Genomic DNA, 115,343 nt, shown 5'->3' on the forward strand with positions numbered 1-115,343 from the left:
GGCCGCGTCTCCTTCCTCTCCGAGATGCGCGACACCGTCGGCATGACCCTGCTCGACCAGGGCAAGGACCCCGGGAAGTTCACCGACGCCGACTTCGACGGCGCGATCGGCCGGCTCCAGAAGGCCGTCGACAAGAAGCAGATCCGCCGCTTCACCGGCAACGACTACACCGCCGACCTCAGCAAGGGCGACCTGGCCGCCTGCGTCGGCTGGGCCGGTGACATCATCCAGCTCCAGGCCGACAACCCGGACATCAAGTTCGCGATCCCCGCCGCCGGTTACATCACCTCCAGCGACAACCTCCTGGTCCCCGCCCAGGCGCGGCACAAGACCAACGCCGAGAAGCTCATCGACTACTACTACGAGCCGCCGGTCGCCGCCCAGCTCGCCGCGTACATCAACTACGTCTGCCCGGTCGACGGCGTACGCGAGGAACTCGCCAAGATCGACGAGTCGATGGCCTCCAACACGCTGATCCTCCCCGACAAGGAGATGGCGGCGAAGTCCCGCTCCTTCCGCTCCCTGAGCACCGAGGAAGAGACGGCGTACGAAGAGAAGTTCGCCAAGCTCATCGGCGCCTGACCCGGCACCCACCGGCCCTGCCCTCTTTGAACTCCCCCCGAACACACTGGGACTGCGACCCATGACACAGCAGCAGACCGCGGGCGGCGATGTCCGCCTCGCCGGGATCAGCAAGACCTACGGCTCCTTCACCGCCGTGCACCCGCTCGACTTGACCGTTCCCGAGGGTTCCTTCTTCGCCCTGCTCGGCGCGTCCGGCTGCGGCAAGACCACCACCCTGCGGATGATCGCGGGCCTGGAGGAGGCCACCACCGGCACGGTCTTCCTCGGGGACAAGGACATCACCGACCTGCCCCCGTACAAGCGGCCCGTCAACACCGTCTTCCAGAGCTACGCGCTCTTCCCGCACCTCGACATCACCGAGAACGTCGCCTTCGGGCTGCGCCGGCGCGGCATCAAGTCGGTCAAGAAGCAGGTCGACGAGATGCTGGAGCTGGTCCAGCTCGGCGACTTCGCCCGCCGCAAGCCGCACCAGCTCTCCGGCGGCCAGCAGCAGCGCGTCGCCGTCGCGCGCGCCCTCATCAACCACCCGCAGGTCCTGCTGCTCGACGAACCCCTCGGCGCCCTCGACCTCAAGCTCCGCCGCCAGATGCAGCTGGAGCTCAAGCGGATCCAGACCGAGGTCGGCATCACCTTCGTGCACGTCACCCACGACCAGGAGGAGGCCATGACCATGGCCGACACCGTCGCGGTGATGAACGGCGGCCGCGTCGAGCAGCTCGGCGCCCCCGCCGACCTCTACGAGAACCCGCGCACCACCTTCGTCGCCAACTTCCTCGGCACTTCCAACCTCATCGGGGGCGAGACCGTCTCCACCGGCGAGAACCTGGTGGTGGCCGCGGGCGGCGGAAAGCTCACGCTGCCCCGCGAGCGATGTTCGGCCTCCTCCACCGCCGCCGGCGGCCGTCTCCTCCTCGGCATCCGGCCGGAGAAGATATCCCTGGCCCACGCCGACGACGCCGATGGCATCCCCGCCGGCCGCAACCGCGTCACCGGCCGTATCACCGACTCCAGCTTCATCGGCGTCTCCACCCAGTACGTGGTCGAGAGCCCGGCCGGAACGGCCCTCCAGGTGTACGAGCAGAACATCGAACGCGACACCCGCCTGGTCCCCGGCGCCGAGGTCGTCCTGCACTGGAACCCCGCCCACACCTTCGGACTCGACGCCGCCCAGGACATCGACGCGGGCGCGACGAGCGTGGAGGACGCGGAATGAGCGTCACCGAGGCGCCGCCCGCGCCGCCCGCCGAACCCCGGGAGCCGCAGGGCCCGGCGCTCCGCAAGCCCTCCACCCGCAAACGGCTCGTGCCGTACTGGCTGCTGCTTCCCGGCATCCTCTGGCTGCTCGTCTTCTTCGCCCTGCCGCTCGTCTACCAGGCCTCCACCTCCGTACAGACCGGCTCGCTGGAGCAGGGCTTCGAGGTCACCTGGCACTTCCAGACGTATGCGGACGCGCTGCGCGAGTACTACCCGCAGTTCATCCGGTCCCTGCTCTACGCGGGCACCGCCACGATCCTGTGCCTGCTGCTGGGCTACCCGCTCGCCTACCTCATCGCGTTCAAGGCGGGCCGCTGGCGCAACCTGGTGCTGGTGCTGGTCATCGCCCCGTTCTTCACCAGCTTCCTCATCCGTACGCTGGCGTGGAAGACGATCCTCGCCGACGGCGGCGCGGTCGTGGACGTGCTCAGCACCCTGCACGTCCTGGACGTCACCAGCTGGCTCGGCTGGACCGAGTCCAACCGGGTCCTGGCCACCCCGATGGCCGTCGTCTGCGGTCTGACGTACAACTTCCTGCCGTTCATGATCCTGCCGCTCTACACCTCGCTGGAGCGGATCGACGGCCGGCTGCACGAGGCGGCGGGCGACCTCTACGCCACCCCCGCCACCACCTTCCGCAAGGTGACGTTCCCGCTCTCCATGCCGGGCGTGGTCTCCGGCACCCTGCTGACCTTCATCCCGGCCAGCGGCGACTACGTCAACGCCGAGCTGCTGGGCTCCACCGACACCAAGATGGTCGGCAGCGTCATCCAGAGCCAGTTCCTGCGGGTCCTGGACTATCCGACGGCCGCCGCGCTCTCGTTCATCCTCATGGCGATCGTCCTGCTGGCGGTCACCTTCTACATCCGCCGCTCCGGGACGGAGGACCTGGTCTGATGCCCGTACTGCGCTGGATACGCCGGAACCTGGTCGTCATCGCGGGTCTGCTGACCCTCGCGTACATGATCCTGCCGAACATCGTCGTCATGGTGTTCTCGTTCAACAGGCCCAAGGGGCGCTTCAACTACGCCTGGCAGCAGTTCTCGCTGGACGCCTGGAAGGACCCCTGCGGCGTCGCCGACCTGTGCGGCTCGCTCTCCCTCTCGCTCCAGATCGCCTTCTGGGCGACGCTCGGGGCGACCGCGCTCGGCACGATGATCGCCTTCGCCCTGGTCCGCTACCGCTTCCGGGCGCGCGGCGCGATCAACTCGCTGATCTTCCTGCCGATGGCGATGCCCGAGGTCGTCATGGCCGCTTCCCTGCTCACCCTCTTCCTGAACATGGGCGCCGAGCTCGGCTTCTGGACCGTGCTGATCGCGCACATCATGTTCTGCCTCAGCTTCGTGGTGACCGCCGTCAAGGCGCGCGTCATGTCGATGGACCCGAGACTGGAGGAAGCCGCCCGCGACCTCTACGCGGGCCCCGTGCAGACCTTCGTACGGGTGACCCTTCCCATCGCCGCCCCCGGCATCGCGGCGGGAGCGCTGCTCGCCTTCGCCCTCTCGTTCGACGATTTCATCATTACGAATTTCAACGCGGGATCCACCGTCACGTTCCCCATGTTCGTCTGGGGATCGGCCCAGCGCGGCACGCCCGTGCAGATCAATGTCATCGGCACCGCCATGTTCGCCATTGCGGTACTGATGGTTCTTGTCGGCCAGCTCATCGCGAGCCGCCGCAAGAGCAATGCTCGAAACTGAAATTCCTGAAGGAGTTGGAAACCATGGCCCCAGCTGCCATGCGTACTGCTGCACAATCCCTCTCCGGCGCCAAGCCGGTCTCCTACTGGCTCGACGACCCGGCCAGACCCGACGCGCTGGACGCCCTCACCGGCGACGAGCACACCGACCTCCTGGTCGTCGGCGGCGGCTACAGCGGGCTGTGGACCGCGCTCATCGCCAAGGAGCGCGATCCGGAGCGGGACGTCGTCCTCATCGAGGGGCACGAGGTGGGCTGGGCCGCCTCGGGCCGCAACGGCGGCTTCTGCGCCGCCTCACTCACCCACGGGCTGGCCAACGGCGTGGAGCGCTGGCCCGAGGAGATCGTGCGGCTGGAGGAGCTGGGGGAGCGGAACCTCGACGCCATCGAGGCCGCCGTCGACCGCTACGGTATCGACTGCGAGTTCGAGCGGACCGGCGAGATCGATGTCGCCACCGAGCCCCACCAGCTCGAAGAGCTGCGGGAATGGCACGAAGAGATCGTGAAGCTCGGCATCACGGGCGTGGATTTCCTGGACCGTGACGCCCTGCGCGCCGAGGTCGACTCGCCGACCTTCCTCGGCGGCCTCTGGGACCGGCGCGGCGTCGCGATGCTGCACCCGGCGAAGCTCGCCTGGGGCCTCAAGCGGGCCTGCCGGGAACTGGGCGTACGGATCTACGAGCACACCCGCGGCCTCGACCTCGTCCGCTCCGGTACGGGGGTGGCGGTCCGCACTCCGTACGGCAGGGTCTTCGCCCGCCGGGTCGCGCTCGGGACCAACATCTTCCCCTCGCTCGTCAAGCGGGTCCGGCCGTACACCGTGCCGGTCTACGACTACGCGCTGATGACCGAACCGCTCACCACCGAACAGCTGGAATCCATCGGCTGGAAAGGCCGCCAGGGGCTCGGCGACAGTGCCAACCAGTTCCACTACTTCAGGATTTCCGCGGACAACCGGATTCTCTGGGGCGGATACGACGCGATCTATCCTTACGGGGGTCGGCTCAGCGCCGATCTCGACCAGCGGCCGGAGACGTTCCTGAAACTGGCGGAGCAGTTCTTCACCTGCTTCCCGCAGCTTTCCGGGCTGAATTTCTCGCACGCCTGGGGCGGCGCGATCGACACCTGTTCCCGCTTCACGGCATTCTTCGGAACGGCCCATCGGGGGCGGGTCGCCTACGCCGCCGGATTCACCGGTCTCGGCGTCGGGTCGACCCGGTTCGGGGCCGATGTGATGCTCGATCTGCTCTCCGGCGAGGAGACCGAACGGACCCGGCTGGAGATGGTCCGCTCCAAGCCGATGCCCTTCCCGCCGGAGCCCTTCGCCTGGGCCGGGATCGAGATCACCAAGCGGTCCCTGGCGCGCGCCGACAGCAACGGCGGCCACCGCAATCTGTGGCTGAAGGCCATGGACAAGCTGGGCCTCGGCTTCGACAGTTGACACCCTGTCCGACAGTGTGACTCACGTCACGGCATTCACGGCCCCAACCCGCGTCATAGCCGGGGTCGAGCGCTCTCTCGCCCGTGTACCCGCCGGCAGAACCCTGCCGGTGTTCACGGCAACGGGAGGCTGGTCATGACGGGACCGGAGACGAAAGCCGCGATCGAGTGGCTCACATCGGTGGCACCGGATCCCAGCGCCTGCCGGTGGGAATGGGAGCGCAACCCGCAGGGGATCGCGCTCCTTCCCGCCGGCAGGCGCTGGGATGTGCTGATCCTCCCCGGTGAGCTGGGCTATCCGACGCTCGACGTCCTCACTCGCCTCATCGACCGCCCGGGCCCCGTCCTCGCCGACTTCGGGGAGTCCCGCATGGGGTTCTTCGTCCCGCCGGGCACCGTCTCCCGCTGGATCGGCACCGGGATCAGGGGGTGCGGTCAGGGCACCTGGATCGTCGTCCCGTATCCGGGGCGCGCCACCGGGGGAGTGCGCTGGCTCATCCCGCCGGACGGTTCGGGGACCCTCACCGACGCCGCGCTCCTCGAACTCGCGATGCACGAAGCGGCGGGTGCGGCCGCCGGGAAGGCCCGCGACGCCCGGGACAGCCGTGAAGGGCGCCCGGAGGGCTGAGCGGCCGCCAGAGGTCTTGACAACCTCATTGGTCTGGACCATGTTGTGCGCACGCCACACCCCGAATTCCCCCCTGCGCGGAGGCTGTTGTGGAACGCACCGGACCCATCGTCAGACTTTCCAGACTTCTGGCCGCCTGCTCGGCCGGCCTGCTCGCCGCCGGAGCCCTGGTCGCCACGGCTCCGGCGGCGGGTGCCGCCGACGTGGACCTGGTGCGCAACGGCGGCTTCGAGGCGGGCCTGGACGGCTGGAACTGCGCGAACTCCAGCGGGGCGGCCGTCACCGCACCCAAGCGCACCGGCGCCTCCGCGCTGAAGGCGACCCCGGCCGGCAGCGACCACGCCAAGTGCTCCCAGACCATCACGGTCAAGCCCAACTCCTCGTACACGCTGAGCGCCTGGGTGCAGGGCAGTTACGTCTACCTCGGCGCGTCCGGCACCGGCACCACCGACGTCTCCACCTGGACCCAGTCCCCCGGCGCGTGGAAGCAGCTCACCACCACCTTCAGGACCGGCCCCTCCACCACCTCGGTGAGCGTCTACACCCACGGCTGGTACGGCACCCCCGCCTACTACGCCGACGACCTCAGCCTCGTCGGCCCCGGCGGCGAACCGGTCGTCATCCCGGCCGTCCCCGCGGGCCTGCGGGCCACCGCGCTCACCTCCTCCTCCGTGGCGCTCTCCTGGAACGCCGTGTCCGGCGCGAGCGGCTACAACGTCTACCGCGGCGGTACGAAGGTGACCACGGCCACCGGCCCTTCCGCCACCGTGACGGGCCTGACGCCCTCGACCGCGTACAGCTTCCAGGTCACCGCCACCAACGCGGCCGGGGAATCCGCGAAGTCCGCCGCCGTCACCGCGACCACCACCGAGGGCGGCGGAGGCGGCGACACCGGGCTCCCCGCCCGCGCACTCGTCGGCTATCTGCACTCCAGCTTCGCCAACGGCTCCGGCTACACACGGATGGCGGACGTCCCCGACTCCTGGGACGTGATCAACCTCGCCTTCGGCGAGCCCACCTCCGTCACCTCCGGCGACATCCGCTTCTCGCTCTGCCCGGTCGCCGAGTGCCCGAACGTCGAGTCCGAGGCGGAGTTCAAGGCCGCGATCAAGGCCAAGCAGGCCGCGGGCAAGAAGGTGCTGATCTCGATCGGCGGCCAGAACGGACAGGTGCAGCTCGCCTCCACCGCCGCCCGGGACGCCTTCGTCACCTCGGTCTCGAAGATCATCGACACCTACGGTCTCGACGGCCTCGACATCGACTTCGAAGGCCACTCGCTCTCCCTCAACACGGGAGACACCGACTTCCGCCACCCGACCTCACCGGTGATCGTGAACCTGATCTCCGCGGTGAAGTCCCTCAAGGCGAAGTACGGCTCCGACTTCGTCCTCACGATGGCGCCCGAGACCTTCTTCGTGCAGCTCGGCTACCAGTTCTACGGCTCGGGCCCCTGGGGCGGCCAGGACCCGCGGGCCGGCGCCTATCTGCCGGTCATCCACGCGCTGCGCGACGACCTGACCCTGCTGCACGTCCAGGACTACAACTCGGGTCCGATCATGGGGCTCGACAACCAGTACCACACCATGGGCGGCGCGGACTTCCACATCGCGATGACCGACATGCTGCTCGCGGGCTTCCCGGTGGCGGGCGACACCACCAAGGTCTTCCCCGGCCTGCGCCCCGACCAGGTCGCCATCGGGCTCCCGGCCTCCACCCAGGCGGGCAACGGCCACACCACCCCGGCCGAGGTCGACAAGGCGCTCAACTGCCTGATCAAGAAGACCGACTGCGGCTCCTACCAGACCCGCGGAACCTGGTCCGGCCTACGCGGCCTGATGACCTGGTCGATCAACTGGGACCGCTTCAACAACTGGGAGTTCAGCCGGAACTTCGACGCCTACTTCGGCAACTGACCCACCACAGGGGCGCCAGCACCAACGGCCCCAGGCACCAACTGGCCAGCACGTCCAGCGGCCAGTGGTAGCCGTGCAGCACCAGACCGATGCCCGTCGCCGTGGTCAGCAGGATCGCGGCGACGGGCATCATCCACGCCCGGGGCCAGGAAGCCTCCCGCAGCCACGCCGGTCGCGGCAGCGCCAGCAGCACCAGGGCCGTGGCCCCGTACGCCACGGCTGCCGTCGCCGTATGACCGGACGGGTAGTAGTTGACGGCCTCCGTCAGGGGCCCCTGACGGGCGGTGGCCACCTTCAGCGGGATCACCAGCGCGGGCACCGCCGCCATGGTGAGGGCCGCGTACACCGCGAGCCGCAGGGCCCGGTGCCACAGGGCGTACGCGATCGCGCAGGTCAGCACCGGGAGCGCCACGGGCATCCCGCCGAGGTCGGAGAAGACCTGGGTCAGCCCGGCCGGACCGCGCTCGAACAGCTTCGCGCCCACCCGTTCGTCCAGCCGCAGCACCGGACCCTCGACGGCGACCTGCCAGGTGACCAGGGCGAAGAGGACCGCGAGCAGACCGAGGGCACCGGAGACGAGGGGGGCCGGCCACCCGGGAACAGGGGGGGTTGTTCCGGGATGGCCGGCGAGATCGGTTCGCCGCGCGCCCCGGGGGGTGTGGGGCGGGCGGCCGTCCGATCGGTGAGGAGTCCCGGAGCCATCGGCTCCGGCATGCGCGAACGCACGCTCCGGACAGTGCTGGGGAAGCCCCGGCCCGGAGTCGGCCGCGGTTTCCCGCGGCCGAGGTGTTTCTCTCATCTGCAGAAACCGTACGGCAGCGGAGGGGCGGCCGACAGTAGCCACCGACTCCCGCCATCGCCCCCGCACACGTTCTTCACAGGCCCTCACCCGGATGCCGGACGGAAGCGGCGACGGGCCGCCGCCGCTCGTTCCCGGGTTCGAGGCATCAGAGCGTGCCGAACGCCCGCTCGATGATGTCGAGGCCCTCGTTCAGCAGGTCCTCGCCGATCACCAGCGGCGGCAGGAAGCGCAGGACGTTGCCGTACGTGCCACAGGTCAGCACGAGCAGACCCTCGGCGTGGCAGGCCTTCGCGAGCGCGCCCGCCGCCTCCGGGTGCGGGTCCTTCGTGCCGGACTTCACCAGCTCGATCGCGATCATCGCGCCACGGCCGCGGATGTCACCGATGATGTCGCCGTTCGGGAGCTTCGCCCGCATCTCGGCGAGGCGGCCCTTCATGACCTCCTCGATCCGCTTGGCCTTCCCGTTCAGGTCCAGCTCACGCATCGTCTCGATCGCCCCCAGCGCACCGGCGCACGCGACCGGGTTTCCGCCGTACGTCCCGCCCAGGCCGCCCGCGTGCGCGGCGTCCATGATCTCGGCGCGACCGGTCACGGCGGAGAGCGGCAGGCCGCCCGCGATGCCCTTGGCGGTGGTGATCAGGTCCGGGACGACGCCCTCGTCCTCGCAGGCGAACCACTGCCCGGTACGGCAGAAGCCGGACTGGATCTCGTCCGCGACGAACACGATGCCGTTGTCCTTGGCGAACTGCGCGATCGCCGGGAGGAAGCCCTTGGCCGGTTCGATGAAGCCGCCCTCGCCGAGCACCGGCTCGATGATGATCGCGGCGACGTTGTCGGCGCCGATCTGCTTGGTGATCGCGTCGATGGCCTGCGCGGACGCCTCGGCCCCGGCGTTCTCGGCACCGGTCGGCCAGCGGTAGCCGTAGGCGACCGGGACGCGGTAGACCTCGGGCGCGAAGGGGCCGAAGCCCTGCTTGTACGGCATGTTCTTCGCCGTCATGCCCATGGTGAGGTTGGTGCGGCCGTGGTAGCCGTGGTCGAAGACGACGACGGCGGTGCGCTTGGTGTAGGCGCGGGCGATCTTCACCGCGTTCTCGACGGCCTCGGCGCCCGAGTTGAACAGCGCGGACTTCTTCGCGTGGTCGCCCGGGGTCAGCTCGGCGAGCTGCTCACAGACCTCGACGTACCCCTCGTACGGCGTGACCATGAAACAGGTGTGGGTGAAGTCCGCGAGCTGCGCGGAGGCCCGCCGCACGACGGCCTCCGCGGAGGCGCCCACGGAGGTCACGGCGATCCCGGACCCGAAGTCGATCAGCCGGTTGCCGTCCACGTCCTCGATGATCCCGCCGCCGGCCCGGGAGATGAACACCGGCAGGGTGGAGCCCACACCTGCGGCGACGGCCGCGATACGACGAGCCTGCAGCTCGACGGAGTTCGGGCCGGGGATGGCAGTGACGACGCGGCGCTCCTGCGGGATTGCGGTCATGCGGGGCTCCTGGGGGTGTTCGGGACGCTCTTCTTTTCTGCAGGCTAGGGGTGGGGGAGGGGTGCGGGCATGCTCCGATCGGGAGTGGTGGGGGGTGTGTCCTTGTCCTTGGCGGACAGGTGGGGGGGCGGGTGGGGGCCTGCTCGCCATGTCGGCGCGGGCCGGGTCCACGGTGGGCAGGGCGGTCACTATCCGGGCGCGTTGCTGAACTCACCGTGTGTGCGCACTAGATTGACCGGGGCAGCGGACGGACCGGCAGGTCAAGGGGGCAGTGGTTCATGGACGACGACGGCACGCGGGGTGTACGGGGACCGAGCGCGGACAGGGCCCCCGAACCGGCCGTTCCGCCACCGCCCGCGCATCCGCCGCGGGTACCGCACCCCGCCACCGGCACGCATCCGGGCGACCGGCATCCGGGCGACCGGAACCAGGCCGGCCAGAATCCGGGCGACCGCCACCCGGGCACGCCGACGGAGCGGTGGCGCGCGGGGTCCGCTTCGGCCCCGCCGTGGGAAAGCCGCCCGGCCGGTCCCGCCCCGGCGGCCCCGTCCGTCGAGCGACCGGCCCCCGGGACCCCGGTCGACGCCTGGCTGCGCACTCCCCGCCCGCAACAGGAACCGGGCGTCTGGCGGTACGGGTACACCCCGCCCCCGCCCGAGGAGTCCGAGCGCGTCTCCGACCGGTCGCTGCTGGTCGGCGCCCTGATCTCGCTGCTCTCCGCGCTGCTGCTGTGGTCGCTGTGGCGCAACGGCTACCTCCCCTACCGCCTCGTCCCGCTGAAGCTCTTCACGCCGGGGGAGTGGTGGAACCCGGGCACCTCCGGCGGCCCACGCACCATCGAGGGCAGCGACGCGCTCACGGTGTACGAGGCGATCCTCTTCGGCCTGCTGGCCTACGGCTGCGGCCGGATCGGCAACTTCTCCGAGCTCTTCCGCCGCCATGTCGCGGAGCGCGGGCAGCCCTTCCTCGCGCTCGCGGCGGCCGCCGCGGCGGGCCTGACCCAGCTGCTCGTCTGGAAGGAGGCGCTCCCGGTCGTCCGCCCGGTCCTGGTCCTCGTCGCCTCCGTCGCGGGCGGCGAGATCTACCAGAGCCAGACCGTCGTCAACGTGATCTACGGGCTGATCGCCGCCGCCGTCCTCTGGCCCTTCGCCCGGCTCGGCCGCTGGCGTGAACTGATCGCCGCCCGCCGGGGAAGCGGCGTCCCTGCGCCGGACGCCGACGCGGCCCCTGCCACCACGACCTCCGCCGACCAGTGGCCCGAACTGCGCGCCGCGGGCTGGACCGACGCCGCGGACACGCTCACCGCCGAGGTCCGCACCGGCCGCATGAACGACGTGGACGTGGCCCGGCTGCGCCACGCCTGGCGGCTCGCCACCCGGCGGCCCGACCGGCTCGGACCGCTCGCCGAGTCCGTCCTGCGGACCGGCGGGGCCGCCGCCCTGCACCCCTCCGGCCACCGCGACCTCCCCCGGCGCACCGCCCGCCACGACGTGCTCACCGGTCAGGTCAGGATCGGCCGGTGCGCCGACGACCCGCACAACCCCTACATCCGCCGGGGCACGGGCCTCGCCCTGGACCCCGCGCTGCTCGGCACCTCCCTGCTCGCCGTCGGACCGCCCGGCGCCGGGAAGTCCGCCCGGCTGATCCGGCCGGTCGTCGAAGCGCTCGCCCTGCGCGCCTTGGCCGGACAGGCGGCGGTCCTCGCCGTCGGCGGGGCGGGTGAGCCGCTCGGCCCGGACGACGCCTTCGACGTCGTCGTCCGTGTGGGCCACCCCGGCTCCGCCCACGACATCGACCTGTACGGCGGCACCACCGACCCCGACGAGGCGGCAGCCGTCCTCGCCGAAGGGCTCGTCGGCGATGTGGGCAGCCTCGACAGCCGCCGCGCCGCCACCGTCCTCGCCCAGCTGCTCGGCCCGTACCACGCCGCCCACGGCTACTTCCCCTCCGTGCCCGAACTGCGGGAACTCCTCGACGGCACACCGGCCGCGTTCGCCGGGCTCCGCGCCTGCCTCGAAGCCGCGGGTCACCACGCGATGCTCCGCGAGCTGGACGCGCGGTCCCGGCAGGCGGGCGGCCCCGGCGACCCGGCGCCCGCCCTCGCCGACCGGGTGGCCCTGCTCGACCGGCCCACGTTCGCCGGGTTCTTCGCCACCGGCCCGGACGCCCGCCCCTTCGAGCTGCGGGCGCTCGGCCAGCACCCGCTGCGGGTCCGCGTCGACCTGCCGGAGCGCGGCCACGCGGAGGCGTCCCGGCTGCTGACCCGGCTGCTCCTCGCCCAGTTCACCGCGATCACCGCCGCCCGCACCGACACCTCGCTCTTCGTCTGCCTCGTCCTGGACGACGCCACCCACGCGGTCACCGCCGAGACCGTCCGCGGCATCCGCCGACTGCGCTCGGTCAACGCCGGGGCGGTGCTCGCCCTGCGTACCGTCGACGACGTCCCCGAGGCCCTGCACACCCCGCTGCTCGGGGCGGTCGGCTGCACGGCGGCCTTCTCCGGCATCACCACCTGGGACGGCAAACGCTTCGCCGAGGCCTGGGGCAAGGAATGGGTGGAGACCCGCGAGGTCGCCCAGCACACCGTCTTCGCCGACCAGCCGTTCACCCGCGCCCTGCACGCCTTGCGCAAGCTCGTCACCGGCAAGGCCGTGACCACGGACGCGGTGACCGTACGGCAGGTCGAGCGGGAGCGCTGGTCGGCCTCGGAGCTGGCGTACGCGGTCCCGGCCGGGCATGCGGTCATCCGGTTGGCCAACGTCGAGGGCGAACACGCACCCCCTCTCCTGGTTCACCTCGACGGCTGAGAGCACCGCAACGGCTACCCGGAAGTAACCCGACGGTCGACGGAGAGCGGTTACCGGCACCCTGCCAGCCTGGCAGAATCGGAGGGAGCCGTTCATACGGGACGGCGAAATGCGGGGCCACCGTCGCGGCCGGGGGACCGGTCGTCCGTACGGGGGCGCCCGCGACCACATCCCCGACCCCGAGGGTTCCCGGTCCATGCCCCCCACGCTCGCCTCGCTCGTCCAGAACTCGGCGCTCAAGCTCACCGTGCGGGCGGGCGCGGACCGGCTCGACACCCCCGTGCGCTGGGCCCACGCCAGCGAGCTCGCCGACCCCGTCCCGTACATGGACGGCGGCGAACTCCTCCTCGTGACCGCCACCAACCTCGACGCGGAGAACGCCGACTCCATGCGGCGGTACGTGCGACGGCTGGCCGGGGCCGGAGTCGCCGGGGTCGGCTTCGCGGTCGGGGTCACCTACGAAGACGTCCCGCAAGCACTCGTCGAAGCCGCCGAGGAAGCGGGCCTGCCGCTCCTCGAAGTGCCCCGCCGCACCCCCTTCCTCGCCATCAGCAAGGCCGTCTCCGCCGCCATCGCCGCCGACCAGTACCGCGCGGTCACCGCCGGCTTCGAGGCCCAGCGCGAGCTGACGAAGGCCGCGCTCGCCGGGGACGGGCCCGCGGGCCTCCTCGCCCGGCTCGCCGCCCACATCGACGGCTGGGCCGCCCTCTACGACACCTCCGGCGCGGTGCTCGCGGCCGCCCCCGAGTGGGCCGCCCGCCGCGCCGCCCGCCTCACCCCCGACGTCGAACGCCTCCGGGACAGACCCGCCCCCGCCAGCATCGTCGTCGCGGACAGCGAAGACCGGGTGGAGCTCCAGTCGCTGGGCACCGGCCGCCGGGCACGCGGCGCCCTGGCCGTCGGTACGGGAGCGGCGCTCGGGACCGCCGAGCGGTACGCCGTGCACTCCGCCGTCGCCCTGCTCACCCTGACCACCGCCCGCTCCCGCTCCCTCCAGGGCGCCGAGCAACGCCTGGGCGCCGCCGTCCTGCGGATGCTGCTCGCCGGACAGCCCGACCATGCCCGCGCCGTCGCCGGAGACCTCTACGGCGGGCTGCTCGACGCCCCGTTCCGGCTGTTCATCGCCGAGGCCGCCGCGCCCGCCGGGCCCGAGCTGCTGACCGAGACGATGGAGGCCGCCGCCGCCCGCAGCGGCGAGGCGCTGCTCCTGGTCCCCGAGGGCGAAGGCGAACGCGTCGTCGTGCTCGCCGCCGACGGCGGGGCCGCCGTGGCCGCCTGCGCGGCCTACGCCGAGGCCCAGGACGACCGCGCCCCGCGCGAGGGCGGCGCCGAGGACAGCGACGTCGTGGTGGGGCTCTCCGCCCCCGCCGGCCCGATCGCCGTCTCCGCGGCGTACAAGCAGGCCGAACAGGCTCTCTCCGTCGCCCGCCGCCGGGGCAGGGCCCTGGTCGAGCACGAGGAGCTGGCCGCGGGTTCGGTCCTCCCGCTGCTCGCCGACGACGCGGTACGGGCCTTCGCCGACGGCATGCTCCGCGCCCTGCGCGAGCACGACGCCAAGGGCCGCGGCGACCTCGTGGCCTCCCTGCGCGCCTGGCTCTCCCGCCACGGCCAGTGGGACGCCGCCGCCGCCGACCTGGGCGTGCACCGGCACACCCTGCGCTACCGGATGCGCCGGGTGGAGGAGATCCTGGGCCGCTCGCTGGACGACCCGGACGTCCGCATGGAGCTGTGGCTCGCCCTCAAGGCGACGGCGGCGACCACGCCCGCCGACTGAACGCCACCCGCCGGAGGGCTGACCGCCGTCCGCCGAGGACTGAACGCCACCCGCCGGAGGACCGACCACCGCCCGTCGAAAGGCGAACGCCACCCGCCGGAGGGTCGACCGCCGCCCGCCGAGGACCGAGCGCCGCCCGGCGGGCGGGCAGCTCGCGCTCCACGGACGTCCCTTCCGCCGATTCGGCGCACCCGGCCCCGGCTCCGCTCCACGCCGGACAAACGCCCTGAGCGTCTTCCCGCCCTACCGTGGGACCACAGAGGGGAGCCTTACGGGCGCCCACGACGTACGTCACGACCTCCTCACGACCTCCGAACTCACGACCTCCGAAGGGCCGGAACCTCCATGACTTCGCCCCACGCCTTCTGGGTGGCCGGCCGCCGGGCCACCGGTGCCGACAGCTTCGACGTCACCAACCCGTACGACGGGCGCCTCGTCGGCACCGTCAGCGTGCCGACCGACGCCCAGGTCGAGGAGGCCGTCGCCGCAGCCCACGCCGTACGCGACGAGTTCGCCGCCACCCCGGCGCACGTGAGGGCCGCGGCCCTCGACCACGTCGTCCGGCGGCTGACGGAGCGCACCGAGGAGATCGCCCAGCTGATCTCGGCGGAGAACGGCAAACCGATCAAGTGGGCCCGCGGCGAGGTCGGCCGGGCCGTGTCCGTGTTCCGGTTCGCCGCCGAGGAGGCCCGCCGCTTCAACGGCGGAGAGGCACAGCGGCTCGACACCGACCTCGGCGGCACCGGCCGCCTCGGGCTGACCCGGCGCTTCCCGCGCGGGGCCGTCCTCGGTATCGCGCCCTTCAACTTCCCGCTGAACCTCAGCGCCCACAAGGTCGCCCCGGCCATCGCCGTCGGCGCCCCGATCATCCTCAAGCCGGCCCCGGCCACCCCCATCTCCTCCCTGATCCTGGGCGAGCTGCTGGCCGAGACCGACCTCCCGGCCGGCTCCTGGTCGGTCCTGACGGTCCCGAACGACAAGATGCCCGCCCTGGTCCAGGACGAGCGGCTGCCGGTCATCTCCTTCACCGGCTCGGGCCCGGTCGGCTACGCGATCATGGAATCGGTGCCCCGCAAGCACTGCACCCTGGAGCTCGGCGGCAACGGCGCCGCGGTCGTCCTCGGCGACTACGCCTCCGACGAGGACCTGGACTGGGCGGCCACCCGGATCGCCACCTTCTCCAACTACCAGGGCGGCCAGTCCTGCATCTCCGTGCAGCGCGTCATCGCCGACGCCTCGGTCTACGACCGCCTCGTCCCGAAGATCGTCGCCGCCGTCGAGGCCCTGGTCACCGGCGACCCGGCCGACGCCACCACGGATGTCGGCCCCCTGGTCAGCGAGGACGCGGCTAAGCGCGTCGAGTCCTGGGTCGACGAGGCCGTCCGGGGCGGCGCGGAGCTGCTCACCGGCGGCAAGCGCGACGGCGCCACCTACGCCCCGACCGTCCTCGCCTCCCTCCCCGACGACGTCACGCTCTCCTGCGAAGAGGTCTTCGGCCCGGTCATGTCGCTCCAGAAGGTCGACGGCGAGGCCGAGGCGTTCGCCGCGGTCAACTCCTCCAAGTACGGCCTCCAGGCAGGGGTCTTCACCCACGACCTCCAGACCGCCTTCCGCGCCCACCGGGCCCTGGAGGTCGGCGGCGTGATCATCGGCGACGTCCCCTCGTACCGCGCCGACCAGATGCCGTACGGCGGCGCCAAGCAGTCCGGCGTCGGCCGCGAGGGCGTCCGCTACGCCATGGACGACTACACCTACGAGCGCGTCCTGGTCCTCACGGGCCTCGCCCTGTAACACCCCGGACGCCCCCGCCCGCGCCCCCGCCTGGACAGCGGGTGCGGGCGGGGGCGCGACACGGACGGCCCGAACCCACTGTGCGGGGGTTCGGGCCGTCCGGGTGTCGGCGCGCGGGATCTGGTGCGGGTGCCGAACCACGAGTACACGGGTTACATACGGACCAGAAAGCAGCGACTAGCAGTCCGTGCGTCCCGGGCGGCCCATCCCTCCTGGTCGCGCGCGGCGAGGTGAGGTCCCGCATGTCCGCACCACACAACACCCCCCAGGTCCCCAAGGCCCCGAAGGTCACCGAACGCGAAGCGCGACGGGTCGCCGAGGCCGCCCGTGAGCAGGACTGGCGCAAGCCCAGCTTCGCCAAGGAGCTGTTCCTGGGGCGCTTCCGGCTCGACCTGATCCATCCGCACCCCCTGCCGCCGCCCGACGACATACGGCGCGGCGAGGAGTTCCTGGCGCGGCTGCGGGCGTTCTGCGAGAGGCGCATCGACGGCGCGCGCATCGAGCGCGAGGCGAAGATCCCCGACGAGGTGATCAGCGGGCTCAAGGAGCTCGGCGCCCTCGGGATGAAGATCGAGACCAAGTACGGCGGGCTCGGACTCACCCAGGTGTACTACAACAAGGCGCTCGCTCTCGTCGGCTCCGCCAGCCCCGCGATCGGCGCGCTGCTCTCCGCGCATCAGTCGATCGGCGTACCGCAGCCCCTGAAGACCTTCGGCACCCAGGAGCAGAAGGACGTCTACCTGCCCCGGCTGGCCACCACCGACATCTCCGCCTTCCTGCTGACCGAGCCGGACGTCGGCTCCGACCCGGCCCGCCTCGCCACCACCGCGGTGCCCGACGGTCCTGACTACCTCCTCGACGGCGTGAAGCTCTGGACCACCAACGGCGTCGTCGCCGATCTGCTCGTGGTCATGGCCCGGGTTCCCGCCTCCGAGGGGCACCCGGGCGGCATCACCGCCTTCGTCGTCGAGGCCGACGCCCCCGGCGTGACCGTGGAGCACCGCAACGCCTTCATGGGCCTGCGCGGCATCGAGAACGGCGTCACCCGCTTCCACCAGGTGCGGGTGCCCGGAGCCTGCCGGATCGGGCCCGAGGGGGCCGGGCTGAAGATCGCCCTGACCACCCTCAACACCGGCCGCCTCTCGCTGCCCGCGATGTGCGTCGGCGTCGGCAAGTGGTCGCTGAAGATCGCCCGGGAATGGTCCGCCGTACGCGAGCAGTGGGGCCGGCCCGTCGCCCGGCACGAGGCGGTCGGCTCCAAGATCTCGTTCATCGCGGCCACCACCTTCGCCCTGGAGGCCATCGTCGACCTCTCCTCGCAGATGGCCGACGAGGACCGCAACGACATCCGCATCGAGGCCGCCCTCGCCAAGCTGTACGGCTCCGAGATGGGCTGGCTGATCGCCGACGAACTGGTCCAGATCCGCGGCGGCCGCGGCTTCGAGACCGCCGCGTCGCTGGCCGCCCGCGGGGAGCGGCCCGTGCCGGCCGAGCAGATGCTCCGGGACATGCGGATCAACCGGATCTTCGAGGGCTCCACCGAGATCATGCACCTGCTGATCGCCCGCGAGGCCGTCGACGCCCACCTCAAGGTCGCCGGCGACCTCATCGATCCCGACAAGCCGCTCTCGGCCAAGGCGAAAGCGGGAGCCAACGCCGCCGGGTTCTACGCCCGCTGGCTGCCCAAACTCGTCGCCGGGCCGGGGCAACTGCCGCGTACGTACGCCGAGTTCCACCCGGTCGGTCATCGCGACCTCTCCGGGCACCTCCGGTACGTCGAGCGGTGCTCGCGCAAGCTCGCCCGGTCCACCTTCTACGCCATGTCCCGCTGGCAGGGCCGGATGGAGACCAAACAGGGCTTCCTCGGCCGGATCGTCGACATCGGCGCCGAACTCTTCGCCATGAGCGCCGCCTGCGTCCGCGCCGAACATCTGCGCGGGGCGGGGGAGCACGGCCGCGAGGCCTACCAGCTCGCGGACGCCTTCTGCGAGCAGGCCCGCATCCGGGTCGAGGAGCTGTTCACCCGCCTGTGGTCCAACACCGACGACCTCGACCGGCGCGTGGTCGACGGCGTCCTGTCCGGGACGTACACCTGGCTGGAGGAGGGCGTCATCGACCCGAGCGGTGAGGGCCCCTGGATCGCCGACGCCACCCCGGGCCCCTCCGTCGAGGAGAACCAGCACCGGCCGGTGCGCTAGGTCCTGTCGTCGAACTGCCGCCTGCCGCGTGACGGCGGCAGTTCGACGACAGGCCCCAGGCGCGCCACCGTACGGGTGCGTCCACCGCGTCCACGCACCGGACGCACCCTGCCGGCCCCGCGCGCCGCAGGGCAGGATGAGGGCCGTGACCGTCATCGACATACCCGGCTCCAAGTCCGTCACCGCCCGCGCCCTCTTCCTGGCCGCCGCCGCCGACGGCACCACCACCCTGCTGAGGCCGCTGCGCTCGGACGACACCGAGGGCTTCGCCGAAGGTCTGAAGAGCCTCGGTTACGTGGTCGAGCAGGAGGCCGACCGCTGGCGCGTCCAGGGGCGCCCGGCCGGGCCCGCCGCCACCGACGCCGACGTCTACTGCCGCGACGGCGCGACCACCGCCCGCTTCCTGCCCACCCTCGTCGCGGCCGCCGCCTCCGGCACGTACCGCTTCGACGCCTCCGCCCAGATGCGCCGCCGCCCGCTCGCCCCGCTCACCCGGGCCCTCACCGCCCTCGGCGTCGACCTGCGCCACGGGGGAGCGGAGGGGCACCACCCGCTGACCGTGCGCGCCGCCGGGATCGAGGGCGGTGAACTCACCCTGGACGCGAGGGAGTCGTCCCAGTACCTCACCGCGCTGCTGATGCTCGGGCCGCTCACCGCGAAGGGGCTGCGCATCGAGGTCACCGAGCTGGTCTCCGCGCCGTACGTCGAGATCACCCTCGCGATGATGCGCGATTTCGGCGTGGAGGTGGAGCGGGAGGGGAACACCTTCACCGTCCCTCCCGGCGGCTACCGGGCCACCGCCTACGCCGTCGAGCCCGACGCCTCCACCGCCGGCTACTTCTTCGCCGCCGCCGCGCTCACCGGCCGAGAGGTCACCGTCCCCGGCCTCGGCACCGGCGCGCTCCAGGGCGACCTGCGCTTCGTCGACGTCCTGCGGGAGATGGGCGCCGAGGTCAGCCTCGGCGCCGACGCCACCACCGTCCGCTCCACCGGCCGGCTGCGCGGGATCACCGTCAACATGCGCGACATCTCCGACACCATGCCGACCCTCGCCGCCATCGCGCCGTACGCGGACGGGCCCGTCATCATCGAGGACGTCGCCAACACCCGGGTCAAGGAGTGCGACCGGCTGGAGGCGTGCGCCGAGAACCTGCGCGCCATGGGCATCACCGTCCACACCGGCCCGGACCGGATCGAGATCCACCCCGGCACGCCGAAGCCCACCGAGATCGCCACCCGCGGCGACCACCGCATCGTGATGTCCTTCGCCGTCGCCGGACTGCGCACCCCGGGACTGACGTACGACGACCCCGGCTGCGTACGCAAGACCTTCCCGCGCTTCCACGAGGCGTTCGCGGAGTTCGCGCACGACCTCCAGGGGCGCTGAACGGGGTCGCGGGACCGGCTCACGCGGGACGCGCTGTCCCCGCACACAGCCGGAGCGGCAACAATGGGGGGCATGAGCGACAGCCCCGCCCCCCTCGCCGATCCGCATCTCCTCTTCGACGCCGCGGACGGCCGCCGGGATCTCGTGATCCTCGGCTCCACCGGGTCCATCGGCACCCAGGCCATCGACCTGGTCCTGCGCAACCCCGACCGCTTCCGGGTCACGGCGCTCTCGGCCGCCGGCGGCCGGGTCGCCCTGCTGGCCGAGCAGGCCCGGCGGCTGCGTGTGAACACGGTCGCGGTCGCCGCCGAGGACGCGGTCCCCGCCCTGCGCGAGGCGCTGCGGGACCAGTACGGGGCCGGTGAGCCGCTCCCCGAGATCCTCGCCGGACCCGACGCGGCCACCACCCTCGCCGCGAGCGCCTGCCACACCGTGCTCAACGGCATCACCGGCTCCATCGGCCTCGCCCCGACCCTCGCCGCGCTGAGGGCGGGCCGCACGCTCGCCCTCGCCAACAAGGAGTCGCTGATCGTCGGCGGCCCGCTGGTGAAGGCGCTCGCCGCCCCCGGCCAGATCATCCCGGTCGACTCCGAGCACGCCGCTCTCTTCCAGGCGCTGGCCGCGGGCACCCGCGCCGACGTCCGCAAACTCGTCGTCACCGCCTCCGGCGGACCCTTCCGGGGCCGTACCCGCGAGGAGCTGGCCGACGTCACCCGCGAGCAGGCGCTCGCCCACCCGACCTGGGCTATGGGGCCGGTCATCACGATCAACTCCGCGACCCTGGTCAACAAGGGGCTGGAGGTCATCGAGGCACACCTCCTCTACGACATTCCGTTCGACCGCATCGAGGTCGTGGTCCACCCGCAGTCGTACGTGCACTCCATGGTCGAGTTCAGCGACGGCTCCACGCTGGCCCAGGCCACCCCGCCGGACATGCGCGGCCCCATCGCCATCGGCCTCGGCTGGCCCGAGCGGGTCCCGGACGCCGCCCCCGCCTTCGACTGGTCGAAGGCCTCCACGTGGGAGTTCTTCCCGCTGGACACGGACGCCTTCCCGTCCGTGGGTCTCGCCCGGCACGTCGGCGGCCTCGGCGGCACCGCACCCGCCGTGTTCAACGCGGCCAACGAGGAATGCGTCGACGCGTTCCTCGCCGGACAGCTGCCCTTCAACGGAATCATGGATACGGTCACGGCTGTGGTGTTTGAACACGGCACCCCCGCCCCGGGAACCTCGCTCAGCGTCGCGGACGTCCTCGAAGCGGAAACGTGGGCCCGTGCACGGGCCCGGGAACTCTCGGCGAAAGCGACAGCGGAGGCGCACGCATGAGTCTGACCTCGATCCTGCTGACGGTCCTGGGGATCGCCGTCTTCGTCGTGGGCCTGCTCTTCTCCATCGCCTGGCACGAGCTGGGCCACCTCTCCACGGCCAAGATGTTCGGCATCCGGGTCCCGCAGTACATGGTCGGATTCGGCCCGACGCTCTGGTCGAAGAAGAAGGGCGACACGGAGTACGGCATCAAGGCCATCCCGGCCGGCGGCTACATCCGCATGATCGGGATGTTCCCGCCGGGCCCCGACGGCCGTCTCGAAGCCCGCTCCACCTCCCCGTGGCGCGGCATGATCGAGGACGCCCGCTCCGCCGCGTTCGAGGAGCTGCAGCCGGGCGACGAGAAGCGGCTCTTCTACACGCGCAAGCCGTGGAAGCGCGTCATCGTCATGTTCGCCGGCCCCTTCATGAACCTGGTCCTCGCCGTCGCCATCTTCATGGGCGTCGCGATGACCTTCGGCTTCCAGACCCAGACCACCGAGGTCGGCGGGGTCCAGCAGTGCGTGATCAAGCAGAGCGAGAACCGCCAGAAGTGCACGCCCGACGACGACCCCTCGCCGGCCAAGGTCGCCGGGCTCCGGGAGGGCGACAAGATCGTCGCCTTCGCCGGGACGAAGGTCGACGACTGGGCGACGCTCTCGGACCGCATCCGCGAGACGATCGGCCCCGCCACCATCGTCGTCGAACGCGACGGCAAGGAAGTCACGCTCAACGCGGTCCTGCGTGAGAACGAGGTCGCCAAGAAGGACAGCGACGGCGAGGTCATCCCGAAAGAGTTCGTCAAGGCGGGCTACCTGGGCTTCGCCGCCCGGACCGAGATCGTGCCGCTCTCCTTCGGCGACTCCGTCGTCCGCATGGGTGACATGATCGAGAACGGCGTCGACTCCATCATCGCGCTGCCCTCCAAGATCCCGGCCCTCTGGGACGCCGCCTTCAGCGACGGCGAACGGGCCGACGACTCGCCGGTCGGCGTGGTCGGCGCGGCCCGGATCGGCGGCGAGGTGATGAACCTCGACATCCCGGCGCAGAACCAGGTCGCGATGATGCTGTTCCTGCTCGCCGGCTTCAACCTCTCGCTGTTCCTGTTCAACATGCTCCCCCTGCTACCGCTGGACGGCGGACACATCGCGGGCGCGCTCTGGGAGTCGCTGCGGCGCAATGTGGCCAGGGTCTTCCGGCGCCCCGACCCGGGCCCGTTCGACGTGGCCCGGCTGATGCCGGTCGCCTATGTGGTCGCCGGACTCTTCATCTGCTTCACGCTGCTGGTCCTGGTGGCCGACATCGTGAACCCGGTGAAAATCAGCTGACCGCCCCCCCCGCACCCCTCCCGCCTCACCGGTGTCGGCCGGGCACACAGGTCGTGCCCGGCCGGTCACCGAGGGGTGGACATGTCGACACGGGTGCGTCCGCCCGGGCTCCGGTGCCGTAACCTCGAAGCCTGGAGCCCGCCGATCTCGGGACCTTGATCCACACCTTGGGGATGCACAGCGCATGACTGCGATTTCTCTCGGAATGCCGGCCGTTCCGACCAAGCTCGCCGACCGAAGGGTCAGCCGACAGATCCAGGTCGGCACGGTCGCGGTCGGCGGCGACGCGCCCGTTTCCGTGCAGTCGATGACGACGACGCGTACGTCGGACATCGGCGCCACGCTCCAGCAGATCGCCGAGCTGACGGCGTCCGGCTGCCAGATCGTCCGGGTCGCGTGCCCGACGCAGGACGACGCCGACGCGCTCGCCACCATCGCGAAGAAGTCGCAGATCCCGGTGATCGCCGACATCCACTTCCAGCCGAAGTACGTCTTCGCCGCGATCGACGCCGGCTGCGCGGCCGTCCGGGTCAACCCGGGCAACATCAAGCAGTTCGACGACAAGGTCAAGGAGATCGCCAAGGCGGCCTCCGAGACCCGCACCCCGATCCGGATCGGCGTCAACGCCGGCTCCCTGGACGCGCGGCTGCTGAAGAAGTACGGCAAGGCCACCCCCGAGGCCCTCGTCGAGTCCGCCCTGTGGGAGGCGTCCCTCTTCGAGGAGCACGGCTTCGGCGACATCAAGATCTCGGTCAAGCACAACGACCCGGTCGTCATGGTCAACGCCTACCGCCAGCTCGCCGCCCAGAGCGACTACCCGCTCCACCTCGGCGTCACCGAGGCCGGACCGGCGTTCCAGGGCACCATCAAGTCGGCCGTCGCCTTCGGCGCCCTGCTCTCCGAGGGTATCGGCGACACCATCCGCGTCTCCCTCTCGGCCCCGCCGGCCGAGGAGGTCAAGGTCGGCCTGCAGATCCTGGAGGCGCTGAACCTCAAGCAGCGCCGCCTGGAGATCGTCTCCTGCCCGTCCTGCGGCCGCGCCCAGGTCGACGTCTACAAGCTCGCCGACCAGGTCAGCGCCGGCCTGGAGGGCATGGAGGTCCCGCTGCGCGTCGCGGTCATGGGCTGCGTCGTCAACGGCCCCGGTGAGGCCCGCGAGGCCGACCTCGGGGTCGCCTCCGGCAACGGCAAGGGGCAGATCTTCGTGAAGGGCGAGGTCATCAAGACCGTCCCCGAGTCGAAGATCGTCGAGACCCTCATCGAAGAGGCCCTGAAGATCGCCGAGCAGATGGAGAAGGACGGCATCGCGTCCGGCGAACCGCAGGTCTCCATCTCCGCCTGACCTGCGCCCCTCCACACCATCACCGCCCCGCCGAGCCCCGTGCCCGGCGGGGCGGCGGCGTCCGCGGAGACCGTCTCCCGGACTCGAGCGGTGTTCGAGGGGTTTGTCGGTTACAGTGCGGAAATCAGCAGACCGTATGGTGAGGCCCCCTCGTGTTGACGCAGACCACCACCCGGGTCCTCGAACCCAGCGACCTCGGCGCCGCACTCGCCATCCTGGAGAGCGAGCCCGTGGCCAACGCCTTTGTGACGTCCCGCGTGCAGGTCGCGGGGCTCGACCCCTGGCGTCTCGGCGGCGAGATGTGGGGCTGGTACGCCGACGGCAGGCTCCGCTCCCTGTGCTACTCCGGCGCCAACCTCGTCCCCATCTGCGCCGGACCCGAAGCCGTCCGCGCCTTCGCCGACCGGGCCCGCAGAGCCGGCCGCCGCTGCTCCTCCATCGTCGGCCCCGCCGAACCCACCACCCAGCTCTGGCGGCTCCTCGAACCCAGCTGGGGACCCGCCCGCGAGGTCCGCGCCAACCAGCCCCTCATGGTCACCGAGAGCCCGGCCGCCGACGTCACGCCCGACCCGCTCGTCCGCCGCATCCGCAAGGACGAGGTGGAGGTCCTGATGCCGGCCTGCGTCGCGATGTTCACCGAGGAGGTCGGCATCTCCCCGCTCGCCGGCGACGGCGGCCTCCTCTACCAGGCCCGCGTCGCCGAACTCATCAGCACCGGCCGCTCCTTCGCCCGCATCGACGACGGAAAGGTCGTCTTCAAGGCGGAGATCGGCGCGGCCACGCCGCAGGCATGCCAGATCCAGGGCGTCTGGGTCGCCCCCGAACACCGGGGCAAGGGCCTCTCGGAAACGGGCATGGCCGCGGTCCTGCGCTACGCCCTGGCCGACGTCGCCCCCGTCGTCAGCCTGTACGTGAACGACTACAACACCCCCGCCCGCAAGGCCTACCACCGCGTCGGCTTCCGCGAGGTCGGGGCGTTCATGAGCGTCCTGTTCTGAACCACCGCGCTTACCCAGGCGCCCGCCCCGGCCAGTAGGGTTCCGGCATGGCAGCCCCCGCAGAAGGCCCCGCAGCTCCCGACGCCGAGATCGGCCCCGTCGACCTCGCCGCCCGCGTCGACGAAGCCCTGCACGTCCAGGCGGCCGCCTTCGGACTCAGCCAGGACGAGATCGACGTACGCCGCCACATCGTCCTCCGGCACCTGGAGCACCCCCGTGCCCGGGCACTCGGCGCCACCGCCCCCGACGGACGGCTCGTCGGCTTCGTCTACGGGCTGCCCAACGACCGCGCCCAGTGGTGGTCCACCGTCGTCGAGCCCTATCTGCGGGCCACCGGGGCCGACGGCTGGCTCGACGACTCCTTCGTCATCACCGAGCTCCACGTCCACCCCGACCACCAGCAGCGCGGCATCGGCCGCACCCTGATCACCACCATCACCGACGCCGTCGACCACCCCCGCTCGATCCTCTCGGCGATCGACAAGGACAGCCCGGCCCGCACCCTGTACCGCTCGCTCGGCTACCGCGACCTGGCCCGCCAGGTCGTCTTCCCGAGCGCCCCGCAGCCGTACGCGGTCATGGGAGCGCCCCTCCCGCTGCGGCGTCCCAGCTGAATGGATTTCCGCCCGCCCGCGCCGCCCGGTTAACCTCGGGCTCACCACTTTCGCGAGCAGGAGTTCACCATGGCCCAGGTCCAGCGCATGTCCCGATTGATGGTCAAGACACTGCGCGACGACCCGGCGGACGCCGAGACGCTCAGTCACAAGCTGCTGGTCCGCGCCGGGTACGTCCGCCGCAACGCGGCCGGCATCTGGTCCTGGCTGCCGCTCGGCAAGAAGGTCCTGGACAACATCTCAGGCGTCGTCCGCGAGGAGATGGACGCCATCGGCGCCCAGGAGGTCCTGCTCCCCGCCCTGCTGCCCAAGGAGCCCTACGAGGCGTCCGGCCGCTGGGAGGAGTACGGCGACCTGCTCTTCCGTCTCAAGGACCGCAAGGGCGGCGACTACCTCCTCGGCCCGACCCACGAGGAGATCTTCACCCAGACGGTCAAGGACCAGTGCACGTCCTACAAGGACCTGCCGGTGATGCTCTACCAGATCCAGACGAAGTACCGCGACGAGGCCCGCCCCCGCTCGGGCGTGCTCCGCGGCCGCGAGTTCCAGATGAAGGACTCGTACAGCTTCGACACCACCGACGAGGGCCTCGCGCACTCCTACGCCCTGCACCGGGCCGCGTACATCAAGATCTTCGAGCGCCTGGGCCTGGACCACCGCATCGTCTCCGCCGTCTCCGGCGCGATGGGCGGCTCCGCCTCCGAGGAGTTCCTCGCCCCCGCGGCCGCCGGTGAGGACACCTTCGCCGACTGCCCGAACTGCGACTACGCCGCCAACACCGAGGCCGTGACCTTCGCGCTCGCCCCGGTCGACGGCTCGGCGCACGGCGCGGTCGAGGAGCTGGACACCCCCGACACCCCGACCATCGAGACCCTCGCCGCGCACCTGGGCGTCCCCGCTTCCGCCACCCTGAAGAACCTGCTGGTCAAGGTGGACGGCGAGATCGTCGCCGTCGGCGTCCCCGGCCACCGCGAGGTCGACCTCGGCAAGCTGGGCGAGCACCTGGCCCCCGCCGTCGTCGAGCTGGTCACCGCCGAGGACTTCGTCGGCCGCGACGACCTCGTACGCGGTTACGTCGGCCCCCAGGGCCTGGAGAAGGTCCGCTACCTCGCCGACCCCCGCGTCGCCCCCGGCACCTCCTGGATCACCGGCGCCAACAAGGAGGGCAAGCACGCGAAGAACGTCGTCGCGGGCCGCGACTTCGAGGTCGACGAGTACCTGGACGTCGTCGTCGTCGAGGAGGGCGACCCCTGCCCCGAGTGCGGCACCGGCCTCGTGCTGGACCGCGCGATCGAGATCGGCCACATCTTCCAGCTCGGCCGCAAGTACGCCGACACCTTCCAGCTCGACGTCCTCGGCCAGCAGGGCAAGCCCGTCCGCGTCACGATGGGCTCGTACGGCATCGGCGTCTCCCGCGCCGTGGCGGCCCTCGCCGAGCAGACCGCCGACGACAAGGGCCTGTGCTGGCCCCGCGAGATCGCCCCGGCCGACGTCCACGTCGTCGCCGCGGGCAAGGCCCTCCAGACCGAGCTGGCCCTCGACGTCTCGGAGAAGCTCAACGCGGCGGGCCTGCGCGTCCTGGTCGACGACCGCCCCGGCGTCTCGCCCGGCGTGAAGTTCACCGACTCCGAGCTGATCGGCGTGCCCAAGATCCTGGTCGCCGGGCGCCGCTCCGCCGATGGCGTCCTGGAGCTGAAGGACCGCCGCACCGGCGAGCGCGAGGAGCTGACCGTCGACGAGGCGATCGCCCGCCTCGCGGCCGACCTGGCCTGATCGGCTGATGGGAAAGGCCCCCGCTCACGCGTGCGCGGGGGCCTTCGCCGTACGGGGCAGGGCTACAGCCAGCCCGCGAACTCCAGGTTCACTTCGCCCATCTGACGCCGCCCCTCGGCCAGCGCGCGGGTGCCAGACTCCACCGCCCGGAACAGCGTCCAGCCGTGCAGCCGCGCCTGATCCACCTCCAGCGACTCCGCCAGCTTCTTGACCCGCCGCCGCGCCGTCGCCGGGCCGCCGGGGGAGGCGACCAGATCCTCCGCCCGGTCCCGCACCAGCCGCGCCAGGTCATAGGCGCGCTCGCCCACCAGCGGCTCGGGGCCCACCGTCAGCCACGGCGCCCGCTCCCCGGACAGCACCTTGCTCTGCCGGAAGTTGCCGTGCAGCAGCAGGAGTTCGGGCTCGCCCTCGACCAGCTCCGCCCGGGCCGCGAGCGCCGCGTCCACCAGGGGCGCCAGCTCCGGGTCGGCGTCGGCGGCCGCCCGCATCCCGGAGCTCTGCCGTTCGGTCCGCCCGGCAACCGTCTCGAACGCGTGCCCGGCGGGCGGCTCCACCCACAGCCGGCGCAGCGTGCCCGCCGCCTCCAGCAGGGCCTTCGCCTCCGGCAGCGAGCGCAGCGACACCTCGGGGTGCAGCCGCTCCAGCAGCAGCGCCCCGGACGCGTCGAGCTCCTCGCCGACCGGATCCGAGGTGCCCAGCGGCTTCACCGCGCCCCAGCCGTTCCAGTGCTCCAGCGCCGCCCGCTCCAGCTCAGGCCCGGCGACAGGCGGGGCGAGCTTCAGCGCGGCCGGGGTCCCGTCGGCCCGCCGCACCAGGACCACCAGGGAGCTGCGCCCGCCGGGGGCGGCCACCCGCTCCACGGTGAGGCCGTCCTCGGCGGCGAGCGCCCGCTCGGTCAGCGCGGGAAGCCCGGCCGGCCAGTCGGCCGCCGCGGCGTCCCCGTACATCTCACCGAGCGCGCGCACCAGGCGCTGCGGCGGTTCGAAACCCATACGTCGTGTGTTCCCTTTCCGGATCCTTCGGATCAGCGCGTCCCGTCCGCACCCGCGGCCTCCACCGGCCCCGTCGCGGCCGGATCCGCACCGGCGGCCCGCTCGGCGAGCCCCGGAAAGGCTACGTTGCCGCCCCGCCACCGGGCCGACCGCACCGCGGCCTCCCGGAGCGCGCCCGCGGCGCCCTTGCGCCGCGCACCCTCGGTGGCCCGTACGAGATCGGCGTAGGCGCCCGCGATCCGGTCCTCCAGGACCGCGGCGAGCCGCACAGCGGAGGGGCCGTCCGGCACGGCGAACGGCAGGGCGTACGCGGCGTTGGAGGCGACCGGGCGCCCGCCCAGATCGCGGGCGGTGCGCGCCAGCGCGTCCCGGCGGGCCCGGTGGGCGTCGTGCGCCGCTCGGGCCTCGGCACCCTGCCTCCCGTCGAGACGGCCGCCGAGCACGCCGTACCCGTACACCGCGGCGTGCTCGGCGGCCAGGGCGGCCTGGACTGCGGTCAGCTCGGGGGAGTCGGCGTCGTCTTCGGCCGGCCGGACGGAACGGGTGCTCATACGGCTGCCTCCTCGGCCAGTTCGGTCAGCAGATACGCGTGCGCCGCAGCGGCCGCCGCCACCGAGGCCAGCAGCCGGGCCAGCTCCGGTCCGGCCGCGAGCAGGGCCTCGCCGTACCCGTCGGCCCGGCGGCGCTCGGCGGCGGCCAGCTCCCGCACCGCGGCCTTGGGGTCGGCCGAGACCGGACCGGGGGGTGCCGGAGGGGCCTCGTCGCCCTTCGGCGCGTCCTTCTTCGGCGCGTCCTTCGCGCGCGGCGGCGCCAGCGCCCTCCCGTGCTCGGCCACGGCCGCCCGCAGCGGTACGAGGCCCGCCGCCGCGGCCGGATGCGCCTCGGCCACCAGGTCGTACTGGGCGAGCAGGAGGGCGCCGTCGCGGACCGCCTTCTCGCGCAGCGCCTTCTCGGCCTTCGCGGTGGTGGCCCGCGCGCCGGAGTGCGCGGGCCTCTTCCCCCCGGTGCCTTCGTCGTCGCCCCCGCAGCCGGTCAGCACCGCGCCCAGGGCGAGGGCTCCCGTCGCGGTGAGCGCCCCCCTGCGCGTCGTCCCCGTGCGCCGCACGTTTCTCCTTCGGGCCTGGACCGGTCCTGACAGGATCTGTCCTGTTGTGATCACCGCAGGCGAGCGTACCCGCGGCCGAGCGGCAGGCGGACGGCAACACCCCTGGCGACCGGATACCCTTTGACCTGACGCACGACGATCCCCACAACAGCACACGCGGCCGAGGAGTCACCCGGATGAGCACCACCCAGAGCGAGAGGCTGCGCGGGCTGCTGGAACCGCTCGTCAGCGCGCAGCAGCTGGACCTCGAGGAGATCGAGGTGTCCCGGGCCGGCCGTCGAGGAGTGCTGCGGGTCATCGTGGACTCCGACGAGGGCGTCGAGCTGGACGCCTGTGCGGAGCTGAGCCGCGCGATCTCCCAGAAGCTGGACGAGACCGACGCGATGGGCGAGGGCGAGTACGTCCTCGAAGTCAGCTCCCCCGGTGCGGACCGCCCGCTGACCGAGCACCGCCACTACGTACGCGCCACCGGCCGGCTGGCCAGATTCCACCTGGCCGGCGACGGCTCCGGTGAGCTGGTCGCCCGCATCCTCGCCGTCGACGAGGACGGGCTCGACCTCGAAGTTCCCGGTGTCAAGGGCCGCAAGCCCACCGCCCGCCGCCTCGCCTTCGACGAGATCGCCAAGGCGCGCGTGGAGATCGAATTCAACCGCAAGGACAAGAAGGAAGAGGAGGCGTAGCCGTGGACATCGATGTGAAGCTTCTGAAGGGCTTGGCGCAGGACAAGGAGATCCCCTTCGACGTGCTCGTCGGGGCGATCGAGTCGGCCCTCCTCATCGCGTACCACCGCACCGACGGCAGCTACCGCCGGGCGCGTGTGAAGCTCGACGAGAACGGCCACGTCACCGTGTGGGCCAAGGAGGACCCGGCCGACCTCGAAGAGGGCCAGGAGCCCAAGGAGTTCGACGACACCCCCTCCGGATTCGGCCGGATCGCCGCCACCACCGCCAAGCAGGTCATCCTGCAGCGGCTGCGCGACGCCGAGGACGACAGGACCTTCGGCGAGTACGCCGGCCACGAGGGCGATGTCGTCACCGGCGTCGTCCAGCAGGGCAAGGACCCCAAGAACGTCCTGGTCGACATCGGCAAGCTGGAAGCCATCCTTCCGGTGCAGGAGCAGGTCCCGGGCGAGGAGTACACCCACGGCCTGCGCCTGCGTACGTATGTCGTCCGGGTCGCCAAGGGCGTCCGCGGCCCCTCGGTGACGCTCTCGCGCACCCACCCCAACCTGGTGAAGAAGCTCTTCGCACTGGAGGTCCCGGAGATCGCCGACGGCTCGGTGGTCATCGAGGCCATCGCCCGCGAGGCCGGTCACCGCACCAAGATCGCCGTACGCTCCACCCGCGCCGGCCTGAACCCCAAGGGCGCCTGCATCGGCCCGATGGGCAGCCGGGTGCGCAACGTCATGGCCGAGCTGCACGGCGAGAAGATCGACATCGTGGACTGGTCCGACGACCCGGCCGAGATGGTCGCCAACGCCCTCTCGCCCGCCCGGGTGAGCAAGGTCGAGGTCGTCGACCTCGGCGCCCGCTCCGCCCGCGTCACCGTGCCGGACTACCAGCTCTCGCTGGCGATCGGCAAGGAGGGCCAGAACGCCCGCCTCGCCGCCCGCCTCACCGGCTGGCGGATCGATATCCGGCCGGACACCGAGACGGACGAGGAGCGGGAGAACGCCGACCGCGAGCGGGCCGAGCGGGCCCGGGAGCGCTCGGAAAGGCGTTGACCCGGAGCGGCTCCAGGGAATAGATCTTGGACGTACGCCGCTGAGATCACGACAACATCCGTTCGATTTTTGCCCCAAAGGGGTGAGGTCGGTACGGGGAGGTAGACTTAACCGTGTCTGGCCGGACGCAAGCCCGCGCTTGCCCCGAGCGAACCTGTGTGGGATGCCGGGAGCGAGTGACCAAGAGCGAGCTGCTGCGCATCGTGGTGGACGAGGGCGCCTGCGCCCCTGATCCACGCGGTACGCTGCCCGGCCGGGGTGCGTATGTGCACCCCACCTCTGTCTGTCTCGACCTGGCGGTTCGCCGCCGGGCGTTCCCCCGGGCCTTCAAGGCCAAGGGGCCGTTCGACACCGCGGCACTCACGCGGTTCGTCGAACGGGTGACACCGTAAGAAAGTGAACGGCACGGGACCCCGTGCGGTCAGGTACCTCGCGAGTTGGAAGTAGGTCGAGATTGCGATGAGCACTCGATGAGTACGCGATGAGTACGCCCATGAAGTAGCGACGGTCCGGCGGTAACCCGGACCTAAAAGGAGCGAAGTGGCTAAGGTCCGGGTATACGAACTCGCCAAGGAGTTCGGCGTCGAGAGCAAGGTCGTCATGGCCAAGCTCCAAGAACTCGGTGAATTCGTCCGTTCGGCGTCCTCGACGATCGAGGCGCCGGTTGTACGCAAGTTGACCGACGCACTGCAGGGGCCCGGCGGCAACGCCGGCAAGCCCGCTGCCAAGCCTGGCGCGCCCCGTAAGGCGACGCCCGCGAAGCCCGCAGCGCCCTCCCCGGCCGCTGCGGCACGTCCCGCTGCCCCGAAGCCCGGCGCCCCGGCCCCCAAGCCGGCCGCCGCCGAGGCCCCGAGCAGCACCCCGGCAGCGCCCTCCGCGCCGTCGGCGGGCCCCCGTCCGGGTCCGAAGCCCGCGCCGAAGGCGGCCCCGGTGACCCCGGTCCCGGCCGCCGAGTTCTCGGCTCCGGCGCCCGAGCGTCCGGCTGCCCCGCAGCCCTCGCGTCCCACCGGCGCCACCCCCGGTCCCCGTCCCACGCCCGCCCGTCCGGCTCCGGCCGGCGGCCAGCGTGACGGCGGCCAGCGTGACGGCGGCCGTGGTGGCGAGCGTGGCGGCGACCGCCCCGCGCGTCCCGCGGGCCAGGGCGCCCCGCGCCCCGGCGGCGCCCGTCCGGCCGGTCCCCGTCCGGGCAACAACCCCTTCACCTCCGGCGGCTCCACCGGCATGGCGCGCCCCGGCGCGCCCCGTCCCGGCGGTGCCCCGCGCCCCGGTGGCGGCCAGGAGCGCCCCGGCGCCCCGCGTCCGCAGGGCGGCCCCGGCGGCGCCCCGCGCCCCCAGGGCGGTCAGGGCCAGGGCGGTGCCCGTCCCTCTCCGGGCGGCATGCCCCGTCCGCAGGCTCCGCGTCCCGGCGGCGGTCCCGCCGGCAACCGCCCGAACCCGGGCATGATGCCGCAGCGTCCCGCTGCCGGCCCGCGCCCCGGTCCCGGTGGCGGCGGCGGCCGCGGTCCCGGCGGTGGCGGTCGTCCCGGCGGTGCCGGTGGCGGTCGTCCCGGTGGCGGCGGCTTCGCCGGCCGTCCGGGTGGCGGCGGTGGCGGCGGCTTCGCCGGCCGTCCGGCCGGTCCCGGTGGCGGCGGCGGTGCCGGTCGTCCCGGTGGTGGCGGCGGCTTCGGCGGTCGTCCCGGTTTCGGTGGCCGTCCGGGTGGTCCCGGTGGCCGCGGTGGCACGCAGGGTGCGTTCGGCCGTCCCGGCGGTCCGGCGCGACGAGGCCGCAAGTCGAAGCGGCAGAGGCGCCAGGAGTACGAGGCCATGCAGGCCCCGTCGGTCGGCGGCGTCATGCTGCCCCGCGGCAACGGACAGGCCGTCCGGCTGTCGCGCGGCGCCTCGCTCACCGACTTCGCGGAGAAGATCAACGCCAACCCGGCGTCGCTCGTCGCCGTGATGATGAACCTCGGCGAGATGGTCACCGCCACGCAGTCCGTTTCCGACGAGACGCTCCGGCTTCTCGCCGAGGAGATGAACTACGTCCTGGAGATCGTCAGCCCCGAGGAGGAGGACCGCGAGCTGCTCGAGTCCTTCGACATCGAGTTCGGCGAGGACGAGGGCGGCGAAGAGGCTCTGGTCTCCCGTCCGCCGGTCGTGACCGTCATGGGTCACGTCGACCACGGTAAGACCCGACTCCTCGACGCGATCCGCAAGACCAACGTGGTCGCGGGCGAGGCCGGTGGCATCACCCAGCACATCGGTGCCTACCAGGTCACGACCGACGTCAACGACGAAGAGCGCAAGATCACCTTCATCGACACCCCGGGTCACGAGGCGTTCACCGCCATGCGTGCCCGTGGTGCGAAGTCGACCGACATCGCGATCCTCGTGGTGGCGGCCAACGACGGTGTGATGCCCCAGACGATCGAGGCGCTGAACCACGCCAAGGCGGCCGACGTGCCGATCGTGGTCGCGGTCAACAAGATCGACGTCGAGGGCGCCGACCCGACCAAGGTGCGCGGTCAGCTCACCGAGTTCGGTCTGGTGGCCGAGGAGTACGGCGGCGACACCATGTTCGTCGACATCTCCGCCAAGCAGGGCCTCAACATCGAGGCGCTCCTGGAGGCCGTCGTCCTCACCGCCGACGCCTCGCTCGACCTGCGGGCCAACCCCGACCAGGACGCGCAGGGTATTGCGATCGAGTCCCACCTCGACCGCGGTCGCGGTGCCGTCTCGACCGTCCTGGTCCAGCGCGGAACGCTGCGCATCGGCGACACGATGGTCGTGGGCGACGCCTACGGCCGGGTGCGCGCCATGCTCGACGACAACGGTCAGAACGTGCAGGAAGCGGGTCCCTCGACCCCCGTCCTGGTGCTCGGTCTCACCAACGTCCCGGGCGCCGGCGACAACTTCCTGGTCGTCGACGAGGACCGTACGGCCCGTCAGATCGCCGAGAAGCGTGCCGCCCGCGAGCGCAACGCCAACTTCGCCCGCAAGGGCGTCCGGTTCTCCCTGGAGAACCTGGACGAGGCGCTCAAGGCCGGTCTGGTCCAGGAGCTCAACCTCATCATCAAGGGCGACGCGTCCGGTTCGGTGGAGGCTCTCGAGTCCTCGCTGCTCCAGCTCGACGTCGGTGAAGAGGTCGACATCCGGGTCCTGCACCGCGGTGTGGGTGCGGTCACCGAGTCGGACATCAACCTGGCGACGGGTTCCGACGCCATCGTGATCGGCTTCAACGTGCGCGCCGCAGGGCGTGCCGAGCAGATGGCCGAGCGCGAAGGTGTGGACGTCCGGTACTACTCGGTCATCTACCAGGCGATCGAAGAGATCGAAGCGGCCCTCAAGGGCATGCTCAAGCCGGAGTACGAAGAGGTCGAGCTCGGCACGGCGGAGATCCGCGAGATCTTCCGCTCGTCCAAGCTGGGCAACATCGCCGGTGTGCTGGTCCGCTCCGGCGAGGTCAAGCGCAACACCAAGGCGCGCCTGCTGCGCGATGGCAAGGTCATCGCGGAGAACCTCAACATCTCCGGTCTGCGTCGTTTCAAGGACGACGTCACCGAGATCCGCGAAGGCTTCGAGGGCGGTATCAACCTCGGAAACTTCAACGACATCAAGATCGACGACGTCATCGCGACGTACGAGATGCGCGAGAAGCCGCGAGGCTGATCCACCTCGGATCCGCGAGGATCCGCAGGGAATTCGGAAGGGTTCCGGGAGTCCGCTCCCGGAACCCCTCCACCGAGGTCGGAGCCGGTCGACGGGTCGTATTTCCGTCGATCGGCTCCGGCCGTTCCGGTACGGTTCGGATGTCCCCGGCAAGCTCTGGCGGGGCACGAACCCGAACCGGCGGGACATCCGGACACACATGTATGTGGGGACCCTGTCCTTCGATCTGCTCCTCGGCGACGTACGGTCGTTGAAGGAGAAGCGTTCCGTCGTCCGCCCGATCGTCGCCGAACTCCAGCGCAAGTTCGCGGTGAGTGCGGCCGAGACCGGCGGGCAGAATCTCCACCGCAGGGCCGAGATCGGCCTTGCCGTGGTCTCCGGTGACACCGGACACCTCACGGACGTGCTGGACCGCTGCGAGCGGCTGGTCGCGGGACGCCCCGAGGTGGAGCTGCTGTCGGTCAGACGGCGGCTGCACAGTGACGAAGACTGACAGTCGAGCGAAATCAGAAGGAAGAGTGACGGACCGGTGACCGACAACGCGCGGGCCCGCAAGCTGGCCGATCGCATCCAGGTCGTGGTCGCGGAGACCCTGGACCGGCGAATCAAGGATCCGCGGCTGGGATTCGTGACGATCACGGACGCCCGGGTCACCGGCGACCTGCGGGAGGCCACGGTCTTCTACACGGTCTACGGCGACGACGAGGAGCGTGCGGCCTCCGCGGCCGCGCTGGAGAGCGCCAAGGGTGTTCTGCGCTCCGAGGTGGGCCGGCAGACCGGGGTCCGGTTCACGCCGACCCTGGCCTTCGTGCCGGACGCCCTCCCGGACAACGCCCGCACCATCGAGGACCTCCTCGACAAGGCGCGGGCCAAGGACGCGGAGGTGCGCCAGGTCTCCACCGGAGCGACGTACGCCGGTGAGGCCGACCCGTACCGCAAGCCCGAGGACGAGGACGACGAGGCGGACACCCCCGGCTCGACCGACAAGAACGAGGGCCCCGCCTCCGTATGACCGAGCAGACCACCACGCCGGACGGCCTTGTCATCGTCGACAAGCCGTCCGGCTTCACTTCGCACGACGTCGTCGCCAAGATGCGCGGCATCGCCCGTACACGACGCGTCGGCCACGCCGGCACACTGGACCCGATGGCGACCGGGGTCCTGGTGCTCGGCGTCCAGCGGGCCACCAAGCTCCTGGGCCACCTCGCCCTGACCGAGAAGGAGTATCTCGGCACGATCCGACTCGGCCAGGACACCGTCACCGACGACGCCGAGGGCGAGATCACCTCGTCCACCGACGCCTCCAAGGTGACCCGGGAGGGCATCGACGCCGGGGTGGCCGCGCTGAGCGGCGCGATCATGCAGGTGCCGTCCAAGGTCAGCGCCATCAAGATCGACGGCAAGCGGTCCTACGCGCGGGTGCGCGGCGGCGAGGAGTTCGAGATCCCGGCCCGCCCGGTGACCGTCTCCTCCTTCCGCGTCTACGACGTCCGCGAGGCCGTCGCCGAGGACGGCACCCCCGTCCTCGACCTGGTCGTCTCGGTCGTCTGCTCCTCGGGGACGTACATCCGGGCGCTGGCCCGCGACCTCGGCGCCGGGCTCGGCGTCGGCGGCCACCTGACCGCGCTGCGCCGCACCCGGGTCGGCCCGTACGGACTGGACGCGGCCCGGACCCTGGACCAGCACCAGGAGGAGCTGACCGTGATGCCGGTCGCCGACGCGGCGAACGCGGCCTTCCCCCGCTGGGACGTCGACGAGAAGCGCGCCAAGCTGCTCCTCAACGGCGTACGGCTGGACATGCCCGCCTACCCGCCGGGGCCGGTCGCGGTCTTCGGATCCGACGGCGCGTTCCTCGTGCTCGTCGAGGAGGAGAAGGGCAAGGCCAAGAGCCTCGCCGTCTTCGCCTGACCCCCGGCGGGTCCGGCGGATCAGGACCGGACAGGCCCTGGGCCGACACGCCGACCGCCTGTCGTGGAGCGGGCACCACCCCCAACCGGTGCCCGCTCCACCCTTTCCCCTCCCCGGCACCATCCCTGCTCCTCGGGGGACACGCTTATTCACCCCATTGGACGGGCGCTCGGAGTGAACAGCGGGGGCGTGGGGGGCGCTTTCCCCGTCCGCGCGCTCCGGGCGATCACCGGCGGCCTACCGTCGGACCATGGGCAGTGGGGACCGGTCGAAGCTGGTAAGAATCTGCGATCAGGCCGGCCGGCCGCGAGGGACGGGATTCGTCGCGGACGAGCGCGGCACGGTCGTCACCGCCCACCAGGCCGTCCTCTCCCCGGGTCCGCTCCTCCTCCACGGCACCGACGGGCGCACCTGCTCCGTCGCTCCCGACGACATCACCGCGCTGCCCGCCCTCGGCCTCGCCCTCCTGCGCACCGGGGGACCCGACGCCCTCGACGCCGAACCGCTGCCCATCGCCGGACGCGACCGCGCCGAGCCCGGCGGTTACGTGGACATCGCCGCCCACGGACGGCGCGAGGCCCGCGTGCTCGGTACCACCCCCGCCACGTACACCGCACCGGACGGGGTCGGCCACCCGGTTCCCGCCGCCCTGGAGCTGGCCCTCGGCACCGACGGGCGCGACGCCCTGCGCTCCGGCGGCGCGGCCATCGGCGGACCGGTCACCGACCCGGCCACCGGCGCGGTCCTCGGTATCCTCTCCACCACCCTCACGGCCCCGCACGAGGCGGCCGGCCTCGCCCTCCCGATCACCCGAGGCACGGACGACACCCTGGACGCCCTGCTCCGCCGCAACGCCGCCGTCGCCCCCGCCTACGGCCCCCACCTCAACCTCGCCGGGGCCCTCCAGCTCACCGCCACCTCCGTCGGCTCGGCGGACGGCCCGACGGCCCGCACCGCCCCGGTCGAGCGCGCGGACGTCCACGCCGAGCTGGCCGCCTTCGCCGCCGGTACGGGCCTGGTCCTCGGTCTCGTCGGCGCACCCGGCACCGGCCGCACCACCGAGCTGGCCGCCCTCGCCGCCCGCCGCGCCGAGGGCGGCGCCCCCGCCCCCACGCTCTGGCTGCGCGGCGCGGACCTCCTGGCCGAGGACGTCTCGATCGCGGACGCCGCGAGCCGTACGCTCACCCGCTCCGCCCGGATCGTCACGGCGGCGGGCGCCCACGGCGACATGAGCACGGCCACCCCGGAGCGCGTCGCCAGGCTCGCCGCCGACGCCGGACACCCGCTCCTGGTGGTCCTCGACGGCCCCGAGGAGATGCCGCCGCTGCTCGCCCACCAGCTGGCCGACTGGACGCGCGGCACCCTCGGCTGGCTCCTTGAGAACACCGTCCGGCTCGTCGTCGCCTGCCGCCCCGAGCACTGGGAGACCGCGGGCGCCCTCTGGCCCCCGGACGCCCTGCACCGCCCGAGCCGCCCCGCCCGCCGGCTGCCGCCCGCCCTGCGGCTGGCCGACCTCACCCCCGAGCAGGCCGAGAGCGCGAAGGAGGCGTACGGCATCCCGCCCACCGCCCTGGCCCCCGGCCACGACCGGCACCCGCTGACCCTGCGGCTCCTCGCCGAGGTCCGCGCCGCGCTGCCGCCGGGCGTGCCGGGCCGACCCGACACCGAGGACGTCTTCGGCGCCCACCTCGACCTGCTGTGCGTGCGCGCCGCCGTCCGGATCGCGGCCACCGCGGACGAACAGCCCCGCGGCGCGGCCGTGCGCCGGCTGGCAGCGCGGGTGGCCGGCCAGGTCCACGAAGCGGCCCGCCGCTGCCTGGGCCCGGGCCAGGGCGAGCTGGACCGGGCGGCGTTCGAGGAGATCTTCCCCTGGCGCACCGGCTGGGCCTCCGCGGTGCTCACCGAAGGAATCCTCGTCCCCGCCGGGGCGGGCTACCGCTTCGCCCACGAGGAGCTGGGCGACTGGGTGCAGGGCGCCCACCTCGATCTGGACGCGGCCCTGCGCTCCCTCGTGCACCGCTGGCACCGGGGGAGCGGCACCCCGGACCGCACCCCGCACCCCCACGCGTCCGGCGAACCCCGCAGCCTGCCCGTGCCCCGGCACCGCATCGGGCCGGTGATCCAGGCGATGGTGCTCCTCGGCCGCCGCCAGGGCACCGCCGCCCTCGCCCACCGGATGGCCGACCTCATCGAGGCACTGGACCGGCTCTGGACCGACGAGGGCCCGCGCGACGAGGACGCCGCCTGGTGGGCGGCCCACCTCCTGGGCGGCAGCCTGCTGCGGGTGCCCGACGCCCGCCCGTATCTCGGCGTCCTGAGGGTCCTCGCCGGACGCATCACCCGCCGCTCCGCCGGTTCCGAAGGACCCGGGGACCTCGGGGCGTACGGCGAGTTCGGCCCCTGGTTCTGGCGGCGGCTCCGGCTGCCCGAGGAGGACCGGATCGACCTGCTCCGCCGCCTGGTGCCCGCCGACGGGCAGCCCCGCACCGACGGCGACGAACGCTATCTGGACGCGGTCGCCCGCCGCCTCGCCCTCGACGCCCCGGCCGTCCAGCCGCTGCTGTGCCGCTGGTTCACCGACGAACGCCCGCTGCTCGTGGGCCCCGACGCACCGGACGTACCCCTGCGCCCCACCGTCGCCGCCGCCGCGCAGGCCCTGCTCTACGCCCGCCGCGACCTGGACCTCGACGGCCTCACCGACGCGCTGATCGCCACCCCGCACACCCGCGCCGGGGAGCTGCTCGCCGCCCTCGCGGAGGACGAGCCCACGGCGCTCTGCCGCGCCGTCGAGCGCTGGGCCCGCGACGAGGACCGCCCGGCCCGCCGCTCCGCCGCCGCCCGCTACGCCGGACTCCTCCAACAGCGCGTCACCGCCGAGGGCGACCGGGCCCTGCTGCGCTCGGCCGCCGAGATTCTGCTGGAGCGCCCCGAGGACGCCGAGCTGCACGCCGCCGCCCACACCCTCCTCGTCCGCGACCCGAAGGCCCGCAGCCGCCATCTCGCGGGCGCCCTGCGCGCGTTCGCCGCCGGAGACCCCCGGCTGCCCGTCGAACTGCTCGCGGAGGTGTTCCCGTCCCACCAGGAGCCGGTCCTCGCCGCCCTGCGCGCCCGCCTCGCCCGTCCCGGCGAAAGCGGGGGAGCGGTGCTGCGGGCCCTGGCCGGCCTCGACACGCCCGCGCTCGCGCTGCACGCCGCCGGGCTCGTACGGGAGTACATCGACGCCCACCCCGAGGACGGCACACACGCCGCCGAGTACGTCGACCTCCGCCTGGAGCACGGCCCGGCCGCCCGCGCCCTGCTGCTGCCCCTGGTCACCGGGCTGCTCCGGGACCGCCCCGCACCGCCCCCGGTGCGCGCCGCGCTCGCCGCCGTCCTCGCCGGGCCGGGCAGCGCGGATTCCCGGCCGCTGCGGGCCGAGCTGCTGGAGGTGCTGCTGGAGTTCGAGCAGACCGCCGGCCGGAACCCGGACGTGCTGGAAGCCCTGCTCCGGGCCGCCGCCCGGGGCTCCGGGCGCCGCCCCGAGATCCGTACCCGCGCGCTCGTCCACCGCACCGGGATGCTGCTGGTCCGCACCCCCGAAGGAGCCGCCCGCTTCGACCGGGGCCTGGTCGAGTGCGCCCGCGACGTGCCCGGCTTCGCGGCCCTCGTCACCCGCTGGCTGGCCGACGCCCCCGAGGAGTGGGCGGCGGTCGTGGGCCCGAGCGCCCGGCGCACGGTGGAGGCGTTGGAGACATCACGTCCGCCGATGCCGATGCCGATGCAGGCGGCGGGACGTGAGCATGGCAGTCTTAGACCTGCGTAATCGACATACACACGTACACAGGTTCGGGCGAGGAGCGGTCACAGTGCAGCGCTGGCGTGGCTTGGAGGACATCCCCCAGGACTGGGGACGCAGCGTCGTCACCATCGGCTCCTACGACGGCGTGCACCGCGGACACCAGCTGATCATCGGCCGCGCCGTCGAGCGCGCCCGTGAGCTGGGCATCCCCTCGGTCGTCGTCACCTTCGACCCGCACCCCAGCGAGGTCGTCCGCCCCGGCAGCCACCCGCCGCTGCTCGCCCCCCACCACCGCCGCGCGGAACTGATGGCGGAGCTGGGCGTGGACGCGGTGCTGATCCTGCCGTTCACCGCCGAGTTCTCGAAGCTCTCGCCCGCCGACTTCACCGCGAAGGTCCTCGTCGACCGCCTCCACGCCAAGGCCGTGATCGAGGGCCCCAACTTCCGCTTCGGCCACAAGGCCGCGGGGAACGTCGCGCTGCTGACCGAGCTGGGCGCCACCTACGACTACACCGTCGAGGTCATCGACCTGTACGTCACCGGCGAGGCGGGCGGCGGACAGCCGTTCTCCTCCACGCTCACCCGCCGCCTGATCGCCGAGGGCGACGTCGCCGGGGCCGCCGAGATCCTCGGCCGCCCGCACCGGGTAGAGGGCATCGTGGTGCGCGGCGCGCAGCGCGGCCGCGAGCTGGGCTTCCCGACGGCCAACGTCGAGACCCTGCCGCACACCGCGATCCCCGCCGACGGCGTCTACGCCGGCTGGCTGGAGGTGAACGGCGAGTCGATGCCCGCCGCGATCTCGGTCGGCACGAATCCGCAGTTCGGCGCCACCGAGCGCACGGTGGAGGCGTACGCCATCGACCGGGTCGACCTGGACCTGTACGGGCTGCACGTGGCCGTCGACTTCCTCGCGTACGTACGCGGCATGCTGAAGTTCGACTCGATCGACGAGCTGCTGGTGGCGATGGCCGCAGACGTCAAGCGCTCCAGCGAGCTGACCGCCGCGTACGACCGCACCCACTGACGTACGCCGGGGGCGTGCGTCCCGCCCCGGGACGACGGATGCTGACAGGGTGCGCGACATCCTGCCCGACCTCCGTGCCCGGTGCGCCGACGGCGTCCCCCTCGCCCTGGCGACCGTCGTCGCCGTGCACGGCAGCGCGCCCCGCGACCCGGGCGCGGTCCTGGCCGTCGACGAAGCGGGCACGGTGGTCGGCAGCGTCTCCGGAGGCTGCGTGGAGGGCGATCTGTACGAGGTCGCCCGCGAGGTGCTGGCCGGGGCGGGGCCGCGCGTGGTGTCGTACGGGATCAGCGACGACGAGGCGTTCGGCGTCGGGCTGACGTGCGGCGGCACGATCGAAGTGCTCGTGCGCGCGTACGCGACCGGCGCCGAGCGTTCCGAACTCGCCGCCGTGCTGGATCTGATCGCCGCGGACCGGCCGGTGGCCGAGGCCACGGTCCTGTCCGGCGCGGCGGAGACCGGGGCCCGCCTGGTGATCCGCCCCTCCGACGCCGGGCCCACCACCGGCACGCTCGGCGACGAGGGGCTCGACGCGGCCGTCACCGACGACGCCCGCGGCCTGCTGGCCCAGGGCCACACCGCGATCCAGTGGTACGGGGCGCACGGCCGGCGCCGGATGCAGGAGGTGGCCGTCTTCGTCCGGACGTACGCCCCGCCGCCCCGCATGCTCGTCTTCGGCGCGATCGACCACGCGGCGGCCACCGCCCGCATCGGCTCGTTCCTCGGCTACCGGGTCACCGTCTGCGACGCCCGCCCCGCCTTCGCCACCCGCGAGCGCTTCCCCACGGCGGACGCGGTGGTGTGCGCCTGGCCGCACGACTACCTGGAGTCCACCGAGACCGACGCCCGCACGGTGATCTGCGTGCTCACCCACGACCCCAAGTTCGACGTCCCCCTGCTTCTCGCGGCCCTGCGCACGCCCGCCGCGTACATCGGGGTGATGGGCAGCCGCCGTACCCACGACGACCGACTGGCCCGACTGCGCGCGGCCGGGGCGGACGAGGCGGCGCTCGCCCGCCTCGCCTCGCCCGTGGGCCTCGACCTCGGAGCCCGTACGCCGGAGGAGACGGCGGTGTCCATCGCGGCCGAGATCATCCAGCACCGCTGGGGCGGGACGGGCCGGCCGCTCGGTGAGCTGACGGGAGCGATCCACCACCACGGCGGGCCGGCCGCGGCGCGGTGATCAGGGCACCGTCTTCGCACCGTCCCGATGCGCACGGTCCTCAGCCGCCTCCCGCGGTACGACGTCCTCGCGGGACCGGTCCATGGCCCGCCACTCCGGACGCAGTCCGGCCAGGGTCGTGGTGAGGAAGTACGCGGCCCCGCAGACGAGCAGCACCGGCGTCAGACCGGCGGCCGTCACCGCCGCCCCGGCGAGCAACCCGCCGAGCGGGATGCCGGACCAGGCCAGCGAGTCGCCGAGGGCGTTGACCCGGCCCAGCATCCGGCGCGGCACCCGTTCGATGAAGACGGCGCCCAGCACGGGGTTGATGAACCCGGCCCCGAAGCCGCTGACGGCGAAGACGGCGAGCACCACGCCCAGGGGGGCGTCCACCGCGAGGACCAGGAACCTCGGGGCCCCGGCCAGCAGGAACCCGAGGAGGAACACCGCTCTGCGGGGCAGCCGGTGGGCGGCCATCGCGGCGATGAGGCTCCCGCCGGCCGCGGCGGCCCCCATCACCGTACTGACCAGGCCGATCGCCGCCGGGCCGTTCCCGGACTCCCCGGCCCAGACGGGGATCATCAGGGTGCTCAGCGCCGCGTCCAGCAGGTTGGTGATCCCGACCACGACGATGACGGCGAGCAGCAACGGATCGCCGCGCAGGAAGGTGAAGCCCTCGCCGAACCGCCGCCAGTAGCCCGCCTCCTCCGCGCCGTCCGCGTCGTCCGTCGCGGACGGGTCCACGGCCGGTCGTCCCGTCCCGCGCGGCAGCGCGACGGCGACGATCACCGAACCGAGGACGAAGCAGCCCGCGTTGACGACCAGACCTGTCATGGGGCCGAGCAGCGCCACCAGGGCGCCGCCCGCCGCCGGGCCGACGGTGGAGGCGAGCCGCTCGATCACGCCGGACAGGCCCATGGCCCGCTCCAGGGGTGTTCCGGCGCGCTCGGCGGCCTCCGGGACCATGACCTCTTTTGCCAGGTCGCCCGGACCGCGAGCGGCCCCGATCACCGCGACCAGGCCCAGCAGGAGGGGGAAGGAGAGCAGGTCCAGGGTGTGCAGCAGGGGGATCGCCGCGGCGGCGGCCGCGCTCGCCAGGTCCATGGTCCAGGAGACGGTCCGTGGGCCCGTGCGGTCCACCAGCGGACCGGACAACGCCTTGAACAGGACGTACGGCGCCATCTCACAGAAGGCGACCAGCCCGGTTCGGGTGGCGCTGCCCGTGGTGACGAGGACGAACCAGGGCAGGGCGATCAGGGAGATCCGTGTGCCGGTCACGGACGCGGCGATGGCCGCCAGCACTCCGGCCAGCGGACGTAAGGACCGTTTGGCGGGTATGACGCCGGTGCCGCCCGGGGCCCCGGCGCTCACGGTGCCTCCGCTTCCGGGGCGGGGGCGTCCAGCTCGGGCAGGAAGTGGGTGATGATGCCGACCCGCTCCGCGCCCGCCGGAGCGGTCGCCGCGTTCTCCGGGGTGTCCCGCCGGTAGCGGCCGATGACGCCCCACAACTCCTGGGAGAGCGCGGTCGTTTCCTCGGGCGTGAGCCGCAGAACCCAGTCGCTCAGGTCGAACCTCTCCCGCCAGACGCGGGGCATCGTCTGCAGCCCGTTCAGCGCCTGCTGGGTGCGCAGGGCGTAGATGGAGGCGACGGACTGCTGGTAGGCGAGGGCGGCCTCGGGTTCCCGCTCGGCCAGTTCGGGGTCGTTGAACCAGGTCGTCCGGTGCACCGAACGCCACCAGCGCTCGCGGGCGTTGCCGCGTTCCGTGTCCTCGTCGACGAAGCCGGCCGCGCCGAGTTGCCGCAGGTGGTAGCTGGCCGTCCCGGAGTTCACCCCCAGCCGCTCCGCGAGACGGGTGGCCGTGGACGGGCCGTACTTCCGCAGCAGCCCGACCAGTTGCACACGGACCGGATGCGCCAGGGCGCGCAGCCCCTTGGCGTCCAGGACGACCTCATCCGGTGACGGGCCGTCGGAAGGGAGCGGCGTGTTGTCTGTCATGCGGCAGACTCTAGACCGCAAAGAGTTCTTCGCAAAGGCATCTTCGCGAAGAACTCTTTGCGGTTTGTCTCGGGGGTCGTACCGGCGCATGCCCACCGATGAATTCCGCGGTGCGCGATGGTCATCATGTGCGGGACCACCGGAACGCGTGCGTTCGTACCGAAGGAGACGCCGTGGCCAGACTCATCTACTCCATGATCACCTCGCTCGACGGCTACGCCGAGGCGACGGAGGGCGGCCTCGGCACCGGAGCCGAGGACCCGGAGGTGCACACCTTCGTCAACGACCTCTTCCGGCCGGTCGGCACCTACCTCTACGGGCGGCGGATGTACGAGACGATGGTCTACTGGGAGACCGCGCACACCGAGCCCGACCAGCCGCCGCACATCCTGCAGTACGCCCGCGACTGGCAGGCCGCGGAGAAGGTCGTGTACTCCACGACGCTCGACTCGGTGTCCAGCGCGAAGACCCGGATCGAGCGGTCCTTCGACCCGGACGCGGTGCGCCGGCTCAAGGCCGAGGCGGAGGCCGACCTCACCGTCGACGGCCCGAACCTCGCGGCCCAGGCGATCGCGGCCGGCCTGGTGGACGAGTACCACCTCTTCATCACCACGAGCGTGGTCGGCGGCGGCAAGCGGTTCTTCCCCGACGGCGTGCGCCTCGACCTCGAACTGGTCGAGGAGCGCGCCTTCTCCGGTGGGCTGATCTACGCCCGCTACCGGACCCCCTGAGGCCACCGGCCTCAGATCGTCGGTTTGTCGGCGGGCGCGTCCCCGCTCCCCCCGGCACACGCCGCCGCCCAGTGGCACGCCACCTGGGCGTCCCCGCCCCCGTTCAGCACCGGCAGATCCACCGTGCGGCAGGCCTCCGCCACCCCCGCCCGCTCCGCCTCACCCGAGGCCAGGACCTGGCAGCGGACGTGGAACCGGCAGCCGGAAGGCACCTTCGAGGGGTCCGGCGGCTCCCCGGCCAGCACCACCGGTTCGCCCTCCGCCTCCGGGAGGACGGACAGCAGGGCCCGGGTGTACGGGTGCTGAGGGGCCGTGAGCAGTTGCTCGACGGGGCCCGTCTCGACGATCCGGCCCAGATACATCACCGCCACCCGGTCCGCGATGTTCCAGGCGAGCCCCAGGTCATGGGTGACGACCAGCGCCGAGAGCCCCAGCTCGTCCCGCAGGCGCAGCAGGAGCGCCAGGATCTCGCCCCGTACCGATGCGTCCAGCGAGGCCACCGGCTCGTCGGCCACGATCAGCTCCGGCTCCAGCACCAGCGCCCCGGCGATCACGACGCGCTGGCGCTGACCGCCCGACAGCTCGTGCGGGAAGCGCAGGAAGAACCGCTCCGGCGGCCGCAGGCCGGCCCGGGAGAGGGCATCCGAGACGGCCGCCCGCTCGTCCCCCGCGTACCCGTGGATGCGCAGCCCCTCCGCCACCGCGTCGTACACCGTGTGCCGGGGGTTGAGGGAGCCGCTCGGGTCCTGGAGGACCAGCTGCACGCGCTTTCGGTACGCCTTCAGCGCCCGGCCCGTGTAGTCGAGCGGGGCGCCGCCGAAGGTGACCCGGCCCGAGGTGGGCGGGACCAGGCCCAGCAGGGACCGGGCGAGCGTCGTCTTGCCGCAGCCGGACTCGCCGACCAGCGCGACGATCTCACCGGGCCGGATGTCGAGGTCGACGCCGTCGACGGCCCGGGCGGTGGCGGCCCCGCTCCGGCCCGGGAACGCGACCTTCAGCTCCTCGGCGCTGAGGAGGGGCGCAGTGCTGACGAGGGGCGTGGTGCTCAAGAGGTGCTCCTTGTTTCTCCGGGCCGTGCGCCGTCCGCGTGCGTGCCGTCCGCGTCGGGCCGTGCGCCGTCCGCGTGCGTGCCGTCCGCGTCGGGCCGTGCGCCGTCCGCGTGCGTGCCGTCCGCGTCGGGCCGTGCGCCGTCCGCGTGCGCGCCGTCCGAGCCCACCAGGACGCAGGCCGCCCGGCGCTCCGCCCCTGCCTCCCGCAGCTCCTGGTCCTCGGTGCCGCAGATGTCCAGCGCCACCGGGCACCGTGGGTGGAACGTACAGCCGCCCGGCAGCGCGGCCGGGTCCGGCGGGTCGCCCGGCAGCCCGCGCGGGGCGTGCCGCGAGGACGGGTCCCCGATTTTCGGGAACGCGGCGGAGAGGGCCTTGCCGTACGGGTGGCGGGCGTCCGTGTACACCTGCCGCGCCGGGCCCTCCTCCACGACCCGGCCCGCGTACATCACCGAGAGCCGGTCGCAGGTGTCGGCGAGCACCGCGAGGTCGTGGCTGATCATGATCAGGCCGACGTTCTGATCGGACACCAGCTGCTCGATCAGGCGCAGGATCTGCGCCTGGATCATCACGTCCAGCGCGGTCGTCGGTTCGTCCGCCACGATCAGCCGCGGATCGCAGGCCAGTGCCATCGCGATCATCACGCGCTGGCGCTGCCCGCCGGACAGCTCGTGCGGATACGCCTGCGCGCGGGCGGCGGGCAGGCCCACCTGTTCCAGCAGTTCGCCGGCGCGCCTGCGGGCGGCGGCCGGGGTGGCCTTGCTGTGCAGCAGGATCGGTTCGGCGATCTGGTCCCCGACCCGGTGGACGGCGTTCAGCGAGTGCATCGCGCCCTGGAAGACGATCGACGCGCCAGCCCAGCGGACCGCCCGCAGCCGCCCCCACTTCATGGTGAGGACGTCCTCGCCGTCGAGCAGGATCTCCCCGGTGAGCTTCGCCGTCGCGGGCAGGAGGCGGAGCAGGGCCAGGGCCAGGGTGGACTTCCCGCAGCCGGACTCACCGGCGATGCCGAGCTTCTGCCCGGCCTCGACCCGCAGGTCGACCCCCCGTACGGCGGGGACGGCGTCGGCCCCGCCGCCGTACGTGACGGTCAGATTCCGCACCTCCAGGAGCGGGGGATCGCCGACCGGCTCCGACAGACCGGGTGAGCCGGACGGGTCCGGGTTCGGCGTGGTGGTCGTGGTGGTGGCGGTCAACGGGACACCCCCAGCTTGGGGTTGAGCACGGACTCGATGGCGCGGCCGCACAGCGTGAAGGCGAGGGCGACCACGGCGATGGCGAGTCCGGGCGGCGCGAGGTACCACCAGTTGCCGGAGCTGACCGCGCCGGCCTCACGGGCGTCCTGGAGCAGACCGCCCCAGGAGACGATCGTGGGATCGCTGAGCCCGAGGAAGGCGAGGGTCGCCTCGGTGAGGATGGCGGTGGAGATCACGAGCGTGGTCTGCGCCAGCACCAGCGGCATCACATTGGGCAGGACGTGACGCGACATGATGTGCCCGTGACCGCCGCCGAGCGCCCGCGAGCGTTCGATGTACGGGCGGGACTCGACGGACAGCGTCTGGGCGCGGACCAGACGGGCGGTCGTCGGCCAGGTCGTCACGCCGATCGCCAGGATCGTCGTCCAGATCGACCGGGAGAGGACCGTGGCCAGGGCGATGGCCAGAACGAGGGTCGGCATCACCAGGAACCAGTCCGTCACCCGCATGATGACGGTGGCGTACCAGCCCTTGAAGTGTCCCGCGGTGATCCCGATCAGGGTGCCGATCGCCACCGACAGGAAGGCGGCGAGCAGCCCGACCGTCAGCGACACCCGTGTGCCCCACAGCATCAGGGCCAGCAGGCTGCGCCCGAACTGGTCGGTCCCGAGCGGGAATTCACCGCTCGGCTCCTCCAGCGGGCCGCCCGGGGCGTTCGTCACGCTCTGCGAGTCGGCCCCGACCAGCAGCGGGGCGGTCAGCGCCAGCAGAGCGATCACCGCGAGCACGGCGAGCCCGACGAGACCGGCGCGGTGCGTGCGGTACTGCCGCCAGAAGCGGGCCACCGCCTGCCGCCGCCGGGCCCGGGTCAGGGCGCGGGGGCTCTGTGCCCGTGCATCCCCGGGGGGCCGGGAGGGCTTGCGGGCGTCCGGCTCCTGCGGTTCGGAAGGCTTCCGCATCGACGTCGTCATCGGCCCACCCGAGGATCGAGCAGCGGATAGATCACATCGGCCAGCGTGTTCATCAGGATCACGGCGGCGGCGAACACGAAGAACAGCGCCTGCACCAACGGCAGGTCGGGCACGCTCAGCGCCTGGTAGAAGAGGCCGCCGAGGCCCGGCCAGGAGAACACCGTCTCCACCAGGATCGCCCCCGCCACCGTCGTACCGAGGTTCACGAAGAGCAGGGTGACGGTGGGCAGCATCGCGTTCGGCACGGCATGCCTGCGGCGCACGAGGTCGTCGCGCAGCCCCTTGGCGCGGGCCGTCGTCAGATAGTCGCTGCCCATCTCGTCCAGCAGCGAGGAGCGCATCACCAGCAGGGTGCGCGCGTACTCCACGGCGACCAGCGTGACGACGGGCAGCACCAGGTGGTGGGCGATGTCCAGCACCCGGTCGAAGCCCTCGGTGTCGCCGGACTCCATACCGCCGGTCGGGAACAGGCCGGGGATCGGGCCGATACCCACCGACAGGGTGATGATGAGGAGCAGACCGAGCCAGAACGACGGCACCGAGTACAGCGTCAGCGCGAACGCCGTGTTGGCCCGGTCCCCGGCACTGCCGTTGCGCCACGCGGAGCGCGCGCCCAGCCAGATGCCGAGCAGCGTGTAGATGACGAAGGCGGTGCCGGTCAGCAGGAGAGTGGCGGGCAGCGCCTCGGCGATCTTGTCGACGACCGGGGCGCGGAACTGGTACGACGTACCGAAGTCGCCGGTCAGCGCCTTGCCGCAGTACTGCGTGAACTGCTGCCACAGCGGCAGGTCGAGCCCGAACTCACGGCGCATCGCCGCGATCTGTTCCGTCGACACCTGACGGCCGCCGGTCATCTGCTTGACCGGGTCGCCGGGGATCAGGCGGAAGAGGAAGAAGCTGGTGACGAGGACGGCGAAGAGGGAGACGGCCGCTCCGGCGAGTTTGCCCGCCGCGTAGCGGGCGTAGGCGGCCGTACTGCGGGAGCGTGGGGAGCGGGCCGACGGCCCGGCCGGAGCCGGGCCGCCGGATTCTGTGCTCTCCACGCCCGCCGCGCCCTTCAGCAGGGCGGGAGTGCTTTCTGAGCTCATGGACTATTCACGGTCTTCCGCGGTGGAGCGGCGACGCATGGCGAACAGCAGTCCGCCACCGGCGAGGACGACGACGGCGATCCCGACTCCGATGAGCACCCCGGTGGAGGAGCCACCGGAGTCGGAGGAACCGGACGAGGAGGCCCCGGCGGCCGGGACCGCCGACCACCAGCTCCAGTAACCGTCCTGGCCGTAGATGTTGCCCGCGGCCGACGGCATGGTGGTGATGGACTCGATGTGGTCGGTGCGGTAGGCCTCGACGGCATTCGGGTACGCCATGACGTTCATGTACCCGGTGTCGTACAGCCGCGACTCCAGTTGCTTGACCAGATCCGCCCGCTTGGCGGGGTCGTACTCCGCCAGTTGCTTCTTGTAGAGCTCGTCGTACTGCTTGTCGCAGATGAAGTTGTCGGTCGCGGCCGACTCCTTCGCCTTGGACGGCAGGGCGGCGCAGGTGTGGATGGAGAGGACGAAGTCGGGGTCGGGGTTGACGGACCAGCCGTCGAAGGCGAGGTCGTACTCACCGGCGTACCAGGGGTCGGAGACGTTGTCGAGGCAGTCGACCTTCAGCCCGATGCCCTGCTCGCCCCACCACTCCTGGAGGTACTTGCCGATCGCCTTGTCGTTGGGGTCGGTGGCGTGGCAGAGGATACGGAAGTCCAGCGGCTTGCCGTCCTTGCCGACGCGCTTGCCCGCGCCGTTCTTCTTGTACCCGGCCTCGTCGAGGAGGGAGGCCGCCTTCGCCGGGTCGTAGGCGAGCTTCTGGCCGTCCGCCGGTTTCCAGAAGTAGTCGCCGAAGCGCGGCGGGATGTAGCCCTCGCCCTCCACGGCGTGGCCCCGGAAGACCTTGTCGATGATGGTCTTGCGGTCGACCGCCATGAACAGCGCGTGCCGCACCTTCTGGTCCAGCAGCGCCGGGTGGCCGTCGCCGAACTTCTGCCCGTCCTTGGTCCGCGCCCCGGGGTTGACGGCGAGCGCGAAGAAGCGGCGGCCCGGGGCGTCGTTCACCTTGATGTCCGGGGCCTTCTCCAGCGAGGCGGACTGGGCGGGCGTCAGGCTGGGGCTGCCCGCGACGAAGGAGACCTCGCCCTTGCGCAGGGCGGCCACGGCCGCGTCCTGGTCCTTGTAGTAGCGGAAGACCAGCTCGTCGAACTTGGGCGAACCGCGCCAGAAGTCCTTGTTGGCCTTCAGCTTCACATAGCTGTCGACCTTGTAGTCCGTCAGGATGAACGGACCGTTCCCCACGACGGGGAAGTCCTTGTCGTTGTTGAACTTCGAGAAGTCGCCGACCTTCTCCCAGACGTGCTGGGGGACGATCGGGACGTCGAGCGCGGCCATCGTGGCCTGCGGCTCCTTGAGCTTGATGACCAGCTTGTCCTTGCTGGGGGCGGTCACCTTCTCGAAGTTGCCGACGAAGTTGCCGTTGGAGGTCGCGGCGGCCTCGTCGGTCATCATCTTGTTGAACGTCCAGGCCGCGTCCTCGGCGGTGGCCTGTTGCCCGTCGGACCACTTCGAGTCCGAACGGATCGTGTACGTCCACGTCAGCTTGTCCGCAGAGGGCTCCCACGCGGTGGCCAGACCCGGGATCGCCTTGTTGTCCTTGGGGTCGTAGTTGGTGAGGAAGTCGTACATCAACCGGTAGATGCTCGTGCTGACCAGCCGCTGCCCCAGGAACGGGCTGAGGGAGTCGACGCTCTGAGCGACGGCGACCGTGAGCGTCGTCTTCCCGTCGGCGGCGCGGGCCTCCGGAGGTGCCGGCGTGAGCGGATTGCCCGGGACGACGGATCCGGCGGCGAGCGCCAGAGCGGCAGCCCCGGACGCCAGCAGAAGGCGTAGCCGTCGGCGTGGCCGGACGGAGTGGTGGGGAACTCTTGTGACCATGGACGGGGACCTCGCGTCATCACTCGCTGAAGAAGGCGGGCAGATCTCTGGTTCGCCAGTTGGTGAAGCGAAGGTTTATCAGCGGTGGTCGAGCCTCGTCAACGGTGTGTCAAACCGCGTGTGGGCTGCGGGAATGCGGAAGGGCTCGCACCGCGTGAGCGGTGCGAGCCCTCATTGGTCTAAACCACTTCGGCCGTTTCGGCGGCCCTGCCGGCGGCCTACTGCTGCGGTGCCGGCGGCGGCTGCGGAGGCGTCTGCTGCCAGCCGGCCGGGGGCACGGGGCCCTGCAGATCGGGCTGGCCTGCCGGGTTGGCCGGTCCGCCCTGCTGCTCCGGCTGCCCCTGCTGCGGCACACCGGCCCCGGGCGTACCGGGCCCGGCCTGCGGGGGAGGCGACTGCTGCCACCCGTTCTGCGGTCCGCCCGGTGCCGCCTGCGGGGGGTAGGGGGCCTGGGGCGCCCCCGGCTGACCGGCCGTCTGATATCCCCCGTACGGCTGCTGCCCGCCGTAGGGCTGGCCGCTGTAGGGCTGCTGCCCCGGCTGGCCCTGCTGCGGCTGCCCGGGGTGCTGCGGCTGGTGGGGCTGCGGGGCGTACGGCTGGCCGGGGCCGGGCTGCTGGGGCGCGTATGGCTGCTGGCCGGGGATCTGCTGACCCGGGGGCTGCTGGCCCGGCATCGGCTGGCCCTGTGCCGGGAAAGCCTGATGACCGGGCAGGGGCGGGGCGAACTGCGGCGGCGGGTTCTGGCCGTCCGCCGTCCACAGCCCCTGCTGCTGCTGGGCCCGCGCGAAGTCCTCGGCCACCAGCGCCGAGAGGTGGAAGTACGCCTCGCGGGTCTTGGGCCGCATCATGTCGAGGTCGACCTCGGCGCCCGCCGCCAGGTGCTCGTCGAACGGCACGACGACGACGCCGCGGCAGCGCGTCTCGAAGTGCTGCACGATGTCGTCCACCTTGATCATCTTGCCGGTCTCGCGGACCCCGGAGATGACGGTGAGCGAACGCTGCACCAGGTCCGCGTACCCGTGCGCCGACAGCCAGTCCAGCGTCGTGGAGGCGCTGGAGGCGCCGTCGACCGAGGGGGTCGAGATGATGATCAGCTGATCGGCGAGGTCGAGGACCCCGCGCATCGCGCTGTAGAGCAGCCCGGTGCCGGAGTCGGTGAGGATGATCGGGTACTGCTTCCCGAGCACCTCGATCGCGCGCCGGTAGTCCTCGTCGTTGAACGTCGTCGAGACGGCCGGGTCCACGTCGTTGGCGATGATCTCCAGACCGGAGGGCGCCTGCGAGGTGAACCGGCGGATGTCCATGTACGAGTTGAGGTACGGGATCGCCTGGACCAGGTCGCGGATGGTCGCACCGGTCTCGCGGCGCACGCGGCGGCCGAGCGTGCCGGCGTCGGGGTTGGCGTCGATGGCGAGGATCTTGTCCTGCCGCTCGGTGGCCAGCGTCGAACCCAGGGCGGTGGTCGTGGTGGTCTTGCCCACGCCGCCCTTGAGGCTGATGACCGCGATGCGGTAGCAGGAGAGCACCGGCGTACGGATCAGCTCCAGCTTGCGCAGCCGCTCGGCCTCCTCCTTCTTGCCGCCCAGCTTGAACCGGGAGGCGGCCGAGGGGTTACGGCTGCTCTTGGCCTTCTGCTTGCCCCGCACCAGCCGGTCGGAGGAGAGCTCGACGGCCGCAGTGTACCCGAGCGGGGCGCCCGGCACGGACCGCTCGCGCTGGTCGTGCGCGACGGGAGTGGGCCAGGCACCGCCCGTACGCGGGTCGACGGGCTGCTGCTGATGCGGCTGGGCCTGGGGCTGGCCCTGGGCTTGGGGCTGGCCCTGGGCTGGGGGCTGCTGCCCGTACGCGTCCGGCTGCTGCGGGGCGACGGGCGCGGGGAGGTTCGGAGTGCCCTGGGCCGGGAAGGGCGCGTGAGGCTGGGGCTGCTGCGGTGCGTTGGGCGCCTGGCCCGGCTGGCCCTGCTGCTGGGGCTGCTGACCCGGCTGGCCGGTCTGCGGGAAGCCGTAGCCGCCCTGCGGAGGGAAGCCGTAACCGCCCGCGTTCTGGGGGTGGGCCTGCGGCGGCAGCGGCGCGCCCGGGCCGGGGTGGTCGGGCTGACCGGGGAACGGCTGCTGCTGGTGCGGCGGCTGGGGCGTCTGCGGCGGCTGGGCAGCCGGGCCCGCCTGGGGGAAGCCGTAGCCGCCGGGCGCCTGGTTCACCGGGGCGGCACCGGGCCAGCGCGCCGCGGGCTGCGGCGCGGAGGACGCCGGAGCGGCCGGCTGGAAGGCGGGCGGCAGGGGCGGCAGCGCGCCGCCCTGCGCGGGCGGCGACCACGGCACGGGTGCGGGGGCGGCCTGCGGGGTGTCGGCGGCGGGCGGCGGCGCGTCCTGGGGCGCGGCATCCTGCGGCACGACGTCCTGTGGCACGACATCCTGCGCGCCCGCGTCCGTAACGGCGGAGGGGGCGGCGGGCGCGTCAGCGACGGCCGGAGCCGCCTCCGTGCCGGTCCCGGCCGCTTCGCCCTCCCCGGTGTCCGAGGAGCCGGCGTCCGGGGCGGGAGAGACCGACAGTTCGGAGGAGGCACCGGCCGAGGAGGCACCGGACAGGGAAGCGTCCTCGGAGCCCGTGCCGGAGGAAACCGGGGCATCGGCCTCCTCGTCGTTCTTCTGGTCACCCTTCGCGCCGGCGTCCGACCCAGCCGCGGCCTCCGCCTCGCGCTCCGCGATCTCCCGCTTGAGCGCGGCGGGCGAGAACCGCATCGTCGCGCCGCTCTCCACATCGCCACCGCCGAACGGACCGGCATCCGCGCTCTCCGCGGCCGGAGCGGCCGGAGCCGTCGCCTGCGGCGTCTCCGGAGCGGCGGCGGCCGGGGCCCGCTCAGCAGCGGGGACGACCGGCTCGGCGGGCGCGGGCGGAGTCGGCGGTGCGGGCGCCCAGTTGGGCTCGAAGCCCCCGGGTGCCGCCGACAGGTCGGGCGAGGACAGGGGCGCCCCGACCGGCGGCGGAGGGGGCGCCAGATGCGAGCCCGCCCCTCCCGACGAGTCCCCCGCCGCGTTCTGCGTGTACCAGGCGGGAGGGGTGTAGTCGATGGTGAACTCACCCGTCATCTCGGCGGGATCCGCGTCGGACGACTCGTCGACGGGCAGGTCCCATCCGCCGCGGATCTCGTCCCGATCGCCGTTCACTTTGCCTCCTGGTGTGGTCGAGCACCCTTGTGCCGTGGTGGGTGGGGGCGACCGTTCCCGATGTGCCGGTCCGCCCGGCTCTCCCCCTTGCGACGCGCATCACCTGCTCGCAGGTTTCTTCATGCCGCGCCCCACCCACCCTAATCGCCATCCGGTGAACTCAGGCAGGGCGTAGGGCACGGCAAAAACCGCCCCACCGGCCAGGTGTCACAGCCCGGTGGACCCCGTGTGAGGGAAGGGCGGTCGCGAGCCGGGCATTAGCGGCCATACAGGCCCAAGGGGAAGGGCGGAGGCCACTCCGGCAGCCCTCCGTCACCGCGTCCCGCGCCCCGGCGGTGACGAACCGTGAGGGACCGGACCTAGGTGAGGTCGAACTCACCGTCGCGAGCGCCCAGGACGAACGCCGTCCACTCCGCCTCCGTGTACCGCAGGACGGTGTCCGGGTCCAGCGAGGAACGCATGGCGACGCCGCCGCCCGGCAGATGCGCGATCTCGACGCGCTCCTCGGCCTCCTCGGTGCCCGGCGCGCTGAGCCAGGTCACGTCGGAGATGTCGAGAGCGTAGAGCTCGTCTTTTTCCTGCTGGGTGCCCATGACGGCGTCCCTTCGATCGAACGGATGCGGTGCGTGGTCCATGTTCCCTGGCGGGAAGGGCGTTCGGGGGCCGAACGGGACAGGAATCAGTCCATCCGGCGAGCTGTGCCCAGCAGGCCGGTCTCGGCGTCGGTCGGGTTCGTCATCACCCAATGGTGTTCGCGCCCCGCGACCCACAGGGTGACCCCGTCCGCCAACGTGGGCAGCGCCTCGTACTCGGCGCGCGCGAGCCCCAGGATCCGGCCGATCTGCTCGGCCTCGCCGGGGGAGACCCGCTGGACGCCCACCAGCGCCGAGGACCGCATCAACCGCGGTGCGACGGGGCTCAGATAGGGGAGCAGCGTCAGCACGGACTGCCACGGCGAGGACACCACCCGACCGCGCGGCGGCCGTATCCCGCAGTCCCGTACGACGACCACGGGGCTGCCCACGGTCGCACCCGTCGGCGGAACGCGGCCCACGTCGTACAGGGACACGCACTCCAGCCCGGCGCCCGCCGCCTGGGCGAGCGTCGTCCAGGCCTGGACACGACCGGTCTCGACCGCCACCCGGGCGCCGGTGCCCGCCGCCCGCAACGCCAGGACCTGCGCCGTCCACAGCCCGCCGATCAGCGTCACGTCGTACGGCACCGGACGGTGGAACCCGATCAGCTGCGGCTTGTTGTTCGCGTCGTTGCCGATGATCACGCCGTCGTCGCCGACCGGCAGCGACAACGCGCCCAGATGGTCCGCGGCCACGGTGTGACCCGCGTGACGGGGGCCGCGCAGCCCGCGCCGGGGCTCGGTCCGGTTGCTCACTGTGCGCCTCCCAGCGGGAGCGTGGCCAGGACACCCGGCAACTGCTCGCGGTCCAGCCGTACAAGGCCCACCTTGGCGTGCCGGGCGGCCTGCTCCAACGTCCTTCTCACACCGATGAGTTCGGTGTCCGAACCACCGGTGACCCGCACATGGCCGACCACGCTCGCCGAGCCCTGGCGCGCCCCGCGGCGTACCGTCAGGCTGAACGTCGTCGCGTACGCGGGCACCGACGTCAGCAGCGCGACCAGTTGCGGCAGCGGCGTCGCACCCCGGCCCAGCTCGGGCCAGCGGTCCACCGCGTACGTGGTGTGCCAGCGGTCGTCGCACCGCCAGACCCGCGACGTCTCCATGGTGCGCCGCTGCGGGGCGGCGTCCGGGCGGCCCGCCCGACCCGACAGGATGGGATTGGCACAGGCGGAGGTGGCTACCGCGGAGTTCAGCTCGTCCTGGTCCAGCACCGCGGCCTGGAATCCGGCTCCCGTGACCCGGCTCGCCACATGGTCGGCGACCCGCACCAGACAGCGCTGCGCCCCCTCCATACCGCCGCCGCGCGCTTCGATGGCCTCACGGCACAGCTCCGGATCCAGCTTCACCGCCACCCACGTCATCCGCAGGGCGGGCGCACCGGTCTGGTCCTGCAGCGGCGCGTACGAGAGCCGGGCCACCGACTGCTGCGGCAGATGAGGAGCGGGCGCGCACCGCACCTGCTGCACCAACTGCGCCGACTCCGCCACGATGTCGTCCACCGTGAGGGCGTCGCCCAGCAGCGACAGCGGGAGCGACCGGGCGCCGAACGCGGGCCGCAGCGACTCGCCGCTCGCCTCGACCCGCACCACGGCGGTCAGGAACGTGCCGTCGCCGAGCATTCCCACCGTCCGGTGGTTCCGGTCGACATAGACGTGCGGGGCGAAGCCGGGAACGCTCTCGGCGACCGGGGCCAGCATCGGCTCCGCGTCCGCCGGCGACGTGGCGGCTGCGGCCCGGCGCCGGGCCCGGAGCCCCAGAGCGCTCGACACCCAGTCCTGGAGCGCGCGGCCCCGTCGGCGTACCACCGCGAGCGCGACCAGCAGGCACAGCAGCACGAGCGAGGGGATCATCCACGCGCCGCCCAGCGCCGCACCCACCGCGGCGATCACGAGACCCACCTCGACGATCACCAGCTGCCGCAGCACCGGGCGCACCCGGTCGGTCCGCGAGATCGAACGCAGGGTCGTCGCGGCGGGCGCGGTCTGCCCGGGGGCGGCGGACGGCGAGGACGGATCGGGGGCCGGTGCGGGCGTCTGGTTGCTGCGTTGCCTCCGGGAAGTCCCGGCGGCTCGACGGCCGGCCCGCCCGGTACGCTCGCGCGTAGCTGAACCCATCGCCGCGTTGCCCCCTCGTGTCCGTATTCACCGCTTTTTACACGGGTGTTGATCGGGTCGTCACCCTACCTGAGCACGGGGAGCGCAACCCCAGCAGGCATAGTAGGGGCGCGGTACGGCAGCGGGGGCCGACGGTGCGTGCGGGACCCTGCTCCGATCACTTTCGATCACTGGGGACGAAGGGTCAGCGGACACATGGCATCACGGCGGGACGAGCTCAACGCCTATACCTTTGCGAAGCGGAGGTTGATCGCACAGTTCCTGCAGCCCAACCCCACCGGGTCCGAGGAAGGCGCCCCCAGGCCGCTGCGCGCGGTGCTGCCGGGGGCCATCATCGCCATCGTGGTTCTCGCCGTGTTCGGCGCCTGGGGCATGTTCAAGCCGGTGGCCCCCCAGAAATGGGACACCCCCAAGGAACACGTCATCATCGCGAGCAAGTCCACCACCCGGTACGTGGTGTTGACGACCGACGGCAAGAGGCAGCTGCACCCCGTTCTGAACATGGCCTCCGCCAAGCTCCTGCTCGCCCCGGACAAGGGCACCGTCGTCAACGTCAACGAGTCCGTCCTGGACAGCGGCAAGATTCCGCACGGCGCCACCCTCGGTATCCCGTACGCCCCCGACCGGCTGCCCGACTCCAAGGAAGCGGGTGCGGCCAAGCGCTGGGCGGTCTGCGAACGCCCCGGGGAGGGCGGCCGGGCGATCCAGAAGGCGACCTTCATCTTCGCCGAGCGCGAGGAGAAGAAGACCGAGGGGAAGAACGCCCTGCGGGGCGGCGAGCTGATGTACGTCGAGGGCCCGGACCGGACCCGCTACATCGTCGACGCCTCGGGCAAGGCCTACCCCGTCCAGAAGGACGAACTGCTCCTGCGCACCCTGGTCGGCCAGAACTCCAAGCCGCAGCGGGTCTCCGCCGCCTGGCTGGCCACGCTCCACACCGGTGACCCGATCACCTTCCCGACCGTGGACGGGGTCCCCGGAGCCCCCGCCGGCGCCCCCGGCACCCTGGACGCCCGGACCAACCGCGTCGGGATGGTCCTGACCGCGACGGCGGGAACCAAGACCCAGAGCTACGTCGTCCTGCCGGGCAGGGTCGCCCCGGTCTCGGACTTCACGGCCAAGCTCCTGCTCAGCAGCCGGCAGCTGGTGCCCCTCAAGCAGGCGGGCACAGCGAAGCCGGTGAGCGCCGCCGAGCTCGAGCCGGGCGCACCGTTCGGCCAGGAGAGGGACTGGCCGGCCGACAAGCCCGAGCCCGTAAACTCCCCTGACGTCAAGAAGGGCAGTCGGAACACCGTGTGCAACGTTCTGCGGGGCGTGGACGCCGACAGCGGCGCCACCACTCTGAGCACCTGGGTGGGTACGAGCTTCCCCGCGACGCTCCCCACCGGCTCCAGCAGCGCCTACGTCACCCCCGGATCGGGTGAGTTCTTCCGCCAGTTCAAGGGGTCCACCACCAGTGCGGGCTTCCTCTTTCTGGTCACCGACACCGGCCTGCGCTACGCGATGCAGTCCAACAGCGACAGCGGCCAGGACGACTCCGGCATCGGCGCATCCGGCAGCAAGAAGGACCGGGAGGCCCAGCAGCAGGAGGCGCAGCAGGCACAGAACCGCCTCGGCTACAAGGACGTCGACCCCAACCCCGTACCGGCGGCCTGGTCCGCGCTCCTGCCGACCGGCCCCCGGCTCTCCACCGGCGCGGCCAGCCAGCCGCAGGGCTCGTGACGATGGCAGACACCCCCGACTCCGGCCGGGCGGCCCGCCGTCTGCTGACGGCCACCGCGGCAGCGGCCGTCCTCCTGGTCACCCTGCCGGTGACCCCCGCGGCCGCGGAGGACTCGACCCAGTGCACGTTCCCGTCCAAGAAGTACCCGGGCCGCCCCTGGGCGTTGCAGCGCGTCCTGCTGGACGAGTTGTGGAAGCAGTCCACCGGCAAGGGCGTCCGCGTCGCGGTCATCGACACCGGCGTCGACATCAAGAACGACCAGCTCACGAAGGCGGTCGACGTCAGAGCGGGCCGCAACTACCTGCCGAAGGGCCTCAAGACCGACGACGGCATGAAGATCGAGCGCGGCAAGGAGAACGGCACCACGGACACCGTGGGCCACGGCACCAAGGTCGCCGGCATCATCGCCGCCCGCGAGGCGAAGGGCACCGGCTTCAGCGGCCTCGCCCCCGACGCGACGATCATCCCGATCCAGCAGAACGACGCCGAGGGGCACGGCAACACGGCGACCCTCGCCAGGGCCATCACCTACGCCGCCAACGAGGCGAACGCCGACATCATCAACATCTCCCAGGACACCGCCGACGCCGTGAAACCGTCCACGGAGCTGAAGCAGGCCGTGGACGGAGCACTCGCCCGGAACGTCGTGGTCGTCGCCTCGGCCGGCAACGACGGCCTCGGCGGAAACGTCAAGGAGACCTACCCGGCCTCCTTCAAGGGCGTCCTGGCCGTCGCCTCCTCGGACCGCAACAACGAACGGGCGCCCTTCTCCCAGTCCGGAGACTTCGTCGGCATCGCCGCCCCCGGGGTGGACATGATCTCCACGGTTCCCGGCGGCGGACACTGCGCCGACAACGGAACCAGCTTCTCCGCCCCGTACGTCGCCGGGGTCGCCGCCCTGATCAGGGCGAAGCACCCCGACTGGACGCAGGCGCAGATCGTCGCGCAGATCCAGCAGACCGCGGAACGCTCCATCGCCGGCCACGACCGCGCGGTCGGCTGGGGCGTCGTCGACCCGGTACGCGCCCTCACCGAGGACGACAAGCCGATCGACCGCCCGATCGCGAGCGAGGGCATGAGCAAGGGCAAAGCCCCCGCCCCCGCCGAACTCCACCTGGGCGAAACGGCCGACGAGCGGAACGCCCGCCTGGCGACGTACGTCGTGGTCGGCGGCGGCGTCCTGGTCGCGGCCATCGCGGGCACGGCAGTGGCGGTACGGGACAAGCGGCGACGCGCGGGTCGGGTGGTCGGGTGAGGTGGAGCGGAGGAACGGTGAAGGGCGGCCATGAGACAAGTCACGTGGCCACCAAGTCGATTGGCGCTGTCGTAGGCAGTGACTAGAGTTGCCACGATGAGATCGGATCGGACCGCTGTCAGTGCGATAGCAACGCGGAACGATCCGAGCAAACGGGGATGCAGAACGGGGAGGTCGGCGCTGTGGCCGAAGACGGTACGGGTGATCTCAAGCGCGGGGTGGGCGCGCTGGAGAAGTTCAAGAAGAGCGTCGACGTCCTGCTGGCGGACTTCGAGGGCTCGGCGGCCAGCAGGACGAAGGTCGCCGACCAGAAGATCACGCGGGCCTCACTGAGCGGCCAGAACGCCTGCTTCGCCGAGGCGGACGGCCTGTACACCCAGTACAACCGGGTCCACTCCTCCCTTGTCTCGCTCTCCAAGTCCCTGGGTGACCAGATCGAGTACCTGAGCCTGGGGGTGCACGCGGCGGCGGTCGGCTTCGACAACGTCGAGGACGACGTCAGGCGGCGCTTCCACGAGATCCAGACCCGCTTGTACGAAGAGAACGAGAAGCACGCCAAGCCTGAACCGACCAACAAGGACAAGCAGGTCGACTCCGGGTGGGGAGCGGAATGAGCGACGAAAAACAGGAAAACCTGACGCCCGCCGAGCAGCGGGGGCAGGACGACGCGCGGGTCAAAATCCAGATGGCCCAGACGGACATCTCCGAGGCCGTCCGCAAGATGCCCTTCGCCAGCGCGCCCGTCGGCCGTACCTCCTTCGAGGGATTCCAGCTCAACTCCATGATCGACCTGGTGGAGAACACCAAGCCGGAAGACCTGGAGAACGCGGGCAAGGCACTCTGGGATGCCAGAGACGCCATCAAGAAGGCCGCGCAGGAGCTGGAAGACAACATGAAGGGGGTCGACTGGCACGGCGAGTCCGGCACGGCCTTCCGCGCCTTCGGCAAGGGCCTGGTCGCCCACGCCCGGAAGCTGGGTGACTTCGCGGACGTGGCCGGCACGCAGATCACGGTCGCGGGTACCGGCCTGGCCTCCGTACGCAGCGCCATGCCACCCCGGGACAGCAGGCAGGTACGCAAGAGCCCGGACGACATCGAACTGCCGGGCCGGGTGGCGGACAACCCGGAGTACCAGGCCGCTCTGAAGGTGGAGAAGGACCGCCAGGAGGCCATCAACCAGATCAATCGCTTGGCCTCGTACTACTCGGTCTCGGGGGAGCGGCTGGAGGGGCAGGAGCCGCCGCGGTTTGATAAGCAGTTGGGTATCACTGTGCCGCCGCCGACGACCGGTCGTGATCAATACCCGTCGTCTGGTGCTTCCGGCGAGCGCTCCGAGAGTCTCGGCAACAGTGCAGTGCCGGACGCGGCAGGGCGCACAAACCCATCGCCCTCTGCTCAGGTAGTTGCAGCCCACCGGCCGCCGGCCGAGGTTCTCGGCTCGGCACCTCTGCCGGACAGGACCGTCGGCACGGAGATCAACGCCGTCGCGCCTCCGCAAGCTCCGACGCCGATCACTGGCACGCCACCGCAACCATCACCGACGCCCACGACAGGGCTGCCCGGCACTCCACCGACGTTCATGCCGCCCAGTCTCACCAACCCTGTGCAGGGCGGCACACAGCGTTTGACGGGGCCAACGGGCATGCCGCGAACGGTCAGCCAGCCCGGCCAGGGATTGGGCAAGGCTCAGCCCACCGGGGGAGGTCCCGTCCCGAGAGGACAGGGCGGCCCCCCGGTCGGTCGCCCCGGCCCGATGGGGGGCGGGGGAACGTTCAACGGTCGTCCGCCGGTCGGACCTCAGTCGCAGGTGCCGACGGCCGGTCGATCCGGTGTGACGGGCGGTCGGCCCGCCGTCGGCCCCGGTGGTACGTCCACCGGCGCCGGTCCCCGTGCCGGAGGCCGGAACGGCATCATCGGGGGAACCCCGCAGCACACGCCGGCTCAGGGCCGCGCCGCTGCCGGAAGCTCCGGGCAGCGCGGAGTGATCGGGGGACGTGGAGCAGCTGCTGCTCCCTCTCGTCCCGGTGGGCGAGCCACTCCCGCTTCCGGCGCCAACGGAGTCGTCGCCGCACCCCGCAAGGCTGGCGGAACCGGCTCGAACGCCAAAGGCTTCACAGCCGGTGGCGCGGGCCTCGTTCGGGGTCCGGCAGCCCGCCGGGACAAGGGCCGGGAGGACGAGGCCAACGGGTCGACCCGTCCCGACTACCTGACAGAAGACGAAGAGACGTGGAATGCCGGACGGCGCGGGGCCGTGCCTCCGGTGGTCGAGTAGCAGTCCCAGGGAAGGTTCGGAAGCCGGGATGACAGCAGGAATGAGCCGAGCTCGGAGGCGTGTGCGTGTGCTCGGCACGCTGGCTGTGGCCGCTTCGTGGAGTGTGGTGCTCGTCGGTGCGGCGCAGCCTGCCGCAGCTGACGCACAGTCGAAGCAGTGGTACCTCGGCGCGATGCAGGCCGAGGACATGTGGAAGGTCACGACCGGCGAAGGCGTCAAGGTCGCTGTCGTCGACACGGGTGTGAACCCGTCCACTCCCTCGCTCCAAGGACAAGTTCTCAAGGGAGTCGATGCAACCGGGGCACCGGGCGACGAAACCGACGACTATGAGGGTCACGGTACGACGATGGCTGAGCTGATCGCCGGGACGGGCAAGGGGGGCGGCCTGAAGGGACTCGCTCCTGGAGCCAAGATCATTCCTCTGCGCATTGCCCTGGATGAGTTTCAGGAGAAGCACTCCAGCTCCATCCAGGACGTTGCGGATGCCATCCGCGCTGCGGCCGACAGCGATGCGCAGATCATCAGTATGTCCTTCGGCAGTCGGCACACCACGCCCCAGGATCGCGAAGCGATCAAGTATGCGGAAAGTAAAGGAAAATTGCTCTTCGCGTCCGTAGGGAACAAAGGGCATAAGGAGAACGAGCGGGGGTACCCAGCTGCCTATCCCCAGGTAGTGGGTGTTGCTTCAGCAGACCGCGAGGGGAAAGTCTCGTTCTATTCGCAGCACGCAGGCACGGTGGATGTTGCCTCGCCAGGGAGTGACGTTCCCAGTTGGTGCGACAACTCCTTCAAGAGCTACTGCGACGGAGACGGTGGAACCAGCGCCGCCACCGCCATCGCCTCCGCCTCTGCCGCCCTCGTCTGGTCCCTCCACCCCGACTGGACCGCCAACCAGGTCCTCAATGCCCTCTTCGGCACTGCCGCCCGCGACTGGAAAGACGGGGAGCGCAGCGAGTACCTCGGGCACGGCCTGATCCGCCCTTCGATGAACGTCCTCAAGGGCAAGGGCGACCCCGGTGCCCCGGACATCAGCCCGCTCACCGAGGAGAAGACGACCGGCCCCGCCAAGTCGTCCGAGCCTTCCTCCTCCACCTCGCCGCCGCCCGCCGAGAACGGTGCGGAAGGCGAAAAGGCGGCAGCGGTAAAGGAGTCCAACTCCTCCGATGATGAAAGCCAGTTGGGCCTCATCCTCGGCGTGGCCGCAGCCGTGGCCGTGCTCGGAGGAGTGGCCTACGCCGTGGTCCGCAGGCGTAAGGCTGCCTGACCGCACGTCCCGCATGCACCGGCCGGCGGTCCATGCCGGCCGTGCAGAACCAACCGAAAGGGAAAGAGAACCATGGCAGACCAGAAGGTCTCAGATGCCGCGCTCCTGAAGCTGGAGAGTGATCTCTCCATCAAGTTCGAAGCTGTCAAGGGGCAGGTCAAGAAGCTCCACGCGACGATCGACAACCTCGAAGGCAAGTGGCAGGGCATCGGTGCCAACCACTTCAACCTGAAGCAGACCGAGATCAACAACCGCATGGTCGATCTGGCCAAGCAGCTCTCGCACTTCCAGGAGGCCATCAAAGCCGCTCGCACCATCTCGGGCGACAACGAGGACGAGATCCGCAAGGCTCTCAGCGGCGTGGACGTTGTTCCGGGCCACTACACCGATCCGAATAACAAGTCCAGCCTGAACGGCTTCTGACCCTCATCTCGTAACCAGAATTCAGCGGAGGACCCTATGGGAAGCAACGACGGTACGACGGTCGTCACTTACGCGAGCCTTGATCTCGCGGCAGGCGAGATCAAGAAGCAGGCCGGAGAACTGGCGAAGGACCTCGAAGAGATCAGGTTGATGATCGCGAAGGTTTCGGAGCTCTGGGAGGGTGAGGCCAAGGAGGCCTACACCACCGCGCAGAACAAGTGGAAGACGGACGCCAACGCCATCCGCGCCAACCTTGACGACATCGCCAAGAAGGTCCTGGAGGCGTCGCCCACCTACCGCGCCGGTGACAAGCGCGCGGCGGCGAACTTCTAAGCCGGTTCGCTCAGCACAGCACAGCAGCACGACACAGCACGGCACAGCACACCAGGGTGGACATGCGCGGGAGATGTCCACCCTGAGCCGTTGCAGGACGCGCCCCGACCTGGAGGACGCGACCTGAGCCGTCGCAAGCGAAACGGAAACGGAGAAGGTGCGGAGCCCCAACGGCCCCGCACCTTCTCTGTTCTCGCGATCCGGCCTGATCCGGGCCCGGCCCCCGACCGAGCCCGGCGCCCAGTCCTACCGCTCCCCGCCCATCAACCCCGTCTGCACCAGCGGGTTCCCCCGCCGACGGGTGACGAAGACGCCTCGGCCCGGCGGCATCGGCCGCGGCCGTACGTTGCCCATGATGTCGCCCTCGGCCGGGTCGCCCGACAGCATCAGACCCTGGGCGCCCAGCTCGATCATGCGCTGGAGGAAGGGTTCGTACAGGGCGCGGCTGGCCCCCGCCGAACTGCGGGCGATGATGAAGCGGACGCCCACGTCACGGGCGAACGGCAGCATCTCCGTGATCGGCGCCAGCGGGTTGCCGCTCGACGTGGCGACCAGGTCGAAGTCGTCGATGACGACGTACACCGTGGGTCCCTGCCACCAGCTCTGGTCACGCAGCTCCTGCGCCGTGACGTCGGCCGACGGCGTGCGGCGCTTCATCAGGTCGTACAGCGCCGTCATGTGATGTTCCATGTTGTTGGACATCGGGATGTACTCCGCCAGGTGCGAGCGCGGAGTCACGTCCAGCAGCGAACGCCGGTTGTCGATGACGAAGAGCTTGCAGGAATCACCGTCGTACCGCTCGGTCAGCTGCTTGATGATCAACCGCAGCAGGTTGGACTTCCCGGACTCGCTCTCGCCGAACGCCAGGAAGAACGGGTCCTGCTCGAAGTTCAGGTACACCGGCTCCAGGTTGTTCTCATCGATACCGAAGGCGAAACCGCGCTCCGGAACCGCGTAACCGGCCGGGAGCTCGCTCGCCGGAAGCTCGCGCGGCAGCAGACGTACCGCGGGAGCCGGCGCCGCCGTCCAGTGGCGGGTGACCTCCTGGTTCATCGCGGCTGTCGCCTCGGAGAGGTCGCTGTCGGAGTTGATGCCGTCGATCCGCGGCACCGCCGCCATGAAGTGCAGCTTCTCCGGCGTCTGGCCGCGACCCGGCACCCCGGCGGGCACGTTGGCCGCCACCTTTCGGTCCAGCTCGGAGTCCATGGGATCGCCGAGCCGCAGCTCCAGGCGGTTCATGAGCTGGTCCTTCAGGCTGGCCCGCACCTCCATGGAGCGCGACGCCGTGATGATCAGGTGGATGCCGTAACCCAGTCCGCGGGCGGCGATGTCCGTGACCGCGTCCTCCAGCCCTTCGTACTCCGTGCGGAAGTTGCCCCACCCGTCGATGACCAGGAAGACGTCGCCCCACGGCTGGTCCGCCACCGAGATGTCACCCCGCGCCCGCAGCCGCCGGAACGTGGCGATGGAGTCGATGCCGGCGCTGCGGAAGTACTCCTCGCGCCGCGCCATGATGCCGTACACCTCGGCGACCGTACGGCGCACCCGCTCCGGGTCGAGGCGGGACGCCACGCCGCCCACGTGCGGCAGGCCCGCGATCGAGGACATGCCGCCCCCACCGAAGTCGAGCCCGTAGAACTGGACCTCCGCCGGCGTGTGCGTCAGCGCGAAACCGGCGATGATCGTCCGCAGCAGCGTCGACTTCCCCGATTGCGGACCACCGGTGATCTGCATATGGCCGGCCGCGCCGGAGAAGTCCCGGTAGAGGGTGTCGCGCCGCTGTTCGAACGGCTTGTCGATGACGCCGACCGGCGCGACCAGCCGACCCGCCCCCTCGAACCCGGGCTGGGTCAGCCCTCGGCCCTGCACCGGGGAGAGCCCCGGCAGCAGTTCGTCCAGCGACGGCGGATTGTCCAGCGGCGGCAGCCACACCTGGTGGGCGGAGGCCCCGCGGCCCTCCAGCCGGCGCACGATCACATCGAGCACCGTGTCCGCCAGCGCGTCGTCCTCCGCCGAGCGCTGCTCCGGTACGCCCCCGGCCTGCGCCGCAGGCTGGACGTACTGCACCGGAACCGGGGCGGCCGTGAACGGAACCGGCCTGCGGTCCACCGGCAGCGGAGCGCCCGGCGCCGCCGCCCGGTGCGCGCCCGAGCGGTACACCCCGGAGACGTACGCGGCCTTGAACCGGACCATCTCCTCCGTACCGAACTTGAGCAGCCCGGAACCGGGCACGTTCGGCAGGTGGTACGCGTCGGGAACCCCGATCGCGGCCCGCGACTCCGCCGCCGAGAACGTCCGCAGGCCCACCCGGTACGACAGATACGTCTCCAGACCGCGCAGCCGCCCCTCCTCCAGCCGCTGCGACGCCAGCAGCAGATGCACGCCCAGCGAACGGCCGATACGCCCGATCTGGACGAACATCTCGATGAAGTCGGGCTTCGCGGTGAGGAGTTCGCTGAACTCGTCGATCACCAGCACGAGCGAGGGAATGGGCTGCAGCGGCGCCCCGGCCGCCCGCGCCTTCTCGTAGTCGTGGATGTTGGCGTAGTTGCCCGCGTCGCGCAGCATCTCCTGCCGGCGGTTGAGCTCACCGCGGATGGAGTCGCCCATGCGGTCCACCAGCGTCAGGTCGTCCGCGAGGTTGGTGATCACGGCCGCGACGTGCGGCATCTGCGCCATACCGGCGAAGGTCGCACCACCCTTGAAGTCGGCGAGGACGAAGTTCAGCGTCTCCGAGGTGTGGGTGACGGCCAGGCCGAGCACCAGGGTGCGCAGCAGCTCGGACTTGCCGGAGCCGGTGGCGCCCACGCACAGGCCGTGCGGGCCCATGCCCTCCTGCGCCGCCTCTTTCAGGTCGAGCATCACGGGCGAGCCGTCCTCGCCCACACCGATCGGCACCCGCAGCCGCTCCGCCTGCGACCGCGGGCGCCAGGTCCGGCTGACCTCGATCGAGGCGGCGTCCCCCAGGTTCAGCAGATCGGTGAACTCCAGGTTGGCCAGCAGGGGTTCGTCATCGTCGCCGCCCGTCGCCATGTGCAGGGGGGCCAGCTGCCGGGCGAGCGCCTCGGCCGCCTCGTAACTGAGCAGGTCCGGAACCCCGTCGTAGACCAGCCCCTGGCCCGACTCCAGCTGCAACGTCTTCGGCTGCACCACGACGGAGAGGCCCCCGCGGGCCCCGGTCACCTCACCCGGCACCACCTCGATGACCGTCACGCCCTGCAGGCCCTCCGCCGACGCCAGCACCGACATGGGCGGTACCGACTCACCGTCCAGGACCACGACGACATGCGGCTGCTCCACGAGCGGCTGCCCGCCGGGCTGGAACCGCGGCCTGCCCTCCAGCCGGCCGGCCAGCAGGTCCTCCAGGGCGGGCAGGCTGGTGGTGATCAGCCGCCTGCTCCCCGCCCCGTCCGCGGGGCCCGGAGCCTGTGCGTGCGGCAGCCACTTCGTCCACTCCCACTGCGGCGCCGCCTCCGTCCCCGTGGCGACCGCGATCACCAGGTCCTCGGGGGAGTGCAGGGAGGCGAGACCGCCCACCATCGCCCGTGCCGCCGAGCGCGCGGATTCCGCGTGACCGCTGATCGTCAGGTGGTAGAACGCCCGCAACGAGACGGCCATGGGCAGACCGTCCAGCGTGGAGTGCGTCGCCAGGAACTGCTGCATCGCCCCGGCGGCCAGCGGCTCCAGCTCGTCCACCGGCGCCGTCTCGGGCGCGATGAGCGGCGTCGCCAGCTCCTGGCTGCCCAGCCCGATGCGCACCTGCGCGAAGTCCGCGTCACCCGCGCGCCGCTCCCACACCCGGCTGCCCTCGGCGACGAGCGCCCACAGCTGCTCGGGAGAGGGGTGGAGGTAGAACTGCGCGTCGCGCTGCTTGCGGGCCGTCTTCAACACCGTACGCCGGGTCTGCGTCAGGTACTTCAGGTAGTCGCGGCGAAGATCCGCGAGCTCGCCCTGGGTGCCCCGTCGGTACCGTACGAGCATCGCGATGGCCATACCGACCGTCGAGGCGATCATGATCATGCCCATGATGCGCATGATCGGGTTCGGCGTCATGAAGAAGAAGACGACGGAACCACCCATGCCCAGCATCGGCAGGAGCTGCATCAGCGCCCCCTCCTGCTGGCCTCGGGGGAGCTCCGGCGGAGGTTGCAACTGCACCTGCTCGACCGGCACTTCGGTGGGCAGGGCCCGCGGTGGGCGCTTGACGACGATCTGGCTCACAGCTCACCAATTCCCTTGCCGGACGGAAGTGTTCCTATCGGCGCCCCCGTGGCGACGGGCTCCATCCGCGGGAAGGATCCTACTGGCGTGACGCCACCCCCATGGCGGTAGGGTGTCGCGACGCGTGTACGCATCCGCTAACTGTCGCGCGAAGGCGGTCATTCGGGACGAACGCGGAAGGCGACGCGCGCAACAGTGCGGAGCGACGCGGAACGAGCGCGTCGCAAGCGCACGGAACAACCGCGTCACAAGCTCGCGGAGCGAGCCCGGTACAGCTCGGAACAAGCGCAGTACAGGCCAGTAGTCAGAACAAGCGCAGTACAGGCCGGCAGGCAGTACACGTCAGTAGTAGGGGGAGCACCAGGTGACCATGACGGCCCAAGCGGCAGCCACCGGACCCGGTCGGCAGAGTCACGGGACCCCGTCCGGAAGCAGCACCGGATTCTGCCGGGTCACGGTCGTCGCGCCCGACGGCCGGGTCGATGTGGCCCTGCCCGAGGACATCCCCGTCGCCGACCTGTACCCCGAGATCCTCCGGCTGTCCGGTCAGAGCCCCGCCCCCGGCGCGCCGGTCGGCTACCACCTGGTCCGCCGCGACGGCACGGTCCTGGACAGCGCCCGTACGCTCGCCGGCCACCGCATCCTCGACGGCGAGCTGCTGTCGATGCGGCCCTTCTCCGAATCGCTGCCCCCCGCGGTCTTCGACGACGTATCGGACGCCGTCGCCACCGCCGTGGCCAAGGACCGCACGCTCTGGGGCGACGCGCTCATGCGCGGCGCCGGCCTCTTCGGTGGCTCCGTCCTGCTGTCCCTGCTCGGCTTCGTCCTGTGGACGGCCGACCCGCGCCACGACATGAACGGCCTGCCCGGGATTCTGGCGGCGGTCGTCGCCCTGCTCCTCCTCGCGTTCGCCTGCGTGCGTGCGCGGGTGTACGAGGACCGGGCCTCGTCCATCGCGCTCGGCATCGGCGCCCTGGCCAACGCGGCCGTGGCCGGCTCCGGACTGCTGTCCCTGAGCGCCGGGCAGGGCATCGGGCGGCTGCAGTTCCTGCTCGCCTGCGCGGCGGTGCTCGTCGTCGCGGTCATCCTGATGATCGTCGCGCCCGGCGGGGACGGCCCGTTCGTCGCGTTCGTCTTCGCGAGCGCCGTCGGCCTCCTGGTCACCTTCATCGCGATCATGACCGGTATGAGGCCGATCGAGGCCGCCGCCGTGTGCTCCCCGCTCGCCGTCGGGGCCCTCGCCTTCCTGCCGGGACTCTCCACCCGATTCGCCCGGATCCCCATCGGTTTCGAGCCGCCCCGCACCACCGTCGGCGACTACGGGACCTCCGAACCCGCGCCCACCGGCCCGGTGGACGCCGAACGCCTCGCCGCCCAGGCGCGGCGCGGCCACGAACTGCTCCTCGGCCTGGTCGGCGGCTGCGCCCTGGTCGCCGTGGCGGCCGCCGCCGTGCTGGGCTTCTCGGACAACGTCTGGGGACAGCTGCTCGCCCTGGCCACCGGCGTCGCCATGCTGATGCGCGCCCACCTGTTCCGCTACACCGCCCAGGTCGGCTGCGCGCTCGCCGCGGGCCTCGCCTCCCTGGTGCTCCTGGGCCTCGGGCTCTCCCTGAACCCGCCGGTCGCCCTCGTGCGCGACGCGCTGCGGGGCGACGGGGCCGCACTCGACATCCGTACGGTGTGGCTCGCCGCTGCGGTCGCGGGCGTCGCCGTCCTGATCACCGCCATCGGCCTGATCGTGCCGAGCAAGGGCGTGACCCCGTTCTGGGGGCGCTTCCTGGAGATCGCCGAGACGGTCGTCCTGCTGACGCTGCTCCCGCTCTGCCTCGCGGTCTTCGACGTCTACCACTCGATCCGGGCCCTCACCAGCTGATCCACTCCCGATCGCCGGCCGATGCCCGCCGCTGATCCGTGCCGCTGACCACCGGCCGGTCACCTGGCGGGGTGTGACCCGAACGGCTGGTACTCTGTCCAGTGGCCGTTTGTGTACGCGCCCTCGGACCATCCTGGGGGCTGCGCTCATCGGACCTTCGCCTCCGAGTCACGGAAGCTCCCCTGAGACCAAGACCAGGGGCACTCGTGGGCGCTTCGAACATCAAGAGGAGTACGCGTGCCGCTCGACGCCGCTACGAAGAAGCAGATCATGGCCGAGTTCGCCCAGAAGGAGGGTGACACCGGATCCCCCGAGGTCCAGGTCGCCATGCTCTCCCGCCGGATCTCGGACCTGACCGAGCACCTCCGGACGCACAAGCACGACCACCACTCCCGTCGTGGTCTGCTGATCCTGGTCGGCCAGCGTCGCCGCCTCCTGCAGTACCTGGCCAAGAAGGACATCCAGCGCTTCCGTGCGCTCGTCGACCGCCTCGGCATCCGCCGTGGCGCGGCCGGCGGCGCCAAGTAAGGACGCTGTGGAGAGGGAGCGGTTCCCGCGTTTGAGGGGACCGCTCCCTTTGCCGTACGTGCAGGACCGGTGTCAAGCTCAGTAACCTGGGTGCAGCGACACCCGCACGAACCGTAAGACCCGCGCGACGAACACGCGCGACCCGCAAGACCAGGGAGAGGCGCTACGACGCCGCCGCCGGTCCTCGGTAGTGGCCCCCGGGAACATGCCCGGGAGCTTCGATCGAAGACCGGCCCGCATCCACGGTGCGCCTCTCCCGCACCGTCCCGCGCCACACGGGCGCGCGGACGAAAGACGACGAGTATGGAGAAATCACTAGTGGAGAACGAGACCCACTACGCCGAGGCCGTCATCGACAACGGCACCTTCGGCACCCGCACCATCCGCTTCGAGACGGGCCGCCTGGCCAAGCAGGCCGCCGGCTCCGCCGTCGCGTACCTGGACGACGACACCATGGTGCTGTCGGCCACCACCGCTTCCAAGCGGCCCAAGGACAACCTCGACTTCTTCCCCCTCACGGTGGACGTCGAGGAGCGGCAGTACGCGGCCGGCAAGATCCCCGGCTCCTTCTTCCGTCGCGAGGGCCGCCCCTCCGAGGACGCGATCCTCACCTGCCGTCTGATCGACCGCCCGCTGCGCCCGTCCTTCAAGAAGGGCCTGCGCAACGAGATCCAGATCGTCGAGACGGTCATGGCGCTCAACCCCGACCACCTGTACGACGTGGTCGCGATCAACGCCGCCTCCTGCTCCACGCAGCTCGCGGGCCTGCCCTTCTCCGGCCCGATCGGCGCCACCCGCGTCGCCCTGATCAAGGGCCAGTGGGTCGCCTTCCCGACGCACACCGAGCTCGAGGACGCCGTCTTCGACATGGTCGTCGCCGGTCGCGTCCTGGAGGACGGCGACGTCGCGATCATGATGGTCGAGGCCGAGGCCACCGAGAAGACCATCCAGCTCGTCAAGGACGGCGCCGAGGCTCCCACCGAGGAGGTCGTCGCGGCCGGTCTGGAAGCGGCGAAGCCCTTCATCAAGACCCTCTGCAAGGCGCAGGCGGACCTGGCGTCCAAGGCCGCCAAGCCCGAGGGCGACTTCCCGGTCTTCCTGGACTACCAGGACGACGTCCTGGACGCCCTCGCCAAGGCCGTCACGCCCCAGCTGAAGCAGGCGCTCACCATCGCCGGCAAGCAGGAGCGCGAGGCCGAGCTGGACCGCGTCAAGGAGATCGCCGCCGAGAAGCTCCTCCCGGAGTTCGAGGGCCGCGAGAAGGAGATCTCCGCCGCGTACCGCGCGCTGACCAAGAAGCTGGTCCGCGAGCGCGTCATCAAGGACAAGGTCCGCATCGACGGCCGTGGCGTCACGGACATCCGTACGCTCGCCGCCGAGGTCGAGGCGATCCCGCGCGTGCACGGCTCGGCGCTCTTCGAGCGCGGCGAGACCCAGATCCTGGGCGTCACCACCCTCAACATGCTCCGCATGGAGCAGCAGCTGGACACCCTCTCCCCGGTGACCCGCAAGCGCTACATGCACAACTACAACTTCCCGCCGTACTCCGTCGGTGAGACCGGCCGCGTGGGCTCGCCCAAGCGCCGCGAGATCGGCCACGGAGCGCTCGCCGAGCGCGCCATCGTGCCGGTCCTGCCGACCCGCGAGGAGTTCCCCTACGCGATCCGCCAGGTCTCCGAGGCGCTGGGCTCCAACGGCTCGACGTCCATGGGCTCGGTCTGCGCCTCCACCATGTCGCTGCTGAACGCGGGTGTGCCCCTCAAGGCCGCCGTCGCGGGTATCGCCATGGGTCTGATCTCGCAGGAGATCGACGGCAAGACCCACTACGTCGCCCTCACCGACATCCTCGGTGCGGAGGACGCCTTCGGCGACATGGACTTCAAGGTCGCCGGTACCAAGCAGTTCGTGACCGCGCTCCAGCTCGACACCAAGCTCGACGGCATCCCCGCCTCGGTCCTGGCCGCCGCGCTGAAGCAGGCCCGTGACGCCCGTCTGCACATCCTGGACGTCATGAACGAGGCCATCGACGTCCCGGACGAGATGTCCCCGAACGCCCCGCGGATCATCACCGTCAAGATCCCGGTGGACAAGATCGGTGAGGTCATCGGCCCCAAGGGCAAGATGATCAACCAGATCCAGGAGGACACCGGCGCCGACATCACGATCGAGGACGACGGCACCATCTACATCGGTGCCCAGCAGGGCTCGCAGGCCGAGGCCGCCCGCGCCACGATCAACGCCATCGCCAACCCGACGATGCCGGAGGTCGGCGAGCGCTACCTGGGCACGGTCGTCAAGACCACCACCTTCGGTGCGTTCGTCTCGCTCATGCCGGGCAAGGACGGCCTGCTGCACATCTCGCAGATCCGCAAGCTCGCCGGTGGCAAGCGCGTGGAGAACGTCGAGGACGTGCTCGGCGTCGGAGCCAAGGTGCAGGTCGAGATCGCCGAGATCGACTCCCGCGGCAAGCTTTCCCTCATCCCCGTCGTCGAGGGCGAAGAGGACGAGAAGAAGGACGACACCGACAAGTGACGTCCCGTAGTTCCGCGACGACGGCCCGCACCTCCTCGGAGGGGCGGGCCGTCGCCCGTACCCAAACGCTTCTCAAGGGCAGCAACGGCATCGGAACGGTCCGCCGGACCGTCCTCCCCGGCGGTCTGCGGATCGTCACCGAGACGCTGCCCTCCGTCCGGTCCGCCACCTTCGGCATCTGGGCGAACGTCGGCTCCCGCGACGAGACGCCCACCCTGAACGGCGCGACCCACTACCTCGAACACCTCCTCTTCAAGGGCACCGCCAAGCGCACCGCCCTCGACATCTCCTCCGCCATCGACGCGGTCGGCGGCGAGATGAACGCCTTCACGGCGAAGGAGTACACCTGCTACTACGCGCGGGTCCTCGACACCGACCTGCCGCTGGCCATCGACGTCGTCTGCGACATGCTGACCGGCTCGCTGATCGCCCCCGAGGACGTCGACGCCGAGCGCGGCGTCATCCTCGAAGAGATCGCGATGACCGAGGACGACCCGGGCGACTGCGTGCACGACCTGTTCGCGCACACCATGCTCGGCGACACCCCCCTCGGCCGCCCCGTCCTCGGCACCGTCGACACGATCAACGCGCTGAACCGCGGCCAGATCGCCCGCTTCTACAAGAAGCACTACGACCCCACGCACCTGGTCGTCGCCGCCGCGGGCAACGTCGACCACGCCACGGTCGTACGCCAGGTCCGCCGCGCCTTCGACAAGGCCGGGGCCCTCTCTCGTCACGACGCGGTGCCCACGGCGCCCCGCGAGGGCTCCCGCACCCTGCGCGCCGCCGGCAAGGTCGAGCTGCTGAACCGCAAGACCGAACAGGCCCACGTGGTCCTCGGCATGCCCGGCCTCGCCCGCACCGACGACCGCCGCTGGGCCCTCGGCGTCCTCAACACGGCTCTCGGCGGCGGAATGAGCTCGCGCCTCTTCCAGGAGGTACGGGAGAAGCGCGGTCTGGCCTACAGCGTGTACTCGTACACCTCGGGCTTCGCCGACTGCGGTCTCTTCGGCGTCTACGCGGGCTGCCGGCCCAACCAGGTCCATGACGTCCTGAAGATCTGCCGCGACGAACTGGACCGGGTCGCCACGCACGGCCTGGACGACGACGAGATCACCCGTGCCGTCGGCCAGCTCTCCGGCTCCACCGTCCTCGGCCTGGAGGACACGGGCGCGCTGATGAACCGTATCGGCAAGAGCGAGCTGTGCTGGGGCGAGCAGATGTCGGTGGACGACATGCTGGCCCGTATCGCGGAGGTCACCCCCGACGACGTACGGGAAGTGGCGGGCGAACTCCTCACCCACCGCCCTTCGCTCTCGGTCATCGGCCCGCTCAAGGACAAGCAGGCGGACCGCCTCCACGAAGCGGTCTCCTAACCTCCCAAGCGCTCGCACCCCTAAGGAATCAAGATGAGCAAGCTGCGCGTAGCCGTTCTCGGCGCTCAGGGCCGGATCGGCTCCGAGGCCGTACGAGCCGTCGAGGCCGCCGAGGACCTGGAGCTGGTGGCGGCCCTGGGCCGGGGCGACAAGCTGGAGGCCCTCGCCGAGGCGGGCGCCCAGGTCGCCGTCGAGCTGACCACCCCCGCATCGGTGATGGGCAACCTCGACTTCTGCGTCCGGCACGGCATCCACGCCGTCGTCGGCACCACCGGCTGGACCGACGAACGGCTCGCGCAGCTGAACGCCTGGCTGGACAACTCCCCGGAGACCGGCGTCCTCATCGCTCCGAACTTCTCCATCGGAGCCGTCCTGACCATGAAGTTCGCGGAGCAGGCCGCCCGCTACTTCGAATCCGTCGAGGTCGTCGAACTCCACCACCCCAACAAGGTCGACGCCCCCTCCGGCACCGCCACCCGCACCGCCCAGCTGATCGCGGCGGCCCGCGCCAGGTCCGGCAGCGCCCCCCAGCCGGACGCCACCACCACCGCCCTGGACGGCGCCCGGGGCGCGGACGTCGACGGCGTCCCGGTCCACGCGATCCGCCTCCGCGGCCTGCTGGCCCACCAGGAAGTGCTGCTCGGCGGCGAGGGCGAGACCCTCACCATCCGCCACGACTCCCTCCACCACAGCAGCTTCATGCCGGGCATCCTGCTCGGCGTCCGCCGCGTGGTGACCACTCCCGGCCTCACGTTCGGCCTGGAACACTTCCTCGACCTGAACTGACGGGCCCCCATGCGCGCGAAGATCACCTACTTCATCACGGCCGCCGTCCTGGTCTTCTACTTCGTCCTGGTCGGCAGCCGCGGTCTGATGCTCATCCGGCACGGCACGCTGCTCACGATCACGTTCGGCGTCGCCGTGCTGATCCTGCCGGTGATCGGCGTCTGGTTCCTGTGGAAGAACACCCAGTTCGTCCGGCGCGCCAACGCCCTGGCCGCCGAACTGGACGCCGAGGGCGGCCTTCCTGTCGACGACCTGGCACGTACCCCGTCGGGCCGCATCGACCGGGACGCCGCCGACGCGGTCTTCACGAAGCGCCGCGAGGAGACCGAGGACGCCCCGGACGACTGGCGCACCTGGTTCCGGCTGGCGGTCGCCTACCAGGACGCGAGAGACACCCCCAGGGCCCGCAAGGCCATGCAGAGGGCGATCGCGCTGCACAAGTCCCACCCGAGCGCTCCCTCGCCCGCACCTGCCGGCCCGTCCGGCTCTTGAGGACAGAATCAGGCCCATCCGGCGATCGAGGACATCTTTCCCGCCGTACGCACGTGAGCCCGGGACCCCACAAGGGCCCCGGGCTCACTCACCTACGGGCGGCGACAGCCAACGGCTCACCCGGGCCGATACTCATCCGCCCAAGCCTCCACCGCATCCGTGGCCCGCTCGAACGCCTCCTCGCGCCCGAGGAAATCCGCATTGTGGTCGGTGGCAAGAGGTGCCAACGTCTCACCGTTCCGCCGGACCACGACGAGTGCCTGGCCCTGGACCGTACGGGGAAGGCCCATCCACTTCACGGGCTGCTGGACCGTACGAACCGCCGACGTGTCGCTCCAGGCCACCGTGACGGTCCGGAAGAAGCCGACGCGCCGCACACCGTGCCGGCTGACCCACGCACCGGCCCGCAGCAGCCGCATGGCGGCGGCGATCAGGCCACCGGCCAGCAGCAGACACACCGTGGCGCCCGAAGGCGCTCCGGCCACACCGATGATCATGGCCGCGAGCAGAACGAACGAGGCCAGCAACAACAGGGTGGCCGCCGCCGCGACCCGCCACGGGCCGGGGCGGTAGGGCCGCCGCCAGCTGTCGTGGTCGTCGAACGGCAGCGCGACGTCCTCCGCGCTCGCGTCGAATGCGCGGTCGGCCGTCAGAAAGGGCAGGGGCACGACTCATCCTCACTCACAAGCACGCTCGATTGCTGTGCCCGGTGAGGCTACCGAGGCAGCCCCCGGCCCGACCACCCCAGGGGGTCCGTACGAGTCAGCGTCCTACGGCTCAGCGCTCCTGGGACGCGGTGGACTGCTTGCCGTGCCCTGCGGGCTGCCCGGAGTCGAGCGCCGGGATGCCCAGCAGCAGGGAGCCCACGAGACCGGCGACCACGGTCAGTCCGACGAGGGACCGCCCCAGCAGCTCGGGAACGGTGGCGCGGGCGGCGGGAGGGGGAGTGACATTGCTGCGGAACCGGTCGGACTCGGCGACGAACGAGAACGGGACGGCTTCACGCCGGCGGAACATGAGGAAACTCTCCTTGATCTGCATGACGGGTGCTGCTATTGAGTCAGACGTACGGCAGCCCGAATCGGTGCCCGAATCGCCGTACTTGTTGGGGGAACTCCACGAACGGCTGCCCGAGACCACGCACGGCATGCCCCGGCGGATCCACCGGATCGAGCCCCGTAAGGTTGTCGCCGCCCCGCGATGCCTTTGGAAGGACCCCCGTCGGTGACCGACACTCCCGAACCCGCCAAGCCCCACTTCCGCAGTGATGTCACCGTCGAGCTGGTGAAGAGCGACGCGCGCGACGCGGACGTGCTGTTCGCCGCCCGGGTCTCCACCGCCGGCGAGCAGTCGCTCGAAGAGGTCACCAAGGACCCCGAGCGCTCCAAGGGACTCATCAACTACCTCATGCGGGACCGGCACGGCAGCCCGTTCGAGCACAACTCGATGACGTTCTTCATCAGCGCCCCGATCTTCGTCTTCCGCGAGTTCATGCGGCACCGCGTCGGCTGGTCGTACAACGAGGAATCGGGCCGGTACAGGGAGCTGGAGCCGGTCTTCTACGTCCCCGGAACCTCCCGCAGGCTGGTCCAGCAGGGCCGCCCCGGCAAGTACGAGTTCGTCCAGGGCACCGAGGAGCAGTACGACGTCACGACGCGCGCCATGGAGGAGTCCTACCGGGCCTCCTACGAGGCGTACCAGGAGATGCTGGCGAAGGGCGTGGCCCGAGAGGTCGCCCGCGCCGTCCTCCCCGTCGGCCTCTTCTCCTCGATGTACGCCACCTGCAACGCGCGCTCGCTGATGCACTTCCTCGGCCTGCGCACCCAGCACGAGCTGGCGAAGGTGCCGTCCTTCCCGCAGCGGGAGATCGAGATGGTCGGCGAGCAGATGGAAACCCACTGGCAGCAGCTCATGCCGCTCACTCATGCCGCCTTCAACAAAAATGGACGGGTCGCCCCATAGGCGGTGTCCGTATTGCGGCGTTTCGAGAAGTTCATCTAGGCTGATCAAACGGACCCGGCACTGCTTGAACCCCCGAGCAGGCAGTGCCGGGCTCCTCTTCCCCGTCCCCCCGAGGGGACCCCGCGCGCTGAGCAGCGAGTAGCGTGTTACCCATGGCTCCGATCTCCACTCCGCAGACCCCCTTCGGGCGGGTCCTCACCGCTATGGTCACGCCCTTCACGGCGGACGGCGCTCTCGACCTCGACGGCGCCCAGCGGCTCGCCGCCCACCTGGTGGACGCAGGCAATGACGGCCTGATCGTCAACGGCACCACCGGTGAGTCCCCGACCACCAGTGATTCGGAGAAGGACCAGCTCGTACGAGCGGTCCTCGAAGCCGTAGGAGACCGGGCCCACGTCGTCGCCGGTATCGGCACCAACGACACCCGGCACAGCGTCGAGCTCGCCCGGACGGCCGAGCGCACCGGTGCCCACGGCCTGCTCGCCGTGACGCCGTACTACAACAAGCCGCCGCAGGAGGGCCTCCTCCGCCACTTCACGGCCATCGCCGACTCCACCGGCCTCCCCGTGATGCTGTACGACATCCCCGGCCGCAGCGGCGTGCCGATCGACACCGAAACGCTCGTCCGGCTGGCCGACCACCCGCGCATCGTCGCCAACAAGGACGCCAAGGGCGACCTGGGCCGCGCCAGCTGGGCCATCGCCGAATCCGGCCTCGCCTGGTATTCCGGCGACGACATGCTCAACCTGCCGCTTCTCTCGGTCGGCGCGGTCGGCTTCGTCTCCGTCGTCGGCCACATGGTCACCCCCGACCTGCGGGCCCTGATCGAGGCGCACCTGAGCGGCGACGTCCAGAAGGCCACCGAGATCCACCAGAAGCTGCTCCCGGTCTTCACCGGCATGTTCCGCACCCAGGGCGTCATCACCACCAAGGCCGCCCTGACTCTCCAGGGCCTCCCGGCCGGACCGCTGCGCCTGCCGCTGGTGGAGCTCAGTGCCCAGGAGACGGCCCAGCTCAAGATCGATCTCGCCGCCGGCGGGGTAGAGCTCTGATCACGGACTTCACAACTGAACAGCAGAACAGGCGAGGCGACTCGCCAGGGCACCACCCAAGACAACAGCAAGTGCACGAATGACATGCGCGCCACGTGCCTCAGCGGTACGTGGCGTGCGTGGTAAGGAGAGTCTTTTGAGTCATCCGCACCCTGAACTCGGTACCCCGCCGAAGCTCCCGAAGGGCGCCCTGCGGGTCACCCCGCTCGGCGGCCTGGGCGAGATCGGCCGCAACATGACGGTCTTCGAGTACGGCGGCCGTCTGCTCATCGTCGACTGCGGCGTCCTCTTCCCCGAGGAGGAGCAGCCGGGCATCGACCTGATCCTGCCGGACTTCACCACGATCCGGGACCGCCTGGACGACATCGAGGGCATCGTCCTCACGCACGGCCACGAGGACCACATCGGTGGTGTCCCGTACCTGCTGCGCCTGAAGCCGGACATCCCCCTCATCGGCTCGAAGCTGACCCTCGCGCTCATCGAGGCGAAGCTCCAGGAGCACCGCATCCGCCCCTACACCCTTGAGGTGCAGGAAGGGCAGCGGGAGCGCATCGGTGTCTTCGACTGCGAGTTCATCGCGGTCAACCACTCGATCCCGGACGCGCTGGCCGTCGCCATCCGCACCCCTGCGGGTATGGCCGTGGCCACCGGTGACTTCAAGATGGACCAGCTTCCGCTGGACGGCCGTCTCACCGACCTGCACGCGTTCGCGCGCCTCAGCGAGGAGGGCATCGACCTCCTCCTCTCCGACTCCACGAACGCCGAGGTCCCCGGCTTCGTGCCGCCGGAGCGGGACATCTCCAACGTCCTGCGCACGGTGTTCGCCAACGCCCAGAAGCGCATCATCGTGGCGAGCTTCGCCAGCCATGTGCACCGCATCCAGCAGATTCTGGACGCCGCCCACGAGTACGGCCGCCGGGTCGCCTTCGTCGGTCGCTCGATGGTCCGCAACATGGGCATCGCCCGTGACCTGGGCTATCTGAACGTTCCCGCCGGCCTGGTCGTCGACGTCAAGACCCTCGACGACCTCCCGGACGACGAGGTCGTGCTGGTCTGCACGGGTTCGCAGGGCGAGCCGATGGCGGCCCTCTCCCGGATGGCCAACCGCGACCACCAGATCCGGATCGTTCCCGGCGACACGGTGATCCTGGCGTCGTCCCTCATCCCCGGCAACGAGAACGCGGTCTACCGCGTGATCAACGGCCTGACCCGCTGGGGCGCCAACGTCGTCCACAAGGGCAACGCCAAGGTCCACGTCTCGGGCCACGCCTCGGCCGGCGAGTTGCTGTACTTCTACAACATCTGCAAGCCGAAGAACCTGATGCCGGTCCACGGCGAATGGCGCCACCTGCGGGCCAACGCCGAGCTCGGCGCCCTCACCGGCGTACCGAAGGACCACATCGTCATCGCCGAGGACGGTGTGGTCGTCGACCTCATCGACGGCAAGGCGAAGATCGTCGGCAAGGTCCAGGCCGGTTACGTCTACGTCGACGGCCTCTCCGTCGGCGACGTCACCGAGACCTCCCTCAAGGACCGCCGCATCCTCGGCGACGAGGGCATCATCTCGGTGTTCATCGTGGTCGACAGCTCCTCGGGCAAGATCGTGGGCGGCCCCCACATCCAGGCCCGCGGCTCCGGCATCGACGACAACGCGTTCGTCGGCGTCACCCCGAAGATCCAGGAAGCCCTGGACAAGTCGGCGCAGGACGGCGTGATGGAGCCCCACCAGCTCCAGCAGATGGTCCGCCGGACGGTGGGCAAGTGGGTGTCCGACACCTATCGCCGCCGCCCGATGATCCTTCCGGTCGTCGTCGAGGTCTGACCCTCACGACCGCCTGACCTGGAGCGGGGCCCTCGATTTGCATCGGGGAGCCCCGCTCCAGTACGTTTACGTCTCCGCCTGAACGGGAAGCACCGGGCGCACTCGTGCGCCAGAGGCACCCCGCACGGGGCGGGAATTCCGACTCAGACTCTCTGATAAAGTCGGGCCCGCCGAAAGGCAAGGCCACTCCACAGGCCACCGGAGTTCACATTCGGACCGGAAACGGAACGAAATGGAGTCTGGTAAAGTTGGAATCGCCGGAAAGGGAAAGCGCGAAAGCGGAGAACCTGGAAAGCGAAACTGTACGGCCCGCTTCGACCGGGAATCGGACGCGAAAGAGTCTGATAGAGTCGGAAACGCAAGAACGAAGGGAAGCGCCCGGAGGGCCCCGGTGATACGGGACCGAAGGAAGCGTCCGTTCCTTGAGAACTCAACAGCGTGCCAAAAGTCAACGCCAGATATGTTGATACCCCGGCCTGCTTCGGCAGGTTGGTGGTTCCTTTGAAAGTCCTACGGCCACCATGTGGTGGTGGTAGGCGATAACACAGCGAGGACGCTGTGAACAACGGGTCTTATTCCGACCGGTTGTTCCGCTCTCGTGTGTGTGCACCCGATTACGGGTAAACATTCACGGAGAGTTTGATCCTGGCTCAGGACGAACGCTGGCGGCGTGCTTAACACATGCAAGTCGAACGATGAAGCCGCTTCGGTGGTGGATTAGTGGCGAACGGGTGAGTAACACGTGGGCAATCTGCCCTTCACTCTGGGACAAGCCCTGGAAACGGGGTCTAATACCGGATAACACTCTGTCCCGCATGGGACGGGGTTGAAAGCTCCGGCGGTGAAGGATGAGCCCGCGGCCTATCAGCTTGTTGGTGGGGTAATGGCCTACCAAGGCGACGACGGGTAGCCGGCCTGAGAGGGCGACCGGCCACACTGGGACTGAGACACGGCCCAGACTCCTACGGGAGGCAGCAGTGGGGAATATTGCACAATGGGCGAAAGCCTGATGCAGCGACGCCGCGTGAGGGATGACGGCCTTCGGGTTGTAAACCTCTTTCAGCAGGGAAGAAGCGAAAGTGACGGTACCTGCAGAAGAAGCGCCGGCTAACTACGTGCCAGCAGCCGCGGTAATACGTAGGGCGCAAGCGTTGTCCGGAATTATTGGGCGTAAAGAGCTCGTAGGCGGCTTGTCACGTCGGATGTGAAAGCCCGGGGCTTAACCCCGGGTCTGCATTCGATACGGGCTAGCTAGAGTGTGGTAGGGGAGATCGGAATTCCTGGTGTAGCGGTGAAATGCGCAGATATCAGGAGGAACACCGGTGGCGAAGGCGGATCTCTGGGCCATTACTGACGCTGAGGAGCGAAAGCGTGGGGAGCGAACAGGATTAGATACCCTGGTAGTCCACGCCGTAAACGTTGGGAACTAGGTGTTGGCGACATTCCACGTCGTCGGTGCCGCAGCTAACGCATTAAGTTCCCCGCCTGGGGAGTACGGCCGCAAGGCTAAAACTCAAAGGAATTGACGGGGGCCCGCACAAGCAGCGGAGCATGTGGCTTAATTCGACGCAACGCGAAGAACCTTACCAAGGCTTGACATATACCGGAAAGCATCAGAGATGGTGCCCCCCTTGTGGTCGGTATACAGGTGGTGCATGGCTGTCGTCAGCTCGTGTCGTGAGATGTTGGGTTAAGTCCCGCAACGAGCGCAACCCTTGTTCTGTGTTGCCAGCATGCCCTTCGGGGTGATGGGGACTCACAGGAGACTGCCGGGGTCAACTCGGAGGAAGGTGGGGACGACGTCAAGTCATCATGCCCCTTATGTCTTGGGCTGCACACGTGCTACAATGGCCGGTACAATGAGCTGCGATGCCGTGAGGCGGAGCGAATCTCAAAAAGCCGGTCTCAGTTCGGATTGGGGTCTGCAACTCGACCCCATGAAGTCGGAGTTGCTAGTAATCGCAGATCAGCATTGCTGCGGTGAATACGTTCCCGGGCCTTGTACACACCGCCCGTCACGTCACGAAAGTCGGTAACACCCGAAGCCGGTGGCCCAACCCCTTGTGGGAGGGAGCTGTCGAAGGTGGGACTGGCGATTGGGACGAAGTCGTAACAAGGTAGCCGTACCGGAAGGTGCGGCTGGATCACCTCCTTTCTAAGGAGCATTTCTTACCAGGCTTCGGTTTGGTCAGAGGCCAGTACATCGGCGAATGTCCGGTGCTGGTTGCTCATGGGTGGAACGTTGACTATTCGGCACGATGAGCACGGTTTCGTGAGTACTGCTTCGGCGTGGAAAACGGGAACGGGTTGATTGTGTCGGGCACGTTGTTGGGTGTCTGAGGGTGCGGCCGTTATGGTTGTTCCTTCTGATCCGGCCCCAGTGAACTCATCCGTTGCGGGTGGGGTGGTGGGTGGCTGGTCGTTGTTTGAGAACTGCACAGTGGACGCGAGCATCTGTGGCCAAGTTTTTAAGGGCGCACGGTGGATGCCTTGGCACCAGGAACCGATGAAGGACGTGGGAGGCCACGATAGTCCCCGGGGAGCTGTCAACCAAGCTTTGATCCGGGGGTTTCCGAATGGGGAAACCCGGCAGTCGTCATGGGCTGTCACCCGCTGCTGAACACATAGGCAGTGTGGAGGGAACGAGGGGAAGTGAAACATCTCAGTACCCTCAGGAAGAGAAAACAACCGTGATTCCGGGAGTAGTGGCGAGCGAAACTGGATGAGGCCAAACCGTATGCGTGTGATACCCGGCAGGGGTTGCGCATGCGGGGTTGTGGGATCTCTCTTTTACGGTCTGCCGGCTGTGAGACGAGTCAGAAACCGTTGATGTAGGCGAAGGACATGCGAAAGGTCCGGCGTAGAGGGTAAGACCCCCGTAGCTGAAACATCAGCGGCTTGTTTGAGAGACACCCAAGTAGCACGGGGCCCGAGAAATCCCGTGTGAATCTGGCGGGACCACCCGCTAAGCCTAAATATTCCCTGGTGACCGATAGCGGATAGTACCGTGAGGGAATGGTGAAAAGTACCGCGGGAGCGGAGTGAAATAGTACCTGAAACCGTGTGCCTACAAGCCGTGGGAGCGTCGCTGTGTGTGCTTGCACATGCAGTCGTGACTGCGTGCCTTTTGAAGAATGAGCCTGCGAGTTAGCGGTGTGTAGCGAGGTTAACCCGTGTGGGGAAGCCGTAGCGAAAGCGAGTCCGAATAGGGCGTTTGAGTTGCACGCTCTAGACCCGAAGCGGAGTGATCTAGCCATGGGCAGGTTGAAGCGGAGGTAAGACTTCGTGGAGGACCGAACCCACCAGGGTTGAAAACCTGGGGGATGACCTGTGGTTAGGGGTGAAAGGCCAATCAAACTCCGTGATAGCTGGTTCTCCCCGAAATGCATTTAGGTGCAGCGTCGTGTGTTTCTTGCCGGAGGTAGAGCACTGGATAGGCGATGGGCCCTACCGGGTTACTGACCTTAGCCAAACTCCGAATGCCGGTAAGTGAGAGCGCGGCAGTGAGACTGTGGGGGATAAGCTCCATGGTCGAGAGGGAAACAGCCCAGAGCATCGACTAAGGCCCCTAAGCGTACGCTAAGTGGGAAAGGATGTGGAGTCGCAGAGACAACCAGGAGGTTGGCTTAGAAGCAGCCACCCTTGAAAGAGTGCGTAATAGCTCACTGGTCAAGTGATTCCGCGCCGACAATGTAGCGGGGCTCAAGCGTACCGCCGAAGTCGTGTCATTCACACATATAGGGCCAACGCCTGTGTGGATGGGTAGGGGAGCGTCGTGTGCCGGGTGAAGCAGCCGCGGAAGCGAGTTGTGGACGGTTCACGAGTGAGAATGCAGGCATGAGTAGCGATACACACGTGAGAAACGTGTGCGCCGATTGACTAAGGGTTCCTGGGTCAAGCTGATCTGCCCAGGGTAAGTCGGGACCTAAGGCGAGGCCGACAGGCGTAGTCGATGGACAACCGGTTGATATTCCGGTACCCGCTTTGAAACGCCCAGTACTGAATCAGGCGATGCTAAGTCCGTGAAGCCGGCCCGATCTCTTCGGAGTTGAGGGTAGTGGTGGAGCCGATGAACCAGACTTGTAGTAGGTAAGCGATGGGGTGACGCAGGAAGGTAGTCCAGCCCGGGCGGTGGTTGTCCCGGGGTAAGGGTGTAGGACGCACGGTAGGTAAATCCGTCGTGCATGAGTCTGAGACCTGATGCCGAGCCGATTGTGGTGAAGTGGATGATCCTATGCTGTCGAGAAAAGCCTCTAGCGAGTTTCATGGCGGCCCGTACCCTAAACCGACTCAGGTGGTCAGGTAGAGAATACCGAGGCGTTCGGGTGAACTATGGTTAAGGAACTCGGCAAAATGCCCCCGTAACTTCGGGAGAAGGGGGGCCATTCTTGGTGATCCGATTTACTCGGTGAGCTGGGGGTGGCCGCAGAGACCAGCGAGAAGCGACTGTTTACTAAAAACACAGGTCCGTGCGAAGCCGTAAGGCGATGTATACGGACTGACGCCTGCCCGGTGCTGGAACGTTAAGGGGACCGGTTAGCTGCTCTTCGGGGTGGCGAAGCTGAGAACTTAAGCGCCAGTAAACGGCGGTGGTAACTATAACCATCCTAAGGTAGCGAAATTCCTTGTCGGGTAAGTTCCGACCTGCACGAATGGCGTAACGACTTCTCGACTGTCTCAACCATAGGCCCGGTGAAATTGCACTACGAGTAAAGATGCTCGTTTCGCGCAGCAGGACGGAAAGACCCCGGGACCTTTACTATAGTTTGATATTGGTGTTCGGTTCGGCTTGTGTAGGATAGGTGGGAGACTGTGAAGCGGCCACGCCAGTGGTTGTGGAGTCGCCGTTGAAATACCACTCTGGTCGTGCTGGATGTCTAACCTGGGTCCGTGATCCGGATCAGGGACAGTGTCTGATGGGTAGTTTAACTGGGGCGGTTGCCTCCTAAAGAGTAACGGAGGCGCCCAAAGGTTCCCTCAGCCTGGTTGGTAATCAGGTGTTGAGTGTAAGTGCACAAGGGAGCTTGACTGTGAGACCGACGGGTCGAGCAGGGACGAAAGTCGGGACTAGTGATCCGGCAGTGGCTTGTGGAAGCGCTGTCGCTCAACGGATAAAAGGTACCCCGGGGATAACAGGCTGATCTTCCCCAAGAGTCCATATCGACGGGATGGTTTGGCACCTCGATGTCGGCTCGTCGCATCCTGGGGCTGGAGTCGGTCCCAAGGGTTGGGCTGTTCGCCCATTAAAGCGGTACGCGAGCTGGGTTTAGAACGTCGTGAGACAGTTCGGTCCCTATCCGCTGTGCGCGTAGGAATATTGAGAAGGGCTGTCCCTAGTACGAGAGGACCGGGACGGACGAACCTCTGGTGTGCCAGTTGTCCTGCCAAGGGCATGGCTGGTTGGCTACGTTCGGAAAGGATAACCGCTGAAAGCATCTAAGCGGGAAGCCTGCTTCGAGATGAGTATTCCCACCCTCTTGAGGGGTTAAGGCTCCCAGTAGACGACTGGGTTGATAGGCCAGATGTGGAAGCCCGGTAACGGGTGGAGCTGACTGGTACTAATAGGCCGAGGGCTTGTCCTCAGTTGCTCGCGTCCACTGTGTTAGTTCTGAAATAACGAACAGCCGTGTTGTTGCCCGGTGTTCAAATTTTCATAGTGTTTCGGTGGTCATTGCGTTAGGGAAACGCCCGGTTACATTCCGAACCCGGAAGCTAAGCCTTTCAGCGCCGATGGTACTGCAGGGGGGACCCTGTGGGAGAGTAGGACGCCGCCGAACAATTTTTCCGGGGAAGCCCCGCACCTTTTGGTGCGGGGCTTTTCTGCGTTCCGGACCCGGCCGGCGGCTTATCTGTCCCTGCGATCGCGATTATGCGTATCCCCTGATCCCGTGTATGGTTTACCTCGTTGCCACAGCGCAACGAGGCCCCAATAGCTCAGTCGGTAGAGCGTCTCCATGGTAAGGAGAAGGTCTGCGGTTCGATTCCGCATTGGGGCTCGGAACAACGAAAGGCCCCCGCCACACGGCGGGGGCCTTTCGCGTTGAAGCGGAGCAGGCGGGAGTCGCGGGAGTCAGACGAGGGGAGGCTCCGGGACGCGCATGGCCAGGATCGCCATATCGTCCGAGGCCGGCTCGGCGGCGAAGCGTTCCACGGCCCGCAGGATGCGTGCGGCGACCGCTCCGGCCGTCAGGCCCGTACACGTCGACAGGACGTCCGCGAGGCCGTCGTCGCCCAGCATGCGGGTTCCCTCGCGGCGTTCGGTGACGCCGTCCGTGACGCACAGGAGGACGTCGCCGGGGTTGAGGACGACCTCCTGCTCGTACAGCTCGAGGTCGTCGAGTACGCCGAGCAGGGGCTGCGGTTCCGCGGCGGACTCCACGGATCCGTCCTGACGCAGCCGCAGTGGCAGCGGGTGGCCGGCGCAGACCACCTTCAGGAGGGCGCTGCCGTCCTCCTGGGGCCACAGCTCGCCGTAGAGCAGGGTCAGGAAGCGGCTGCGGGTGCCCTCGTCGAGGATCGCCGCGTTGAGGCGCTCCAGGACCGCCGGGCCGTCGAAGCCCTCGCGGGCCAGCAGGCGCAGCGCATGGCGGGCCAGGCCCGTGACGGCGGCCGCCTCGGGGCCCGTACCGCAGACGTCGCCGATGGCGAAGCCGTACGCGCCGTCGCGGATCGGGAAGACGTCGTAGAAGTCGCCGCCGACCTCGTTGCCCTCGCCCGCGGCGCGGTAGATGACCTCGATCTCGACGTTCGGCACGTCGGGGAGGCCCGGGGGCAGCAGGCTGCGCTGGAGGGACTGGCTGATCGCCATGCGCTCCGAATACAGGCGGGCGTTGTCCAGGGCCAGGGCGGCCCGGCGGGACAGGTCCTCGGCCAGTTCCAGGATCTCCTGGCGGAAGTGGTCGTCCGAGGGCTTCCCGAGCGTCAGCATGCCGATCACGCGGTTGCGGGCGACCAGCGGAAGGACCACCGTCTCGCCGCCGACCGCCTGGGCCGTGGCGAGCGTCGTGCGCGTGGCCGTACTCATGCTCAGCGGCGCGTCGTGGGCCAGACTGCGGGTCGACGTGGACAGGGCCGCGCGGTGGCCCGCCTCCGAAGGGGCGGCCCAGACGCGGGCGCCCGGGGTCGGGACCGGATCCGGCGGGTCGATCTTCGAGAGCAGGGCCTTGAGGCCGTCGATGAGGTCCTCGTCCTCATGGAGCACATACGAGAGGTACGGCTCGGAGGACTGGTCCGCGATCGTGTAGACGGCGCACCAGGTGGCCAGGGTCGGGACCGTCATCTGCGCCATGAGCGCCAGCGTCTGGTCCCGGTCGAGCGTGCCGGCCAGCAGGTCGGAGGCCTCGACGAGGAAGGACAGGGAGCCGCGGCGCAGCCGTTCCAGCTCGCCGAGGCGGGCGGACTCCACGGCCAGCGCGATGCGGTCCGCGGCGAACTGAAGGCGCAGGGCCTCCTCGTTCGAGTAGCGGCCCGCGCCCTCCGCCGCGACGCCGAGGGAGCCGGTGAGCCGGCCCTCGACCTTCAGCGGGACCGTGACGACCGAGCGCATCCCGGTGTCGGTGAGGAGCGGGACGGCGCCGCGGACGGCGGTGAGGTCCTCGTGGACGGCCGGCATGCGGGCGGAGCCGTAGCGTCCCGTTCCCGCTTCGACGGGGACGCGGGCGAAGCGCTGGCGGGCCGAGGGGAGGCCCGTTGTCGCGCGGACCTCCAGCTCCGTCTCGTCGTCGGTGGCCAGGAGGAGGAACGCGGCGTCGGCGTCGAGCATGTCGCGGGCGCGCTCGACCGTCCGCTGGAGGAGGCCGTCGAGGTCGTCGGGGGCGGGGGAGCCGATGAAGACCTCGAACGGGTCCGCGGTGCGGCTGTCGGACGAGGCGTCGGAGACCGGGGCGCGGACCGGGGTCTGGAGGACGGCGCGCTCGTCGTCGCGGACGAGGAGGCAGACCGTGGACGGGTCGCCGCCGGTGTCGCGGACCCGCAGGTGCGAGGCGTAGACGGCGATGGTCCGGCCGTCCGCGCCGCGGATGCCGTAGCTGCCCTCCCAGCGGGAGAGCTGGAGGGCGTCGGCGATGCCGGTGTTGGTGCCCGGCGTGTGCGGCCAGGCCACGAAGTCGGTGAACTGCTTCCCGGTGACCTGCTCCGCGGTGTGCCCGAAGACGTACGCGGCGTCGTCGTTCCACGCGCTGATCGCGCCCTCGCTGTCGATCTGGACGACGGCGACCCGGATGCGCTGGTCGGTGACCGGGAGGAGCGAGGTGGGCAGGACCGGGCCGGCGGAGCGGATGCCCACGGGCCGGTCGGGCAGGTCCAGCTGGAACCAGACGTGCTTGCGGGTGGGGGAGTACTCGACGCCCCAGCGGGAGGCCAGGGCGGCGCAGAGCAGCAGACCGCGGCCGTTCTCGCGGTCCGGGCTGCCGAAGTCGAGGGCGGTGCTCTGGAGCGGGACCTCGCGTTCCGGGTAGTGGTCGGAGACCTCGACGCGGACGCCTTCCTCGGTGCGCAGGCACAGGACGTCGGCCGCCGTCCCCGCGTGGATGACGGCGTTGGTCACGAGCTCACTGGTGAGGACGACGGCGTCGTCGACGACATCGTTGTAGCCCCACCCCTGGAGCGTGTCCCGGACGAAGGCGCGGGCGGTCGCGACCGAGCGCCCGACCGGTTCGAAGGTGGCGGCCGCGCGCGCGGTGATCACAGCACTCCCCATATTGGTGTCTCGTCGCTTCCCCGAGTCCTGTGCCCGTTTATCGCCGCTTCGATTCGCTTGCCAGGCTAGACGTTCGCCGAGGGTGCCGGGTACACGAGGGCCGAGTTCGGGACAAGTCGCCCCGGTGGTGGTGCGCGGGCGCACAAGTATGGACTCCTGGTGCAAGGGATGGGGTGCAACCGGTACAGGTTCCCCGCGGACCTGTCCCGGCCTGGTACGTTGCAACGATTTGACGTCCGCCCGGTCACCCGTTGACGGTGTGCTGTGGCGGTGAGCCAAAGTGGAACTGGGCAAGCTTCCGGATAGGCCCGAGTGAAACGGTCAACCCCTGCGGGAGGGACACGGTGGAGTCTGGCGTGGCGGCGCAGGGTTCGCAGACGCGTACAAAAGGCGGACAGTCCGTGAAAAAGCAGCGCAATGGCACCGTCGAAGTGGACGCGGCAGCTCTGAACAGAGTGCTCGCGGGCCTCGTGGCGATGCGCGACGGCAATTTCCGCAGGCGGCTCACCGTCTCGGGCGACGGTGTGATGACGGAGATCGCGGCGGTCTTCAACGAGGTCGCCGACCGGAATCTCCACCTCACCGGCGAGCTGGCGCGTGTACGGCGGGTGGTCGGGCGCGAGGGCAAGCTCACGGAGCGGCTGGAGACGGGCGCCTGTGAGGGCTCCTGGGCCGCCGCGATCGACGCCTCCAACGAGCTCGTCGACGATCTCGCGCGACCGGTCTCCGAAGTGGGCCGGGTCCTGTCGGCGGTCGCCGACGGCGACCTGGAGCAGCGGATGGAGCTGCGCTCGCACACGCAGGACGAGACGGTGCGGCCGCTGCGCGGTGAGTTCCTGAAGGTCGCCCGTACGGTCAACAACCTGGTCGACCAGCTGTCGGTCTTCACCGAGCAGGTGACCCGGGTCGCCGTCGAGGTGGGCACCGAGGGCAAGCTCGGGGGCCAGGCGCAGGTGCGGGGGATGTCCGGGTCCTGGAAGGACCTCACGGACTCCGTGAACACCATGGCGTACCGGCTGACGGCCCAGGTGCGGGACATCGCGCTGGTGACGACGGCGGTCGCCAAGGGTGATCTGTCGCGGAAGGTCACCGTCCATGTGGCCGGTGAGATGCTCCAGCTGAAGAACACCGTCAACACGATGGTCGACCAGCTGTCCTCGTTCTCCTCCGAGGTGACGCGCGTCGCCCGTGAGGTGGGTACGGAGGGCGAGCTGGGCGGCCAGGCGACCGTGCCGGGTGTGGCCGGTGTGTGGAAGGACCTCACCGACTCCGTCAACACGATGGCGGGCAACCTCACCTCCCAGGTACGCGGGATCGCGGAGGTGACGACGGCGGTCGCCAGCGGTGACCTGACGCAGAAGGTCACGGTGAGCGCGCGCGGTGAGGTCGCGCAGCTCGCCGAGACGATCAACCAGATGACCGAGACGCTGCGGACCTTCGCGGACGAAGTGACCCGCGTGGCGAGCGAGGTCGGTGGCGAGGGGCTCCTCGGCGGTCAGGCGCAGGTGCCCGGTGCCGCCGGGACGTGGAAGGACCTCACCGACTCGGTGAACACGGTCTTCCGCAATCTGACGACGCAGGTGCGCGACATCGCGCAGGTGACGACCGCCGTGGCCAGCGGCGACATGTCCCAGAAGGTCACGGTCGACGTGGCCGGGGAGATGCTGGAGCTGAAGAACACCGTCAACACGATGGTGGACCAGCTCCAGTCCTTCGGTTCCGAGGTGACCCGGGTGGCCCGGGAGGTCGGCGTCGAGGGCCGGCTCGGCGGACAGGCCGAGGTGCCGGGTGCGGCGGGGACCTGGAAGGACCTCACCGACTCGGTGAACACCGCGTTCCGCAACCTGACCGGTCAGGTCCGGGACATCGCGCAGGTCACCACGGCGGTCGCCAACGGTGACCTGTCGCAGAAGGTCACGGTCGACGTGGCCGGCGAGATGCTGGAGTTGAAGAACACCGTCAACACGATGGTGGCGCAGCTCTCCAGCTTCGCCGACCAGGTGACGCGGATGGCCCGGGACGTGGGCACCGAGGGCCGCCTCGGCGGTCAGGCGCGCGTGGACGGCGTCTCGGGTACGTGGAAGGAGCTGACGGACTCCGTCAACTCCATGGCCGGGAACCTCACCTCCCAGGTGAGGCAGATCGCGCAGGTGACGACGGCGGTGGCGCGGGGCGACCTGTCCCAGAAGATCGACGTGGACGCCCGGGGCGAGATCCTGGAGCTCAAGAACACCATCAACACCATGGTCGACCAGCTCTCCGCCTTCGCCGACCAGGTCACCAGGGTGGCCCGCGAGGTGGGTACGGACGGCCGCCTCGGCGGTCAGGCGCAGGTGCCCGGTGTGGCCGGAGTGTGGCGCGATCTGACCGATTCGGTGAACGGGATGGCGGGGAACCTCACCGCTCAGGTCCGTAACATCGCGCAGGTCGCCACGGCGGTGGCGCGCGGTGACCTGTCGCAGAAGATCGACGTGGACGCCCGGGGCGAGATCCTGGAGCTGAAGAACACCCTCAACACGATGGTGGACCAGCTGTCCAACTTCGCGGAGCAGGTGACGCGGGTCGCCCGTGAGGTGGGTACGGAGGGCATCCTCGGCGGTCAGGCCGAGGTGCAGGGGGTCTCCGGTACCTGGAAGGACCTCACCCAGTCCGTCAACGGCATGGCGAACAACCTGACCCTCCAGGTCCGCAACATCGCCGAGGTCACCACCGCGGTCGCCAAGGGCGATCTCTCGAAGAAGATCACCGTCGACGCCAAGGGCGAGATCCTCGAACTGGTCACGACCGTCAACACGATGGTCGACCAGCTGCTGAACTTCGCCGACGAGGTCACCCGGGTCGCCCGCGAGGTGGGCACCGAGGGGATCCTCGGAGGCCAGGCGCGGGTGCGCGGGGCGACCGGCATCTGGAAGGACCTCAGCGAGAACGTCAACCTGATGGCCAACAACCTGACCAGCCAGGTGCGCAACATCTCCCGGGTCTCCTCCGCGGTCGCCAACGGCGATCTGACGAAGAAGGTCACCGTGGAGGCGCGCGGCGAGGTCGCGGAGCTGGCCGACACGTTCAACACGATGGTGACGACGCTGTCCTCGTTCGCCGACGAGGTCACGCGGGTGGCCCGTGAGGTGGGTACGGAAGGCGAACTGGGCGGCCAGGCCCGGGTGCCGGGGGTCGCCGGTACGTGGAAGGACCTCACCGAGTCCGTGAACTCGATGGCCTCCAACCTGACCGGCCAGGTGCGGCAGATCGCCACGGTCACCACCGCCATCGCCAAGGGCGATCTGACCAAGAAGATCGACATCGACGCGCGCGGTGAGATCCTGGAGCTGAAGAACACCATCAACACGATGGTCGACCAGCTGTCCTCGTTCGCCGAGCAGGTGACCCGGGTGGCCCGCGAGGTGGGTACCGAGGGGCAGTTGGGCGGTCAGGCACGGGTGCGGGACGTGGACGGCACCTGGCGCGACCTCACCGAGTCGGTGAACGAGATGGCCGGGAACCTGACCCGGCAGGTGCGCGCCATCGCGGCCGTCGCCACCGCGGTGACCCGCGGCGATCTGAACCTCAAGATCGATGTGGACGCTGCCGGGGAGATCCAGGTCCTCCAGGACAACATCAACACGATGATCGCGAACCTCCGCGACACGACCCTCGCCAACAAGGAGCAGGACTGGCTGAAGGGCAACCTCGCCCGGATCTCGGGTCTGATGCAGGGCCGCCGCGATCTGGACGACGTGGCCTCGCTGATCATGAGCGAGCTGACGCCGGTGGTCTCGGCGCAGCACGGGGCGTTCTTCCTGGCGATGGCCCCGGGCGACTCGGACGAGGTCGGTCCGGACAACGGCGAGGACGGCTCGTACGAGCTGCGGATGCGGGGGAGTTACGGCTACTCGGCGGGTTCGATGCCGACCTCGTTCCGGCCCGGCGAAACGCTCATCGGGACGGCGGCCGAGGAGAAGCGGACGATCCAGGTGGACAATGTGCCGCCGGGGTATCTGAAGATCTCCTCCGGTCTCGGGGAGGCCCCTCCGGCGCATGTGATCGTGCTGCCGGTGCTCTTCGAGGGCAAGGTCCTCGGGGTGATCGAGCTGGCCTCCTTCCAGCCGTTCACGCACATCCAGCGTGACTTCCTCAACCAGCTCGCCGAGATGATCGCGACGAGCGTCAACACGATCAGCGTCAACACCAAGACCGAGAAGCTGCTGGAGCAGTCGCAGGAGCTGACCGAGCAACTGCGTGACCGCTCGCAGGAGTTGGAGAACCGGCAGAAGGCCCTCCAGGCGTCCAACGCCGAACTGGAGGAGAAGGCCGAGCTGCTGGCCCAACAGAACCGCGACATCGAGGTGAAGAACACCGAGATCGAGGAGGCGCGGCAGGTGCTGGAGGAGCGCGCCGAGCAGCTCGCGGTCTCGATGCGCTACAAGTCCGAGTTCCTGGCGAACATGTCGCACGAGCTGCGCACCCCGCTCAACTCGCTGCTGATTCTGGCCAAGTTGCTGGCGGACAACGCCGAGGGAAACCTCTCGCCGAAGCAGGTGGAGTTCGCCGAGACGATCCACGGGGCCGGATCCGACCTGCTCCAGCTGATCAACGACATCCTCGACCTCTCGAAGGTCGAGGCGGGCAAGATGGATGTCAGTCCGACCCGGATCGCGCTGGTCCAGCTGGTCGACTACGTGGAGGCGACCTTCCGCCCGCTCACCGCGGAGAAGGGGCTCGACTTCTCCGTACGGGTGTCGCCGGAGCTGCCCGCGACGCTGCACACCGACGAGCAGCGGCTGCTCCAGGTGTTGCGCAACCTGCTGTCCAACGCGGTGAAGTTCACCGACACCGGTGCGGTGGAGCTGGTGATCCGTCCGGCCGGCGCCGATGTGCCGAACGCGATCCGGGAGCATCTGCTGGAGTCGGGTTCGCTGCGGGACGCGGACGCCGATCTGATCGCCTTCTCGGTCACCGACACCGGGATCGGGATCGCGTCCAGCAAGATGCTGGTGATCTTCGAGGCGTTCAAGCAGGCGGACGGCACGACGAGCCGGAAGTACGGCGGCACCGGTCTCGGTCTCTCCATCAGCCGGGAGATCGCGCGGCTGCTCGGCGGCGAGATCCATGCGGCGAGCGAGCCCGGACGGGGCTCGACCTTCACCCTGTACCTGCCGCTGCACCGTGCCGAACTGCCGCCCCAGGGCTACCCCTCGGTGGGTTCCGGTTCCGCCGAGGTGCTGGGCGGCGCGGGTGAGATGGGGCAGGCGCAGTCGCCGCAGGGCCAGTCGGCTCCGTACGGCGACCCGGCCAACTCCGCCGGGGTGTTCCGCAGGCGGCGCAAGGCCCTGGGGGACGCGGCCCGCAAGCCCGCGCTGCCGGCCGGGCGCACGGCGTCCGGGAACGCTCCGCAGCAGGAGGAGTGGGTGCAGGGGAGCCAGGGCGAGAGCCAGGCGCAGGAGCAGGGTGCGGCGGCCGAGCCGGCGCCCCGGCGGACGTTCCGCTTCCGGGGCGAGAAGGTGCTCATCGTCGACGACGACATCCGTAACGTCTTCGCGCTCACCAGCGTGCTGGAGCAGCACGGGCTCTCCGTGCTGTACGCGGAGAACGGCCGTGAGGGCATCGAAGTCCTGGAGCAGCACGACGATGTGACGGTCGTGCTGATGGACATCATGATGCCCGAGATGGACGGGTACGCGACGACGACCGCGATCCGGCGGATGCCGCAGTTCGCCGGGCTGCCGATCGTCGCGCTCACCGCGAAGGCGATGAAGGGCGACCGGGAGAAGGCCATCGATTGCGGAGCTTCCGACTATGTGACGAAGCCGGTCGACCCTGATCATCTGCTTGCGGTGATGGAGCAGTGGATGCACGGAGAGTGATCGAGGATTGATTGAATTAGCGTGAGTTGTTGACCGACTGTGCTCGAACGGGTGTGAACGCGCTGCATTCGGGGAACCTTCTGGTCTCCCACCGCGTTTGCGGTATGTGCACAGTGACATCGTGGTGACAGGGTGTGGTGACGCGCGGGGTGCGGCTACCATGACCGGCACAAGGACGGACGGCGTAAGGGAGTCGTCCCCTGGGGCGGCACCCGGTGCATTTCCGGGGCGAGGAGGGCGGGCCATGGTGCAGAAGGCCAAGATCCTCCTGGTCGATGACCGGCCGGAGAATCTGCTGGCGCTGGAGGCCATCCTCTCTGCGCTCGATCAGACACTGGTCCGGGCATCGTCAGGGGAGGAGGCGCTCAAAGCGCTGCTCACGGACGACTTCGCGGTCATTCTGCTGGACGTCCAGATGCCGGGCATGGACGGTTTCGAGACCGCCGCGCACATCAAGCGGCGGGAGCGGACCCGGGACATCCCGATCATCTTCCTCACCGCGATCAACCACGGTCCGCACCACACGTTCCGCGGGTACGCGGCCGGTGCGGTGGACTACATCTCCAAGCCGTTCGACCCGTGGGTGCTCCGGGCCAAGGTCTCCGTCTTCGTCGAGCTGTACATGAAGAACTGCAAGCTCCGCGAGCAGGCGGCTCTGCTGCGACTCCAGTTGGAGGGCGACGGCCACGCGGGCGGTGGGCACGACAAGGAGCCGGCCGGTCTGCTGGCCGAACTCTCCGCACGGCTCGCGGCGGTCGAGGAGCAGGCGGAAGCGCTCTCCAAGCAACTCGACGACGAACACGCGGACGCGGCTGCGGTCGCCACCGCCGCTCACCTGGAGCGCAAGCTGACCGGTCTGCGCCGTGCGCTCGACGCGCTGGAGCCGGGCACCGGCGGGGGCGTCCTGCCCGCACAGAGCTGACATCCCGGGTCCGTTGCTGTGAAGCGGCGTCAGTTCCCGGCCGTCCGGAGGCGACACGGTCGGGTGAACCAGTAGGCGAACGTGTTCACGGGCGACGACAGCGGTAACCTCGGCACCATGGCCTCACGTACGTCCGGCAAGGGTTCCCAGGGCACGGCGGGCACCGCGAAGCGCGTCGGCCGTACTCCGGGCCCGGCGAAGAAAGCCGCGCCCGTCAAGAAGACCGCACCGAAGAAGTCGGCGGCTCCCGCCAAGAAGGCTCCCGCGAAGAAGGCGGCGGCCAAGAAGCCCGCGCCCAAACCCGCGCCGTCACCCACCGGGGGCGTCTACCGGCTGGTGCGCGCGGTCTGGCTCGGTACGGCACACGGCGTCGGCGCGCTGTTCCGCTCGATAGGGCGTGGCGCCAAGGGACTTGACCCCGCCCACCGCAAGGACGGGCTCGCACTGCTGCTGCTCGGCCTGGCGCTGATCGTCGCCGCCGGTACCTGGTCCAATCTGCAGGGGCCGGTCGGCGACCTGGTCGAGATGCTGGTGACCGGCGCCTTCGGCCGGCTCGATCTGCTCGCGCCGATACTGCTGGGCGCGATGGCGGTGCGGCTCATCCTGTACCCGGAGCGGCCCGAGGCCAACGGCCGTATCGTCATCGGCCTTTCCGCGCTGGTCATCGGCGTCCTCGGCCAGGTCCACATCGCCTGCGGTTCGCCGGGCCGGGACGCGGGCACCGAGGCCATGCAGGACGCCGGAGGGCTGGTGGGCTGGGCCACGTCCAAGCCGCTGATCTTCATGATGGGCGAGGTGCTCGCCGTACCGCTGCTGGTGCTGCTGACCGTCTTCGGGCTCCTCGTCGTCACCGCCACCCCGGTCAACGCCATTCCGCGGCGGCTGCGTCAGCTCGGCGTCCGCCTCGGCATCGTCGAACCCACCCCCGCGGAGATCGAGAGGTACGAGGACGACGACGAGCGCTACGACGAACAGTGGCGTGAGGCCCTGCCCGAGCGGACCCGTCGGCGCGGCGCACGGCGTACGGACGCGGACCCGGTCCACGACCAGGCCGAGGAGGAGGCGCTCACCAAGCGCCGCAGGACCCGCAGGCCCTCCGCGCAGCCCGCGATGAACCGGCCGCTGGACGCGGTCGACGTCGCGGCCGCCGCCGCTGCCGCGCTCGACGGGGCCGTGCTCAACGGCATGCCGCCCTCGCCGGTCGTCGCCGATCTGACCCAGGGCGTCTCCGCGGACCGGGAGCGCACCGGCACGCCCGTGCCCGGGGCCCGGGAGGCCGAGGGGGAGGAGCGCCCGAAGCCCGGAGTCCGGAAGTCCGCCCCCGCGCCCGAGGGCGCCGAGGAGCGGTCGGGCGGGGTGCCCGACCTGACCAAGCCCGCCCCCGAGTCCTCGCCGGGGCTGCCCGCCCGGGCCGAACAGCTCCAGCTCTCCGGCGACATCACGTACTCCCTGCCCTCGCTCGACCTGCTGGAGCGCGGCGGCCCCGGCAAGACCCGCAGCGCCGCCAACGACCGCGTGGTCGAGTCGCTGACCACCGTCTTCACCGAGTTCAAGGTGGACGCCGCCGTCACCGGCTTCACCCGGGGCCCCACCGTCACCCGGTACGAGGTGGAGCTCGGACCCGCGGTGAAGGTCGAGAAGATCACCGCGCTGACCAAGAACATCGCCTACGCGGTGGCCAGTCCGGACGTCCGGATCATCTCGCCGATCCCGGGCAAGTCGGCGGTCGGCATCGAGATCCCCAACAGCGACCGGGAGATGGTCAACCTCGGCGACGTGCTGCGCCTGTCCGAGGACGACGACCCGATGATGGTGGCCTTCGGCAAGGACGTCGAGGGCGGCTACGTCATGCACAGCCTGGCGAAGATGCCCCACATGCTCGTGGCCGGCGCCACCGGCTCCGGTAAGTCGTCCTGCATCAACTGCCTGATCACCTCGGTCATGGTGCGGGCCACCCCCGAGGACGTGCGGATGGTCCTCGTCGACCCCAAGCGCGTCGAGCTGACCGCGTACGAGGGCATCCCGCACCTGATCACCCCGATCATCACCAACCCCAAGAAGGCCGCCGAGGCGCTGCAGTGGGTCGTGCGCGAGATGGACCTGCGCTACGACGACCTCGCCGCCTTCGGCTACCGGCACATCGACGACTTCAACAAGGCGGTACGCGAAGGCAAGGTGAAGCTCCCCGAGGGGAGCGAGCGGGAGCTGTCCCCGTACCCCTATCTGCTGGTGATCGTCGACGAGCTGGCCGACCTGATGATGGTGGCCCCGCGCGACGTCGAGGACTCGATCGTCCGGATCACCCAGCTCGCCCGCGCGGCGGGCATCCACCTGGTGCTCGCCACCCAGCGGCCCTCGGTCGACGTGGTGACCGGTCTGATCAAGGCGAACGTGCCCTCCCGGCTCGCCTTCGCCACCTCGTCGCTCGCCGACAGCCGCGTCATCCTCGACCAGCCCGGCGCGGAGAAGCTGATCGGCAAGGGTGACGCGCTCTTCCTCCCGATGGGCGCCAACAAACCCACCCGTATGCAGGGCGCTTTCGTCACCGAGGACGAGGTCGCCGCCGTCGTCCAGCACTGCAAGGACCAGATGGCCCCGGTCTTCCGGGACGACGTCGTCGTCGGTACGAAGCAGAAGAAGGAGATCGACGAGGACATCGGCGACGACCTGGACCTGCTCTGCCAGGCCGCCGAGCTGGTCGTCTCCACCCAGTTCGGATCGACCTCGATGCTCCAGCGCAAGCTGCGGGTCGGCTTCGCCAAGGCGGGCCGGCTGATGGACCTGATGGAGTCCCGCTCCATCGTCGGACCCAGCGAGGGGTCCAAGGCGCGGGACGTCCTGGTGAAACCCGACGAGCTCGACGGGGTGTTGGCCATCATCCGCGGGGAATCCGCTCCGTAACGGAATCCGCTCCGTAAAGGTTTTGTGGGCAACCGTTTCGTACGGTCGTACGTCCAGTTGAAGGGAGGGACGGAACCGTGCTCCTCCCCGCAGCTCGCTCCGTCACCACCTCACCCCTACTCCCACCCCCGTTCGGCCCACTACAGGTTGCCCAGTCCTCGATCGGGGCTGTCCTCCGCCCCCGCTCCGCACCGGAGCCGGAGGCGCGGACGTCCGGCGAACCCGATGGCGTACAAAGTCGGCCCTCCCGGTTGCCCCGCCCTTTCGTACCCCCCCTAGACTGAACATCCAGCAGGTGGCTCACGCTCGAAAGGCGCCCCCGTGTCCATCGGCAACTCCCCCGAAGACGACCGGCCTTCGATCGGTCGTTCCCTTCAGCAGGCTCGCATCGCCGCGGGTCTGACGGTCGAGGAAGTCAGCAGCTCCACCCGGGTGCGCATCCCCATCGTGCACGCGATCGAGCAGGACGACTTCTCCCGCTGCGGCGGCGATGTCTACGCCCGCGGCCACATCCGCACGCTCGCCCGTGCCGTCGGTCTCGATCCGGAACCGCTGGTCGAGGAGTACGACGCCGATCACGGCGGCCGTCCCGCCCCGACCCCCGCGGCGCCGCTGTTCGAAGCGGAACGCATCCGCTCCGAACCCCGGCGGCCCAACTGGACCGCCGCCATGGTCGCCGCCATCGTCGCCGTCGTCGGGTTCGTCGGCTTCACGCTCTTCAGCGGCGAGGACGAACCCTCCAGCACCGCCCAGGTCGCGGAGGGCTCCAAGCCCGACAAGACCGCGGCCAAGCCCACCGCCACCAAGCCCTCCGACCCCAAGCCCGTGCCCTCCGAGAGCGCCATCGCCGCTGCCCCGCGGGACAAGGTGACGGTCAAGCTCAGCGCGGACCGCGGCAAGAGCTGGATCTCGGTCAAGGACCACAACGGACGGCGGCTCTTCGACGGGCTGCTGCTCCAAGGCGAGTCCAAGACCTTCCAGGACAAGGAGCGCATCGACCTCGTCCTCGGCGACGCCGGGTCGATCGACCTCTTCGTCAACGGCAAGCAGGTCGAGGACCGCTTCGGTCCCGGCCAGGTCGAACGGCTCTCCTACACCAAGGGTGACCCCGAGGCCGGCTGATCCGCGCCCCTCGTTTCCCCTGCCGCGCCCCGACGGGCGCCCGGCCTCGTGCCGGGCGCCCGTCGGCGTTCCCCGCCCCGTCCGGCTGCTACGGGGAGTAACAGCGGCGGAGGCAGGCAACCCTGCACGGCAGGGCGGTCGCCGGGACGAAGTAGTCTTGAGTCCATGCCCGAACGCCGTACCGTCGCCCTTGTCACTCTTGGCTGCGCCCGTAACGAGGTGGACTCGGAGGAGCTTGCAGGCCGCTTGGCAGCGGACGGCTGGGACCTCGTCGAGGACGCCTCGGACGCGGATGTCGCAGTCGTCAACACCTGTGGGTTCGTCGAAGCCGCCAAGAAGGACTCCGTCGACGCCCTGCTCGAAGCCAACGATCTGAAGGACCACGGCCGCACCCAGGCCGTCGTCGCCGTCGGCTGCATGGCCGAGCGCTACGGCAAGGACCTCGCCGAGGCCCTGCCGGAGGCGGACGGGGTCCTCGGATTCGACGACTACGCCGACATCTCCGACCGGCTCCAGACCATCCTCAACGGCGGCATCCACGCCTCGCACACCCCGCGCGACCGCCGCAAGCTGCTGCCGATCAGCCCCGCCGAGCGGCAGGACGCCGCCGTGGCGCTGCCCGGCCACGCCCAGGAGACGCCCGCCCCGGCCCCCGAGGACCTGCCCGAAGGCGTCGCCCCGGTCTCGGGGCCCCGGGCACCGCTGCGCCGCCGGCTCGGCACCAGCCCCGTCGCCTCGGTCAAGCTCGCCTCCGGCTGCGACCGCCGCTGCTCCTTCTGCGCCATCCCCTCCTTCCGCGGCTCCTTCATCTCGCGGCGGCCCTCGGACGTCCTCCAGGAGACCCGCTGGCTGGCCGAGCAGGGCGTCAAGGAGGTCATGCTCGTCTCCGAGAACAACACCTCCTACGGCAAGGACCTCGGCGACATCCGCCTCCTGGAGACCCTGCTGCCCGAGCTGGCCGACGTGGACGGCATCGAGCGGATCCGGGTCAGCTACCTCCAGCCCGCCGAGATGCGCCCCGGCCTCATCGACGTCCTCACCTCGACGCCCAAGGTCGCCCCGTACTTCGACCTCTCCTTCCAGCACTCCGCCCCCGGCGTGCTGCGCGCGATGCGCCGCTTCGGCGACACCGACCGCTTCCTTGAGCTCCTGGACACCATCCGGAGCAAGGCGCCCCAGGCAGGTGCCCGCTCCAACTTCATCGTCGGCTTCCCCGGCGAGACCGAGGCGGACCTCGCCGAGCTGGAACGCTTCCTCACCGGCGCGCGCCTCGACGCGATCGGCGTCTTCGGCTACTCCGACGAGGAGGGCACCGAGGCGGTCGGCTACGAGAACAAGCTGGACGCCGACGTCATCGCGGAGCGCCTGGCCCACATCTCCCAGCTGGCCGAGGAGCTGACCTCGCAGCGGGCCGAGGAGCGCGTCGGCGAGACCCTCCAGGTGCTCGTGGAGTCCGTGGAGTCGGAGGACGACGGCGAGGTCGCGATCGGGCGCGCGGCCCACCAGGCCCCCGAAACGGACGGCCAGGTGGTCTTCACCACACGCGAGGGACTCGTGCCGGGCCGTATGGTCGAGGCAAAGGCAGTGGGCACCGAGGGCGTCGACCTGGTGGCCGAACACCACGAGCTTGCGGAGGCAGCCAGATGACGGGAGCCCCGGCATCCGCGGCAGGCGGCTCCGGCGCGAAGCCGGCCCGCGGCGGCAAGCTGGGCACTGCGGCCGTCAACCAGGCCAGCCTGTGGAACATCGCCAACATCCTGACCATGGTGCGACTGCTGCTCGTACCCGGCTTCGTCCTGCTGCTGTTCCACAACGGCGGCTACGACCCGGCCTGGCGCTCCTTCGCCTGGGCGGCCTTCGCCGTCGCCATGATCACCGACCTGTTCGACGGCCATCTCGCGCGGACGTACAACCTGGTCACCGATTTCGGGAAGATCGCCGACCCGATCGCCGACAAAGCGATCATGGGCGCGGCGCTGGTCTCGCTCTCCGTCCTCGGCGATCTGCCCTGGTGGATCACCGGCGTGATCATCGCGCGTGAGCTGGGCATCACGCTGATGCGGTTCTGGGTGATCCGCCATGCCGTGATCCCGGCCAGCCGGGGCGGCAAGCTGAAGACGCTCGCGCAGGGGACGGCGGTCGGGATGTACGTCCTGGCGCTCACCGGACCCCTGGCGACCCTGCGGTTCTGGATGATGATGGTCGCCGTCGTGCTGACGGTCGTCACCGGACTCGATTACGTACGCCAGGCCGTCGTCCTGCGCCGCAAGGGCCTGGCGGCGGAGCGCGCCGCCGCGGTCGAGCGGGCGGCACAGGCCACGGAGGCCCTGCGGTCCGCGGCCGGGGGTACAGCCGAGGGCACGGTCGGCGCGGGTTCCACCGCCGGCGCCGTGGCCGGTGTGACAGACGTACGCGGCGGTGTGACGGAAGTACGCGGTACGGCCGAGGCGCGCGACGCCGCGGAGGCCGAGCGGTGACAGCCGCTGCCCGGGTGCTCCGGCTCCTCGGGGCGCGGGGCGAGACGCTCGCCGTCGCGGAATCGCTGACCGGCGGCCTGGTCGCCGCAGACCTGACCTCCGTACCCGGAGCCTCGCGGTCCTTCCGAGGCTCGGTCACGGCCTACGCCACCCCTCTCAAGCGGGACGTCCTGGGCGTCGACGCGACCCTTCTGGCGGAGCGCGGCGCGGTGGACCCCGAGGTCGCGCTGCAGATGGCGGCCGGTGTGCGCCGGGCGCTCGACGCGGACTGGGGTGTTTCCACCACGGGTGTCGCGGGGCCGGAACCCCAGGACGGGCAGCCCGTCGGCACCGTCTACGTGGCCGTCGCCGGACCCTCCGGCGTCGAGAAAGTGACGGCTCTGCGGTTGAATGGTGAGAGGGCGGATATCCGTAGTGAGAGTGTGCGCAGCGTCCTCGAACTGCTCGCGAGCGAACTCGGTGGGAATGCGCGGGCACAGGATACGGAACAACACGGGGGGAATTGATGTTTGCAGCCCTGAGTGAACACGACATCGCTCCCCGCACGCCCGCAGCACAAGGCGGTACGGTAGGGCGTGAAGGATGCGGCTACGCGGTCCGAGGAGGGAGCCACCGATGATTCTGCTCCGTCGCCTGCTGGGTGACGTGCTGCGTCGGCAGCGCCAGCGCCAAGGCCGTACTCTGCGCGAAGTCTCCTCGTCCGCCCGGGTCTCGCTCGGTTATCTCTCCGAGGTGGAGCGGGGGCAGAAGGAGGCATCTTCCGAGCTGCTCTCCGCGATTTGCGACGCGCTTGACGTACGGATGTCCGAGCTCATGCGAGAGGTGAGCGACGAGCTCTCGCTCGCAGAGCTGGCCGAGTCGGCAGCTGCCAGTGATCCGGTCCCAGTACCGGTTCGTCCCATGCTCAATTCCGTCTCCGTCTCGTCGGTCGCAGGTGTGCCGTCGGGACGCGTGACCATCAAGGCGCCCGCGGAAGCGGTGGACGTCGTCGCCGCCTGATCCCTGCGGCACTGAGCTCGACCGGAGTCCCGGTCGACCCCCACCGGGGTCGGCCGGGACTTTTGCGTCAGGTGTCCGGAGTGTCCGGTGCGTCCCGCAGCAGGTGTGTTTCGGATCGGGTGTGTGAGGCGGGAGTCAGTGGGCACACGGAGGACAAGACCCGCATGACCGTTTTGATGCAAATGTGCCATCGTGGGTAATGCATCGAGACGGTCAGTGAAAGCTGACGGATGGGAGTAGCGCACATGTCTGTGGTCAAGAGCACGTTGTCCGAGGGCGACCTCAAGGTCGTGGGAACGGCGCTGCAGGGCGCTCTGGTCGACCTCGTCGATCTCTCCCTGGTGGCCAAGCAGGTCCATTGGAACGTGGTCGGTCCGCGCTTCCGTTCCGTGCACCTTCAGCTCGACGACGTCGTCGCCACGGCCCGTCAGCACTCCGACACCGTGGCCGAGCGCGCCTCGGCGGTCGGGGTCAACCCGGACGGGCGCGCCGGCACCGTGGCCAAGGAGACGGCCATCGCGTCCGTGCCCGAGGGCTGGATCAAGGACACCGACGCGGTGAGGATCCTGGTCGACGCCCTCGCCGTGGTCATCGGCCGGATGCGGGAGCGCATCGAGGCGACCGACGAGCCGGACCCCATCACCCAGGACCTGCTGATCGCGCTGACGGCAGAGCTCGAGAAGCACGCCTGGATGTTCCAGGCGGAAAGCGCCTGACCGGCGACCGAACACCGCGATACGTCTGACGAGCGAAGGAGCGACATCATGAGCGACGGAGCCATGGACAAGATGAAGGGCAAGGGCAAGGAAGCGGTCGGCAAGCTGACCGGCGACCGCCGCAAGGAGGCCGAGGGCAAGGCCGACCAGGCCAAGGGTGGAGCCAAGGACACGGCCGGCGGGCTCGGTGAGCGCGCCAAGGGCGTCAAGGACTCCCTGGGCCGGGACGACGACAAGTAGTCCCGCGGCCCCGGCCGCCCGGGGTTTCGGTGCCCCCGCCGTTTCGGCGGGGGCACTCCTGTGTGGGTGGCCCTTCGGTCGGACGTTCTGGATGCACGGCCGTCGCTGCCAGGGGAAACTGCCGAAAAGGACCCCGGCCGCAGGAGGCAGCGATGATACGGCGATGGGTGCCGGCGCTGGTTCTCGGCGGGCTGTGGTGGTGGGCGGTGCTCCGGCTGGTGCTGCGTCCGGACCAGGCGGGGCTGGTGGAGGGGGCGGTGGCGGCGGGCGGCTGGGGGCTGAGCCTGTTGCCGGTTCATGTCGCGTCGGTGGCCTCGGTGGTCCCCTTGGGCTCGGGCGCGGCTCCTGGGCGGCTCACCAGGGCATGGCGACGCCGCCGTTCGGCCGGAGGATCTGGCCGGTCATGAAGGCCGAGGCGTCCGAGGCCGGGTGCGGCACGGTACGGGCGACGTCCTCGGGCTCGCCGACCCGGCCCAGCGGGGAGAGCCGGGACATCGCCGCCTCCGCCCGGTGCTGCCCGGCGGCACCGTGTCGGTCGGTCATCGGTGTACGGATCCAGCCAGGAGCGACGGCGTTCACCCGTATGGCGTGCGGCCCCAGCTCCGTGGCCGGCGTCCTGGTGAGCTGCACCACGGCGGCCTTCGCGACGCTGTAGCAGAGCAGGCCCGCGCTCGCGGAGTCCACGGCGCCCGACGCCATGGTGATCAAGGGACCGGGGGCGGAGCGGGCCACTTCCTGGCAGGCGTACAGCACCCCCTCGAAATTGGCCGCCAGCACACGGTCCAGGTCCTCGTCCGCCGTCTCCAGCACGCTGCCGGTGTGCATGATCCCGGCGGCGGCGACCAGGATGTCGAGACGTCCCGCGTCGGCGACCGCGGCACGGACCCGGTCGCGGTCGGTGACGTCCAGGGGGTGGGTCCGGGCGCTGCCGCCCGCGTCGACGATCAGGTCGTACGTCCGGCGCAGGCCCGTCTCGTCGCGGTCCGCGCAGTGCACCAGGGCTCCGGCCTCCGCCAGGAGCAGGGCGCCGGCCCGCCCGATCCCGCTCGCGGCACCGGTGACGAACGCGGCGCGGCCCGTGAGGTCGTACGCCGAGAGAGCCATGACCGGACCGTACGACTGGATCTGACGGTGCGTCACCTAGGGGGTCGGTCCCGATTGGCAGCCCGGGCACCAGTAGGTGGGCCGGTCGTCCTGGTCGGCCAGGCGGATCGGGGTGCCGCAGCGCAGACAGGGCCTGCGGGCCCGCCCGTAGACAAACAGCCGCTCCTGCACGCGGTGGGGTGGGCGTGGCCGGGGGCGGCCGGTGGCCGGGGCCGAGCGGGGGCCGAGGCCCCGGGACGGCGGGGTGCGGAGTTCGGAGGTGATCGTCGTCGTGCGGGTGGGGCGTTCGCGGTTGGCGTGCAGCAGGCGCTCGGCGAGGGTGACGAGCCGGGGGAGTACGCCGTCGGGGAGGGCGCCCACGGGGAGCCACGGGGTGACGCGGGCGAGGAAGCAGAGCTCGCACTTGTACACGTTGCCGATTCCCGCCAGATTGCGCTGGTCCAGGAGCGCTTCCCCGAGGGGGCGGTCCGGCGCGGCGAGCAGCCGGTCCAGGGCGAGGCCGACATCCCAGTCGGGACCCAGCAGATCCGGCCCCAGATGTCCCACGGCCCGGTCCTCCTCGTCGGTGCGCAGCAGTTCCAGCACGGGGAGCCGGTAGCCGACGGCGGTGTGCTCGGTGTTGCCGAGGATCGCGCGGATCTGGTGGCCGGGGCCGCCCCGCCAGCGCTCGTCCGGGGCGAACACCCGCCAGGCCCCGTCCATCCGGAGGTGGCTGTGCAGGGTCAGGCCTCCCTCGATCCGGGTCAGCAGGTGCTTGCCGCGCGCGGTGACGTCCAGGACGGTCCGGCCGGTGAGGTCGGCGGTGGCGAATCGGGGGACGCGCAGGTCCGACCGGGTCAGCACCTGCCCCGCAAGCGCCGCGTGCAGCCGGGTGGCGGTCTGCAGGACCGTGTCTCCTTCGGGCATGCCTCCATGATGGCTGCGCGGGAGCGATTGCGCGCCGGTCCGGGCTGCCGGCCCCCGGGTGGCGTGCCGGTTCAGGTCAGGCGCGCAGGCGCAGACCTTTCGGGGTGGCCAGGAAGCCGGCCGCCTCCAGCGTCCGGCCCAGGGGCGAGATGAGGGCGGAGACGCCGTTCGTCCGCTCCACCGTCACCGTGCCCAGGGCACCGGCGCGGGCGGAGGCGGCCAGGGCCTCGGCCGCCGCTCGCAGGGCCGGGGCCTCGGGGTCGGACGGCCAGGCCAGGAGGGTCTTGCCGCCCCGCTCCATGTAGAGCGTCAGCTCGCCGTCGACGAGGACCACCAGCGCCCCCGCCTTGCGGCCCGGTTTGTGTCCGGCGCCGTCCGGGGACTCCGGCCACGGCAGCGCCGCGCCGTACGCGTTGGCCGGGTCGGCCGCGGCGAGCACCAGGGCCTCGGGTGTGATCTCGGGATCCCGGCGGTCGCGAGCCGTGGAGGCCGCCCGCAGCCGGTCCACCGCCCCGTCCATCGCGAACTGGGCGGCCCCCAGCCCCTCGACCACATAGCCGCGCCGCGCCTGCCCGCTGTCCTCGAAGGCGGCCAGGACGCGGTACGTCGCGGAGAAGCCGCCCTCCACCCCCTCGGCCTGCACCGCACCGCGGGTCACCACGCCGTGCCGGTCGAGGAGGGTCCTGGCCAGGGCGTGGGCGCGGTGGGTCCGCTCCGGCTCGACCGGGGGCAGCAGGGACCAGCGGCCCGACACGGTCGGCGGGCCGGTCCGGGACGCGGGCCGGGCAGCGGCGGTGAGCGAGCCGTAACGCCCGCGCGGGACGCTGCGCCGGGAGCGGTGGGCGGTGGAACCCGCTGTCCGCCCGGAGCCCAGGAGCGAGCGCAGCGGGGCCAGGGTGTCGTTGGTGAGCCGCCCGGACCAGGCCAGATCCCACAGGGAGTCGGCCAGCTGCTGGTCCGTGCAGTCCGGGTGGGTGGTGGCCCGGACCTGGTCGGCGATCTGGCGGAAGAAGAGGCCGTATCCGCCGGAGAGCGTGGTGAGCACCGACTCGTGGAGCGCCGACAGCTCCAGCGGGTGCGGGGGAGCCAGGAGCAGCGGTGCGCTGTCGGCGAGGTAGAGGGAGACCCAGCCGTCCTTGCCGGGCAGCGCCCCCGTCCCCGCCCAGACGACCTCGCCCGTGGTCGTGAGCTCGTCGAGCATCGCCGGGGTGTAGCCGAGGACCCGGCTCGGCAGGATCAGCTTCTCCAGCGCCGACGCGGGCACGGGCGCGCCCTGGAGCTGCTCGACGGCGCGGGCCAGCCCGTCGATGCCCCGCAGCCGGTTGGAGCCGAAGTGCTGCCACTGAGGGAGGAAGGAGGCCAGGGCCGCCGGTGGCACGGGCTCCAGCTCCTGGCGGAGCGCCGCCAGCGACCGGCGGCGGAGTCGGCGCAGCACCGTGGCGTCGCACCACTCCTGGCCGATGCCCGCCGGGTGGAACTCACCCTGGACGGTCCTGCCGGAGGCCGAGAGGCGTTGCAGCGCGCCGTCGGTGACGGCGGTGCCGAGACCGAAGCGCTCGGCGGCCCGGGCGGCGGCGAACGGGCCGTGGGTCCGTGCGTACCGGGCGAGGAGGTCGCCGAGCGGGTCCTTCACCGGCTCGGTGAACGCCTCGGGGACGCCGACCGGAAGCGCGGTGCCCAGGGCGTCGCGCAGCCGACCCGCGTCCTCGATCGCCGCCCAGTGGTCGGCTCCGGCGATCCGGACCTGGATCGCCCGGCGGGCCGCCGCCAGCTCCGACGCCCAGGACGGCTCGGCGCCCCGCTCGGCCAGCTCGGCGTCGGTCAGCGGACCGAGCACACGGAGGAGGTCGGCGACCCCTTCGGCGTCCTTGACGCGCCGGTCCTCGGTGAGCCACTGCAGTTCCCGCTCCAGCTCGGTGAGGACCTCGGGGTCGAGCAGCTCGCGCAGCTCCGCCTGGCCCAGCAGCTCGGCCAGGAGATGGGAATCCAGGGAGAGGGCGGCGGCGCGCCGCTCGGCCAGCGGTGAGTCGCCCTCGTACAGGAACTGGGCCACATATCCGAAGAGGAGCGAGCGGGCGAACGGCGAGGGCTCCTGGGTGGTCACCTCGACCAGCCGGACCCGGCGCGCCTCCAGATCGCCCATCAGTTCCGTGAGACCGGGGACGTCGAACACGTCCTGGAGGCATTCGCGGACGGCCTCCAGGACGATCGGGAAGGAGCCGAACTCGGAGGCGACCTGGAGCAGCTGGGAGGCCCGCTGGCGCTGCTGCCAGAGCGGGGTGCGCTTGCCGGGGGAGCGCCGGGGCAGCAGCAGGGCGCGCGCGGCGCACTCCCGGAACCGGGCGGCGAACAGGGCCGATCCGCCCACCTGGTCGGTGACGATCTGCTGGACCTCGCCCTGGTCGAAGACGACGTCGGCCGCCGCCACCGGGGGCTGGTCGCTGTCGTACGCCACGGCCGCCGGCGCCGGTCCGCCGTTCTCGCTCTCCGACGTCCCTGAGGCCCCCGGGGCGTCGAAGTCGAGCAGATCCAGGCCCATCATGTCCGCGTCGGGCAGCCGCAGCACGATCCCGTCGTCGGCGTGCATGACCTGGGCGTCCATGCCGTAGCGCTCGGCGAGGCGAGCGGAGAGGGCGAGCGCCCAGGGGGCGTGCACCTGGGCGCCGAAGGGGGAGTGCACGACGACCCGCCAGTCGCCCAGCTCGTCCCGGAACCGCTCGACCAGGATGGTCCGGTCGTCCGGCACATGGCCGCAGGCCCGGCGCTGCTCGTCCAGATAGGCCAGGATGTTGTCCGCCGCCCAGGTGTCGAGCCCGGCGGCGAGCAGCCGCAGCCGGGCATCCTCCTCGGACAGGCCGCCGATCTCCCGGAGGAACGCCCCCAGGGCGCGGCCCAGCTCCAGCGGGCGGCCCAACTGGTCGCCCTTCCAGAACGGCAGCCTCCCCGGAACGCCCGGGGCGGGTGAGACGAGGACCCGGTCCCGGGTGATGTCCTCGATCCGCCAGGACGTGGTGCCCAGGGTGAAGACGTCGCCGACGCGGGACTCGTAGACCATCTCCTCGTCCAGCTCGCCGACCCGGCCGCCGCCCTTCTTGGGGTCCGCCCCGGCCAGGAAGACCCCGAAGAGACCGCGGTCCGGAATCGTGCCGCCCGAGGTGACGGCGAGCCGCTGCGCACCGGGGCGGCCGGTGACCGTACCCCCCACGCGGTCCCACACCACCCGGGGGCGCAGCTCCGCGAAGGCGTCGGAGGGATAGCGCCCGGCGAGCATGTCGAGGACGGCGGTGAACGCCGACTCGGGCAGTGAGGCGAACGGCGCGGCCCGCCGCACCAGGGCCAGCAGGTCGTCGGCCTGCCAGCTGTCCAGGGCCACCATGGCGACCAGCTGCTGCGCCAGGACGTCCAGCGGATTGGCCGGGATGCGCAGCGCCTCGATGGCCCCCTCACGCATCCGCTCGGTGACCACGGCGGCCTGCACCAGATCGCCCCGGTACTTCGGGAAGACCACTCCGGTCGAGACCGCGCCCACCTGGTGTCCGGCCCGGCCCACCCGCTGCAGCCCGGAGGCGACGGAGGGCGGGGACTCCACCTGGACCACCAGGTCGACCGCGCCCATGTCGATCCCCAGCTCCAGGCTGGAGGTGGCCACCACGGCGGGCAGCCGGCCCGCCTTGAGGTCCTCCTCGACCTGGGCGCGCTGCTCCTTGGAGACCGAGCCGTGGTGGGCTCGGGCCAGCAGGGCGGGGGCGCCCTTGCCCGCTCCGGACTGGGCCATGACCTCGGCGGGGGCGTGCGCCTCCGGCAGCGCGGGGGCCGGATCGTCGGGGTCGAAGGCGGTGCCGGTCACCCGCTCGTAGGCGATCTCGTTCAGCCGGTTGCACAGGCGTTCCGCCAGCCGCCGGGAGTTGGCGAAGACGATGGTGGAGCGGTGCGACTGGACGAGATCGGCGATGCGCTCCTCGACATGCGGCCAGATCGAGGGTTTGTCCGCCTGGCCGGAGTCGCCGTCGGTGGCGGGGGAGCCGCCCAGCTCGCCCAGATCCTCGACCGGGACGACGACCGAGAGGTCGAACTCCTTGGTGGACCGGGGCTGGACGATCTCCACCTTCCGCTGCGGCGACAGGAAGCGGGCCACCTCGTCGACCGGCCGGACCGTCGCGGACAGGCCGATGCGCCGGGCGGGCCGGGCAAGCAACCCGTCGAGCCGCTCCAGCGAGAGGGCGAGATGGGCGCCCCGCTTCGTCCCGGCGACCGCGTGCACCTCGTCGAGGATCACCGTCTCGACGCCCGCCAGCGCGTCCCGGGCGGAGGACGTCAGCATGAGGAACAGCGATTCGGGCGTGGTGATCAGGATGTCCGGCGGTCGGGTCACCATGGAGCGCCGCTCGGCCGGCGGGGTGTCCCCGGAGCGGATACCGACGCGCACCCCGGGCTCCGGCAGGCCCAGGCGCACCGACTCCTGGCGGATGCCGGTCAGCGGCGAGCGGAGATTGCGCTCGACGTCGACCGCGAGGGCCTTGAGCGGAGACACGTACAGCACACGGCAGCGCTTCTTGGCGTCGGCGGGCGGCGGCTCGGCGGCCAGCCGGTCCAGCGAGGCGAGGAACGCGGCCAGCGTCTTGCCGGAACCGGTCGGCGCGACGACCAGGACGTCACTGCCCTCGCCGATGGCCCGCCAGGCGCCCTCCTGCGCGGCGGTGGGCGCGCTGAAGGCCCCGGCGAACCAGCTGCGGGTCGCGGGCGAGAACGCGTCGAGCGCGGATCCGGTCATGTCCCCCATCGTGCACCCCGCCACTGACAACGGGCCGGTGACACCGCGCACGGGGGCCCGCTCGGCCGGTCGCGCACCACCCGGACCTGCGAGAATGGGCCCATGGCGAGAGCGGACGGCGCGGCGGAGTGGGCACGGCACTGGCAGTACGCCGCGCTGCCCGACCTCGATCTGCTGCGCGCCCGGTACGTCCGCCACACCTTCCCCCGGCACAGCCACGAGGGCTATGTCTTCGGGGCGGTCACCGGCGGGGTGGAGGACGTGGGGCTGCCGGGCGGCACGGTCCACGCGGTCCCCGGAACCGTCGTCATGATCAACCCGGAGGTGCCGCACACCGCACGCTCCGGGGCGCCCGAGGGCTGGGCGTACTCCACGCTCTACCCGTCGGCCCAGGTCGTCAACGACATCGCGGCCGAGGTGACGTCCCTGCGCGGTACGGTCGGCTTCGCCGAGACCCGGGTGACCGACCCCCACGGCTCCCGGCTGATCACCGAGGTGCACCGGGCGGCGGAAGAGGGCAACGCGCTGGCCGCCGACAGCCTGCTGCGGATCCTGGTCACCCGGCTCCTCAGTCGGCACGGCAGCCCGTTGCCCGGGCTGACCACGCACGCCGGGGGCGCGCGGAACGCCGTACGCGCCCGCGCCGTGCTGGAAGAGCGCATGGCCGACCCGCCCACGCTGGAGACCCTCGCCGCCGAGCTGGGCACCGGCCCGTTCGCGCTGCTGAGGGCCTTCAAGAAGGAGTACGGGATGCCGCCCCACACCTGGCTCACGGACGCCCGGGTGCGCAGGGCCCGCCGCATGCTCGACGCCGGGGTCGCCCCCGCCGAGGCCGCGACCGCCGTCGGCTTCACGGATCAACCCCACCTCAATCGGCACTTCACCCGGATCGTGGGTGTGCCGCCGGGCGCGTACCAGCGCGAGCGCGGAGTGCTGCGCCCCGGCCGGCGAGGGCGCGGGGAGGCACCGGACGCGCACCGAACGCACCGTTCGGGCGTGCAAGAACGTACAAGACCGGGCCGGTAAGACCCCCGTAGCGTTCCGGACGTGGCAGAACAGACAGCACCCCCAGAGAGCACCGGCACGCCCGGTGGGATATCCGCGGGTCCGCCCGGCCCGGCGGTCCAGGACCGGCCGGACAAGCCGGACGCGGCCGTCGTCCGGGACGCGCTCGGCGTCGGCATCGCCGTCGGCCTCTCCGGTTTCGCCTTCGGCGTCACCTCCGCCGGCTCCGGCCTCAGCCTGCTCCAGACCTGCGTCCTGAGCCTTCTCGTCTTCACCGGCGCCTCGCAGTTCGCCCTGGTCGGGGCGCTGGCCGCGGGCGGCAACCCGTACACCGCGGCGGCCGGGGCGTTCTTCCTGGGCGTCCGGAACGCGTTCTACGGTCTGCGCCTCTCGCAACTGCTCGCCCTTCCCCGTGCGGTACGGCCGTTCGCCGCCCACTGGGTCATCGACGAGACGACCGCCGTCACCCTGCCCCAGCCCACCCGGCGGGCCGCGCGCATCGGCTTCACGGTCACCGGACTCACCCTCTACGTGCTGTGGAACCTCACCACCCTGGTCGGTGCTCTGGGCGCCGAGGCACTGGGCGACACCGACGCTTGGGGCCTCGACGCGGCGAGTCCCGCGGTGTTCCTCGCGCTGCTCGCGCCGATGCTCAAAAGCTCCACCGAACGCGTCACTGCGGGACTGGCCGTCCTCCTCGCCCTGACACTGCTGCCCGTGCTGCCGGCGGGGGTGCCCGTCCTGCTGTCTGCGCTCGCCGCGCCCGTCGTCCTCTTCCTCATGGGACGGACGAAGCGGGGACCGGGCGGCTCGAACGGTTCGGTGACACAGCGGAAGAAGGGTGAGCGGCGCTCATGAACGTCTGGATTGCCATCGGACTGACCGTGGCGGGGTGCTACCTCGCCAAACTCCTGGGCCTGCTGGTGCCCGCGGGCGTTCTGGAGCGGCCGCTCGTCCAGCGGATGGCCGCCCTGCTGCCCGTGGCGCTGCTGGCGGCACTCACCGCGCAGCAGACCTTCGGCGACGGCCAGCAGATCGTCCTCGACGCCCGGGCCGCCGGTCTCGGCGCGGCGGCACTCGCCCTGGTCCTCCGCGCCCCCTTCCTGGTCGTCGTCGGCGCGGGCGTTGTGGTCACGGCGGGCGTACGGGCACTGGCCTGAGCGAGGGGCCCCTACCTCCTGTGCGGCCTGCCGCGGTGGTCAGCCGAGCGGGCGACCGTACGCGCGGAGCGTCTCCAGGGCCCTGAGTGTCACCAGCGGGCGCCCTTCCAACGCGGTCCCCGGCGCCCACTCGCGCCAGGTCACGGGCCAGCCGCCGTCGTCCTGCTGCTCCGCCGCCAGATGGTCGAGCGAGCGCTCCAGCTCCTCGTCGGTGAACCAGCGGCGGGCCAGGGACCCGGGCGTACGGGCGTAGTCGTGCGGGAAGTGGTGCTCGCCCGGGGCGTAGCCCGTCGCCACCGGGTACTCCGCACGCCGGGACGGGTCGAGCACCGCGAGCCGCTGCCCGCGCACCAGGCGGCCTAGGCGGTCCGCCGCCGCCTCGGCACGGGCCCGGTCCGGGGCGCCGTCCAGGAAGGCGACCGCGGCTTCGACCTCGTAGGGATGGGACTGCTCCAGAGCCTCGACGGCGCTCCAGCAGAAGTCCGTAGCCCGGAACAGCCAGGCGTTCCACACCTGATTGCCGTGTAACAGCCCGACGACCGGGCCGGTCGCGAGCAGCTCCGCGGGCGGGTCGTCCACGATCGGGATGAACGGGGCCGCGGGATAGCCACGCTGCGTGGGAAGCAGAGCGGGCAGCGCGCCTTCTTTGGTGGACACATCGGTCAGAAAGCGGCAGATCCGTTCAACACGCTGTCCGTCGCAGCGGTCGATCGAGTCGAGAACGCTCAGTGCGTGGGCGGTGTGCAGCGGCTGACTGACCGGGCCCCGGAGATCGGGTTCCAGCGCGTGGCCGTAGCCACCGTCCTTGTTGAGGTAGGCGGTCAGGGCCGTCTCGACGGCGTCGGGATCTCCGCCCAGGAAGGCATGGGCGAATCTCCTCTGTTCGAGGACGCGGGCGGTGAGCCAGATGAACTGCTCGGCGAGGGCGAGGGGGTGTGCTCCGGTTCCAGCCATGGACCGACCGTAGAGGGCGAAGGGGGCCGGGCACATGCCAGGCGGACCTGCTGCACTCTCAGGAGCGGGATACTGGTGGCATGCGGTTGACGATTTTCTGGGAGCGGATGGCCGACCATTTCGGTGCGGCGTACGCGGACTCCTTCGCCCGTGACCATGTGATGGCCGAACTCGGCGGTCGCACGGTGCACCAGGCCCTGGACGCGGGCTGGGACGCCAAGGACGTCTGGCGCGGGGTCTGTGCGGCCATGGACGTCCCGGCGGACAAGCGCTGAACCTCTCACGAACGTCCGGGACATCCCGAACGTCCC

The 115,343-nt window shown here is 70.7% G+C and carries 84 protein-coding genes, 1 tRNA gene and 3 rRNA genes (1 of these 88 cut by a window edge); 64 read left to right on the forward strand and 24 right to left on the reverse strand.

The window, feature by feature from the left end:
- The 7 genes from RNL97_RS24700 to RNL97_RS24730 form a co-directional block, all read left to right on the forward strand.
- Positions 1-582: the end of an ABC transporter substrate-binding protein gene (locus RNL97_RS24700; RefSeq protein WP_030587982.1), read on the forward strand. Its footprint begins 666 nt before the window's first position; 582 of the gene's 1,248 nt are visible here — the last part of the coding sequence; the start codon falls outside the window, past its left edge; its stop codon occupies positions 580-582.
- Positions 583-643: 61 nt separating this feature from the next.
- On the forward strand, positions 644-1,798 hold the full coding sequence (locus RNL97_RS24705) for an ABC transporter ATP-binding protein (protein ID WP_030587985.1): 1,155 nt from the start codon (positions 644-646) through the stop codon (positions 1,796-1,798).
- Positions 1,795-2,736, forward strand: coding sequence for an ABC transporter permease (locus tag RNL97_RS24710; RefSeq protein ID WP_030587988.1), 942 nt, complete (start codon positions 1,795-1,797; stop codon positions 2,734-2,736). The genes RNL97_RS24705 and RNL97_RS24710 overlap by 4 nt, the downstream gene beginning before the upstream one ends.
- Positions 2,736-3,539: an ABC transporter permease gene (locus tag RNL97_RS24715; protein WP_030587991.1), complete on the forward strand. Its 804-nt coding sequence runs from the start codon at positions 2,736-2,738 to the stop codon at positions 3,537-3,539. Before RNL97_RS24710 ends, RNL97_RS24715 begins: the two co-directional genes overlap by 1 nt.
- Before the next feature lie 23 nt (positions 3,540-3,562).
- Positions 3,563-4,978: an NAD(P)/FAD-dependent oxidoreductase gene (locus RNL97_RS24720; RefSeq protein WP_030587995.1), complete on the forward strand. Its 1,416-nt coding sequence runs from the start codon at positions 3,563-3,565 to the stop codon at positions 4,976-4,978.
- Positions 4,979-5,113: 135 nt separating this feature from the next.
- Positions 5,114-5,605, forward strand: coding sequence for a hypothetical protein (locus tag RNL97_RS24725; RefSeq protein WP_313751202.1), 492 nt, complete (start codon positions 5,114-5,116; stop codon positions 5,603-5,605).
- Positions 5,606-5,694: 89 nt separating this feature from the next.
- Positions 5,695-7,518: a chitinase gene (locus tag RNL97_RS24730; protein ID WP_030588000.1), complete on the forward strand. Its 1,824-nt coding sequence runs from the start codon at positions 5,695-5,697 to the stop codon at positions 7,516-7,518.
- On the opposite strand, the gene RNL97_RS24735 is transcribed toward RNL97_RS24730, so the two are convergent.
- Positions 7,484-8,317: a phosphatase PAP2 family protein gene (locus RNL97_RS24735; protein WP_313751203.1), complete on the reverse strand. Its 834-nt coding sequence runs from the start codon at positions 8,315-8,317 to the stop codon at positions 7,484-7,486. The genes RNL97_RS24730 and RNL97_RS24735 overlap by 35 nt on opposite strands.
- A gap of 148 nt (positions 8,318-8,465) precedes the next feature.
- The gene (gene gabT, locus RNL97_RS24740) at positions 8,466-9,806 is read right to left on the reverse strand and encodes a 4-aminobutyrate--2-oxoglutarate transaminase (protein WP_030588006.1); all 1,341 of its coding nucleotides are present in this window, start codon (positions 9,804-9,806) and stop codon (positions 8,466-8,468) included.
- Positions 9,807-10,084: 278 nt separating this feature from the next.
- On the opposite strand from gabT, the gene RNL97_RS24745 reads away from it, so the two are divergent.
- From RNL97_RS24745 to RNL97_RS24795, 11 genes are all read left to right on the forward strand, one after another.
- Complete coding sequence (locus tag RNL97_RS24745; RefSeq protein WP_313751204.1) at positions 10,085-12,613, forward strand: ATP/GTP-binding protein; 2,529 nt, start codon at positions 10,085-10,087, stop codon at positions 12,611-12,613.
- 196 nt (positions 12,614-12,809) lie between these two features.
- Positions 12,810-14,387, forward strand: a complete 1,578-nt coding sequence (locus RNL97_RS24750; RefSeq protein WP_030588010.1) for a PucR family transcriptional regulator — start codon at positions 12,810-12,812, stop codon at positions 14,385-14,387.
- 345 nt (positions 14,388-14,732) lie between these two features.
- Positions 14,733-16,178 carry an aldehyde dehydrogenase family protein gene (locus RNL97_RS24755; RefSeq protein ID WP_243315324.1) on the forward strand — a complete coding sequence of 482 codons (1,446 nt, stop codon included), beginning with the start codon at positions 14,733-14,735 and terminating at the stop codon, positions 16,176-16,178.
- 242 nt (positions 16,179-16,420) lie between these two features.
- Entirely contained in the window at positions 16,421-18,376 is a 1,956-nt protein-coding gene (locus RNL97_RS24760) for an acyl-CoA dehydrogenase family protein (RefSeq protein WP_030588013.1), read from the forward strand.
- 145 nt (positions 18,377-18,521) lie between these two features.
- Entirely contained in the window at positions 18,522-19,763 is a 1,242-nt protein-coding gene (gene aroA / locus RNL97_RS24765; RefSeq protein WP_313751205.1) for a 3-phosphoshikimate 1-carboxyvinyltransferase, read from the forward strand.
- A 72-nt stretch (positions 19,764-19,835) separates the two neighbouring features.
- Positions 19,836-21,089 carry a 1-deoxy-D-xylulose-5-phosphate reductoisomerase gene (dxr, locus tag RNL97_RS24770; protein WP_243315328.1) on the forward strand — a complete coding sequence of 418 codons (1,254 nt, stop codon included), beginning with the start codon at positions 19,836-19,838 and terminating at the stop codon, positions 21,087-21,089.
- Entirely contained in the window at positions 21,086-22,396 is a 1,311-nt protein-coding gene (locus RNL97_RS24775; RefSeq protein WP_243315330.1) for a M50 family metallopeptidase, read from the forward strand. Before dxr ends, RNL97_RS24775 begins: the two co-directional genes overlap by 4 nt.
- A 184-nt stretch (positions 22,397-22,580) precedes the next feature.
- Positions 22,581-23,738, forward strand: coding sequence for a flavodoxin-dependent (E)-4-hydroxy-3-methylbut-2-enyl-diphosphate synthase (ispG, locus tag RNL97_RS24780; RefSeq protein WP_030588021.1), 1,158 nt, complete (start codon positions 22,581-22,583; stop codon positions 23,736-23,738).
- A gap of 152 nt (positions 23,739-23,890) precedes the next feature.
- Complete coding sequence (locus tag RNL97_RS24785; protein WP_030588024.1) at positions 23,891-24,736, forward strand: GNAT family N-acetyltransferase; 846 nt, start codon at positions 23,891-23,893, stop codon at positions 24,734-24,736.
- A gap of 47 nt (positions 24,737-24,783) precedes the next feature.
- Positions 24,784-25,350 carry a GNAT family N-acetyltransferase gene (locus RNL97_RS24790; protein ID WP_030588026.1) on the forward strand — a complete coding sequence of 189 codons (567 nt, stop codon included), beginning with the start codon at positions 24,784-24,786 and terminating at the stop codon, positions 25,348-25,350.
- Between the two features lie 69 nt (positions 25,351-25,419).
- Positions 25,420-27,123, forward strand: a complete 1,704-nt coding sequence (locus RNL97_RS24795; RefSeq protein WP_030588028.1) for a proline--tRNA ligase — start codon at positions 25,420-25,422, stop codon at positions 27,121-27,123.
- 62 nt (positions 27,124-27,185) lie between these two features.
- On the opposite strand, the gene RNL97_RS24800 is transcribed toward RNL97_RS24795, so the two are convergent.
- From RNL97_RS24800 to RNL97_RS24810, 3 genes are read right to left on the reverse strand one after another with little or no spacing between them, the layout of a single operon-like run.
- Positions 27,186-28,115, reverse strand: coding sequence for an aminoglycoside phosphotransferase family protein (locus RNL97_RS24800; RefSeq protein WP_243315332.1), 930 nt, complete (start codon positions 28,113-28,115; stop codon positions 27,186-27,188).
- A gap of 32 nt (positions 28,116-28,147) precedes the next feature.
- Positions 28,148-28,666 carry a ferritin-like domain-containing protein gene (locus RNL97_RS24805; RefSeq protein WP_313751206.1) on the reverse strand — a complete coding sequence of 173 codons (519 nt, stop codon included), beginning with the start codon at positions 28,664-28,666 and terminating at the stop codon, positions 28,148-28,150.
- Positions 28,663-29,220: a hypothetical protein gene (locus tag RNL97_RS24810; RefSeq protein ID WP_313751207.1), complete on the reverse strand. Its 558-nt coding sequence runs from the start codon at positions 29,218-29,220 to the stop codon at positions 28,663-28,665. Before RNL97_RS24810 ends, RNL97_RS24805 begins: the two co-directional genes overlap by 4 nt.
- 176 nt (positions 29,221-29,396) lie before the next feature.
- Here RNL97_RS24810 and rimP point away from each other — a divergent pair, with 176 nt between their 5' ends.
- From rimP to RNL97_RS24860, 10 genes are all read left to right on the forward strand, one after another.
- Positions 29,397-29,900: a ribosome maturation factor RimP gene (gene rimP, locus RNL97_RS24815; protein WP_030588037.1), complete on the forward strand. Its 504-nt coding sequence runs from the start codon at positions 29,397-29,399 to the stop codon at positions 29,898-29,900.
- A gap of 2 nt (positions 29,901-29,902) precedes the next feature.
- Complete coding sequence (nusA, locus tag RNL97_RS24820) at positions 29,903-30,943, forward strand: transcription termination factor NusA (protein WP_030588038.1); 1,041 nt, start codon at positions 29,903-29,905, stop codon at positions 30,941-30,943.
- A gap of 113 nt (positions 30,944-31,056) precedes the next feature.
- Positions 31,057-31,335 carry a YlxR family protein gene (locus RNL97_RS24825; protein ID WP_006127967.1) on the forward strand — a complete coding sequence of 93 codons (279 nt, stop codon included), beginning with the start codon at positions 31,057-31,059 and terminating at the stop codon, positions 31,333-31,335.
- Between the two features lie 148 nt (positions 31,336-31,483).
- On the forward strand, positions 31,484-34,588 hold the full coding sequence (gene infB, locus RNL97_RS24830; protein ID WP_030588042.1) for a translation initiation factor IF-2: 3,105 nt from the start codon (positions 31,484-31,486) through the stop codon (positions 34,586-34,588).
- Positions 34,589-34,787: 199 nt separating this feature from the next.
- Positions 34,788-35,081, forward strand: a complete 294-nt coding sequence (locus RNL97_RS24835; protein WP_030588044.1) for a DUF503 domain-containing protein — start codon at positions 34,788-34,790, stop codon at positions 35,079-35,081.
- Between the two features lie 36 nt (positions 35,082-35,117).
- Positions 35,118-35,600: a 30S ribosome-binding factor RbfA gene (gene rbfA, locus RNL97_RS24840; RefSeq protein WP_030588046.1), complete on the forward strand. Its 483-nt coding sequence runs from the start codon at positions 35,118-35,120 to the stop codon at positions 35,598-35,600.
- On the forward strand, positions 35,597-36,496 hold the full coding sequence (gene truB, locus RNL97_RS24845) for a tRNA pseudouridine(55) synthase TruB (RefSeq protein WP_313751208.1): 900 nt from the start codon (positions 35,597-35,599) through the stop codon (positions 36,494-36,496). The genes rbfA and truB overlap by 4 nt, the downstream gene beginning before the upstream one ends.
- A gap of 250 nt (positions 36,497-36,746) precedes the next feature.
- A complete protein-coding gene (locus tag RNL97_RS24850) occupies positions 36,747-40,298 on the forward strand; it encodes a trypsin-like peptidase domain-containing protein (RefSeq protein WP_243315336.1) in 3,552 nt (1,183 codons plus the stop codon).
- A gap of 43 nt (positions 40,299-40,341) precedes the next feature.
- Positions 40,342-41,298: a bifunctional riboflavin kinase/FAD synthetase gene (locus RNL97_RS24855; protein WP_030588052.1), complete on the forward strand. Its 957-nt coding sequence runs from the start codon at positions 40,342-40,344 to the stop codon at positions 41,296-41,298.
- A 49-nt stretch (positions 41,299-41,347) separates the two neighbouring features.
- Positions 41,348-42,478 (forward strand): XdhC family protein, encoded by a 1,131-nt coding sequence (locus RNL97_RS24860; RefSeq protein ID WP_030588056.1) that lies wholly within the window; start codon positions 41,348-41,350, stop codon positions 42,476-42,478.
- Here RNL97_RS24860 and RNL97_RS24865 read toward each other — a convergent pair whose 3' ends face one another.
- Positions 42,479-43,828, reverse strand: coding sequence for an MFS transporter (locus RNL97_RS24865; protein ID WP_313751209.1), 1,350 nt, complete (start codon positions 43,826-43,828; stop codon positions 42,479-42,481).
- On the reverse strand, positions 43,825-44,454 hold the full coding sequence (locus tag RNL97_RS24870) for an ArsR/SmtB family transcription factor (RefSeq protein WP_030588060.1): 630 nt from the start codon (positions 44,452-44,454) through the stop codon (positions 43,825-43,827). Before RNL97_RS24870 ends, RNL97_RS24865 begins: the two co-directional genes overlap by 4 nt.
- A gap of 173 nt (positions 44,455-44,627) precedes the next feature.
- On the opposite strand from RNL97_RS24870, the gene RNL97_RS24875 reads away from it, so the two are divergent.
- Positions 44,628-45,185, forward strand: coding sequence for a dihydrofolate reductase family protein (locus RNL97_RS24875; protein ID WP_030588063.1), 558 nt, complete (start codon positions 44,628-44,630; stop codon positions 45,183-45,185).
- Positions 45,186-45,196: 11 nt separating this feature from the next.
- Here the strand turns inward: RNL97_RS24875 and RNL97_RS24880 are convergent, their stop codons facing one another.
- The 9 genes from RNL97_RS24880 to eccE form a co-directional block, all read right to left on the reverse strand.
- Complete coding sequence (locus RNL97_RS24880) at positions 45,197-46,234, reverse strand: ABC transporter ATP-binding protein (RefSeq protein ID WP_313751210.1); 1,038 nt, start codon at positions 46,232-46,234, stop codon at positions 45,197-45,199.
- Positions 46,231-47,427 carry an ABC transporter ATP-binding protein gene (locus RNL97_RS24885; RefSeq protein WP_313751211.1) on the reverse strand — a complete coding sequence of 399 codons (1,197 nt, stop codon included), beginning with the start codon at positions 47,425-47,427 and terminating at the stop codon, positions 46,231-46,233. The genes RNL97_RS24880 and RNL97_RS24885 overlap by 4 nt, the downstream gene beginning before the upstream one ends.
- Entirely contained in the window at positions 47,424-48,398 is a 975-nt protein-coding gene (locus tag RNL97_RS24890; RefSeq protein ID WP_243315344.1) for an ABC transporter permease, read from the reverse strand. Before RNL97_RS24890 ends, RNL97_RS24885 begins: the two co-directional genes overlap by 4 nt.
- Positions 48,395-49,486 carry an ABC transporter permease gene (locus tag RNL97_RS24895; RefSeq protein WP_030588074.1) on the reverse strand — a complete coding sequence of 364 codons (1,092 nt, stop codon included), beginning with the start codon at positions 49,484-49,486 and terminating at the stop codon, positions 48,395-48,397. Before RNL97_RS24895 ends, RNL97_RS24890 begins: the two co-directional genes overlap by 4 nt.
- 3 nt (positions 49,487-49,489) lie before the next feature.
- Entirely contained in the window at positions 49,490-51,367 is a 1,878-nt protein-coding gene (locus RNL97_RS24900; RefSeq protein ID WP_030588076.1) for an ABC transporter substrate-binding protein, read from the reverse strand.
- 218 nt (positions 51,368-51,585) lie between these two features.
- A complete protein-coding gene (locus RNL97_RS24905; protein ID WP_313751212.1) occupies positions 51,586-54,531 on the reverse strand; it encodes an SCO5717 family growth-regulating ATPase in 2,946 nt (981 codons plus the stop codon).
- Between the two features lie 359 nt (positions 54,532-54,890).
- Positions 54,891-55,124 (reverse strand): DUF397 domain-containing protein, encoded by a 234-nt coding sequence (locus RNL97_RS24910; RefSeq protein ID WP_010061864.1) that lies wholly within the window; start codon positions 55,122-55,124, stop codon positions 54,891-54,893.
- An 86-nt stretch (positions 55,125-55,210) separates the two neighbouring features.
- Complete coding sequence (locus RNL97_RS24915) at positions 55,211-55,921, reverse strand: hypothetical protein (RefSeq protein ID WP_313751213.1); 711 nt, start codon at positions 55,919-55,921, stop codon at positions 55,211-55,213.
- Positions 55,918-57,282 carry a type VII secretion protein EccE gene (gene eccE, locus RNL97_RS24920; protein ID WP_030588083.1) on the reverse strand — a complete coding sequence of 455 codons (1,365 nt, stop codon included), beginning with the start codon at positions 57,280-57,282 and terminating at the stop codon, positions 55,918-55,920. Before eccE ends, RNL97_RS24915 begins: the two co-directional genes overlap by 4 nt.
- 195 nt (positions 57,283-57,477) lie before the next feature.
- On the opposite strand from eccE, the gene eccB reads away from it, so the two are divergent.
- The 7 genes from eccB to RNL97_RS24955 all read left to right on the forward strand — a co-directional run bounded on the left by eccB (position 57,478) and on the right by RNL97_RS24955 (position 64,552).
- Positions 57,478-59,004, forward strand: a complete 1,527-nt coding sequence (gene eccB / locus RNL97_RS24925; RefSeq protein WP_243315350.1) for a type VII secretion protein EccB — start codon at positions 57,478-57,480, stop codon at positions 59,002-59,004.
- Positions 59,005-59,006: 2 nt separating this feature from the next.
- Positions 59,007-60,260: a type VII secretion-associated serine protease mycosin gene (mycP, locus tag RNL97_RS24930; RefSeq protein WP_030588088.1), complete on the forward strand. Its 1,254-nt coding sequence runs from the start codon at positions 59,007-59,009 to the stop codon at positions 60,258-60,260.
- Between the two features lie 158 nt (positions 60,261-60,418).
- Entirely contained in the window at positions 60,419-60,874 is a 456-nt protein-coding gene (locus RNL97_RS24935) for a hypothetical protein (protein ID WP_313751214.1), read from the forward strand.
- Positions 60,871-62,532: a hypothetical protein gene (locus RNL97_RS24940; RefSeq protein ID WP_313751215.1), complete on the forward strand. Its 1,662-nt coding sequence runs from the start codon at positions 60,871-60,873 to the stop codon at positions 62,530-62,532. The genes RNL97_RS24935 and RNL97_RS24940 overlap by 4 nt, the downstream gene beginning before the upstream one ends.
- Before the next feature lie 28 nt (positions 62,533-62,560).
- Positions 62,561-63,796 (forward strand): S8 family serine peptidase, encoded by a 1,236-nt coding sequence (locus RNL97_RS24945; protein ID WP_313751216.1) that lies wholly within the window; start codon positions 62,561-62,563, stop codon positions 63,794-63,796.
- A 72-nt stretch (positions 63,797-63,868) separates the two neighbouring features.
- Entirely contained in the window at positions 63,869-64,219 is a 351-nt protein-coding gene (locus tag RNL97_RS24950) for a WXG100 family type VII secretion target (protein WP_030588100.1), read from the forward strand.
- Between the two features lie 36 nt (positions 64,220-64,255).
- Positions 64,256-64,552 carry a WXG100 family type VII secretion target gene (locus tag RNL97_RS24955; protein ID WP_030588103.1) on the forward strand — a complete coding sequence of 99 codons (297 nt, stop codon included), beginning with the start codon at positions 64,256-64,258 and terminating at the stop codon, positions 64,550-64,552.
- Between the two features lie 246 nt (positions 64,553-64,798).
- Here the strand turns inward: RNL97_RS24955 and eccCa are convergent, their stop codons facing one another.
- On the reverse strand, positions 64,799-68,773 hold the full coding sequence (eccCa, locus tag RNL97_RS24960; protein WP_313751217.1) for a type VII secretion protein EccCa: 3,975 nt from the start codon (positions 68,771-68,773) through the stop codon (positions 64,799-64,801).
- Between the two features lie 370 nt (positions 68,774-69,143).
- Between eccCa and eccD the strand changes: the two genes are divergently transcribed.
- The 6 genes from eccD (at position 69,144) to RNL97_RS24990 (ending at position 76,360) form a co-directional block, all read left to right on the forward strand.
- Positions 69,144-70,646: a type VII secretion integral membrane protein EccD gene (gene eccD, locus RNL97_RS24965; RefSeq protein WP_313751666.1), complete on the forward strand. Its 1,503-nt coding sequence runs from the start codon at positions 69,144-69,146 to the stop codon at positions 70,644-70,646.
- A 237-nt stretch (positions 70,647-70,883) separates the two neighbouring features.
- On the forward strand, positions 70,884-71,174 hold the full coding sequence (rpsO, locus tag RNL97_RS24970; protein ID WP_006127995.1) for a 30S ribosomal protein S15: 291 nt from the start codon (positions 70,884-70,886) through the stop codon (positions 71,172-71,174).
- A gap of 318 nt (positions 71,175-71,492) precedes the next feature.
- A complete protein-coding gene (locus tag RNL97_RS24975) occupies positions 71,493-73,706 on the forward strand; it encodes a polyribonucleotide nucleotidyltransferase (protein ID WP_030588112.1) in 2,214 nt (737 codons plus the stop codon).
- The gene (locus RNL97_RS24980) at positions 73,703-75,082 is read left to right on the forward strand and encodes a M16 family metallopeptidase (RefSeq protein WP_243315358.1); all 1,380 of its coding nucleotides are present in this window, start codon (positions 73,703-73,705) and stop codon (positions 75,080-75,082) included. The genes RNL97_RS24975 and RNL97_RS24980 overlap by 4 nt, the downstream gene beginning before the upstream one ends.
- A 33-nt stretch (positions 75,083-75,115) precedes the next feature.
- On the forward strand, positions 75,116-75,868 hold the full coding sequence (gene dapB / locus RNL97_RS24985) for a 4-hydroxy-tetrahydrodipicolinate reductase (protein WP_030588119.1): 753 nt from the start codon (positions 75,116-75,118) through the stop codon (positions 75,866-75,868).
- 9 nt (positions 75,869-75,877) lie between these two features.
- Positions 75,878-76,360, forward strand: coding sequence for a tetratricopeptide repeat protein (locus RNL97_RS24990; protein WP_243315361.1), 483 nt, complete (start codon positions 75,878-75,880; stop codon positions 76,358-76,360).
- A gap of 116 nt (positions 76,361-76,476) precedes the next feature.
- On the opposite strand, the gene RNL97_RS24995 is transcribed toward RNL97_RS24990, so the two are convergent.
- Together RNL97_RS24995 and RNL97_RS25000 are read right to left on the reverse strand one after the other, a co-directional pair.
- Positions 76,477-77,028, reverse strand: coding sequence for a hypothetical protein (locus tag RNL97_RS24995; RefSeq protein ID WP_313751218.1), 552 nt, complete (start codon positions 77,026-77,028; stop codon positions 76,477-76,479).
- A 109-nt stretch (positions 77,029-77,137) separates the two neighbouring features.
- On the reverse strand, positions 77,138-77,377 hold the full coding sequence (locus RNL97_RS25000) for a hypothetical protein (RefSeq protein ID WP_030588130.1): 240 nt from the start codon (positions 77,375-77,377) through the stop codon (positions 77,138-77,140).
- Between the two features lie 207 nt (positions 77,378-77,584).
- On the opposite strand from RNL97_RS25000, the gene thyX reads away from it, so the two are divergent.
- From thyX to RNL97_RS25035, 7 genes are all read left to right on the forward strand, one after another.
- On the forward strand, positions 77,585-78,322 hold the full coding sequence (thyX, locus tag RNL97_RS25005; RefSeq protein ID WP_243315363.1) for an FAD-dependent thymidylate synthase: 738 nt from the start codon (positions 77,585-77,587) through the stop codon (positions 78,320-78,322).
- Between the two features lie 152 nt (positions 78,323-78,474).
- Positions 78,475-79,374 carry a 4-hydroxy-tetrahydrodipicolinate synthase gene (gene dapA, locus RNL97_RS25010; RefSeq protein WP_032789265.1) on the forward strand — a complete coding sequence of 300 codons (900 nt, stop codon included), beginning with the start codon at positions 78,475-78,477 and terminating at the stop codon, positions 79,372-79,374.
- Positions 79,375-79,510: 136 nt separating this feature from the next.
- Positions 79,511-81,196, forward strand: coding sequence for a ribonuclease J (locus RNL97_RS25015; protein ID WP_030588136.1), 1,686 nt, complete (start codon positions 79,511-79,513; stop codon positions 81,194-81,196).
- Positions 81,197-81,823: 627 nt separating this feature from the next.
- Positions 81,824-83,351 (forward strand): 16S ribosomal RNA (locus RNL97_RS25020).
- Positions 83,352-83,654: 303 nt separating this feature from the next.
- Positions 83,655-86,778, forward strand: a 23S ribosomal RNA gene (locus tag RNL97_RS25025).
- Between the two features lie 78 nt (positions 86,779-86,856).
- Positions 86,857-86,973, forward strand: a 5S ribosomal RNA gene (gene rrf / locus RNL97_RS25030).
- Together the 16S, 23S and 5S rRNA genes with 1 tRNA gene alongside form the textbook arrangement of a ribosomal RNA operon.
- Before the next feature lie 146 nt (positions 86,974-87,119).
- Positions 87,120-87,192, forward strand: a tRNA-Thr gene (locus RNL97_RS25035).
- Positions 87,193-87,266: 74 nt separating this feature from the next.
- Here the strand turns inward: RNL97_RS25035 and RNL97_RS25040 are convergent.
- The gene (locus tag RNL97_RS25040; RefSeq protein WP_243315365.1) at positions 87,267-89,894 is read right to left on the reverse strand and encodes a SpoIIE family protein phosphatase; all 2,628 of its coding nucleotides are present in this window, start codon (positions 89,892-89,894) and stop codon (positions 87,267-87,269) included.
- A 401-nt stretch (positions 89,895-90,295) separates the two neighbouring features.
- On the opposite strand from RNL97_RS25040, the gene RNL97_RS25045 reads away from it, so the two are divergent.
- The 11 genes from RNL97_RS25045 to RNL97_RS25095 all read left to right on the forward strand — a co-directional run bounded on the left by RNL97_RS25045 (position 90,296) and on the right by RNL97_RS25095 (position 105,539).
- A complete protein-coding gene (locus RNL97_RS25045) occupies positions 90,296-95,755 on the forward strand; it encodes a HAMP domain-containing protein (protein ID WP_030592282.1) in 5,460 nt (1,819 codons plus the stop codon).
- 244 nt (positions 95,756-95,999) lie between these two features.
- On the forward strand, positions 96,000-96,677 hold the full coding sequence (locus tag RNL97_RS25050) for a response regulator (protein WP_030592279.1): 678 nt from the start codon (positions 96,000-96,002) through the stop codon (positions 96,675-96,677).
- Between the two features lie 117 nt (positions 96,678-96,794).
- Positions 96,795-99,578, forward strand: coding sequence for a DNA translocase FtsK (locus RNL97_RS25055; protein WP_243315367.1), 2,784 nt, complete (start codon positions 96,795-96,797; stop codon positions 99,576-99,578).
- 321 nt (positions 99,579-99,899) lie between these two features.
- Positions 99,900-100,700: a helix-turn-helix domain-containing protein gene (locus tag RNL97_RS25060; RefSeq protein ID WP_030592272.1), complete on the forward strand. Its 801-nt coding sequence runs from the start codon at positions 99,900-99,902 to the stop codon at positions 100,698-100,700.
- Positions 100,701-100,865: 165 nt separating this feature from the next.
- Entirely contained in the window at positions 100,866-102,347 is a 1,482-nt protein-coding gene (rimO, locus tag RNL97_RS25065; RefSeq protein WP_030592269.1) for a 30S ribosomal protein S12 methylthiotransferase RimO, read from the forward strand.
- Positions 102,344-103,177: a CDP-diacylglycerol--glycerol-3-phosphate 3-phosphatidyltransferase gene (gene pgsA / locus RNL97_RS25070; RefSeq protein WP_030592266.1), complete on the forward strand. Its 834-nt coding sequence runs from the start codon at positions 102,344-102,346 to the stop codon at positions 103,175-103,177. The genes rimO and pgsA overlap by 4 nt, the downstream gene beginning before the upstream one ends.
- Entirely contained in the window at positions 103,174-103,683 is a 510-nt protein-coding gene (locus RNL97_RS25075) for a CinA family protein (RefSeq protein WP_030592263.1), read from the forward strand. The genes pgsA and RNL97_RS25075 overlap by 4 nt, the downstream gene beginning before the upstream one ends.
- Positions 103,684-103,792: 109 nt before the next feature.
- Positions 103,793-104,176 (forward strand): helix-turn-helix domain-containing protein, encoded by a 384-nt coding sequence (locus RNL97_RS25080; RefSeq protein ID WP_003965837.1) that lies wholly within the window; start codon positions 103,793-103,795, stop codon positions 104,174-104,176.
- Positions 104,177-104,421: 245 nt separating this feature from the next.
- The gene (locus RNL97_RS25085) at positions 104,422-104,892 is read left to right on the forward strand and encodes a Dps family protein (RefSeq protein ID WP_030592260.1); all 471 of its coding nucleotides are present in this window, start codon (positions 104,422-104,424) and stop codon (positions 104,890-104,892) included.
- A gap of 48 nt (positions 104,893-104,940) precedes the next feature.
- Complete coding sequence (locus tag RNL97_RS25090; RefSeq protein WP_030592257.1) at positions 104,941-105,132, forward strand: CsbD family protein; 192 nt, start codon at positions 104,941-104,943, stop codon at positions 105,130-105,132.
- A gap of 152 nt (positions 105,133-105,284) precedes the next feature.
- Positions 105,285-105,539, forward strand: coding sequence for a hypothetical protein (locus RNL97_RS25095; protein ID WP_078652189.1), 255 nt, complete (start codon positions 105,285-105,287; stop codon positions 105,537-105,539).
- Here RNL97_RS25095 and RNL97_RS25100 read toward each other — a convergent pair.
- The 3 genes from RNL97_RS25100 to RNL97_RS25110 all read right to left on the reverse strand — a co-directional run bounded on the left by RNL97_RS25100 (position 105,487) and on the right by RNL97_RS25110 (position 111,913).
- The gene (locus RNL97_RS25100) at positions 105,487-106,236 is read right to left on the reverse strand and encodes an SDR family NAD(P)-dependent oxidoreductase (protein WP_313751219.1); all 750 of its coding nucleotides are present in this window, start codon (positions 106,234-106,236) and stop codon (positions 105,487-105,489) included. The genes RNL97_RS25095 and RNL97_RS25100 overlap by 53 nt on opposite strands.
- Before the next feature lie 36 nt (positions 106,237-106,272).
- The gene (locus RNL97_RS25105) at positions 106,273-107,142 is read right to left on the reverse strand and encodes an Fpg/Nei family DNA glycosylase (RefSeq protein WP_243315374.1); all 870 of its coding nucleotides are present in this window, start codon (positions 107,140-107,142) and stop codon (positions 106,273-106,275) included.
- A 76-nt stretch (positions 107,143-107,218) separates the two neighbouring features.
- Positions 107,219-111,913, reverse strand: a complete 4,695-nt coding sequence (locus tag RNL97_RS25110; protein WP_313751220.1) for an Lhr family ATP-dependent helicase — start codon at positions 111,911-111,913, stop codon at positions 107,219-107,221.
- A 102-nt stretch (positions 111,914-112,015) separates the two neighbouring features.
- On the opposite strand from RNL97_RS25110, the gene RNL97_RS25115 reads away from it, so the two are divergent.
- The 3 genes from RNL97_RS25115 to RNL97_RS25125 are packed head-to-tail and all read left to right on the forward strand — an operon-like array spanning position 112,016 to position 114,078.
- Positions 112,016-112,939, forward strand: a complete 924-nt coding sequence (locus RNL97_RS25115; RefSeq protein ID WP_243315377.1) for an AraC family transcriptional regulator — start codon at positions 112,016-112,018, stop codon at positions 112,937-112,939.
- A 21-nt stretch (positions 112,940-112,960) separates the two neighbouring features.
- Positions 112,961-113,776 (forward strand): AzlC family ABC transporter permease, encoded by an 816-nt coding sequence (locus RNL97_RS25120; RefSeq protein ID WP_030592244.1) that lies wholly within the window; start codon positions 112,961-112,963, stop codon positions 113,774-113,776.
- A complete protein-coding gene (locus tag RNL97_RS25125) occupies positions 113,773-114,078 on the forward strand; it encodes an AzlD domain-containing protein (RefSeq protein ID WP_030592241.1) in 306 nt (101 codons plus the stop codon). Before RNL97_RS25120 ends, RNL97_RS25125 begins: the two co-directional genes overlap by 4 nt.
- 39 nt (positions 114,079-114,117) lie before the next feature.
- On the opposite strand, the gene RNL97_RS25130 is transcribed toward RNL97_RS25125, so the two are convergent.
- Positions 114,118-115,032, reverse strand: a complete 915-nt coding sequence (locus RNL97_RS25130) for a hypothetical protein (protein ID WP_030592238.1) — start codon at positions 115,030-115,032, stop codon at positions 114,118-114,120.
- A gap of 80 nt (positions 115,033-115,112) precedes the next feature.
- Here RNL97_RS25130 and RNL97_RS25135 point away from each other — a divergent pair, with 80 nt between their 5' ends.
- Positions 115,113-115,307, forward strand: a complete 195-nt coding sequence (locus RNL97_RS25135) for a DUF3046 domain-containing protein (protein ID WP_030592235.1) — start codon at positions 115,113-115,115, stop codon at positions 115,305-115,307.
- The last annotated feature ends 36 nt before the right edge of the window (positions 115,308-115,343 follow it).

This window comes from Streptomyces parvus, from assembly GCF_032121415.1.
Taxonomy (GTDB): Bacteria; Actinomycetota; Actinomycetes; order Streptomycetales; family Streptomycetaceae; genus Streptomyces; species Streptomyces globisporus_A.

Excerpts from the sequence above, each read along its gene's own strand:
- RNL97_RS24705 (WP_030587985.1), top strand. The coding sequence starts at position 644 with ATGACACAGCAGCAGACCGCGGGCGGCGATGTCCGCCTCGCCGGGATC.
- RNL97_RS24710 (WP_030587988.1), top strand. The coding sequence starts at position 1,795 with ATGAGCGTCACCGAGGCGCCGCCCGCGCCGCCCGCCGAACCCCGGGAG.
- RNL97_RS24715 (WP_030587991.1), top strand. The coding sequence starts at position 2,736 with ATGCCCGTACTGCGCTGGATACGCCGGAACCTGGTCGTCATCGCGGGT.
- RNL97_RS24720 (WP_030587995.1), top strand. The coding sequence starts at position 3,563 with ATGGCCCCAGCTGCCATGCGTACTGCTGCACAATCCCTCTCCGGCGCC.
- RNL97_RS24725 (WP_313751202.1), top strand. The coding sequence starts at position 5,114 with ATGACGGGACCGGAGACGAAAGCCGCGATCGAGTGGCTCACATCGGTG.
- RNL97_RS24735 (WP_313751203.1), bottom strand. The coding sequence starts at position 8,317 with ATGAGAGAAACACCTCGGCCGCGGGAAACCGCGGCCGACTCCGGGCCG.
- gabT (WP_030588006.1), bottom strand. The coding sequence starts at position 9,806 with ATGACCGCAATCCCGCAGGAGCGCCGCGTCGTCACTGCCATCCCCGGC.
- RNL97_RS24745 (WP_313751204.1), top strand. The coding sequence starts at position 10,085 with ATGGACGACGACGGCACGCGGGGTGTACGGGGACCGAGCGCGGACAGG.
- RNL97_RS24750 (WP_030588010.1), top strand. The coding sequence starts at position 12,810 with ATGCCCCCCACGCTCGCCTCGCTCGTCCAGAACTCGGCGCTCAAGCTC.
- RNL97_RS24755 (WP_243315324.1), top strand. The coding sequence starts at position 14,733 with ATGACTTCGCCCCACGCCTTCTGGGTGGCCGGCCGCCGGGCCACCGGT.
- RNL97_RS24760 (WP_030588013.1), top strand. The coding sequence starts at position 16,421 with ATGTCCGCACCACACAACACCCCCCAGGTCCCCAAGGCCCCGAAGGTC.
- dxr (WP_243315328.1), top strand. The coding sequence starts at position 19,836 with ATGAGCGACAGCCCCGCCCCCCTCGCCGATCCGCATCTCCTCTTCGAC.
- RNL97_RS24775 (WP_243315330.1), top strand. The coding sequence starts at position 21,086 with ATGAGTCTGACCTCGATCCTGCTGACGGTCCTGGGGATCGCCGTCTTC.
- ispG (WP_030588021.1), top strand. The coding sequence starts at position 22,581 with ATGACTGCGATTTCTCTCGGAATGCCGGCCGTTCCGACCAAGCTCGCC.
- RNL97_RS24790 (WP_030588026.1), top strand. The coding sequence starts at position 24,784 with ATGGCAGCCCCCGCAGAAGGCCCCGCAGCTCCCGACGCCGAGATCGGC.
- RNL97_RS24795 (WP_030588028.1), top strand. The coding sequence starts at position 25,420 with ATGGCCCAGGTCCAGCGCATGTCCCGATTGATGGTCAAGACACTGCGC.
- RNL97_RS24800 (WP_243315332.1), bottom strand. The coding sequence starts at position 28,115 with ATGGGTTTCGAACCGCCGCAGCGCCTGGTGCGCGCGCTCGGTGAGATG.
- RNL97_RS24805 (WP_313751206.1), bottom strand. The coding sequence starts at position 28,666 with ATGAGCACCCGTTCCGTCCGGCCGGCCGAAGACGACGCCGACTCCCCC.
- rimP (WP_030588037.1), top strand. The coding sequence starts at position 29,397 with ATGAGCACCACCCAGAGCGAGAGGCTGCGCGGGCTGCTGGAACCGCTC.
- RNL97_RS24835 (WP_030588044.1), top strand. The coding sequence starts at position 34,788 with ATGTATGTGGGGACCCTGTCCTTCGATCTGCTCCTCGGCGACGTACGG.
- truB (WP_313751208.1), top strand. The coding sequence starts at position 35,597 with ATGACCGAGCAGACCACCACGCCGGACGGCCTTGTCATCGTCGACAAG.
- RNL97_RS24850 (WP_243315336.1), top strand. The coding sequence starts at position 36,747 with ATGGGCAGTGGGGACCGGTCGAAGCTGGTAAGAATCTGCGATCAGGCC.
- RNL97_RS24870 (WP_030588060.1), bottom strand. The coding sequence starts at position 44,454 with ATGACAGACAACACGCCGCTCCCTTCCGACGGCCCGTCACCGGATGAG.
- RNL97_RS24890 (WP_243315344.1), bottom strand. The coding sequence starts at position 48,398 with ATGACGACGTCGATGCGGAAGCCTTCCGAACCGCAGGAGCCGGACGCC.
- RNL97_RS24895 (WP_030588074.1), bottom strand. The coding sequence starts at position 49,486 with ATGAGCTCAGAAAGCACTCCCGCCCTGCTGAAGGGCGCGGCGGGCGTG.
- RNL97_RS24900 (WP_030588076.1), bottom strand. The coding sequence starts at position 51,367 with ATGGTCACAAGAGTTCCCCACCACTCCGTCCGGCCACGCCGACGGCTA.
- RNL97_RS24910 (WP_010061864.1), bottom strand. The coding sequence starts at position 55,124 with ATGGGCACCCAGCAGGAAAAAGACGAGCTCTACGCTCTCGACATCTCC.
- eccE (WP_030588083.1), bottom strand. The coding sequence starts at position 57,282 with ATGGGTTCAGCTACGCGCGAGCGTACCGGGCGGGCCGGCCGTCGAGCC.
- eccB (WP_243315350.1), top strand. The coding sequence starts at position 57,478 with ATGGCATCACGGCGGGACGAGCTCAACGCCTATACCTTTGCGAAGCGG.
- mycP (WP_030588088.1), top strand. The coding sequence starts at position 59,007 with ATGGCAGACACCCCCGACTCCGGCCGGGCGGCCCGCCGTCTGCTGACG.
- RNL97_RS24935 (WP_313751214.1), top strand. The coding sequence starts at position 60,419 with ATGCAGAACGGGGAGGTCGGCGCTGTGGCCGAAGACGGTACGGGTGAT.
- RNL97_RS24940 (WP_313751215.1), top strand. The coding sequence starts at position 60,871 with ATGAGCGACGAAAAACAGGAAAACCTGACGCCCGCCGAGCAGCGGGGG.
- RNL97_RS24945 (WP_313751216.1), top strand. The coding sequence starts at position 62,561 with ATGACAGCAGGAATGAGCCGAGCTCGGAGGCGTGTGCGTGTGCTCGGC.
- RNL97_RS24950 (WP_030588100.1), top strand. The coding sequence starts at position 63,869 with ATGGCAGACCAGAAGGTCTCAGATGCCGCGCTCCTGAAGCTGGAGAGT.
- RNL97_RS24955 (WP_030588103.1), top strand. The coding sequence starts at position 64,256 with ATGGGAAGCAACGACGGTACGACGGTCGTCACTTACGCGAGCCTTGAT.
- eccD (WP_313751666.1), top strand. The coding sequence starts at position 69,144 with ATGACGGCCCAAGCGGCAGCCACCGGACCCGGTCGGCAGAGTCACGGG.
- dapB (WP_030588119.1), top strand. The coding sequence starts at position 75,116 with ATGAGCAAGCTGCGCGTAGCCGTTCTCGGCGCTCAGGGCCGGATCGGC.
- RNL97_RS24990 (WP_243315361.1), top strand. The coding sequence starts at position 75,878 with ATGCGCGCGAAGATCACCTACTTCATCACGGCCGCCGTCCTGGTCTTC.
- RNL97_RS25000 (WP_030588130.1), bottom strand. The coding sequence starts at position 77,377 with ATGTTCCGCCGGCGTGAAGCCGTCCCGTTCTCGTTCGTCGCCGAGTCC.
- dapA (WP_032789265.1), top strand. The coding sequence starts at position 78,475 with ATGGCTCCGATCTCCACTCCGCAGACCCCCTTCGGGCGGGTCCTCACC.
- RNL97_RS25040 (WP_243315365.1), bottom strand. The coding sequence starts at position 89,894 with ATGGGGAGTGCTGTGATCACCGCGCGCGCGGCCGCCACCTTCGAACCG.
- RNL97_RS25050 (WP_030592279.1), top strand. The coding sequence starts at position 96,000 with ATGGTGCAGAAGGCCAAGATCCTCCTGGTCGATGACCGGCCGGAGAAT.
- RNL97_RS25055 (WP_243315367.1), top strand. The coding sequence starts at position 96,795 with ATGGCCTCACGTACGTCCGGCAAGGGTTCCCAGGGCACGGCGGGCACC.
- rimO (WP_030592269.1), top strand. The coding sequence starts at position 100,866 with ATGCCCGAACGCCGTACCGTCGCCCTTGTCACTCTTGGCTGCGCCCGT.
- pgsA (WP_030592266.1), top strand. The coding sequence starts at position 102,344 with ATGACGGGAGCCCCGGCATCCGCGGCAGGCGGCTCCGGCGCGAAGCCG.
- RNL97_RS25080 (WP_003965837.1), top strand. The coding sequence starts at position 103,793 with ATGATTCTGCTCCGTCGCCTGCTGGGTGACGTGCTGCGTCGGCAGCGC.
- RNL97_RS25085 (WP_030592260.1), top strand. The coding sequence starts at position 104,422 with ATGTCTGTGGTCAAGAGCACGTTGTCCGAGGGCGACCTCAAGGTCGTG.
- RNL97_RS25090 (WP_030592257.1), top strand. The coding sequence starts at position 104,941 with ATGAGCGACGGAGCCATGGACAAGATGAAGGGCAAGGGCAAGGAAGCG.
- RNL97_RS25095 (WP_078652189.1), top strand. The coding sequence starts at position 105,285 with ATGATACGGCGATGGGTGCCGGCGCTGGTTCTCGGCGGGCTGTGGTGG.
- RNL97_RS25100 (WP_313751219.1), bottom strand. The coding sequence starts at position 106,236 with ATGGCTCTCTCGGCGTACGACCTCACGGGCCGCGCCGCGTTCGTCACC.
- RNL97_RS25105 (WP_243315374.1), bottom strand. The coding sequence starts at position 107,142 with ATGCCCGAAGGAGACACGGTCCTGCAGACCGCCACCCGGCTGCACGCG.
- RNL97_RS25110 (WP_313751220.1), bottom strand. The coding sequence starts at position 111,913 with ATGACCGGATCCGCGCTCGACGCGTTCTCGCCCGCGACCCGCAGCTGG.
- RNL97_RS25115 (WP_243315377.1), top strand. The coding sequence starts at position 112,016 with ATGGCGAGAGCGGACGGCGCGGCGGAGTGGGCACGGCACTGGCAGTAC.
- RNL97_RS25125 (WP_030592241.1), top strand. The coding sequence starts at position 113,773 with ATGAACGTCTGGATTGCCATCGGACTGACCGTGGCGGGGTGCTACCTC.
- RNL97_RS25130 (WP_030592238.1), bottom strand. The coding sequence starts at position 115,032 with ATGGCTGGAACCGGAGCACACCCCCTCGCCCTCGCCGAGCAGTTCATC.
- RNL97_RS25135 (WP_030592235.1), top strand. The coding sequence starts at position 115,113 with ATGCGGTTGACGATTTTCTGGGAGCGGATGGCCGACCATTTCGGTGCG.